110 protein-coding genes, 1 tRNA gene and 3 pseudogenes (1 of these 114 running past the window's edge) are annotated in these 112,669 nt (G+C 60.9%); 50 read left to right on the top strand and 64 right to left on the bottom strand.

Annotated elements, in window-relative coordinates:
* Positions 1–65 precede the first annotated feature (65 nt).
* Positions 66–899, bottom strand: a complete 834-nt coding sequence (locus ACYVHK_RS03380) for a helix-turn-helix domain-containing protein (protein WP_460527591.1) — start codon at positions 897–899, stop codon at positions 66–68.
* Between the two features lie 65 nt (positions 900–964).
* Between ACYVHK_RS03380 and ACYVHK_RS03375 the strand changes: the two genes are divergently transcribed.
* From ACYVHK_RS03375 to ubiA, 3 genes are all read left to right on the top strand, one after another.
* On the top strand, positions 965–1,696 hold the full coding sequence (locus tag ACYVHK_RS03375; RefSeq protein WP_460527589.1) for a substrate-binding periplasmic protein: 732 nt from the start codon (positions 965–967) through the stop codon (positions 1,694–1,696).
* Positions 1,697–1,776: 80 nt separating this feature from the next.
* Positions 1,777–2,319: a chorismate--pyruvate lyase family protein gene (locus ACYVHK_RS03370; RefSeq protein WP_460527587.1), complete on the top strand. Its 543-nt coding sequence runs from the start codon at positions 1,777–1,779 to the stop codon at positions 2,317–2,319.
* On the top strand, positions 2,316–3,197 hold the full coding sequence (gene ubiA, locus ACYVHK_RS03365; protein ID WP_460527585.1) for a UbiA prenyltransferase family protein: 882 nt from the start codon (positions 2,316–2,318) through the stop codon (positions 3,195–3,197). Before ACYVHK_RS03370 ends, ubiA begins: the two co-directional genes overlap by 4 nt.
* An 11-nt stretch (positions 3,198–3,208) precedes the next feature.
* Here ubiA and ACYVHK_RS03360 read toward each other — a convergent pair whose 3' ends face one another.
* Positions 3,209–4,105, bottom strand: a complete 897-nt coding sequence (locus ACYVHK_RS03360; RefSeq protein ID WP_460527583.1) for a LysR family transcriptional regulator — start codon at positions 4,103–4,105, stop codon at positions 3,209–3,211.
* A 64-nt stretch (positions 4,106–4,169) separates the two neighbouring features.
* Between ACYVHK_RS03360 and ACYVHK_RS03355 the strand changes: the two genes are divergently transcribed.
* From ACYVHK_RS03355 to ACYVHK_RS03345, 3 genes are all read left to right on the top strand, one after another.
* Positions 4,170–5,711, top strand: coding sequence for an efflux MFS transporter permease (locus ACYVHK_RS03355; protein WP_460527581.1), 1,542 nt, complete (start codon positions 4,170–4,172; stop codon positions 5,709–5,711).
* A 172-nt stretch (positions 5,712–5,883) separates the two neighbouring features.
* The gene (gene pepF, locus ACYVHK_RS03350) at positions 5,884–7,749 is read left to right on the top strand and encodes an oligoendopeptidase F (protein ID WP_460527579.1); all 1,866 of its coding nucleotides are present in this window, start codon (positions 5,884–5,886) and stop codon (positions 7,747–7,749) included.
* 166 nt (positions 7,750–7,915) lie between these two features.
* The gene (locus tag ACYVHK_RS03345) at positions 7,916–8,293 is read left to right on the top strand and encodes a response regulator (RefSeq protein ID WP_460527577.1); all 378 of its coding nucleotides are present in this window, start codon (positions 7,916–7,918) and stop codon (positions 8,291–8,293) included.
* Between the two features lie 91 nt (positions 8,294–8,384).
* Here ACYVHK_RS03345 and ACYVHK_RS03340 read toward each other — a convergent pair whose 3' ends face one another.
* From ACYVHK_RS03340 to ACYVHK_RS03315, 6 genes are all read right to left on the bottom strand, one after another.
* Positions 8,385–9,938: an efflux MFS transporter permease gene (locus ACYVHK_RS03340; protein WP_460527575.1), complete on the bottom strand. Its 1,554-nt coding sequence runs from the start codon at positions 9,936–9,938 to the stop codon at positions 8,385–8,387.
* Positions 9,939–10,058: 120 nt separating this feature from the next.
* A complete protein-coding gene (locus tag ACYVHK_RS03335; RefSeq protein ID WP_460527573.1) occupies positions 10,059–11,225 on the bottom strand; it encodes an HlyD family secretion protein in 1,167 nt (388 codons plus the stop codon).
* Positions 11,226–11,260: 35 nt separating this feature from the next.
* Entirely contained in the window at positions 11,261–12,715 is a 1,455-nt protein-coding gene (locus ACYVHK_RS03330; protein ID WP_460527571.1) for an outer membrane factor lipoprotein domain-containing protein, read from the bottom strand.
* A 78-nt stretch (positions 12,716–12,793) separates the two neighbouring features.
* Positions 12,794–13,258: a MarR family winged helix-turn-helix transcriptional regulator gene (locus tag ACYVHK_RS03325; protein ID WP_460527569.1), complete on the bottom strand. Its 465-nt coding sequence runs from the start codon at positions 13,256–13,258 to the stop codon at positions 12,794–12,796.
* 131 nt (positions 13,259–13,389) lie between these two features.
* Positions 13,390–14,355 (bottom strand): 2-hydroxyacid dehydrogenase, encoded by a 966-nt coding sequence (locus ACYVHK_RS03320; RefSeq protein ID WP_460527567.1) that lies wholly within the window; start codon positions 14,353–14,355, stop codon positions 13,390–13,392.
* 39 nt (positions 14,356–14,394) lie between these two features.
* The gene (locus tag ACYVHK_RS03315; RefSeq protein ID WP_460527565.1) at positions 14,395–14,889 is read right to left on the bottom strand and encodes a protein-disulfide reductase DsbD N-terminal domain-containing protein; all 495 of its coding nucleotides are present in this window, start codon (positions 14,887–14,889) and stop codon (positions 14,395–14,397) included.
* 259 nt (positions 14,890–15,148) lie between these two features.
* Between ACYVHK_RS03315 and ACYVHK_RS03310 the strand changes: the two genes are divergently transcribed.
* The 9 genes from ACYVHK_RS03310 (at position 15,149) to ACYVHK_RS03270 (ending at position 28,648) form a co-directional block, all read left to right on the top strand.
* Positions 15,149–15,724 (top strand): ANTAR domain-containing response regulator, encoded by a 576-nt coding sequence (locus ACYVHK_RS03310; RefSeq protein WP_460527562.1) that lies wholly within the window; start codon positions 15,149–15,151, stop codon positions 15,722–15,724.
* A 13-nt stretch (positions 15,725–15,737) separates the two neighbouring features.
* Positions 15,738–16,898 (top strand): CmpA/NrtA family ABC transporter substrate-binding protein, encoded by a 1,161-nt coding sequence (locus ACYVHK_RS03305; protein ID WP_460527560.1) that lies wholly within the window; start codon positions 15,738–15,740, stop codon positions 16,896–16,898.
* Between the two features lie 322 nt (positions 16,899–17,220).
* Positions 17,221–18,423, top strand: coding sequence for a nitrate/nitrite transporter (locus ACYVHK_RS03300; protein WP_460527558.1), 1,203 nt, complete (start codon positions 17,221–17,223; stop codon positions 18,421–18,423).
* A gap of 25 nt (positions 18,424–18,448) precedes the next feature.
* Positions 18,449–20,881 carry a nitrite/sulfite reductase domain-containing protein gene (gene nirB, locus ACYVHK_RS03295; RefSeq protein ID WP_460527556.1) on the top strand — a complete coding sequence of 811 codons (2,433 nt, stop codon included), beginning with the start codon at positions 18,449–18,451 and terminating at the stop codon, positions 20,879–20,881.
* 10 nt (positions 20,882–20,891) lie between these two features.
* Positions 20,892–21,218, top strand: coding sequence for a nitrite reductase (NAD(P)H) small subunit (nirD, locus tag ACYVHK_RS03290; protein WP_460527554.1), 327 nt, complete (start codon positions 20,892–20,894; stop codon positions 21,216–21,218).
* 10 nt (positions 21,219–21,228) lie between these two features.
* Positions 21,229–23,913: a nitrate reductase gene (locus ACYVHK_RS03285; RefSeq protein WP_460527552.1), complete on the top strand. Its 2,685-nt coding sequence runs from the start codon at positions 21,229–21,231 to the stop codon at positions 23,911–23,913.
* Between the two features lie 34 nt (positions 23,914–23,947).
* Entirely contained in the window at positions 23,948–24,691 is a 744-nt protein-coding gene (cobA, locus tag ACYVHK_RS03280) for a uroporphyrinogen-III C-methyltransferase (protein WP_460527550.1), read from the top strand.
* A gap of 154 nt (positions 24,692–24,845) precedes the next feature.
* Positions 24,846–25,838 (top strand): GTP 3',8-cyclase MoaA, encoded by a 993-nt coding sequence (gene moaA, locus ACYVHK_RS03275; RefSeq protein ID WP_460527548.1) that lies wholly within the window; start codon positions 24,846–24,848, stop codon positions 25,836–25,838.
* A gap of 590 nt (positions 25,839–26,428) precedes the next feature.
* The gene (locus ACYVHK_RS03270) at positions 26,429–28,648 is read left to right on the top strand and encodes a TonB-dependent receptor (RefSeq protein ID WP_460527546.1); all 2,220 of its coding nucleotides are present in this window, start codon (positions 26,429–26,431) and stop codon (positions 28,646–28,648) included.
* Between the two features lie 113 nt (positions 28,649–28,761).
* On the opposite strand, the gene ACYVHK_RS03265 is transcribed toward ACYVHK_RS03270, so the two are convergent.
* Positions 28,762–29,763, bottom strand: a complete 1,002-nt coding sequence (locus ACYVHK_RS03265; protein ID WP_460527544.1) for an LLM class flavin-dependent oxidoreductase — start codon at positions 29,761–29,763, stop codon at positions 28,762–28,764.
* 118 nt (positions 29,764–29,881) lie between these two features.
* On the opposite strand from ACYVHK_RS03265, the gene ACYVHK_RS03260 reads away from it, so the two are divergent.
* Entirely contained in the window at positions 29,882–30,487 is a 606-nt protein-coding gene (locus ACYVHK_RS03260; RefSeq protein ID WP_460527542.1) for a TetR/AcrR family transcriptional regulator, read from the top strand.
* Between the two features lie 40 nt (positions 30,488–30,527).
* Here ACYVHK_RS03260 and ACYVHK_RS03255 read toward each other — a convergent pair whose 3' ends face one another.
* The 3 genes from ACYVHK_RS03255 to ACYVHK_RS03245 form a co-directional block, all read right to left on the bottom strand.
* Positions 30,528–31,217, bottom strand: coding sequence for a J domain-containing protein (locus ACYVHK_RS03255; protein WP_460527540.1), 690 nt, complete (start codon positions 31,215–31,217; stop codon positions 30,528–30,530).
* A 60-nt stretch (positions 31,218–31,277) separates the two neighbouring features.
* Positions 31,278–31,955: a DnaJ domain-containing protein gene (locus ACYVHK_RS03250; RefSeq protein ID WP_460527538.1), complete on the bottom strand. Its 678-nt coding sequence runs from the start codon at positions 31,953–31,955 to the stop codon at positions 31,278–31,280.
* A gap of 161 nt (positions 31,956–32,116) precedes the next feature.
* A complete protein-coding gene (locus ACYVHK_RS03245) occupies positions 32,117–32,422 on the bottom strand; it encodes a hypothetical protein (protein WP_460527536.1) in 306 nt (101 codons plus the stop codon).
* Between the two features lie 291 nt (positions 32,423–32,713).
* Between ACYVHK_RS03245 and ACYVHK_RS03240 the strand changes: the two genes are divergently transcribed.
* The 4 genes from ACYVHK_RS03240 to ACYVHK_RS03225 all read left to right on the top strand — a co-directional run bounded on the left by ACYVHK_RS03240 (position 32,714) and on the right by ACYVHK_RS03225 (position 35,451).
* Complete coding sequence (locus tag ACYVHK_RS03240) at positions 32,714–32,944, top strand: hypothetical protein (RefSeq protein WP_460527534.1); 231 nt, start codon at positions 32,714–32,716, stop codon at positions 32,942–32,944.
* Between the two features lie 80 nt (positions 32,945–33,024).
* Positions 33,025–33,753: a substrate-binding periplasmic protein gene (locus ACYVHK_RS03235; RefSeq protein ID WP_460527532.1), complete on the top strand. Its 729-nt coding sequence runs from the start codon at positions 33,025–33,027 to the stop codon at positions 33,751–33,753.
* A gap of 102 nt (positions 33,754–33,855) precedes the next feature.
* Positions 33,856–34,008, top strand: coding sequence for a DUF3309 family protein (locus tag ACYVHK_RS03230; protein ID WP_460527530.1), 153 nt, complete (start codon positions 33,856–33,858; stop codon positions 34,006–34,008).
* A 69-nt stretch (positions 34,009–34,077) separates the two neighbouring features.
* Positions 34,078–35,451 carry a sensor histidine kinase gene (locus ACYVHK_RS03225; RefSeq protein ID WP_460527528.1) on the top strand — a complete coding sequence of 458 codons (1,374 nt, stop codon included), beginning with the start codon at positions 34,078–34,080 and terminating at the stop codon, positions 35,449–35,451.
* Here the strand turns inward: ACYVHK_RS03225 and ACYVHK_RS03220 are convergent.
* On the bottom strand, positions 35,444–36,298 hold the full coding sequence (locus ACYVHK_RS03220) for a hypothetical protein (RefSeq protein WP_460527525.1): 855 nt from the start codon (positions 36,296–36,298) through the stop codon (positions 35,444–35,446). The genes ACYVHK_RS03225 and ACYVHK_RS03220 overlap by 8 nt on opposite strands.
* A 156-nt stretch (positions 36,299–36,454) precedes the next feature.
* Between ACYVHK_RS03220 and ACYVHK_RS03215 the strand changes: the two genes are divergently transcribed.
* The 3 genes from ACYVHK_RS03215 to ACYVHK_RS03205 all read left to right on the top strand — a co-directional run bounded on the left by ACYVHK_RS03215 (position 36,455) and on the right by ACYVHK_RS03205 (position 38,145).
* Positions 36,455–36,994, top strand: a complete 540-nt coding sequence (locus ACYVHK_RS03215; protein WP_460527523.1) for a hemerythrin domain-containing protein — start codon at positions 36,455–36,457, stop codon at positions 36,992–36,994.
* Positions 36,995–37,185: 191 nt separating this feature from the next.
* Positions 37,186–37,668 (top strand): hypothetical protein, encoded by a 483-nt coding sequence (locus ACYVHK_RS03210; protein ID WP_460527521.1) that lies wholly within the window; start codon positions 37,186–37,188, stop codon positions 37,666–37,668.
* Between the two features lie 201 nt (positions 37,669–37,869).
* The gene (locus ACYVHK_RS03205; RefSeq protein ID WP_460527519.1) at positions 37,870–38,145 is read left to right on the top strand and encodes a hypothetical protein; all 276 of its coding nucleotides are present in this window, start codon (positions 37,870–37,872) and stop codon (positions 38,143–38,145) included.
* A 124-nt stretch (positions 38,146–38,269) separates the two neighbouring features.
* Here ACYVHK_RS03205 and ACYVHK_RS03200 read toward each other — a convergent pair whose 3' ends face one another.
* The 3 genes from ACYVHK_RS03200 to ACYVHK_RS03190 all read right to left on the bottom strand — a co-directional run bounded on the left by ACYVHK_RS03200 (position 38,270) and on the right by ACYVHK_RS03190 (position 39,476).
* On the bottom strand, positions 38,270–38,773 hold the full coding sequence (locus ACYVHK_RS03200; RefSeq protein WP_460527517.1) for a hypothetical protein: 504 nt from the start codon (positions 38,771–38,773) through the stop codon (positions 38,270–38,272).
* A gap of 72 nt (positions 38,774–38,845) precedes the next feature.
* Positions 38,846–39,214, bottom strand: a complete 369-nt coding sequence (locus ACYVHK_RS03195; RefSeq protein WP_460527515.1) for a hypothetical protein — start codon at positions 39,212–39,214, stop codon at positions 38,846–38,848.
* A gap of 73 nt (positions 39,215–39,287) precedes the next feature.
* Positions 39,288–39,476: a DUF3008 family protein gene (locus ACYVHK_RS03190; protein WP_460527513.1), complete on the bottom strand. Its 189-nt coding sequence runs from the start codon at positions 39,474–39,476 to the stop codon at positions 39,288–39,290.
* A 272-nt stretch (positions 39,477–39,748) separates the two neighbouring features.
* Here ACYVHK_RS03190 and ACYVHK_RS03185 point away from each other — a divergent pair, with 272 nt between their 5' ends.
* From ACYVHK_RS03185 to ACYVHK_RS03175, 3 genes and pseudogenes are all read left to right on the top strand, one after another.
* Positions 39,749–40,027, top strand: a complete 279-nt coding sequence (locus tag ACYVHK_RS03185) for a hypothetical protein (protein ID WP_460527511.1) — start codon at positions 39,749–39,751, stop codon at positions 40,025–40,027.
* Between the two features lie 304 nt (positions 40,028–40,331).
* Positions 40,332–41,102, top strand: a pseudogene (locus tag ACYVHK_RS03180) (PAS domain-containing protein); the annotation flags it as partial.
* Positions 41,088–41,648, top strand: a complete 561-nt coding sequence (locus ACYVHK_RS03175; RefSeq protein ID WP_460528347.1) for a methyl-accepting chemotaxis protein — start codon at positions 41,088–41,090, stop codon at positions 41,646–41,648. The pseudogene ACYVHK_RS03180 and the gene ACYVHK_RS03175, both read left to right, overlap by 15 nt.
* Before the next feature lie 200 nt (positions 41,649–41,848).
* On the opposite strand, the gene ACYVHK_RS03170 is transcribed toward ACYVHK_RS03175, so the two are convergent.
* Positions 41,849–42,193, bottom strand: coding sequence for a hypothetical protein (locus ACYVHK_RS03170; protein ID WP_460527509.1), 345 nt, complete (start codon positions 42,191–42,193; stop codon positions 41,849–41,851).
* Positions 42,194–42,705: 512 nt separating this feature from the next.
* Here ACYVHK_RS03170 and ACYVHK_RS03165 point away from each other — a divergent pair.
* A complete protein-coding gene (locus ACYVHK_RS03165; RefSeq protein WP_460527507.1) occupies positions 42,706–42,909 on the top strand; it encodes a cold-shock protein in 204 nt (67 codons plus the stop codon).
* Positions 42,910–43,016: 107 nt separating this feature from the next.
* Here ACYVHK_RS03165 and ACYVHK_RS03160 read toward each other — a convergent pair whose 3' ends face one another.
* Positions 43,017–43,763, bottom strand: a complete 747-nt coding sequence (locus ACYVHK_RS03160) for a substrate-binding periplasmic protein (RefSeq protein ID WP_460527505.1) — start codon at positions 43,761–43,763, stop codon at positions 43,017–43,019.
* 265 nt (positions 43,764–44,028) lie between these two features.
* On the opposite strand from ACYVHK_RS03160, the gene ACYVHK_RS03155 reads away from it, so the two are divergent.
* The 3 genes from ACYVHK_RS03155 to ACYVHK_RS03145 all read left to right on the top strand — a co-directional run bounded on the left by ACYVHK_RS03155 (position 44,029) and on the right by ACYVHK_RS03145 (position 46,308).
* Entirely contained in the window at positions 44,029–44,472 is a 444-nt protein-coding gene (locus tag ACYVHK_RS03155; protein ID WP_460527503.1) for an SRPBCC family protein, read from the top strand.
* Positions 44,473–44,629: 157 nt separating this feature from the next.
* Positions 44,630–44,785 carry a DUF2256 domain-containing protein gene (locus ACYVHK_RS03150; protein ID WP_460527501.1) on the top strand — a complete coding sequence of 52 codons (156 nt, stop codon included), beginning with the start codon at positions 44,630–44,632 and terminating at the stop codon, positions 44,783–44,785.
* Positions 44,782–46,308 carry a cryptochrome/photolyase family protein gene (locus ACYVHK_RS03145; protein WP_460527499.1) on the top strand — a complete coding sequence of 509 codons (1,527 nt, stop codon included), beginning with the start codon at positions 44,782–44,784 and terminating at the stop codon, positions 46,306–46,308. Before ACYVHK_RS03150 ends, ACYVHK_RS03145 begins: the two co-directional genes overlap by 4 nt.
* 91 nt (positions 46,309–46,399) lie before the next feature.
* On the opposite strand, the gene ACYVHK_RS03140 is transcribed toward ACYVHK_RS03145, so the two are convergent.
* Positions 46,400–47,188: an EAL domain-containing protein gene (locus ACYVHK_RS03140; protein ID WP_460527497.1), complete on the bottom strand. Its 789-nt coding sequence runs from the start codon at positions 47,186–47,188 to the stop codon at positions 46,400–46,402.
* Positions 47,189–48,426: 1,238 nt separating this feature from the next.
* On the opposite strand from ACYVHK_RS03140, the gene ACYVHK_RS03135 reads away from it, so the two are divergent.
* Positions 48,427–49,185, top strand: coding sequence for a Crp/Fnr family transcriptional regulator (locus tag ACYVHK_RS03135; RefSeq protein WP_460527495.1), 759 nt, complete (start codon positions 48,427–48,429; stop codon positions 49,183–49,185).
* 136 nt (positions 49,186–49,321) lie between these two features.
* On the opposite strand, the gene ACYVHK_RS03130 is transcribed toward ACYVHK_RS03135, so the two are convergent.
* From ACYVHK_RS03130 to ACYVHK_RS03045, 18 genes and pseudogenes are all read right to left on the bottom strand, one after another.
* Positions 49,322–49,780, bottom strand: a complete 459-nt coding sequence (locus ACYVHK_RS03130; RefSeq protein ID WP_460527494.1) for a hypothetical protein — start codon at positions 49,778–49,780, stop codon at positions 49,322–49,324.
* Positions 49,781–49,836: 56 nt separating this feature from the next.
* Positions 49,837–50,463 (bottom strand): DUF2306 domain-containing protein, encoded by a 627-nt coding sequence (locus ACYVHK_RS03125; RefSeq protein WP_460527492.1) that lies wholly within the window; start codon positions 50,461–50,463, stop codon positions 49,837–49,839.
* Positions 50,464–50,875: 412 nt separating this feature from the next.
* A complete protein-coding gene (locus ACYVHK_RS03120; RefSeq protein WP_460527491.1) occupies positions 50,876–52,573 on the bottom strand; it encodes a copper-translocating P-type ATPase in 1,698 nt (565 codons plus the stop codon).
* Positions 52,574–52,591: 18 nt separating this feature from the next.
* On the bottom strand, positions 52,592–53,062 hold the full coding sequence (locus ACYVHK_RS03115; RefSeq protein ID WP_460528345.1) for a heavy metal-binding domain-containing protein: 471 nt from the start codon (positions 53,060–53,062) through the stop codon (positions 52,592–52,594).
* Positions 53,063–53,068: 6 nt separating this feature from the next.
* Positions 53,069–53,293: pseudogene (locus ACYVHK_RS03110) on the bottom strand (heavy metal-binding domain-containing protein); the annotation flags it as partial.
* 99 nt (positions 53,294–53,392) lie between these two features.
* Positions 53,393–53,671 carry a DUF5676 family membrane protein gene (locus ACYVHK_RS03105; RefSeq protein ID WP_460527490.1) on the bottom strand — a complete coding sequence of 93 codons (279 nt, stop codon included), beginning with the start codon at positions 53,669–53,671 and terminating at the stop codon, positions 53,393–53,395.
* Positions 53,672–53,682: 11 nt separating this feature from the next.
* Entirely contained in the window at positions 53,683–54,330 is a 648-nt protein-coding gene (locus tag ACYVHK_RS03100; RefSeq protein ID WP_460527488.1) for a methyltransferase family protein, read from the bottom strand.
* Entirely contained in the window at positions 54,327–54,557 is a 231-nt protein-coding gene (locus ACYVHK_RS03095) for a DUF2933 domain-containing protein (RefSeq protein ID WP_460527486.1), read from the bottom strand. Before ACYVHK_RS03095 ends, ACYVHK_RS03100 begins: the two co-directional genes overlap by 4 nt.
* Before the next feature lie 43 nt (positions 54,558–54,600).
* Complete coding sequence (locus ACYVHK_RS03090; protein ID WP_460527484.1) at positions 54,601–56,094, bottom strand: multicopper oxidase family protein; 1,494 nt, start codon at positions 56,092–56,094, stop codon at positions 54,601–54,603.
* Between the two features lie 4 nt (positions 56,095–56,098).
* Entirely contained in the window at positions 56,099–56,530 is a 432-nt protein-coding gene (locus ACYVHK_RS03085) for a hypothetical protein (protein WP_460527482.1), read from the bottom strand.
* 119 nt (positions 56,531–56,649) lie between these two features.
* Complete coding sequence (locus ACYVHK_RS03080; RefSeq protein ID WP_460527480.1) at positions 56,650–57,033, bottom strand: hypothetical protein; 384 nt, start codon at positions 57,031–57,033, stop codon at positions 56,650–56,652.
* 83 nt (positions 57,034–57,116) lie between these two features.
* Positions 57,117–58,118, bottom strand: a complete 1,002-nt coding sequence (locus ACYVHK_RS03075) for a YVTN family beta-propeller repeat protein (RefSeq protein ID WP_460527478.1) — start codon at positions 58,116–58,118, stop codon at positions 57,117–57,119.
* 106 nt (positions 58,119–58,224) lie between these two features.
* Positions 58,225–58,662: a YybH family protein gene (locus tag ACYVHK_RS03070; protein WP_460527476.1), complete on the bottom strand. Its 438-nt coding sequence runs from the start codon at positions 58,660–58,662 to the stop codon at positions 58,225–58,227.
* 11 nt (positions 58,663–58,673) lie between these two features.
* Positions 58,674–59,042, bottom strand: a complete 369-nt coding sequence (locus tag ACYVHK_RS03065) for a hypothetical protein (protein WP_460527474.1) — start codon at positions 59,040–59,042, stop codon at positions 58,674–58,676.
* 28 nt (positions 59,043–59,070) lie between these two features.
* Entirely contained in the window at positions 59,071–62,169 is a 3,099-nt protein-coding gene (locus tag ACYVHK_RS03060; RefSeq protein ID WP_460527472.1) for an efflux RND transporter permease subunit, read from the bottom strand.
* 10 nt (positions 62,170–62,179) lie between these two features.
* Positions 62,180–63,268 (bottom strand): efflux RND transporter periplasmic adaptor subunit, encoded by a 1,089-nt coding sequence (locus ACYVHK_RS03055; protein WP_460527470.1) that lies wholly within the window; start codon positions 63,266–63,268, stop codon positions 62,180–62,182.
* Positions 63,269–63,279: 11 nt separating this feature from the next.
* Positions 63,280–63,819 carry a hypothetical protein gene (locus ACYVHK_RS03050; protein ID WP_460527468.1) on the bottom strand — a complete coding sequence of 180 codons (540 nt, stop codon included), beginning with the start codon at positions 63,817–63,819 and terminating at the stop codon, positions 63,280–63,282.
* Positions 63,816–65,060, bottom strand: a complete 1,245-nt coding sequence (locus tag ACYVHK_RS03045) for a TolC family protein (RefSeq protein WP_460527466.1) — start codon at positions 65,058–65,060, stop codon at positions 63,816–63,818. Before ACYVHK_RS03045 ends, ACYVHK_RS03050 begins: the two co-directional genes overlap by 4 nt.
* Positions 65,061–65,232: 172 nt before the next feature.
* Here ACYVHK_RS03045 and ACYVHK_RS03040 point away from each other — a divergent pair, with 172 nt between their 5' ends.
* Both ACYVHK_RS03040 and ACYVHK_RS03035 read left to right on the top strand, forming a co-directional pair.
* Positions 65,233–65,904 (top strand): response regulator transcription factor, encoded by a 672-nt coding sequence (locus ACYVHK_RS03040; protein WP_460527463.1) that lies wholly within the window; start codon positions 65,233–65,235, stop codon positions 65,902–65,904.
* Complete coding sequence (locus ACYVHK_RS03035; RefSeq protein WP_460527461.1) at positions 65,901–67,313, top strand: sensor histidine kinase; 1,413 nt, start codon at positions 65,901–65,903, stop codon at positions 67,311–67,313. The genes ACYVHK_RS03040 and ACYVHK_RS03035 overlap by 4 nt, the downstream gene beginning before the upstream one ends.
* Before the next feature lie 52 nt (positions 67,314–67,365).
* On the opposite strand, the gene ACYVHK_RS03030 is transcribed toward ACYVHK_RS03035, so the two are convergent.
* The 5 genes from ACYVHK_RS03030 to merR all read right to left on the bottom strand — a co-directional run bounded on the left by ACYVHK_RS03030 (position 67,366) and on the right by merR (position 74,187).
* Positions 67,366–70,485 carry an efflux RND transporter permease subunit gene (locus tag ACYVHK_RS03030; protein WP_460527459.1) on the bottom strand — a complete coding sequence of 1,040 codons (3,120 nt, stop codon included), beginning with the start codon at positions 70,483–70,485 and terminating at the stop codon, positions 67,366–67,368.
* Entirely contained in the window at positions 70,482–71,987 is a 1,506-nt protein-coding gene (locus ACYVHK_RS03025; protein ID WP_460527457.1) for an efflux RND transporter periplasmic adaptor subunit, read from the bottom strand. The genes ACYVHK_RS03030 and ACYVHK_RS03025 overlap by 4 nt, the downstream gene beginning before the upstream one ends.
* Positions 71,984–73,234: a TolC family protein gene (locus ACYVHK_RS03020; RefSeq protein ID WP_460527455.1), complete on the bottom strand. Its 1,251-nt coding sequence runs from the start codon at positions 73,232–73,234 to the stop codon at positions 71,984–71,986. The genes ACYVHK_RS03025 and ACYVHK_RS03020 overlap by 4 nt, the downstream gene beginning before the upstream one ends.
* Before the next feature lie 100 nt (positions 73,235–73,334).
* Positions 73,335–73,691, bottom strand: coding sequence for a hypothetical protein (locus tag ACYVHK_RS03015; RefSeq protein ID WP_460527453.1), 357 nt, complete (start codon positions 73,689–73,691; stop codon positions 73,335–73,337).
* A 97-nt stretch (positions 73,692–73,788) separates the two neighbouring features.
* Entirely contained in the window at positions 73,789–74,187 is a 399-nt protein-coding gene (merR, locus tag ACYVHK_RS03010) for a MerR family transcriptional regulator (RefSeq protein WP_460527451.1), read from the bottom strand.
* 75 nt (positions 74,188–74,262) lie between these two features.
* Between merR and merP the strand changes: the two are divergent.
* Both merP and ACYVHK_RS03000 read left to right on the top strand, forming a co-directional pair.
* A pseudogene (gene merP, locus ACYVHK_RS03005) lies at positions 74,263–74,898 on the top strand (mercury resistance system periplasmic binding protein MerP).
* A 7-nt stretch (positions 74,899–74,905) separates the two neighbouring features.
* Positions 74,906–75,187 carry a GDCCVxC domain-containing (seleno)protein gene (locus ACYVHK_RS03000; RefSeq protein WP_460527449.1) on the top strand — a complete coding sequence of 94 codons (282 nt, stop codon included), beginning with the start codon at positions 74,906–74,908 and terminating at the stop codon, positions 75,185–75,187.
* Between the two features lie 38 nt (positions 75,188–75,225).
* On the opposite strand, the gene ACYVHK_RS02995 is transcribed toward ACYVHK_RS03000, so the two are convergent.
* The 5 genes from ACYVHK_RS02995 to ACYVHK_RS02975 are packed head-to-tail and all read right to left on the bottom strand — an operon-like array spanning position 75,226 to position 79,521.
* Entirely contained in the window at positions 75,226–75,798 is a 573-nt protein-coding gene (locus tag ACYVHK_RS02995; protein ID WP_460527447.1) for a DUF3299 domain-containing protein, read from the bottom strand.
* Positions 75,799–75,812: 14 nt separating this feature from the next.
* On the bottom strand, positions 75,813–76,139 hold the full coding sequence (locus ACYVHK_RS02990) for a YnfA family protein (protein ID WP_460528343.1): 327 nt from the start codon (positions 76,137–76,139) through the stop codon (positions 75,813–75,815).
* Positions 76,140–76,145: 6 nt separating this feature from the next.
* Positions 76,146–77,195: a DMT family transporter gene (locus ACYVHK_RS02985; RefSeq protein ID WP_460527445.1), complete on the bottom strand. Its 1,050-nt coding sequence runs from the start codon at positions 77,193–77,195 to the stop codon at positions 76,146–76,148.
* Positions 77,196–77,245: 50 nt separating this feature from the next.
* Positions 77,246–77,395, bottom strand: a complete 150-nt coding sequence (locus ACYVHK_RS02980; RefSeq protein WP_460527443.1) for a cytochrome oxidase small assembly protein — start codon at positions 77,393–77,395, stop codon at positions 77,246–77,248.
* A gap of 17 nt (positions 77,396–77,412) precedes the next feature.
* Positions 77,413–79,521, bottom strand: coding sequence for a heavy metal translocating P-type ATPase (locus tag ACYVHK_RS02975; protein ID WP_460527441.1), 2,109 nt, complete (start codon positions 79,519–79,521; stop codon positions 77,413–77,415).
* A gap of 259 nt (positions 79,522–79,780) precedes the next feature.
* On the opposite strand from ACYVHK_RS02975, the gene cadR reads away from it, so the two are divergent.
* Positions 79,781–80,212 carry a Cd(II)/Pb(II)-responsive transcriptional regulator gene (gene cadR / locus ACYVHK_RS02970; protein ID WP_460527439.1) on the top strand — a complete coding sequence of 144 codons (432 nt, stop codon included), beginning with the start codon at positions 79,781–79,783 and terminating at the stop codon, positions 80,210–80,212.
* An 855-nt stretch (positions 80,213–81,067) separates the two neighbouring features.
* A complete protein-coding gene (locus ACYVHK_RS02965) occupies positions 81,068–81,754 on the top strand; it encodes a substrate-binding periplasmic protein (RefSeq protein WP_460527437.1) in 687 nt (228 codons plus the stop codon).
* A gap of 621 nt (positions 81,755–82,375) precedes the next feature.
* On the opposite strand, the gene ACYVHK_RS02960 is transcribed toward ACYVHK_RS02965, so the two are convergent.
* Both ACYVHK_RS02960 and ACYVHK_RS02955 read right to left on the bottom strand, forming a co-directional pair.
* The gene (locus tag ACYVHK_RS02960) at positions 82,376–83,272 is read right to left on the bottom strand and encodes a GTPase family protein (protein WP_460527435.1); all 897 of its coding nucleotides are present in this window, start codon (positions 83,270–83,272) and stop codon (positions 82,376–82,378) included.
* Positions 83,273–83,423: 151 nt separating this feature from the next.
* Complete coding sequence (locus tag ACYVHK_RS02955) at positions 83,424–84,467, bottom strand: toxin-antitoxin system YwqK family antitoxin (protein WP_460527433.1); 1,044 nt, start codon at positions 84,465–84,467, stop codon at positions 83,424–83,426.
* Positions 84,468–84,577: 110 nt separating this feature from the next.
* On the opposite strand from ACYVHK_RS02955, the gene ACYVHK_RS02950 reads away from it, so the two are divergent.
* Entirely contained in the window at positions 84,578–84,823 is a 246-nt protein-coding gene (locus ACYVHK_RS02950) for a helix-turn-helix domain-containing protein (protein ID WP_460527431.1), read from the top strand.
* Between the two features lie 28 nt (positions 84,824–84,851).
* On the opposite strand, the gene ACYVHK_RS02945 is transcribed toward ACYVHK_RS02950, so the two are convergent.
* From ACYVHK_RS02945 to ACYVHK_RS02930, 4 genes are all read right to left on the bottom strand, one after another.
* On the bottom strand, positions 84,852–85,889 hold the full coding sequence (locus ACYVHK_RS02945; protein WP_460527429.1) for a recombination directionality factor: 1,038 nt from the start codon (positions 85,887–85,889) through the stop codon (positions 84,852–84,854).
* Complete coding sequence (locus ACYVHK_RS02940; RefSeq protein ID WP_460527427.1) at positions 85,886–86,869, bottom strand: YqaJ viral recombinase family nuclease; 984 nt, start codon at positions 86,867–86,869, stop codon at positions 85,886–85,888. The genes ACYVHK_RS02945 and ACYVHK_RS02940 overlap by 4 nt, the downstream gene beginning before the upstream one ends.
* A gap of 92 nt (positions 86,870–86,961) precedes the next feature.
* The gene (locus tag ACYVHK_RS02935) at positions 86,962–87,279 is read right to left on the bottom strand and encodes a DUF5983 family protein (RefSeq protein WP_460527425.1); all 318 of its coding nucleotides are present in this window, start codon (positions 87,277–87,279) and stop codon (positions 86,962–86,964) included.
* Positions 87,280–87,286: 7 nt separating this feature from the next.
* Positions 87,287–88,240 (bottom strand): DUF932 domain-containing protein, encoded by a 954-nt coding sequence (locus ACYVHK_RS02930; protein ID WP_460527423.1) that lies wholly within the window; start codon positions 88,238–88,240, stop codon positions 87,287–87,289.
* Positions 88,241–89,063: 823 nt separating this feature from the next.
* On the opposite strand from ACYVHK_RS02930, the gene ACYVHK_RS02925 reads away from it, so the two are divergent.
* Positions 89,064–90,320, top strand: a complete 1,257-nt coding sequence (locus tag ACYVHK_RS02925) for a YagK/YfjJ domain-containing protein (protein ID WP_460527421.1) — start codon at positions 89,064–89,066, stop codon at positions 90,318–90,320.
* Here the strand turns inward: ACYVHK_RS02925 and ACYVHK_RS02920 are convergent.
* Positions 90,221–91,339, bottom strand: coding sequence for a hypothetical protein (locus tag ACYVHK_RS02920; RefSeq protein WP_460527419.1), 1,119 nt, complete (start codon positions 91,337–91,339; stop codon positions 90,221–90,223). The genes ACYVHK_RS02925 and ACYVHK_RS02920 overlap by 100 nt on opposite strands.
* A gap of 125 nt (positions 91,340–91,464) precedes the next feature.
* On the opposite strand from ACYVHK_RS02920, the gene ACYVHK_RS02915 reads away from it, so the two are divergent.
* Entirely contained in the window at positions 91,465–93,021 is a 1,557-nt protein-coding gene (locus ACYVHK_RS02915) for a YfjI family protein (protein WP_460527417.1), read from the top strand.
* Between the two features lie 73 nt (positions 93,022–93,094).
* Here the strand turns inward: ACYVHK_RS02915 and ACYVHK_RS02910 are convergent, their stop codons facing one another.
* The 4 genes from ACYVHK_RS02910 to rsmI all read right to left on the bottom strand — a co-directional run bounded on the left by ACYVHK_RS02910 (position 93,095) and on the right by rsmI (position 96,336).
* Positions 93,095–93,862, bottom strand: coding sequence for an AlpA family phage regulatory protein (locus ACYVHK_RS02910; protein ID WP_460527415.1), 768 nt, complete (start codon positions 93,860–93,862; stop codon positions 93,095–93,097).
* A 102-nt stretch (positions 93,863–93,964) separates the two neighbouring features.
* Positions 93,965–95,233 (bottom strand): tyrosine-type recombinase/integrase, encoded by a 1,269-nt coding sequence (locus ACYVHK_RS02905; RefSeq protein WP_460527413.1) that lies wholly within the window; start codon positions 95,231–95,233, stop codon positions 93,965–93,967.
* Between the two features lie 164 nt (positions 95,234–95,397).
* Positions 95,398–95,481 (bottom strand) — tRNA-Leu (locus ACYVHK_RS02900).
* Positions 95,482–95,520: 39 nt separating this feature from the next.
* Complete coding sequence (gene rsmI / locus ACYVHK_RS02895; protein ID WP_460527411.1) at positions 95,521–96,336, bottom strand: 16S rRNA (cytidine(1402)-2'-O)-methyltransferase; 816 nt, start codon at positions 96,334–96,336, stop codon at positions 95,521–95,523.
* 39 nt (positions 96,337–96,375) lie between these two features.
* Here rsmI and ACYVHK_RS02890 point away from each other — a divergent pair, with 39 nt between their 5' ends.
* The 4 genes from ACYVHK_RS02890 to ACYVHK_RS02875 are packed head-to-tail and all read left to right on the top strand — an operon-like array spanning position 96,376 to position 99,114.
* Complete coding sequence (locus tag ACYVHK_RS02890; RefSeq protein WP_460527409.1) at positions 96,376–97,545, top strand: penicillin-binding protein activator; 1,170 nt, start codon at positions 96,376–96,378, stop codon at positions 97,543–97,545.
* Positions 97,545–97,886, top strand: coding sequence for a YraN family protein (locus ACYVHK_RS02885; protein ID WP_460527406.1), 342 nt, complete (start codon positions 97,545–97,547; stop codon positions 97,884–97,886). Before ACYVHK_RS02890 ends, ACYVHK_RS02885 begins: the two co-directional genes overlap by 1 nt.
* Before the next feature lie 59 nt (positions 97,887–97,945).
* Entirely contained in the window at positions 97,946–98,536 is a 591-nt protein-coding gene (locus ACYVHK_RS02880; RefSeq protein WP_460527404.1) for a phosphoheptose isomerase family protein, read from the top strand.
* 5 nt (positions 98,537–98,541) lie between these two features.
* Positions 98,542–99,114 (top strand): BON domain-containing protein, encoded by a 573-nt coding sequence (locus tag ACYVHK_RS02875; RefSeq protein ID WP_460527402.1) that lies wholly within the window; start codon positions 98,542–98,544, stop codon positions 99,112–99,114.
* 68 nt (positions 99,115–99,182) lie between these two features.
* Here the strand turns inward: ACYVHK_RS02875 and ACYVHK_RS02870 are convergent, their stop codons facing one another.
* The 3 genes from ACYVHK_RS02870 to ACYVHK_RS02860 form a co-directional block, all read right to left on the bottom strand.
* On the bottom strand, positions 99,183–100,637 hold the full coding sequence (locus ACYVHK_RS02870; RefSeq protein WP_460527400.1) for a PQQ-dependent sugar dehydrogenase: 1,455 nt from the start codon (positions 100,635–100,637) through the stop codon (positions 99,183–99,185).
* Between the two features lie 43 nt (positions 100,638–100,680).
* Positions 100,681–101,670 carry a sensor domain-containing diguanylate cyclase gene (locus ACYVHK_RS02865; RefSeq protein ID WP_460527398.1) on the bottom strand — a complete coding sequence of 330 codons (990 nt, stop codon included), beginning with the start codon at positions 101,668–101,670 and terminating at the stop codon, positions 100,681–100,683.
* Positions 101,671–101,744: 74 nt separating this feature from the next.
* Positions 101,745–102,395: a DsbA family oxidoreductase gene (locus ACYVHK_RS02860; RefSeq protein WP_460527396.1), complete on the bottom strand. Its 651-nt coding sequence runs from the start codon at positions 102,393–102,395 to the stop codon at positions 101,745–101,747.
* A 231-nt stretch (positions 102,396–102,626) separates the two neighbouring features.
* Here ACYVHK_RS02860 and ACYVHK_RS02855 point away from each other — a divergent pair, with 231 nt between their 5' ends.
* The 4 genes from ACYVHK_RS02855 (at position 102,627) to ACYVHK_RS02840 (ending at position 107,484) form a co-directional block, all read left to right on the top strand.
* Positions 102,627–103,859, top strand: coding sequence for a sensor histidine kinase (locus ACYVHK_RS02855; protein ID WP_460527394.1), 1,233 nt, complete (start codon positions 102,627–102,629; stop codon positions 103,857–103,859).
* 247 nt (positions 103,860–104,106) lie between these two features.
* Positions 104,107–104,523, top strand: a complete 417-nt coding sequence (locus ACYVHK_RS02850; protein ID WP_460527392.1) for an organic hydroperoxide resistance protein — start codon at positions 104,107–104,109, stop codon at positions 104,521–104,523.
* Between the two features lie 46 nt (positions 104,524–104,569).
* Entirely contained in the window at positions 104,570–105,589 is a 1,020-nt protein-coding gene (locus ACYVHK_RS02845; RefSeq protein WP_460527390.1) for an alpha/beta hydrolase, read from the top strand.
* Positions 105,590–105,813: 224 nt separating this feature from the next.
* A complete protein-coding gene (locus tag ACYVHK_RS02840; RefSeq protein WP_460527388.1) occupies positions 105,814–107,484 on the top strand; it encodes an acid phosphatase in 1,671 nt (556 codons plus the stop codon).
* Positions 107,485–107,637: 153 nt separating this feature from the next.
* Here the strand turns inward: ACYVHK_RS02840 and ACYVHK_RS02835 are convergent, their stop codons facing one another.
* Entirely contained in the window at positions 107,638–108,894 is a 1,257-nt protein-coding gene (locus ACYVHK_RS02835) for a sensor domain-containing phosphodiesterase (protein ID WP_460527386.1), read from the bottom strand.
* A 255-nt stretch (positions 108,895–109,149) separates the two neighbouring features.
* Positions 109,150–110,139 (bottom strand): DNA-binding protein YbiB, encoded by a 990-nt coding sequence (gene ybiB, locus ACYVHK_RS02830; protein WP_460527384.1) that lies wholly within the window; start codon positions 110,137–110,139, stop codon positions 109,150–109,152.
* A 229-nt stretch (positions 110,140–110,368) separates the two neighbouring features.
* Between ybiB and ACYVHK_RS02825 the strand changes: the two genes are divergently transcribed.
* Both ACYVHK_RS02825 and ACYVHK_RS02820 read left to right on the top strand, forming a co-directional pair.
* Entirely contained in the window at positions 110,369–111,163 is a 795-nt protein-coding gene (locus ACYVHK_RS02825) for a TatD family hydrolase (RefSeq protein WP_460527382.1), read from the top strand.
* Complete coding sequence (locus ACYVHK_RS02820; protein WP_460527380.1) at positions 111,160–111,942, top strand: substrate-binding periplasmic protein; 783 nt, start codon at positions 111,160–111,162, stop codon at positions 111,940–111,942. The genes ACYVHK_RS02825 and ACYVHK_RS02820 overlap by 4 nt, the downstream gene beginning before the upstream one ends.
* Here the strand turns inward: ACYVHK_RS02820 and ACYVHK_RS02815 are convergent.
* Positions 111,924–112,669, bottom strand: the 3' portion of a protein-coding gene (locus ACYVHK_RS02815; protein WP_460527378.1) for a HesA/MoeB/ThiF family protein. It continues 28 nt past the right edge of the window; 746 of the gene's 774 nt are visible here — the last part of the coding sequence; its start codon lies beyond the right edge, outside the window; it ends in the stop codon at positions 111,924–111,926. The two genes, ACYVHK_RS02820 and ACYVHK_RS02815, sit on opposite strands and share 19 nt — an antisense overlap.

The following is a 112,669-nucleotide window of genomic DNA, read 5'->3' as shown; positions in this document are numbered from 1 at the left end:
AACGAGATCCGCTCCGCGGGTATTGAACATTCTTGCGGTAGCGCCCACCCGCGCCAAGGGCAAGCCTAGGCCGCCTGCCGATACTGGCCAGGCGTCACACCGAAGGCCTGCTTGAACTGGCGACTGAAATGCGCCTGATCGGCGAAACCCAGCTGGCCTGCCAGTTCAACCAGTGGCTGGCCACCACGCAGCAAGGTCTTGGCCCGGGAGAGGCGCACCTGCTTGAGATAGGCGTGGGGCGGCAATCCCACCTGCTCACGGAAGACACGGTTCAGGTGCCAGGGACTCAGGCCTACGCCGGCCGCCAGTTCAATCAGGCTGGGGCTATCGGCATAGCGCGCCTGCAAGGCCGCTTGTACCTGCTGCACGGCACCACGTTCCGGGGCGATGTGCTGGCGTAGCCGATGCCCATGGGCATGGCGCAACAGCAAGGTGCCCATCACATCGAACCAGCGGGCTTCCCGCTCCAGTGCACTCACTTCATGGCTCAGGGCATAGTGGAGGCCACGTAGCGGAACGATCAGGTCCGGGTCGTTGATGACCGCCTCGGTAAAGTACGGCGTCCCACCCTGCCAGCTGTCCATGGATTCGCAGATGGATTTCACCAGGCCGGGATCGGGGTAGAAGACCCGATAGCTCCAACCCTCATCTGCGGCCCGGCTACCGGTGTGGACTTCATCGGGGTTGACGACGGCAAGCGTGCCCACAGGGGCATGGTGCTCGACACCACGGTAACGAAAGCGCTCCGCCCCCTGTTCGATCAGGGCAATGCAATAGCCCTCATGCACATGCGGCGCGAACTCATGATCGAAATAGTGCGCAGTCAGCAATTCCAGTCCCTCAAACCCGTTGGGGCGATGGAAAGCGACGAACTCGTCGGTGGGATTGTGTGCGTGCATGATTTGCGGCATCCGGATGACAAGGACATTGACCGCAAGTAGTCACTGCCCTTTATTATTCCGTCATGCCCCGTCTGATGACCTTACTGCTGATCCTCTTGCTCGCCCAGCCTGCCATGGCGGGCGGAAAGCTGCGCATCGGGGCGGAAAATGACTGGTACCCCTACTCTGCCACACTGGACGGCAAGCCTGTAGGTCTGGCTGTCGATATCGTACAGGCGGCATTTGCGGCGGCCAATATCGAGGTCGAGCTGGTCTCCCTGCCCTACGCGCGCTGCATGAAGCTGGCACGGGAAAACCAGCTGGCGGGCTGCTTCGATACATTGCGCAACCCCCTGCTGGAAAAGCGCTATCGCTGGCACAAGCAACCCCTCTTCAAGGGCCGCATCGATATCTACGCCCGCATCGAACACCCGGACAAACGCATGACGCTGGACGACCTGCGCGGCAAGCGGCTCGCCGTCACCAACGGCTACGACTACGGCGAGGCCTTTGACAGTGACAAATCGCTACGACGCGATATCGGCGATTCCGACCTGTTCGCCCTGCGCAAGCTCGCCGCAGGACGGGTGGACTACGCGCTGGTCTACGACCGGATCGCCAACCATATTGCGCGCAGCCAACCTGATCTACACGGTCGCTTCCGCTCGGTCGGCACCTTGATCGAGCCGGACATCTATGTCTCCTTCGCCCCGCAGTATCCGGGTATCGCCGACATCATCAGTCGCTTCGATGCCGGACTGGGCAAGCTGCATCAGTCCGGGCAGTACGCGCAGATCGAGGCGCGCTGGCGCTGATATATGTTGCCGACCCGGCATGCCCTTCCGCTGTCATCTGGCATAATCCCGCCTTCTTCGCTGTTCCCATAACCTGATCCATGCCGCATATCGCCAGCCATCGCTGGAGCCACCCGGCTTGTCGCGCCCCCCGAGACCTGCACCACTGGCTGGTCAACCCCGGCTCACTCACGGCACGGCTGAAGGCACGCTTCCCTCACTTCCATGTGCGACTCCTGAGCCAGCGCTATGACCGGCCCTGCCGGGACGAGCTGCGCGCCCTGGGCCTGCAGCGCCGCACATTGGCGATAGTGCGCGAGGTGGTCCTGATGAGCGGCGAAGTCCCGCTGGTGTTTGCACACTCGGTCATGCCCCGCCAGGCCCTGCTGAGCGGTTTTCGCGGCCTGCGGCGACAAGGGACCAAGCCACTGGGGGCTACGCTGTTCGCCAATCCCAAGGTCAAGCGCAGCCGGCTGGCCTTCCGTGGCGTGGACCGCCGACATGCGCTGCACAATCGTGCCGAGCTGGCGGTCGGTCGATTGCCCCGGCGGCTCTGGGCACGACGGTCGCGCTTCGAGCTGGGAGAATCGCGCATACTGGTGACCGAACTCTTCCTGCCCGCTGTTACGGAATACCGTCCATGAACTGGAATCACGTCAAAGCCAAGCTCGACCTGTACGAACGACTGATGCGGCTGCACAAGCCCATCGGCATCCTGCTGCTGGTCTGGCCCACGCTGTGGGGCATCTGGGTGGCAAGCGATGGTCGGCCCAATCTGACCATATTGTGGATATTCATCCTCGGCACGGTGCTCATGCGCTCTGCCGGCTGCGTGATCAACGACTATGCCGACCGGGACTTTGACCCGCTGGTCGAGCGCACGCAGAGCCGACCCATGGCCACCGGTGCGGTCAGCAAACGGGAAGCCCTGTTGCTGGCCGGCGGCCTGTCACTGCTTTCCTTCCTGCTGATCCTGCCGCTCAACCGGCTCACGCTGCTGATGTCGATCCCGGCGCTGTTCCTGGCCGGCACCTACCCGTATACCAAGCGCTTCCTGCCACTGCCGCAGGCCTACCTCGGGGTGGCGTTCAGTTTTGGCATCCCGATGGCGTTTGCCGCTATCCAGAACCAGGTGCCGATGATCGCCTGGGCCTTGCTGCTCGCCAACCTGTTCTGGGTCCTGGCCTATGACACCGAGTACGCCATGACCGATAAGCCGGATGACCTGAAGATCGGTATCAAGACCTCGGCCATCACCTTCGGCCGGTTCGATGCCGAGGCGGTCATGGTCTGCCATGCGCTGTACCTAGTCGGCATGTCCACGATCGGCTGGTTCCTCAAGCGCGGACCACTGTGGTACCTCGGCCTGCTGGTCGCCAGCGTGCTGATCGCCCTGCAGTACCGGCAGATACGCGGCCGCGACCGGGCCAAGTGCTTCCAGGCGTTCAATGACAACAACTGGGTAGGCGGCGTGGTGTTCGCCGGTATCGCGCTCGACTACTGGTTGCGCTGGCAGTTCTAAGCCTGGCCCGGTCAGGCCAGCGGCAGTACCGACTGCTCCAGGGCCTGCATGAACAACCGGGTCTTGGTGGGCATCAGCCGCCGGGTCGGCATCAATGCGTAGATACGCAGGTTCTCCGGGGTATGTCCTGGCAGCACCCGGACCAGACGGCCGGCATCGACCTCGGCCTGGCAATAGCGATGCGAAATCACGCTCAGGCCCAGTCCGGCCAGCACCGCCTGTACCCGCAGGCCCGCATTGGGGGTGCGTAGCCTCGGCTGCAGGTCTACCGCCTCACGCGCACCGTCGCCATCGATGAATACCCACTGCGCCTCGGTCGGTGCCGCCACGACGGGCCAGCCCGCCAGCTCGGCTACCGTCCGCGGGCGGCCTAATCGCTGCAGCAGGGCCGGTGATGCGTAGAGACCCCGCTCCACCGAATAGACCTTCTTGGCGATCTGGCTGGAATCCGGCAGGGCATCGGCGGTGATCGCGAAGGCGATGTCATAGCCTTCGACCAACGGGTCTACCCGCCGCCCCACGACCTCGACCTCGATGCCCAATTGCGGATAGTCCAGCAACATGCGGTTGATGACATCACCCAATTGCAGCGCGCCGAACTCATAAGGCGCCGCGATCCGCAACACGCCTCGCGGCACATCGCCCAGCGCGGCATCCCCCTCGGCCACTTCCTCCAGCCGCTCGAACAGCGGCCCCAGCTCGCGCAATAGCGCCGCCCCCCGCGCGGTCAGCCGCAGGCTGCGGGTACTGCGCTCGAGCAGGCGCTCACCCAGGCGCCTCTCCAGCCGCGCCACGGCCTGGCTGATCGACGACTTGGGCGCATCCAGGCGCTCCGCCGCACGGGTAAAACTGCCCAGGGTCGATACCAGCACGAAGGCGTGCCAGTCATTCCAGTCGTTTGTTCTCATTGATGAACAATCATTTCATTATTCGATATTTATCCGTCAATTCATACAATATACCCTGCGGAGCATGGCTACCACCCTCCCCCACCCTGCCCCCCTGTTGATCAAGCATCCCGAGATGAGCGCGCTGCGCGTCTGGGCCTTTGGTCTGGTCATGGGCATGGTGGTGGGGCTGGATTTCGTGGCGTCGTCCATGATCGGGATAGCCGGCAACCATATACAGGGCGGCGTGCATGCCAGCCCGGAGGAATACCTGTGGGCGGTTACGGCTTTTGCCGTAACGGCGGTGATGGCGAACATCATGATCGGCCGGTTGGCTGGACGGATCAGCTATCGCAGCTTCACCCTGATCGGCATTCCGGTCTTCGTGCTGGGTGGCCTGGTGTGCGCGGCCGCCAACGATATCGGCCTGCTGACCCTGGGCCGGGCCATCCAGGGTCTGGGTGGCGGCGCGCTGTTCACGGCGGCACGGGTCATCATGCAACTGACCAGCGAGCCACCGGAACGGCGGGTGCTGTTCTGGGGCTTTGGCCTTGGCAGCTTCGGCATGCTGGCGCTGGCACCTTGGGTGTCGGCCGAGCTGGTCACCGTGTTCGACTGGCGGGCGATCTTCCTGCTGCAGGCTGCGTTGGGTGTGATCACCTGGCCGCTGGTCCTGCTCACTTATCCGCACCGCAAGCGGGCAGACGGGAACATTGACCCCTTGCGTTGGGGCCACCTGGATTGGCCTGCCGTACTGGCCGTCGGCGTCGGCACCCTGCTTTGCCTGCATATTGTGCAGGACTTCCGCTACTTCCAGCCCTCCGCCATCCACAGCGTGGTAATCAGTGCCTTTGTCGGCGTGGGCCTGCTGGTGTTCATCGCCGGTCGCCTGCACGCCCACCCCGATCCCTGGCTCGACGTGCGGCGGCTGGGCAGCCGCCGGTATCTGGTGGGCCTGGGCTTCTATGGTCTGTTCTATCTGATCAGCGGCTACTGGAACCTGTCCTTGTCGAGCTTCCTGCAAATCGGCCTGGGCTTCGATTTCTCCACCACCGGCTTGCTGATGACATTGGGCGGTCTGGCGACCATCGCCACGCTGGTGTTGTACATGCTCAACATGGGCCGGCTGTTCCGCAAGCGCCGCGTCATCGTCGCTGGCTTTGTGGTGCTCGCAGCCGCTTCGCTGTTCCTGGCCTCGGCCGCCATGCCCGGCGCTTCGGCCGATGCGCTGCTGCCCGGCATCCTGCTGCAGGGCCTGACCTCGGTCCTGATCATGCTGCAGACCGCCACCATGACCTACCTCGATTTCGACCACGAGGACTTCGCGCATGCCTACCAGCTCAAGAACATCCTGCGTGAGATTGCCACGGCGCTCGGCACCGGGCTTGCCAGCCTGATGCTGCAAACCGGCCGGGCAGAAGCCCGTACCGACCTGGTCGCCCGCTTCGACAGCGTCACCCTGGCCAATCTGTATCCCGAAGGCCTGAGCAGCCAGACCCTGGCGCAATGGACTGCCGAGATTGACCGGCAGGCGGCCTTGATCGCCGGCCATCACCTGTTCGTGGCGCTGGCGGCGCTATCCGTCGTCGCAGGCAGCTTTGCCGCCTGGCAACGGAGCCTGCGTTAACGCCCTGCCCGCCGACACTTCGAACGGCACGGGCCTGCCATCCAGCACGCTCTATTGCAGCTCGTCGCATCAGATTCGGTCCCTTGGGGCGATACGCAGTAGCATGCTGCGGCGCTTGGGCGTGATCCGACCGGCGCCCCTGCTAACCGATCATCAATCCGAGGGACTGTCCATGAGCCGTGCGCTCGCTGCACTTACCGCCTGCCTGCTGGCCACTACCGTGACCTATGCGGCACAAACCCCCGCCGCCACCGACACCAACGTCCCGGCCGTGTGGAATCTGAAGTCGCTGTATGCCGATCAGGCCAGCTGGGAAGCCGAGCGCAAGGCCATCGCCGCCGACCTGCCCAAGCTCGCTGCCTACAAGGGCAAGCTGGGCCAGGACGCCGCCACGCTGCTGGCAGCACTCGACCAGCAATCCAGCCTGCATCAGCGTCTGGCCCGTCTGAGCACCTATGCCAGCCTGCTGGCGGACGAGGACACCCGCATCGCCGACAACCAGGCTCGCGATCAGCTGGGTACCAATCTCTACAACGAATTCAACGAGGCGACCGCCTACGTCTCGCCCGAGATCACCGCCATCGGCAAGGACAAGGTCGCCGGCTTCCTCAAGCAGGAACCCAAGCTGGCCAAGCACCGCTATCTGCTGGAAAACACGCTGCGACTGGCCGCCCATACGCTGGACCAGCAGGGTGAAGCCCTGCTGGCAGCCGCCAGTGCGCCGCTGCAGCAGCCCGGCAATATTTACGGCCTGCTGGCCAATGCCGATATCCCGTGGCCAACCATCACGATCCGCGGCAAGAAGGTCCTGATCGACCAGGAAGGTTATGTCGCCAATCGTGATGATCGCGATCCGGCCATTCGCAAGAAGGTGTTCGATACCTTCTGGCCCGTCTTCAAGGCCTACGAGCGAACCTTCGGCGCCACCTACAGCGCCAACCTGCGCGGCACGGTATTCAACGCCAAGGCCCGCAACTACCCTAACTCGGTATCCGCAGCCCTGAGCCCCTACAACACGCCGGAAGCGGTCTACCGCACGCTGGTGGCCGAAGCCAATGCCGGCCTGCCGACACTGCACCGTTACTTTGCGCTGAGCAAGAAGTTGCTGGGCCTGAAGGAGATGCGCTACTCGGACGTCTACGTGCCGCTGGCCAAGCCACCGCGCAAGTACACGCTGGCCGAAGCCGAGCAACTGACCCTGGAAGGCGTCAAGCCGCTGGGGGAGGCCTATGGCCAGGATGTCGCCAAGGGCTTTGCTGAAGCCTGGATGCACGCCACCCCGCAGCGCGGCAAGCGCTCTGGCGCCTACATGAACGGCGCGGCCTACGCCGTGCATCCGTTCGTGCTGATGAGCTTCAATGGCGGCTACGACAGCGTCTCGACCCTGGCGCATGAGTGGGGCCATGCCATGCACAGCGTGCTGGCCAACCGTGCCCAGCCTTACGAGACCGCCGACTATGCGCTGTTCATTGCCGAGATCCCCTCGACCACCAATGAAATGCTGCTGGCTGACTATGTGATCGCCAACGCCAAGACCCGCGAAGAGAAGATCTTCGCACTGAGCCAGGAGCTAGAGCTGCTACGCGGCACCTTCTTCCGCCAGGCCATGTTCGCCGAGTTCGAACTCAGCGCGCACGAAGCCATGGAGCGTGGCGAAGCACTGACCGGTGAGCGCCTGACTGCCATCTACCTGGACCTGCTCAAGCGCTATCACGGCGATGCCAAGGGCGTGGTGAAGATCGACAATCTGTACGGCGTCGAGTGGGCCTATATCCCGCACTTCTACAACGACTTCTATGTGTTCCAGTACGCCACCTCGATCAGCGCAGCCGCCTACTTTGCCGAAGGCATCGGCAAGGGTGACACTGCCTTGCGCGAGCGCTACTTCGACATGCTGAAGGCCGGTGGTTCGGACGACCCCTACCTGATCGTCAAGAAGGCGGGCCTCGACATGGCCACCCCGGCGCCCTACCGTGCCCTGGTCAAGCGCATGGACCACCTGATGGACCAGCTTGAAGCCATCCAGGCCGGCAAGTAAGCCATCCTCACCCTCGACGGCCTTCGGGCCGGTGGCAGGGTGATCCCGCCGTTCGGCAGGAAAATATCGAAATGACAGCGATGCCGGCCTAGAGCCGGCATCGCTGTCTATGATGGTATCTCCAGCAACGGCCGCCGCTTCGCCGTCAAGGCCAGCGGTTCGCAACATGTCTCACCGTCCTGCCAATGTCTACATCGTCGACGATTCGCGCGTGATCCAGTGCGTGCTTGCGGACATGCTGGGTGAGCTACCCGGCGCAAAGATCGTCGGCATGGCCGAGACCGCCAGCGATGCCATCAGCGGCATACTCGACAGCCATCCCGACTGTGTATTTCTCGATCTCAACCTGCGCGAAGGCACCGGTCTGTCGGTACTGCAGGCGGTCCACCCCAAGGCACCGGAGATCGTGTTCGTGGTCATGACCAATAACGAGGGCGAGAAGTACCGGCAGGCCTGCATGGCCGCCGGTGCCGACCATTTTCTCGACAAGACCAACGAGCTGGGCAAGCTCAAGTACACGCTGGATGGCCTGGACCTGAAGTGAGGTCTCGCCATCGACACCCGGGTTGGCGATACCGGCCATAAAAAAGGACGCAGCAGACTGCGTCCTTTTTGTTTGCCCTGCGGGTCCTGGCTCAGTGAGCACCGCCCGCATCGGCCGCGGCTGCGCCACCCGCACTGCTGGGCTTGGCCAGCCACAGCAGCACGATCAGCATCACGAACAGGCCGCCGGACAGGTAGAAGAAATCTGCCGCCGAGAGCGTGAAAGCCTGAACGTTGATGGTACGGTCCAGCACGCCCAGTGCCTGCTCCTGGCTGAAGCCGGCATTGCCAAGGTTGCTGATGGCCTGGCTCGCCGCCGGATCGAACGGGGTGATATGTTCGGTCAGGCGAGCATGGTGATGGGCCGCGCGGCTCTCCCACATGGTGGTCGAGACCGACGCCCCGAACGCCCCGCAGGTGATACGGACGAAGTTGGCCAGGCCCGACGCCGCCGGGATGCGATCCGGCGACAGGCCGGACAGCGTCAATGCCGTCAGCGGTACGAAGAAGGTCGCCATAGCCGCCCCCTGGATCAGCTGGGGTACGACGATATGCCACATGTCGGTATCGGTACTGAACTGTGCCCGCATGAAACAGACGATGGCAAAGATGGCGAACGAGAACGTCGCCACGTAGCGCACATCCACCTTATGGATGTTCATGCCCACCATCGGCGACATCAGTACCGCCAGGATGCCGATCGGCGCCGTGACCAGGCCGGCCCAGGTGGCGGTGTAGCCCATATATTGCTGCAGCCACAGCGGCATCAGCACCACGTTGGCAAAGAACAGGCCGTAACCGAGCGAGAGCGCGATCACGCCGATGCTGAAGTTGGGCCGGCCAAACAGCTTGAGGTCGACGATGGGGTGCTTTTCGGTCAGCTCCCACACCACGAAGAAAGCAAAGCCCACCAGCGCCACCACGCCCAGAAGCACGATCTCGCCGGAGTTGAACCAGTCGAGTTCCTTGCCCTTGTCGAGCATCACCTGCAAGGCCGCGACCCAGATCACCAGCAGCGCGAGGCCAACGGTATCGATAGGCAGCTTGCGGGTCGTCGATTCACGCTTGTGCAGCAAGGTCCAGGTCAGCCAGGCGGCAAACAGGCCGGTCGGGATATTGATGTAGAAGATCCACGGCCAGGACAGGTTATCGGACAACCAGCCGCCCAGGATGGGACCCATTACCGGCGCCACCAGCGTGGTCATGGCCCACATGGCGAGCGCCAGCCCGCTCTTCGCCTTGGGATAGCTCGATAACAGCAAGGCCTGCGACAGCGGAATCATCGGCCCTGCGACCAGGCCCTGCAGCACGCGGAAAGCGATCAGCATTTCCAGGCTGGAGGCGATGCCACACATGAAGGAGGCCAGCACGAACAGGATGATGGAGGTGACGAACAGCTTCACCTGACCAAAGCGCTGGGTCAGCCAGCCGGTCAGCGGTACCGCGATGGCATTGGCCACGGCGAACGAGGTGATGACCCAGGTACCCTGGTTGGGCGAGACGCCCAAGTCACCGGCGATCGACGGAATGGAGACGTTGGCGATCGTGGTATCGAGCACGTTCATGAACGTCGCCAGCGACAGGGCCAGCGTAGCCCAGAACAGCTGGGCGCCCTTGAGCGGCGGATAGCTCTGCGGAGCACTCATGAAAAACCCCCTGACCCGGCATCGGCCGGATCACTGAACGAATACCCTTCCCCGCACCATGGCAGGGAAGGATGGAAACGAGATGGGCGGCACCCTGCCACTGGGGGCAGGGACCACGGCTTACTTGCCGGCTTCGGCGTTCAGCGTCTCGCTTGCCTTGCCGTCGGCCGCCTTGAGCATGCCTTCGAATACACGGGTCTCGGCCACCGGCGTGGTGCGCTTGGCGGTAGAGAGCAGTGGACCACTGCGATCATGCGTCTCGACCTCGGCCTGCATCGACAAACCCACGCGCAGCGGATGCTCGGTGATTTCCTTCGGGTCCAGCGCAATGCGTACCGGCAGGCGCTGCACCACCTTGATCCAGTTACCGGTCGCGTTCTGCGCCGGCAGCAGCGAGAAGGCGGCACCGGTGCCTGCGGCAAAGCCGCTGACCTTGCCGTGGTAGACCACATCGCTGCCATAGACGTCGGCATGCAGGGTAACGGGCTGGCCGATCCGCATATCGGCCAACTGGCTTTCCTTGAAGTTGGCATCGACCCACAACTGGTCCAGCGGCACGATAGCCATCAGCGGGGCGCCGATGTTGACGCGCTGGCCCGGCTGGGCGGCGCGGCGGGCGACAAAGCCGCTGACCGGAGCCGGCACGGTGGCACGGCTCAGGGTCAGTTGTGCTTCCTTCACTTTCAGCGCGGCGCGCTGGACGTTCGGATGGCTCTTGGGGGTGGTGCGTTCGATCAGGGCCTGGTTGGCGGCCAGTTGTTCACGGGCTGCCTCCAGCGTGGCCTGTGCAACCTTGACGGCATCCTTGGCATGCTGGATTTCCTCGACGGCAACGGCACCGGTACCCGCCAGGGCCTGGCGACGCTGCAGGTCGTCCTTGGCCTTGGACAGATCCGATTCACGCAGGGTGATGGCGGCACGCAGGCTGCCATCGTTGGCGAACAGCGTGCGTACCTCGCGCAAGGTCTGGCCAAGCTGGGTCTGGGCAGTTTCCAGCGCCAGCTGCGAGTCGGCGCTATCGAGTACGACCAGCGGCTGGCCGGCCTGGACGAAGTCGGTATCGTCCGCCCCAATGCTGATGATGGTACCGGCGGCTTGCGGGGTGACCTGCACCACGTTGCCCGCCACATAGGCGTTATCGGTCTCGACAAAGTATCGGGCGTGGCCGTACCAGTAAATGCCGTAGGCGATGGCGGCGATGCCGAATACGCCGGCAACTGCCAACATCAGTGGCTTGCGCTTGCCGTTGCTTTGTTCCTGGGCCGGGGATTGGGTAGGGGTCGTCATGGCTATGCTCCGAATTTGAATAAGCTAGGCGTCGCTCAGCGCGCAGCCGGTTGTTGGTTGTTGGCGGTCTGGTCTTGCTGGCTGCGGAATCCGCCACCCAGCGCACGGTTCAGATCGATCCAGGCCAGCCGGCTGCGGGCTGCGAGTTCCACGCCGCTGCGCTGCTGGTTGAGCAGCCGGTCTTCCACGACCAGTACGGCCAACTGGTTGCCCAGGCCTTTGGCGTAGCGTGCCTCGGCAATGCCATAGGCGTCGCGCAGGTCGGCTTCGGCCAGTTGCTGCTCCTTCTGCTGGCGGACAATCGCCTGCTGGCTGGTGGCGGCGTCGGCCACCTCGCGGAAGGCATCGATGACTAGGGCGTTGTACTGCGCCACGCCGCTGTCGAAATCGTTCTGGCTGACCCGCAGGTTGGCGCGCAGACGGCCACCGTCGAAGATGGGAAGGCGCAGAGCGGGGCCCACGCCGACGATACGGCTACCGCCCTCGAGTACGTTGTCCAGACCCAGCGCCTGGAAGCCCAGGAAACCGACCAGGTTGATGTTCGGGTAGAACAATGTCTTGGCGTAGTCGATATCGCGGACCGAGGCATCCAGCCGTGCCTGCTGCGCGGCGACGTCCGGACGGCGGGCCACCAGCTCAGCCGGCAGGCTGGACGGAATCCCTACGGCGGCATTGCTCGCCAGTTGCGGACGTCCCAGCTTCTCGCCGCGCTCAGGGCCTGCGCCCAACAGGGCAGCGATCTGGTTGCGCAAGAGGGCAAGCCGCTCCTTGCTGGCTTCGATCTCCTGGCGGATGGTCGCGACGCCGGCGGTGGCCACCTTGCTGTCACTGACAGCATCGAGCCCGGCCTTGCTGCGCAAGGCGCTCAGCTCGGCGACACGCTGGCGCTGCTTGAGTGTGGCGGTCAGCAAGTCCTGGCTGGCGTACTCCCTGTCCAGTTGCACCCAGGCACGGCTCAGGTTGGCGGCCAGTGCCAGCTTGACGGCCTGCGCCTCGTATTCGGCAGCCTTGCTGCGGCTCAGCGCCGCATCCAGCTCTGCCCGGTGCTTGCCGAAGAAATCCAGCTCCCAGCTGCCGTCCAGCGCGAGGCGACCGCTATTGCGGACACTGCCAGCCAGCGGAGCCGGCTGCATGTAGTTTTCGCTGAAACGCTGGCGGGTCGCATCGGCCCCCAGGCTCAATTGCGGGCCGCTATTGGCCTCGGTCAAACCGGCCAGCGCGCGGGAGCGCTCGATACGCGCCTGGGCAGCAGCCAGGCTGGGGGAGCTGGCCATGGCCTCGTCCACCAGCTGGTTGAGTTGGCCATCACCGAGCGCATTCCACCATTGCTCTTGCGGCCAGCGGGCCTGTGGGTTCGCCGTCAATACCTGGCCACCTGCCAGGTTTTCGCCGTTCAACGGTTTGCCGTGGGTCGTGCTGTTGCCCATGCCGGCGCAAGCGCTCAACACCAGGGCTGCCAGCAACGAGAGGGACAAGGGAATATGGCGCATGGGTGCAGCTCCTTGTGTAATGCCGTGCATTTACTGCTCAAGCATCCACTGCCTAGGCAGCAATTATTTCAAAAAAAATCAATTGGTCTTACGACTATCGGCGGTAGCGATCATCCGGCGCATAAAGGATTTGAACAGTTCCAATTCCTCTGGCTCAAAACCCTCGAGCTGGCTGTTGAGCACATCCACCACGGCCTGCACCATGGTCGGCATCAATGCGCGGCCAGCCTCGGTCAGCTCAAGTCGGACCAGACGTCGGTCCGTCTCGCTGCGCACGCGGCGCAGAAAGCCTTTTTCCTCAAGACGATCAATCATGCGGGTCATGGAGCCGGTATCGCTGGCGGTACAGCGTGCAAGATCCGCCGCCGTCCCGGCCCGCTTGTAGTAGACCTGCATCAGGACTTTCCACTGCGGCCAGCTGATGCCGGTAGGTGCCAGCTCCTGATTGAGCGCGTCGTGCAGGCGCAACTGCACCTGCGTGATCAGAAAGCCGATGCTTTCATCCATGCCGTAGTTTTCAATACTGTAGTAAGAGGTGGGCATCTTGGTTCCCTCATTTGCAGTTACTGCCTAGGCAGCATTATACGTAAATTCGCTGCCATGGCAGCAATTTTTCTGGCGTGCCGACAAACGGCCGCCCTGCCCTTGTTCAATCGGGAGAGGCGAGTAGTCGCTCAGCGTGCGCCAACCGGCGTCAGCAGCGGCCGGTGGTTGAAATAAGCATCCAGGTTATCCAGCACCAGCTGGCCCATGGCGGTCCGCGTTTCCAGCGTCATGCTGCCGATGTGCGGGGTGAGGACCACATTGGGCAGCGCCAGCAAGCCCGGATTCGGGTGGGGTTCGTCTGCGTAGACATCCAGCGCGGCGGCGCCCAGCAGACCCTGTTGCAGGGCCAGGACAAGTGCGGCTTCATCGACAACCGAGCCGCGCGAGATATTGACCAAGGTACCGTCCGGGCCAAGTGCCGCCAGCACGGCTGCGTTGACCGCCCGCTGCGTTTCGGCCTTGCCTGGCACGCAAACCAGCAGATAGTCGCTCTCGCTGGCCAGCGCCAGCAGGCTGTCACTGCGCGGCACAGTACTCTCCGGCAATGACCTTGGCTGGTAGTAGCGAATGACCATACCCAGTGCTTGCAGACGATGCGCTACCGCCTGCCCGATGCGACCGAACCCATAGATGCCGGCGACCTTGCCACTGACACCCCGGCCCAGGGCCAGCGGTTCGCGCCGGCTCCAGCGTCCCGCCCGCACATACGCATCGAGCTGCGGCAGCCGGCGTGCGGCAGACAGCGTCAGCAGTACTGCCAGGTCGGCAACATCGTCAGTCAGCACATCGGGCGTGTTGCTGACGACCACGCCCTGGTCGGCAAGCGCCGCCAGCGGGATACGATCTAGGCCTATGCCATAGACGGCCAGCATCTCCAGCGCGGGCAATTGCTCCAGCAGGTCGTCCGGAAAGCCGATCGACGCCGTCGTTACTGCGGCATTGAGGGTGGGCGCGAGGCGATACAGATAGGAGGACTGATTTTCCGGGGCAACCTGCCACAGGTAGTGGCAGGTGTAGGCAGCCGCCAGGCTGGCCATGATGGATGGCGGCGCCAGCGGTTGCACTATCAACAGGTCAGGCTTCGAGGTATCCATGGCGTCCGCCAGATAAGAAGATCGCGTCCCGTTCCGGCATCAATTCACCACCAGGGAACTGGCCTGCGGTGGGTAACAGATGCCTCGTGTCTCGAAGCAGCCCTGATAGCGGGCCAGTACCGTCACAGGCCCCTTGCCGGGCCCTGCCAGGGTAAGGGTGACACTGAAGGGCTGGGGGTAGACCTGGGTCGTACCAAAGGAAGGGTCCTGCTTGCTGACGGCGGGCGGGTAGTCAACCTGGCTGATGCGCAGGCCCGGCGTATCCTTGAGTGCTACCAACAAACGATCCTTGTACAGGTAGTAGCCCGGCTGGACCAGGAAATCCACGCGCAGCCGATTGCCATCTAGTCGCCGTACCTGAGGGGAGAAGGCCTGCTCGGGCGGCAGCGGCTCGGCGCTGGCGCGCGGCTTGCGGTTCAGCACATCGCCCAGCCAGTCACCGCCACCATTCGCCGCAATGGCAGGGACAGCCAACATCAGCAGGCTCGACAGCAGCAGACCGGCACGGACAAAGCAACGATAGGACAGATTCAAAGACACAACTCCCGACGGCCGAAACGGCATTTTATTCCAATGCCATTGTCGCAGCAGCAGCCTGCGAAGGCGAGGCACTTCGACGCACCAAACTGGCACAAGGTTCCAATTCTCTCAGGCCGACCCGGACGACGGCCCGATCGACCGGGCGATCGCAAGCCCTTTGATTCGACAGGCTATCTTCCTGGAGCGGCCGTAGCAGGCCATCGCATGGCTTGCGTCTTGCTTGGGCTAGCAGGCTTCCCCACTCTTTCCGTCCATGTTACGCATCCTGCTGGTCAACGATACTGACAAGCCCATCGCAGAACTGCGCCAGTCCCTCGCCCTCCAGGGCTATGAGATCCTGAGCGTGGTCGCGACGCCGCACGCCCTGCTCAAGGTCGTGGAAGGTGAACGGCCGGATGTGGTGATCATCGATACCGAATCACCCTCGCGCGATACCCTTGAGCAGTTGGCGGTCATGAACAGCGCGGCACCGCGACCGGTGGTGATGTTCACCCATGATGCCGACCAGCAATTGATTCGTGCGGCGGTCGGCGCTGGCGTCACCGCCTATGTGGTGGATGGCCTGGCTCCCGAGCGGCTGGCCCCGATCATCGAAGTAGCCCTGGCCCGCTTCGCCGAGGAATCGAAGCTGCGCAACAAGCTGGCCGAGGTGGAGCAGCAGCTCGCGGACCGCAAGCTTGTCGACCGCGCCAAGGGCGTGTTGATGGACAAACGGCAGATGAGCGAGGCCCAGGCCTACGAGACACTGCGTAACCAGGCCATGAAGCAAGGCAGCCGCCTAGCCGACGTGGCCCGCCAGATCATCGCCATGGCCGACCTGCTGGGTTAGCCGGAGCACAACGATGCTGAACAATCCCATGTCCTCCGCCTACCTCGCCGGCTCAGACGCGCCGGAAAAGCCGCACCTGCGGCTGGGCTTCGTCCCCCTCAACGACTGCGCCCCACTGGTCGCCGCCAAGCTGATGGACTTTGGCCGCCAGTATGGCCTGACGCTGGAATTGTGCCGGCAACCTTCCTGGGCTGCCGTGCGCGACAAGCTGCTGAGCGGTGAGCTAGATGCGGCCCAGGCGCTGTACGGCCTTGTCTACGGCGTACAGTTGGGGCTGGGTGGCCCACAGGCCGATATGGCCGTGCTATTGACGCTCAACCAGAACGGCCAGGCCATCAGCCTCTCCAATCGTCTGGCACAGGCATGGCGGGAAGGCCGCCCGCTCGCCGCGGCACTGGCGGATGGCCGGGACAGCCCGGTGTTTGCCCAGACTTTCCCTACCGGCACCCATGCCATGTGGCTCTACTACTGGCTGGCGGCACAGGGCATCCACCCTCTTCAAGCGGTACGTAGTGTCGTGATACCTCCCTCCCAAATGCCCGCAGCCCTCGGCCGGGGGGAGCTGGATGGCTATTGCGCCGGCGAACCCTGGCACGCGGTGGCCGAGAACATGCAAGCCGGCCAGACAGTGACCAGTAGTGGCGAGATCTGGCCCGACCATCCGGAGAAGGTGCTCGCCTGCCGTGCCGACTTTGTCGCGCTTTATCCCAATACCGCACGCGCGCTGACCGCCACGCTGTTGGCCGCCTGCCGCTGGCTGGACCAACCGGCACAGCGACGCCTGGCGGCCGGCTGGCTGGCCGGCCCCGACTACCTCGACCTGCCGGAAAACCTGATCGCCACCCGCCTGCTGGGAGACTATGGTAGTGCGCCCCTGCGCCAGCCACCGCTCCCTGTCCGGTTTCATGCCGACGGTGCGGTCAACTATCCCTATCTGTCCGATGGCATGTGGTTCCTGAGCCAGTACCAGCGCTGGGGCATGCTGGGCGAAGAGCAGGACATGGCCGCGCTGGCCCGTCGGATCAACCAGACCGAGGTGTATACCGCAGCCGCCAGCGTGCTGGGGGTCGCCATTCCGGACAGCCCGCTGCGCAGTAGCACCTTGATGGACGGCAGCCGCTGGGACGGGCACGATCCCGCCGCCTATGCCCGCAGTTTTGCACTCCGCACCTGACCCGGTAGCGCGCCAAGGCGGTGCAAAGCCCACCGGCATCGCACTAGTGCAGTGCACAATATATTCCGCAGCATCCATCTCCATCGAGCTTGCAGGCCGCTGCAGTGCGGCATCATGAGCTGGCACGACCCCTGCTAAGAGAATGACGGGCAGTGCAAAGAAGCAGGGCCCGCTAGATTTCAGGAAACCCGTCAACGGCGGCGGTATTTCCCCAAGGACAACGGCGTCCCCTCCAACCCACACGGGTTGCGAGCGGACGCCGTTTTTGTTTTGGGGCCGCGCCTGGCGCGGACCCCATGGCTGCGACACTAGGAGAGAAGCAATGGATCGTTCGTTCTGGCGCTCTGGTCACACCCCCACGCTGTTCTCGGCTTTCCTGTATTTCGATTTGAGCTTCATGGTCTGGTACCTGCTCGGCCCCTTGCAGGTACAGATGGCCAGCGCCCTGAGCCTCAGCACCCAGCAGCGCGGCCTGATGGTGGCGACCCCGATACTCGCCGGTGCCATTCTGCGCCTCTTCATGGGCATGCTGGCGGACCGGATTGGCGCCAAGCGGGCCGGCCTGCTGGGCCAGGTCATTGTGATCATCGCCCTCGCCGCTGCCTGGCAGATCGGCATACACAGTTTCGAGCAAGCCTTGTTGCTGGGTGTCTTCCTTGGCGTTGCCGGTGCTTCGTTCGCCGTTGCGCTCCCCCTGGCCTCGCGCTGGTATCCGCCCCAGCACCAGGGCACGGCCATGGGTATCGCCGGTGCAGGTAACTCCGGCACCGTGCTGGCTGCGCTATTCGCGCCGGTACTCGCCATCGCCTTTGGCTGGCAGAACGTGTTCGGTCTGGCCGTCCTGCCACTGCTGGTCGTGCTGCTGGTGTACTGGAAGCTGGCCAAGGATGCCCCTGGCGACTTCAAGCGCAAGAGCTGGGCGGACTACGGCCGCATGCTCGGCAGCCGCGACGCCTGGTGGTTCATGTTCTTCTACGCGCTGACCTTCGGCGGTTTCTCCGGCTTTGCCAGCGCCCTGCCCGGCTTCTTCCACGACCAGTTCGGCTTCGACCCCAAGCTCGCCGGCTGGGCCACGGCCGCCTGCGTGCTGGCAGGATCGGTCATGCGCCCGATCGGTGGCGTACTGGCCGACCGTATCGGTGGCACCCGTACTTTGCTGGCGGTCTACGCCGCCGTGACCTTGCTGATCGGCATCGCCGGGTTCAGCCCGGCAGGCCCTGCGTTTGAAATCCTGCTGTTCGTCGCCGCGATGCTCTGCCTGGGTGCCGGCAACGGTGCGGTATTCCAGCTGGTACCGCAACGCTTCGGTAACGAGATCGGCGTGATGACCGGCCTGATCGGCATGGCCGGGGGTGTTGGCGGCTTCGCCCTTGCCGCAAGCCTGGGTGCCATCAAACAGGCCACCGGCGACTACTCGGCCGGCTTGTGGCTGTTCGCCTGCCTCTCGGCCCTGGCCTGGGTCAGCCTCAGCAGCGTGAAGCAACGCTGGCGCAGCAACTGGTCCGCCGCAGTCGTGCGTGTCTGAAGCCTGTTTCAAAGGGAATGCATCGATGAAAAAATCCAGACTGGTTGTGGTTGGCAATGGCATGGCGGGCATACGCACGCTGGAAGAATTGCTGATCCTCGCTCCCGAGCACTATGAAATCAGCGTCTTCGGCTCGGAGCCCCACCCCAACTACAACCGTATCCTGCTCTCGCCGGTCCTGGCCGGTGAGCAGGAGTTCAAGGACATCATCCTCAATCCAGTGGAGTGGTATGCCGAACATGGCATCCGCCTGCACCTGGGCAAGTCCATCACCCGCATCGACCGGGTCAAGCGCGAGGTGATCGCCGAGGACGGTACCGTCGAGCCCTATGACCGGCTGCTGCTGGCCACTGGCTCCACGCCCTTCATCCTGCCCGTCCCCGGCAAGGATCTGCGCGGCGTGATCAGCTACCGTGACATCTACGACACCGAGGCCATGATCGAGGCCGCCAAGGTCAAGCGGCATGCGGTGGTGATAGGCGGTGGCCTCCTGGGCCTGGAAGCCGCCAACGGCCTCAAGCTGCGCGGCATGGAAGTCACCGTGGTGCATATCGGTGACTGGCTGCTGGAACGCCAGCTCGACCAGACCGCAGGCAAGCTGCTGCAACAGTCGCTGGAAGAGCGCGGCCTCAACTTCCTGCTGGGCTACCAGACCGCGGAGATCGTCGGCAACGAACTCGGCGAAGCCTGTGCCATCACCTTCAAGAACGGCGAGCGGATACCAGCCGACCTGGTCGTGATGGCGGTCGGCATCCGCCCCAACACCGCACTGGCGGAGTCGGCCGGCCTCTATTGCAACCGCGGCATCGTGGTCAGCGACGCACTGCAGACCTATGACCCGCGCATCTATGCCGTGGGGGAATGCGTCAGCCATCGCGGCGTGGCCTACGGCCTGGTCGCCCCCTTGTTCGAGCAGGCCAAGGTCTGCGCCAACCACCTGGCCCAGTTCGGCATCGGCCAGTACAAAGGCTCGGTGCTGTCGACCAAGCTCAAGGTCACCGGCATCGACCTGTTCAGCGCCGGCGATTTCATGGGCGGCGCCGGTACCGAAGAAATCGTGCTTTCCGACCCGGCGGGCGGGGTCTACAAGAAGCTGGTCATCAAGGACGAACAACTGGTCGGTGCCTGCCTGTATGGCGATACCGCCGACGGCGCCTGGTACTTCAAGCTGCTGCGGGAGGGCCGCAAGATCAATGATCTGCGCGACCACATCATGTTTGGCGAATCGGCCATCGGCGACGTGGGGGTACAGGGCCAGAGCCGCGCGGCGGCCATGCAGGACAGCGACGAGGTCTGCGGTTGCAACGGCGTCTGCAAGGGCACGATCGTCAAGGCGATCAAGGACAAGGGTCTCTTCACCGTCGACGACGTCAAGAAGCACACCAAGGCGGCCAGCTCCTGTGGCTCGTGCACCGGGCTGGTCGAGCAGGTGCTGATGAACACCCTGGGATCGAGCTTCCAGGAATCGCCTAAGACCCGTGCGATCTGCGGCTGTACCGACCGCAGCCATGGCGACGCACGCAAAGCGATCCGCGAGCACAAGCTCCTGACCCACCAGGCGGTGTACGACTTCCTGGAATGGCGTACGCCGAATGGCTGTGCCACATGTCGGCCGGCAATCAATTACTACCTGCTCTCCACCTGGCCGCACGAGGCAGTGGACGATCCTCAGAGCCGCTTCGTCAACGAGCGAGTGCACGCCAACATCCAGAAGGATGGCACCTTCTCGGTCATCCCGCAGATGAAGGGCGGTGTGACCAATGCGAGCGAATTGCGGCGCATCGCCGACGTGGCTGACAAGTACCAGGTGCCCATGGTCAAGGTCACCGGTGGTCAGCGCATCGACCTTCTGGGCGTGAAGAAGGAGGACCTGGTCAGTGTCTGGAAAGATCTGGGCATGAACTCCGGTCACGCCTACGGCAAGTCCATCCGTACCGTAAAGACCTGCGTGGGCAGCGAGTTCTGTCGCTTCGGCACCCAGAACAGCACGCAGATGGGCATCGACCTCGAGACCATGCTCGCGAACATGTGGTCACCCCATAAGGTCAAGCTGGCGGTATCCGGCTGTCCGCGCAACTGCGCCGAGGCCGGCATCAAGGATGTGGGCGTGATCGCGGTCGACAGCGGTTGGGAGCTGTACGTCGGCGGCAACGGCGGTATCAAGACCGAGGTCGCGCAGTTCTTCGCCAAGGTGAAGACCGCCGAGGAAGTGAAGGAATACAGCGGCGCCTTCCTGCAGCTCTATCGCGAGGAAGCCTACTACCTCGACCGTACCGTGCACTACCTCGACCGGGTCGGGTTGGACTATGCCAAGGCCAAGGTCGTGGAGGACGCCGCCAACCGCAAGGCGTTGTACGAGCGGCTGCTGTACTCGCTGGAAGGCCTGCCCGACCCTTGGGCGGCACGTATCGGCGGCGCACAGAAGCACGAATACATCCCGCTCAAAGTGATTGCCTGAGGAGAGCACGATGAATATGCCCGTTCCGCAACCCTGGGTGCGTATCTGTACCGTCGACGACATCCCCCGCCTCGGCAGCCGGGTGGTAGAGCGCAGCGCCGGCAATATCGCCGTGTTCCGCTCGGCGACCGACACCGTATTCGCCCTGCTCGATCATTGCCCGCACAAGGGTGGGCCGCTGTCGCAGGGCATCGTCCATGGTGAATCGGTCACCTGTCCGCTGCATAGCTGGAATATCGACCTCGGCAGCGGCGAGGCGCGCGCGCCCGATGTCGGCTGCGCCCGGCGTTTTCCGGTCAAGGTGGAGGACGGTGACGTCTTCCTGAGCCTGGGCTGAGGCGGTCGCGATGAAAACAGTCACCCCTTCCACCTGTTGCTATTGCGGCGTCGGCTGCGGTGTTCTGATCGAAAGCGAAAACGGTCGCATTACCGGTGTGCAGGGTGACCCGACCCATCCGGCCAACTTTGGCCGCCTCTGCACCAAGGGCATGACGCTACCGCTGACCGCAGCCAGCCAGACCGGCCGCGCCTTGCAGCCAGAAATGCGGCTGACGCGTGACGCAGCGCGTCAGCAGGTGGACTGGGATGGTGCGCTCGATACGGTCGCGGAACGCTTTGCCGACATCATCCGCCACCACGGCCCCGATGCCGTGGCGTTCTATGTCTCCGGTCAGTTGCTGACCGAGGACTACTACGTCTTCAACAAGCTGGCGAAGGGGTTGATCGGTACCAACAATATCGATACCAACTCTCGGCTGTGCATGTCGAGTGCAGTAACCGCCTACAAACTCGCGCTGGGTGCCGATGGCCCACCGACCTGCTATGAGGACCTGGACCTTGCCGAGTGCGTGCTGTTCGCCGGCAGCAATATGGCCTACGCCCACCCGGTGCTGTTCCGCAGGCTGGAAACCGCCCGCACCACGCGCAGCAATGTGAAGTGGATCGTGATTGACCCACGCCGCACCGATACGGCGGCCATGGCCGACCTGCACCTGCAGATACAGCCGGGTACCGACGTCGCGCTGTTCAACGGCATGCTGCACCACCTGATCTGGGAGGGCCTGCTGGACGAGCGCTTTATCGATGACCACACCAAGGACTTCCAGGCGCTCAAGCAACTGCTGCGCGACTACACACCGCGCATGGCTGCCGAGTTATGCGGCATCGCGGTCAATGACCTGATCACCGCCGCCGAGTGGTTCGGCCGCAGCCCCTCCTCGCTGTCGCTGTATTGCATGGGGCTGAACCAGTCTGCCCACGGTACCGACAAGAACCTGGCGCTTATCAACCTGCACCTCGCCACCGGCCAGATCGGCAAGCCCGGTGCCGGCCCGTTCTCGCTGACCGGCCAGCCCAATGCCATGGGCGGCCGCGAGGTCGGCGGCATGGCCACGATGCTGGCCGCCCACCGGGATATCCAGAACCCGCAACACCGCGATGAAGTAGCCGCCCTCTGGGGCGTGGACAGCCTGTCGTCGGAACCCGGCCTGCCCGCCGTCGCGCTGTTTGAAGCCCTGCACAGCGGCAAGGTCAAGGCGGTGTATATCGCCTGCACCAACCCGGCCCACTCCATGCCCGACCTGGGCCCGGTGCGGGAGGCGCTGAGCCGTGCCGAATTCGTGGTCGTGCAGGAGGCCTTCAGTCAGACCGACACCGTGCCATTCGCCGATGTGCTGCTACCCGCCAGCAGCTGGGGTGAGAAGAACGGTACCGTCACCAATTCCGAGCGGCGCATCTCCCGTGTGCGGGCTGCCGTACCGGCCCCTGGGGATGCCCGCCACGACTGGTGGATTGCGGCGGAGCTGGGCCGCAAGCTCGAAGCACTGCTGCGACCGGGTCGCCCTAGCCTGTTCCCCTACGAGACGCCGCAGACCATCTTCGATGAACACCGGCAGTTGACCGTGGGCCGTGATCTCGATATCGGCGGCTTGTCCTATACGCTGCTGGAAAGCCATGGCCCGCAGCAGTGGCCGCTGCCGGAGGGCGACCATATCGGCCAGGCCCGCCGCTATACCTACGGCCAGTTCGCCACGCCGCACGGCCGGGCGGTATTTCATGCCACCGCCTACAAGCCCCTGGCGGAGCCGACGAACGCCCGCTATCCCTTCCATCTCCTGACCGGCCGCCTGCGCGACCAGTGGCATGGCATGAGCCGTACCGGTCGGGTGCCGCAACTCTTTGCCCACTCGACCGAGCCCAGCGTGACCATGCATCCGCAAGACGCCGAGCGGCGTGGCTACCAGGCCGGCCAGTTGATGAATGTCAGCAGCAAGCGTGGCGGTCTGGTCCTGCCCCTGGCGATATCGGACGAAGTGCCCAGTGGCAGTGTCTTCGCCGCCATGCACTGGAACGGGCAGTTCCTCAACTCGGGTGGGATCAACGAGGCCAGCATCGGCAAGGTGGATGCACGTTCCTTTCAGCCGGAGCTCAAGCACGCCGCGGTTCGCGTGGAACCCGCCGCCCTGCCCTGGCGCGCCGTAGTTGCCTGTCGCAGCCACGATGTCCTTGCCTTGCAAGGCAAGGTACAGCCGCTGCTGCAAGCCTGCGGCTATGCTGCCCTGAGCTTGCAGGGCCGGGATGTCCTGGTGATACGCGCCGCCGCCGAAGCAGCACTCGAAGGCTGGTTGGAACGCCTGTTCGCCTTGCTGGACATGACACCCGGTCCGGACGTACTCGAGTACCGCGATGCGCGCCGCGGCATGGTAAAGCGCGCTGCCTGGCACAACAGCACCCTGCATGGCTTTGTATTTGCCGGCGATACGCAAGGTAGCGACAGCCTGCTGGCCAACCTGCTGGAGGGTGTTGCATGGGAAGGTCCGCGTCTGTCGGTATTCGCCCCGCGCCAGGCAGATGCCGGCCCGCGTGACCGGGTGCTGTGCAACTGCAAGCAGGTCAAGGAATCGCAGATCCGGCTGATGGTGCAGCAAGGCGCCCATCTCGATGAACTCAAGTCCACGCTGGGCTGCGGTACCGTCTGCGGCTCCTGCCTGCCGGAACTCAAGCGCCTGTGCGCGACCCCGGTCGCCGCCTAGGCTGGCCAATCGACCCATCTGAAGGGATAGGACCATGACCAAAGGCAAGGTAATCCTGCTCGGCGCCGGCCCGGGCGACCTGGAGCTCCTGACCCTGAAAGCCGCCCGCGCCCTCGCACAGGCCGAGATACTGCTGCTCGATGAGCTGGCCAATGCCCACATCTGCAGTCTCGCGCCCCTGGCCCGGGTGATCCGGGTCGGCAAACGCGGTGGTTGCAAATCCACCCCGCAGGATTTCATCCAGCGGCTCATGCGCCGTTATGCCCTGCAGGGTCGCCGTGTCGTGCGGGTCAAAGGGGGCGAAGTACTGCTGTTCGGTAGGGCTGGCGAGGAGATCCGCTTTCTGCAGGACGCCGGCGTGGCGGTCGAGATCATCAACGGCATCAGCTCAGGCCTTGCCGCAGCTGGCAGTCTGGGGATATCGCTGACGCACCGCGATCATTGCCAGGGGGTAACCTTCGTGACTGCACACGCCCAGGACGGCAGCGAGCCCGACTGGCAGGCGCTGGCCGCCACCGGGACTACGCTGGTGATCTACATGGGCATGGGCCGTATTGGCCAGATCTGCGAAGGCCTATTGCGCAGCCTGCCGGCCCATACGCCAGCCGCCGTGGTGCAGTGGGCGAGTACCCCGCAGGAGCAGCGGCTTGTAAGCAATCTGGGGACTTTGCCGACTAAGGCCAGACAAGCCGGTATGGCAAGCCCGGCCATTATTCTGGTGGGCAAGGCCATCGGCGAGGCGGCCAGCCTCCCGGCGCAGCAGATGCAGGCCGCGTGAACGCTGCCAAGCCTTGCCGGTCGGAGTACCATGTGGTTGGGACTGTCGATGGCCCGGCCGCCGGATGGCGGCGCTGTGGGTTCCACCAACTGACTATACTGAACGGATACGGCACACTTGCCCTTGTAGCCCGACCTAGGCACCCTGGCGGATCATGATTACCCCACTCAACCCGCTGATAGATCGCTTCCAGCGCCGCATCACCTACCTGCGCCTTTCGGTGACGGACCGATGCGACCTGCGCTGCAGCTATTGCATCCCCAAAGGGTTCAAGGACTTTGAGGAGCCTGCGCACTGGCTGACCTTCGACGAGATCGAACGCGTGGTCGGCCTGTTCGCGCAACTTGGGGTCAGCCGGGTCCGCTTGACCGGTGGCGAGCCATTGCTCCGGCACAAGCTGCCGGACCTGGCGGCACGTCTGTCCGCCTTGCCTGGACTGGATGACCTGTCCCTCTCGACCAATGCCACCCAGCTGGCGCGCCATGCGGCCGACTTGCGCGCGGCCGGCGTACACAGGCTCAATATCAGCCTCGACAGCCTTTCCCGCGAACGCGTGGCCAAGGTCAGTGGCCGCGATAGCCTGCCCAGCGTGCTGGCGGGGCTCAAAGCTGCCGATGAGGCCGGCTTCGAACGTATCAAGATCAATATGGTGGCGATGCGCGGCGTGAATGAGGCCGATATCGTACCGATGGCCGAATTCTGTCTGGAGCGCGGCTATACCCTGCGGCTGATCGAAGCCATGCCCATGGGTGATACCGGCCGCAATACCGAGTATCTGGATCTTGGGCCGGTGCGCGAACAACTGGCCGACCGCTTTGGCCTGGTGCCTCGAGCCATCGAGATGGATGGTGGCCCGGCCCGCTACTGGAGCACGCCGGATGGTCGCGGCCAGATTGGCTTCATCACCCCCATCAGCCAGCATTTCTGCGCCACCTGCAACCGGGTGCGCATGTCGGTCGACGGCACGCTCTACCTGTGCCTGGGTCAGGATGAAAAACTGGAACTGCGCCCCCTGCTGCGTGACGGCGTCGACGACGCTACCCTGATCGCCGCTCTCCGCGACGCCATCGAACTCAAACCCGAGCGCCATACCTTTGTCGAACGACCCGAGAAGATCGTTCGCTTCATGTCGCTCACCGGCGGGTAGCCGGGGCGTCCTGGCAGATTTCTCCTCCGCATTACCGTTAGCACAGGCGCCCGACAGTCCCGCAAGGAGGAGGCCGGCGTTGTAAGCTGGCGGGACGCCAGCAACAACTGCCGCTCAGCCGTGGGCTAACCATTGGCGTTACTCGACCTCCCGGCATCCTGATCTATTCCTACTCCCCCCGAGCTCTGCACGCACAGGTTCTAGGCGCTAAAGCGCCAAGAACTCTGGCAGCCTCGCCGCCGCAAGGGAGTCTCGCTGCGCTCGTGGGTTCACAGAACTAGCGCCCACTAGCACCGCAGCAAGTTGCCCCAGGTACCAGTTACCTCGCCCCCTCACCTCCTTATGCAACTATCTCGATCAGTTGATTCGCCTAATTTATGAACAAAAATAATAACGATTCTTATTTGCAAACAATATTTACAACTCTAGAATGTCGCCCTTGTGTCTGCGCCGTGCCTCTGCCGCGCCAGCCGTACTTCAAATCAGAACCCGATCACGTTGCTACACCCTGCCTTCCGTGCGCCCTTGCCGGGTTGCCGTGGGCGCGTGGCGTGGTGGCAAACCGGTCATACACTTGGGAGAACCCGCTAATGCAACACGCCCCCCGTTTCCGCCCACTGGCGATCGCCATCCCCCTGATCCTGGCCGGCCTGCCTGCGCTGGCCGAGCAGACCAGCGCCGACCCCATCGTCGTAACTGGCGCCCGCACCCCCATCAAAATCAGCGATCTGCCGCGCAGCGCCTGGATCGTCAGTGGCGATGAGATTGCCGCCCAGGTCAAGGGTGGCGTGCCGCTCAAGGAACTGCTGGGTCAACTGGTACCTAGCCTGGATATCGGCCCACAGGGTCGGACCAACTACGGCCAGAATCTGCGTGGTCGCAATGTGCTGGTGATGATCGACGGCGTCTCGCTGAACAGCTCACGCGGCGTGAGTCGCCAGTTCGACGCCATCGACCCCTACAACATCGAGCGTATCGAAGTCCTGTCCGGCGCGAGTTCGGTCTACGGTGGCGGCGCAACCGGTGGCGTGGTCAATATCGTGACCAAGCGTGGTGAGGCCGGCCTGAAGTTCAATACAGAGTTAAGCCTGCGCAGCGGCTTCGAAACCAGCGAAGATCATGACTGGCGCATCGCCCAGTCCATCAGCGCTGGTAACGACATGATCGCCGGCCGGTTGGGCGTGGCCTACCAGAAGAACGGCGCCGCCTTCGATGCCGCCGGCAAGCGAGTCACGCCGGACATTACCCAGACCGACCTGCAATACAACCGCTCGGTCGACGTACTGGGCAGCCTGGATTTCAAGCTACCGGCCGGCCAGAGCCTCAAGCTCACCGCGCAGTACTATGACTCGGGCTACGATGGCAGCAAGGCCCTATATCTCGGCCCCAACCTCGCCGGCGCCCTGGGTGGCAAGCCACAATTGCTGGAAGTGCGGGATGGTTTTGAGTCGGATATCACGCCGACCACCAAGCGCGCCATGGCGATGTTCGACTACCACCTGCCCCAGGTGCTCGGCGGCCAGGATCTCTATATACAAGGCTCGGCCCGCAGCGAGAAGCTGGACTTCTACCCGTTCCCCGGCACCTATAACGTCGCCGGCGTCGGTACAGTGCCTTACTACAGCACTTCTCGCCAGAATACCGAGGCCCAGGCGCTGAAGGCGGTGCTGTTCAAGCGCTTTGGCGACGTCAAGCTGAGCTACGGCCTGGACCTGGACCATGAGAAGTTCGAAGCCAACCAGGTGCTGTTCAATGCCGCGCAAGGCTTTGCCAGCGGTGGCATGAAGCTGGTTCGCATGGGCGAGATCGGTCGCTACCCCGGTTTTGAAGTGGATGGTCGCTCCCTGTTTGCCCAGGCCGATTGGAAGCTGGCCGAGCAATGGAGCCTGAGCGCCGGCCTGCGCCATCAGAAGATGGACGTGTCAGTGGCGGACTTCGTCGCCTCGCAGCAGCAGGTCCTGATCGCCAGCGGCGTGGGCAAGTCGGCCGCCGCCATCGCCGGAGGCGAGAACGACTACTCGGTCACCCTGCCCAACGCCGGGGTGATCTTCCGCCTCGACGGCAACAGCCAGGGTTGGCTCAACTACTCGGAAGGCTTTGACCTGCCCGATCCGGCCAAGTACTACGGCCAAGGCCGTTACACCCTGGTCGGCGGCAAGGCTGGCACCTGGAACCTGGTCAACGGCGTCAGCATCGCCGGCTCACCGCTGGCAGGCATCAAGACCCATCAGCTAGAAACCGGCTGGCGCAGCAAGCTCGGTGGCTTCAGCGGCCAGGTCGCAGCCTTCTACGCCTGGTCCGACAAGAACATCCAGTTCCTGTCCTCCACGCTGGCTATCAACGTGATCGATCAGGACACCCGCAACTACGGCCTTGAAGGCGAGCTGAGCTATCGCTTAGACAAGCAGTGGAAACTGGGCGGCAATTTCCTGGTAATCCGTTCGCAGGAAAAGAAGAACGGTGACTGGCAGAAGCAGGCCGTCACCACCTCCAGTCCCAACAAGCTGACCGCCTACGGCAGCTGGAACAGCGGCCCGATCGGTATGCGCCTGCAGGCGGTCAAGAGTTTTGGCCTGAGCGACCCGAGCAATGCCCGCCTGGATGGCTACACCACGGCGGATCTGCTGGGCAGCTATACGCTGTCCCGCGGTACCGTAAATTTCGGCGTGCAGAATCTGTTCGACCGCCAGTACGCAACCATCTGGGGCCAACGCGCCAAGGTCTTCTACGGCAGCCTGGTGGCACCGGCCACGGTGGACTTCCAGGGCCGGGGGCGTACCTACGCCCTCACTTACAGCCTGGACTACTGATCGCGCACCCCGTGACCAGCGTGATCCCGCCATGGCGGGATCACGACCCGGCAATGAAGACCTGGCCATAAGCCAGGTCTTTTTCATGTGGGCGCAAGAGGCCGTACAGTCCCTCAGCGCACCGCCGCCAGCTCCGCATGGATATCGGCCACGATCTCGAAGGTACGCAAACGCGCGGCATGGTCATAGATATTGGCCGTCAGGATCAGTTCATCGGCACCAGTCCGTGCCATCACATCCTGCAATTGCTGGCGAACCGTTGCCCGCGAGCCCACGGCGGCGAGGGCCAATGCCCGGTCCACGCCAAGGTTCTCACCCGGCTGCCAGTAGTCCGCCATGCTCTTGATCGGTGCTTGTATCTTGCCGGGCGTACCACGCCGTAGGTTGGTGAACTGCTGCTGCAGCGAGGTGAACAGGAAGCGCGCTTCCTCGTCCGTATCGGCCGCCACGACGCTCAGGCCGACCATGGCGTATGGCTCCGCCAGTTGCTTCGAGGGACGGAACTGGTCACGGTATAGCTGCAGCGCCTGCATCAGATAGTCAGGCGCGAAGTGGGAGGCAAACGCGAACGGCAAGCCCATGGCTGCCGCAAGCTGGGCACTGAACAGGCTGGAGCCCAGCAACCAGATCGGTACATTCAGGCCACCGCCCGGTACCGCCTGTATGGCCTGGCCGGGTCGCACCGGCCCCAGCAGCGCCTGCAGTTCCTGCACATCCTGCGGGAAGGTATCCCCGCTTGCCATCATGTCGCGCCGTAAGGCACGGGCCGTCCCCATGTCGGTACCCGGCGCACGCCCCAGCCCGAGATCGATCCGTCCCGGATGGAGTGATTCCAGCGTGCCGAACTGCTCGGCGATCACCAGTGGGGAGTGGTTGGGCAGCATGATGCCGCCCGAGCCCACCCGTATGCGCTGCGTGCCTGCCGCCACGTGGGCGATCACCACCGCCGTCGCCGCGCTGGCGATGCCGGTCATATTGTGGTGCTCCGCCAGCCAGTAGCGGTGATAGCCCCAGCGCTCGGCGTGCTGGGCCAGATCCAGCGTATTGCGTAGCGCATCAGCCGGTGTGGCACCCTGCACCACGGGGGATAGATCGAGGACGGAAAAGGGGATCAAGACGGGCACCTCTGCGTAGACGGAATATATCTATAACAGTCGTTATATTTATAACGATCTTGCATTCCCGGGGCATCGTCAAGGAAAATATACCAATCGTTACAGAAATGGATGGCAGATGAACAAGCGAGGCCGCCCAACGAGCTTTGACCGCGACGATGCGCTGCGCAAGGCCATGAAGGTGTTCTGGGAGTACGGCTACGAAGGCGCCAGCATGAACCAGCTCAAGGAAGCCATGGGCGGACTGTGCGCGCCCAGCATCTATGCCGCCTTTGGCTCCAAGGAGGCGCTGTTCCGCGAGGCAGTGGCCCGCTATCAGGCGGAGGAGAGCCCGCTCTGGCTCGACGCCCTGCAACAGGCGACCGCACGGGGTGCCATCGAGACCATGCTGCGCAGTGCCGCCATCTGTTATTCCACACCGGGTAAGCCGCGGGGTTGCCTGATTGATCTGGATATCAGAAGTACCACGACAGATAGCCACGGCGTACAGGCCTACCTGCGCGAATGTCGACGGAATTCAGCCGACCGCCTGCGCCAGCGACTGCTGCAAGGCCAGGCCGATGGCGACGTCCCGCAACAGGCCGATATCGAGGCGCTGACGGCCTTCTATACGACGGTACTGCAAGGCCTGTCGGTACAGGCCAGCGACGGCGCTTCGCGCGAGGCGATGCTGACCGTCGTGGCGTGCGCCATGGGTGCGTGGCAAGGCATGGTGCCGGCCTGAGCCCCGCTTGTCACGGGGTGGCACCCTACCTGCCGCGGGCTTACTTTACGCGCTCACCATGATAGACCTGCTTCGGCAAGAGATTGCCTTTGGCAGCCTGAGGCAACTCGACATCGTCGATCTCCCTGATCCGTGCATCCAGCCAGTCATGCTCTCGTCTCAACAGCTCGATCTCACGCGCCTCATTCTCAGCTTCCTGGCCTTCCAGCGGGTGTCCATCCCGAGCCCTCACAGCGCGGCTGCCCAGCTCGTAACTCACAGCCATCTGGCGGTTATAGTGCTCGGTCCGTTCGGAATACTTGGTCTGCGCATTCCCATAATTCACTCCCTTTTCCGCAGATGCACTTGCCGACGCCTGCTCCCCCGAGGTGGAACCCGGCGCGGTCACCGGTAGACGGACGGGCGAAGGTCGGTTGACCCACCAGGCAATACCGCCAATCGGCAAGATGAGCGCAGCCAGCAGCCCCACCCAGCGTAGGGCCTTGCCCGGCTCTGCGGCAGGGCCGGCCACCGCCTTCGTTCCGCCGTGCTGGCGCAGTTCCGCATCGTAAGCGCTGCGACGTACAGGGTCGGTCAGGACCGCATGGGCTTCCTGCAGCGCAACCAGGCTGTCTTGCTGTCCACCCGAAGACTGATAGAGGCGCAACATCTGTTTATAGGCCGCATCAATCTGGCTGACCGTAGCATCCAGGCGCAAATCGAGCAGGCTGTAATGAGATTTTTTTTGCATGGAGATGGGGTAAGGAGATTGATCGGTGTCGCAACCATACAGAGGATATGTCGGCGTCCGTCAGGATTGTGGGGCTGCATAGAACTGTTCGGGCATCTTGATGCCCCGCCGCGCCTGTTCCATTTCCGTATGCGCGATGGCATCCAGTCGAGCCAGTATCCACTCACGCTCGGGCTTGAGCAGCTCGGCTTCCCGCTTGTCAGACTCCAGGAAGCTGTAGCCCTCGCCTTCCTCCACCTTCTTTCTACCTCGCGCAAACTCGGCAAAGTACTGGTTGATCACCGCCAGCCGGGCCATCAACCGGTCACGCTCCAGGGTTTTCTGGTACACGAACTCGGTCGCCTGGGCACTGACAGGGGCGCTCACTTCTTCTACTGCAATGGCTTGGGTTTTGGGCGGTCGAGCAGGACGGTTGATCCACCAGGCCGTCACCACCAGCGGCAAGGCCAGTATGGCCAGCAGCGCCAGCCAACGCAGCGCCTTGCCTGACTCAGCCGGTGCTGCACCACGCCCGTTGGCGGCAGCGCCGGTCTTGCTGGGCTTGAGTGAGCCATTGTACGAAGCACGCCTGCTCGGATCAGTCAGGACAGCATGGGCGTCCTTCAGCTCTGCAAGACGATGGGGGTTGGCACCTGAAGATTGATAGAGCCTCAGCATTTGCTGGCAAGCAGCCTCGATCTGCTTGGTCGTTGCATCCGGGCGCAAGCCCAACAAGTCGTAATAGGATTCCTGCTGCATGGGATATGGATAAGGTATGTGAACGAGAATCAGCATTATTGCATTGCGCAGACCGCTGACGGACGAGGATGACGGCAGATGGTAAAAAGGCCACAGACTGTTGTCTGCGGCCCTTTCTGTGTCGCGGCGGGGGACTCCACATCCCCTGCGTCAACGCGGCGCTACCACATGCGCCCACGGTATTGCTTGCGCTCGCGCTGTTCCTCTGCCTGCTTCAGCTTCCAGCCATCATGCGCCATACCGAGCGCCGCAAGCACCGCCATGACCTGCACGATACCTTCAAGCCAGTTCCGGTAGCCGGTCATCCAGGCGATGGCAATGCAGCCAGCGCCCGCACAGACAACGGCCAGGGCCTTGCTGTGGCGCCATAGCCTGAAGGCGGCATAACCACCGGCAGCCACGATCAGGATGACTCCGAGACCCAGCATCAGGAGGTCGGGAGAGACGGGTAAAACAGGCGCAGACATGATCTTCCAGTGAGTTCCGGTGAGCTTTGAGCGCCGGATTCTAGCGGAAGTTCAGTATCATTTTATAAAATGGTTATATATCAGTCGGTTACCTGGACACTTTTGCCCGAAATCAGCTGGTTACGATGATTCGGCGCTCAGTTTTTGCCATGCGATACCGCGAAAGGGTGCCCTCAACGGCCACGCAACGATCACGGAGAAACATCGAAATGCCACGTGAAGGCCGTCACAAAGTTGGCGGGGTTGTGGTAACCCGCCTGCAGGGCGACCATCCGTCACGCTGCAGGCTTGTTGTTCGATGGCATATCGCGCCGCAAGCAGCTTGCGCTGGCGCAGTTAGTCACCCACGTTCTGACCGAAACGACTCTTGAAGTGCCGTTGCAGGGTGTGCTGGTGCATGCCGGCCTCCAGCGCAATTTCCGCCAGTTGCCATTGATCCGCATCACCACTGCCATCCTGTACGTCCCCGACGATCAGGCCCCATCGTTTTCCCCAGCCTGCGCCAGCAGGTTCGTGAGGTAACCATCTAGACGCATCGCCCCTACGCCTTCTCCACCCGGTGCTATGTTTAAGGGAACATGGAGCATGCCCGGGGAGAGGCAATGCATCGTATCCTCGCATGCCTTTCGGCCTTTGCCCTGCTGCCCCTGGCTGCAGTCGCGGCGGACGTCGTCACCCTCACCAATGGCGAATGGCCCCCCTATCTCTCCGAGCGCGCCGCCGGCAACGGCATCGCCTCGCGCATCGTCCGCGATGCCTTCGCGCAGGAAGGCATTGAGGTCCGGTATGTCTTCCGCCCCTGGCGTCGGGCTTATCTCGAAGCCGCCAGCGGGCAGTACGATGGCACCCTGGTCTGGACCTACGGTGAGGCACGTGCCCAGCGCTTCTATTTCAGTGACACCGTGTTCGAGGGCAAGTCAGTTTTCTTCCATCTCAAGAGCTATGCCTTCAACTGGGTGAGCTTTGACGACCTTGCCAGCCAGCGCATCGGTGGCGCGCTGGGTTATGAGTACGAATTCGAAAACCGGCCGGGCATCGTAGTCCAGCGTGCCGATACCGAGATCGAGAACTTCCGGAAACTGCTGGCCGGGCGGATCGACATCTTCCCCTCCGAGATCAACGCCGGTTACGCCATCCTGCAAAAGCACTTCACCGCAGCGGAACAAGCCCGCATCACCTACCACGCCAAGGCCTATAACGTCGTGAGCTATCACTTGCTACTGAACCGGAAGAGCCAGCGCAATGTTCGCTTGCTGGCTGCGTTCAACCGCGGCCTGAGCACGCTCAAAAGCAAAGGCCTGTATGGTGGCTACTTCGCGGCAGCAAGGTAGGAGGCCGGCAGGGTGAATGGCCGGCCGGCCCGGCTGCTGTCACACGGGAATATGAATTGCCATGGAGTTTGAGGACACCCCCGTCCTTACCGGAAGATTCCCATGAGCCTCATACTGCTGATAGTCCTGATCCTGTTACTGATCGGTGCCGTGCCGGCCTGGCCACATAGCCGCGAATGGGGCTACGGCCCGAGCAGCGGCCTGGGCCTGATCGTCGTGATACTTGTCGTACTGCTGCTGTTGGGTCACATTTAGCGGCCAGCAAAGCTGGCCCAGCCATGACAAGAACAAAGGTGGGATGCCACCCGGGAACGAGGAAAACGCATGCCAGCTCCGCGGCGTGGAATAACGACGTCGGTCTTCTTTTGCCTGGGCCTGTGCGTGGCGATCAGCCTCTTGCTGATTTCCGAGCAGGCCCACAAGCGGCTTGCCCAGGTCAACCAGGAGTTCATCGAATCGGTCGAGGCGAAAGGCCTGCTGCGCGAACTCTATGGTGCGGTATCCGAATCGCAGGCTGGCATACGCGGCTACTACATCACACGGCGGACCGAATATCTGCGGGCGCGCTTCATGGCGGCCAATCGCATGGATCAGATCATGAAGCGGCTGGAGGAAATCTGGCGAGACAGCAATCAGCAACGCGCCCGATTGCAGACTCTGCGCGGCCTGATCACCCGCGAGATTGCGATCCTGAACGATACCCAAGCGACGTTCGACAAGGAGGGTCGCCAGGCTGCCGTGACCGTCGATGGGGTCAACCTGTCCTTTGACATGGGTCAGACCATCAAGCGGGAAATCGAAGCCACGCTCGCCAATGAGGCGGATCACTACCGGGAGCGGGTCTGGAGCTGGCAATCGAGCGTTACGTCGAATCGCATCGGCATCTGGATCATCTCGGCGGTCAATGTCACGCTGCTACTGCTGTTGTTCATCCGGGCGCGTCACGAACGCCAACGCGACGTCGAGGCGGAACAGAGCAGTGCGACGCGCCAGGCGATTCTCGAGCAGGAGGTCGCGCAACGCACCCTCTTGCTGTCGGAGCTGGCCAGCAGCCTGCAACTGGAGCAAGAACGCGAAAAAGGCCGCATCGCCAAGGAAATCCGCAGTTCACTGGGCGAACTCGTCATCAACGCCCGCATGCTGAGCAACAAACTGCTGACCCAGCCAGAGCAGGACAGCACACAACGGGCCGAGTCCTTGCGCCAGATCATCCAGCAGCTGGATCGCTCGCTGGTCATCAAGCAACAGATGATCGAAGAACTGCACCCCTCCGCCCTGGATCGCAAGGACCTCGTCAGTGCCCTGCAGTCCTACGTCGAGCAGGTATGCCAGTCGCAGCACATTACCGCCATCCTGACCCTGCCCGAAGCCCTGCCGGACATTCCGGAAGAAGTCAGCATCGCCTTCTTCCGCATCAGTCAGCAGGCGCTCAGCAATATCCTCAAATATGCCAAGGCGGACCATCTCTGGCTCACGCTGAAGGACACCGGCGACGGTTGGCAGCTGCGCATCGAAGACAACGGCATCGGGTTCACCGACGCCGCCCTGAGCAATACCGCCTCGCACGGGATGGCACGCATGAATCAGCGTGCCATCATCCTGCTGGGCAGCTTCGAGGTCAGTGCCCGCAACGAAGGCGGTACCGTGCTCGATATCTGGCTACCCCGGCAGCGTCTGGTGTTCCGCTCCTTCAGCTGACGCCCGAATGCCGTCTCGGCAAGGTCTTGGCCAAGCCATAGGCGTAACGCCGGCCGGCATGGGTGCCCAGCATGCCGCCTACCCCTGCCATGACACAGCTGCCGGCGATTGACAGCAGCATCGCCGCGCTGATTTCGTTCAAGACCTCCGAGGTATGCTTCGCCTCCTCCCTGGCCTGGGAAGAAGCACGCTCGGGCGTACCTGCCAGTATCAGGGCCTGATCCACCAGGCTGGCCGAGCGGTATTCAGGGAAGCCGATCATGCGCACCATATAGGCCACCGCCTGCTCCCGCTCACCCGCCTCGATCAATATCTGCCACTCATGGATCTTGTGGGTATTGAGGTTGGAGATGGCGGCTCCCTCGCTGGATAACCGCAACAATGCCTCCAACCGGTTGCCCAGCAAGGCACCCTTGATCGGGGTATCGACCAGGGCGCCCCGTGTCGCCAGCAAGGGAACGTTGTTGAAAATCCCCCCCAGCAGAAAACTCGTAGCGGTGCTCGTGAGGCACGCCATCAAGGTCAGGCTGACCGCCCAGGTCAACAGTCCATAGATCAAACCCTGCTGCTTGCGCCGCAGCTGGGCCAGGCTGGCCGCGATAAAGCCCCCGCAGAAGACCGTCAGCAGCAGGCAAAAGCCCTGCCATACGATCAGCAGCCGCGGCATGGCCGGCAGCGTATCGGCCGTGCTGCCCATACCGCTGGACAGGCCGACCACCAGGCCGCACAGGGACAAGAACAACTGGATACCCTGGCCAAAGGCAACCCCAGCTGCAATGGCAGACCACGCTACCCCGGCCGGGCCCGAGGCCAGGAGCCCGGATGATTCATTCGTTTCGTCGTTCAAGATCATTTCTCTTGGCTAAGCGGCGATTTGCCAGCACCCGCAGGTCGGAACTACGCCAGATCATGCTAGCAGGCTTCCTCTCCAATCCAAGCGATGATGCCAGCTGCGGCACGCGGTTTGCTGCTGGGCAGTATGCGTCTTAGCGGGAGCATCGCCATGCCCAGACCCGGAAAATCCGACCGACGATCGAACCAGCAGCAGAGCCGCGCTGCGTTCCTTTCCCTCATCAAGAATGGTAACGACCGACTCTTGCGCTCCTTTGCCGAACTGAGGGCACTGGATCGCGAGGCCGCACCTGCAAAGTGTGAATCACTGGTCAAACAGGTCTGCGATGAATTGACCGTGCTGGGGCGTATCGAAACCGCCTTGCTCTACCCTGCGGCTCGCGAGTTGGTGCTCGATGAACAGCAGATCAACGTCCTTGCCCTAGAGCACCAGTATTTCAACCGCCTCGTCGAAGAATTGCGCCGCATACCGATCGACGACCCTCGCTGGGTCGCCACCGTGCGGGTGCTGGGCGATTATGTCGGCCAGCACATTGCCATTGAGGAACGCGGCATTCTCAACAAGCTCGGCGGCATGGAGCTTGATTGGCACACCTTGCTGCAACATACCTTGCACATGCAAGGGCACGCTCCGAGACGCATGCCTCAACCCCGGCACGACCCCGCCGCCCTGCAGCGCGAACATTCGTAGTCTTTATCCTGGCGACGGGTAAAAAGTGCAAACCGCCAGCCCCCTTCAGCCGGACATCCGCATAAACAAAGGGCCAGCCCTCGCTGGCCCGCCCCTTGCTGAGCGCTATGGCCGCAGCCCGTATCCGGACAGGCATACCAAGCGGGGTCGATGCTCCGCACAAGACCGAGCTGCACCGGAGGATCCGAACCATGTTGAACAGCGTACTGAATTTTCTTGCGCTACCTAGCTATGAGCACTCCTCGCAGGCACTGCTACTTCGGCTCCAGTTGGGCCGTGGTGCCCTGGTAACCAGTTGGAACCAGGGCCAGCTTGCGTTCCTGCGGCACGTGCTGCGCAGGTATGAGCAGCACCTCTATACCCACTGCCTGTTCCACCCGATCGAAGCCATCGCACATGCCATCGCTGCCGGCTCGGCTTACCCCGCCTATCCCATGCCGATCAATGACGATGCTACCGATGTCGTTGCCGTGGAAGACATCGTCACGCGCATTGGCGTAGACCATCAGCTCTCCCTCTGCATACAGGGCCGCAATGACGACAAGGAACACCGTGCAGTATTCAGCCCGGAGCAGGCGGCGCGCTTGCTGTTCTATATCGAGTCGGATGGTATCGACATGATCGATCCCGCCCGAGCCATTCCCACGATGGCGATGCCCGCGAGACTGTGCTGAGCGAGTAGCCACGTTTGCCACTTCAGTTGGCCAATACCCTTCTTTGCTCAAGGCCATGGCCAACAACAGGCACGTCGCCTCCCGACGACACGCCGGCTCGCCATCCCGGCCTATCTATCGGACGACCACCGGTTGCCTGAGCCACACGCACCGTTCAAGTCGCTCCCCCATCTCACCAAGCCGGGCCCACAGGAGGACTGCATGCTGATTCCGCAAGAAGGACAGATTTTTGAAGCAACCCAGGGGCAGCCTGGCTATCGCATTTCCATCGTTGAACTGAAATTCTTCGCCGACGATTGCTTCCTGGTCAGCTACACCGAACACGGCAAGGAATTCGACATGAGCCGGCCCGTCATCGAACTCGACCATCAGGAGTGGCAAGCCCTGTCTGAAGGACTGGGCCTGCAGCACGTCTCGGGGGACATGCTGCTGGAACGGAATATGGCGACAGCCCCGGCATCCGAGCCGCCGCGATAGTCATCTGGCTGGAGTACGAAAACCAGTACTCGAAAACAAGGGGAGGCAAAACCTCCCCTTGTGATTGGCGGGCGGGCTGATCGGCATCAACCGATGAGCGACGCATAAACTCAGACGACCTGGATCAATATTGCCAACGCCGGGCTCGCTCCCAAGCCGCCAGTGCGGCTTGCCGGCCTTCCTGCCAGGGCAAGGGATGATCGCCCTCCCGGACACGTTCATATTCGATACGCAAACGATCCTCTGCCTGGACAAAGCTCTGCTCTGGCCAGAGCAGACGACCCAGATGGCCTATCCGGTAAGCGCGGGCAAAGCGCTCGTAGCCCCCCAGATGGCTATAGGGTTGCTGGTGGTGAGAGGCTCGCCAGTAGGCATCCTCATCGGACGGGTGAAACAAGCTGGCGCGCTCCAGCAACCACCCCGTCAACCCACCGAGTATCAGCCCGCTGCCCAGCACCAGCACCGTGCCCAACGGCCCCAATGTGGCCTCCAGAACGGCAAAGGCAGAGATACCCAGACCGAAGCCGGCAACAACCCCGACGAGGACACCCAGGCAGGTAGCCGTCGTCGGCGGTTCATCCGGAAGCCCGTTAAGCGGTCGGGCCGGTTTATGCAGCGTCAATTGCATGATCCATCCTCCTATATGCCCCCGCGCTCGTCATCCGCTTCCTCTGCGCAGGTGTTTGATGGTTTGAGTCCATCATGGTGCGGCAGTTCTCTTGGCCGCCAAATGGTCAGTCCTTGGCGACTGTCGGCTCGCGGCGACATCTGCCGACACACTGGGCGTGGTCAGATCGGCAAAGGTCGGCCCAGCCTGACCGGCAGGCGCATCCAGCGCTAGCACGACAGCAGCAATGATCAAGGCGAGCAGGAAAAAGCCGTACAAGGGCTGCATCTGTTCCTCCCTCCGCCTGTCGATAACGAGCTGAAACGGACTCAAGTCATGACTCGCAAGTCCCGTGCCAAGCCGATGACTGCCCGGCATTCCTGCATTAAGAAAAACCACGCCCCGCCATGCAGGATTTACATCGCCAAGGCCGGAGGAGAGGCCGCCCCAAGTCGACAGCATGATGCTGATGCGCGCGTCCGGGCAGACGACTCCGGCAGCCCAGGCTCGCGATGCGCTGAAGTAACGCAATGGGCTAATGCTTGGTGACGTGTTCTGGCTTGCCTTTACGCTTGGTCGAGGCCAGCTCGTCGAGCTCCTTTTCCGTCATGGACTCATACATCTCCTTCGATGCTCCCTTCAGCTCCCTCACCTTGGTCTTCCCTCGCTTGGCAGAGAGCGCTGCACCCGCAGCCTTTTGCTGGGCTTGAGATTTGGCCGGCATGATGAACCTCCTGTTTGGGTGGGTTAAGCATGTCGCTCCAGGACGACAGGATCGACACCCCCGTGCCTGCAAACCCCGTTCCCTCCCAACAGTGCACGCCGTCAGGAGAAGGCAGGAATTTTTCTTGCTGTACCCGAATGCCGTACCCCCCCGCACAAAGCGCGTTGGCCTTCGCTACCACGCCAAGGTCGGCCGGGATGAACCTATTTCCTGCCGCATAGTCACTTTCCTTATCTGCCCCCGTAACCGGAATAACAGGTGATCAACAAGCCATGACCAGCAGAACAAGCCATTACGACCCCACTACCGCCGCCGAGGCTCGTATCGCCCTGGAAGCCCTGTTCGGTGGGGCATCACTACCCTCTCCCAGCGCACCCACCCTGCCCCTGGAAGGCAAGAGTCTGATCGCCGCCAAGCTGGCGAGTGGTAACGCGCTATCCAGCAAGGTGGAGCGACTGCGCCGCAAGCGCGAGGCCCTGGCCGAAGTCCGGCGTGCCGCTGCGGCGGCCGGCTTTACCCTGGAGGAAATCCGCGAAGCCTTGCCAGGCTGACGGCACCCGTTGCGAATGCCGTCCCCCGGGCATAGCTGAGGTCGTATCAATCCACCGCCAGAGGCATCGGGTCGCCCTGATCGGCGGAGAGGGTGTTCCGGCTGTCCATAAGCACCGTCCAACACACCTTGATTTATCAGATTGACCAGCAAAACCAAGGGGACCTGTCCTATACATTCAGATGTTCACCGGTGCGGCACACAAGTGCTGTGCTAGCGACCTGGTAGAACAAAGAACAACGGTTTGCCCGCCGGGGTAACGGCCATGGATAGACCGGACAAATCACCCATGCGGAGGAGATTTCATGTTTAACCAGCGCTTGAAGCAGGAGTTGGCCCTTCTGCGTGAAGAAATCTCTTCGGTCGAACAAGTCAGGAGCAGCCTCAACGATGAAATGCTCTGCGTTTATCTGGACCCGCAGGGCAAGATCGAAACCGTCAATGCGATGTTCCAGAAAGAGATGCACTACCGCAGTGACGAGCTGGTGGGGCGTAACATTGTTGAGTTGGTACCCAGCAATCTGCGGGGAACTGATTTCTACAACCGGCTACAGCAGGCCGTCTCCAAGGGAGAACATCTGAGTGGCGCGCTACGATTGCTACGAGGTAACGGCAAGGAAGCCTGGCTGCGTTCCATATTGCAGCCCATCCGTAGCGGGAACGGCCGCCTGCAACGCTTTTCAATGTTTGCCAACGATCTGACCCGTACCATCGAATCCTCATGCGAGCATGAAAACCTGATCAAGGCGCTGCAGCGCTCTACGGCAGTCATCGAATTCAACCTGGAGGGTGAAGTACTGGCCGCCAATGATCGCTTCCTGCGATCCATGGGCTATACGCTCGACCGTATCAAGGGCAAGCACCACCGGCTCTTTTGCGAACCCGACGAATACAACTCACCGCAATACAAGCAGTTCTGGGACAAGCTCAGGCGCGGCGAATTCGTGGCGGATCGATTCAAGCGTGTCGACGCCCACGGCAACTTAGTCTGGCTGGAAGCCTCCTACAATCCCATCATCGACGCGCAGGGCCAGCTGTATAAAGTAGTCAAGTTCGCCACGGTGATCACCGATCAGGTCAATCGCGAGCTAGCCATAGCGGATGCCGCGGATATCGCCTTCAGTACCTCGCAACAGACTGATAACAGCGCCCAGCGCGGCGCCGGTGTCGTGAAGCAGACTGTGACCGTCATGCGTGAACTAGCCAAGCATATGCAGGAAGCGGCCGAGCGTATCGAGGCCTTGGACAAGCAATCGCAGGTGATCGGCTCCATTATTGCCAGCATCAGCGGCATTGCCGATCAGACGAATCTGCTCGCCCTCAATGCCGCCATTGAGGCTGCCCGCGCGGGTGAACAAGGGCGCGGTTTTGCCGTCGTCGCCGACGAGGTCCGGCAACTGGCATCGCGCACCACTGCGGCTACACAGGAAATCATCGGGGTCGTACATCAGAATCAGAAATTGGCCGAGCAGGCGGTCGCCGTGATCGACTCCGGCAGGCAACAAGCCGAGCACGGTTTGAATCTCGCAGGGGAAGCAGGAGAGGTCATCATCGAGATCCAGGACGGCGCCAAACGCGTGGTCAGTGCGGTAGGACAATTCTCCAACCAATTGGCTGGTTGATTTCCCCCGATCAGCAGAACCGCATCACATTGCGCGTCGGACAAGCCTTACCGCTCACTTGCGAGGCGGTACGGGAACCGGTGGCAGATCCTTGAACGGATCAGCCGGTGGCACGGCGCCAGGATCGCTTGGGTCCGGCACCGGCGGGACACCACCGTACGGTAGGTGTGAAGCGCACAAGTCCATGGTAGCGCCGCAACTCAATGGCGCGTGAGCGCCCTGGTGTCTGCGTAAACCGGGGGGGTATGGCGCGAGAAGGCTTTTTCCAGTTTGAAGCGCAGTTGTACCAGATCAATCTGCTCGACCGTTGCCAATGCTTCCGGCGCATCAAGCTTGGCCTCCGGATGCTGGCCGAAATAGCGCATGCTTGCCGCCAGCAAGCGGGTGGATTGCACCGGTAAGGAACTGACCAGCACAAGGGCAGCAACCCGGAAGACATGCGCTTCCATCGCGTCCTGTGCGTCGACGACACTCTCCTCACCAGCGCGGACACAGCGCTCAAGCTGGTGATCTCCCAGTACCTGGGGACGATGCTGCGAACCCATTACCTATACCTCAGCGCATGATCGTCCAGACACTATAGGCTGCATTAAGCCTTGACCGGAGGCCGCAGGGCGGCTCATCTCCAGCTGCCGCAACGGCAATGGCTTGTGCAGGCCGGTTCCGGGCAGATTCGACGCCCGGTGTAAATAATCACACTGTGTACCGCCAACCTCAGCCCTGCCTGTCGGGATATCCCACCAGCGGGAGGTATCAGCGCCTGTCCGCCGGGTGGGCGCCTGATCCTGCGGTGGAAAATGACAGCCTTGATGGCCCTGACACCCGCCTATAAAAGGCCTTTTGGCCGAAATAAAGAAAATGCCAAATGATTTAAATGAATTTATGTGTTGACTTGAAAAAACACCCTGCGTATAACTTGTCCGGCAAGATCTTCAAGTAGAAAATAGTTAGTTACCCAGTGCGTCTAGTCAACATTCTTTCGTGCTCGTTCCGTTCTCGATTCCTTGAATTTCATGCAATCCGGGCAATTGCCCCAATTTGCAAAAAGGTATGAAAAATGGAAAACGGTACCGTAAAGTGGTTCAATGACGCCAAGGGCTTTGGTTTTATTACTCCGGAAGATGGCAGCAAGGATTTGTTCGCCCATTTCTCCGAAATCCGCTCGGAAGGCTTCAAGTCGCTCGCGGAAGGCCAAAAGGTCACTTACGTTGCAGGCGTTGGCCCCAAGGGCCCGCAAGCCACGAACATCCAGGCTGCGTAATTTTAAATTACCGGTTTGATGAAAGAGCCCCGTTGATACGGGGCTTTTTTATTGCCATTTCCATTTCAAAGTACTTGAAAACATCAAAATACCATCGCAGGCAGTTGCTATTCAGGCGGACGGCGCTTGAGTATGGCGCCCACAATGCCCTCCTTTGTGATCAGTTTCAGGCCCCGATTAAAATCCTCTACCTTTTGCTTGGCATCCGAATATTTGCGGGAAAAGGCGTTGAAATAATCCACTTCCGATAAAGGCGGTGACAGCATTTCGAGCTGCAGCAAATCCTGCGGATAGGACACAACCACCGTATTGAGCACCACGCCTCGTTTCTCCAGCATCAAATCGATGCTACCGGCCCGCAACTTGCGGATATTCATGTCGTAGTCGGCAATTGGCTGCTTCTTGAGGTAATTCGCACTTTCAAACTCGGCCGGATACACGCCGCCCACGATGGTACCTATCGTATAGGGCCGCAGGTCCGTTAAACCCTCGTACTTGATCTTGGTACGCTTGAGCTTGAAGAACACCAGTGCAGAACCGCCAATCCGCTCGGTGTACTGCATACTCTTGGCTCTTTCGGGACGATACTGCGCCCCAAGCAAGGCTTCACGCTTTCCATCCATCACCGCAGTCAATGCGTCATTCCAGGACATGTACTGGACATCGACCGCATAGCCCACGCGCTCCAGCGCAGCCCGCGTGATCTCGACCAGGAAACCACCGCGCTTTTCCGCGTCAGTCACGAAACGGACAGTTTGGTTGCTCCCAGCGACCGCTACGCCATCTGCCGCACAGAGCAGCAATATCGCCATGCAGCGCGTGAGTACGCGTCGGTTCATGAAGGAGGACGGCATGTACCCGCCTAGGGCAGATGTGACGATATCTTGGCTATAAGACATCAGCGGCACATGTTCAGTCACCGCCTTTGCCCGAGCAAGCTGCAGCGTGGCAAAGGATTCTCAATCGCCACGCTCAAGGGCATGATGGCGCACACTCCCTTGTTCAAGCTTCAGGGGTTTGAATGAAATCGCCAAACTGGTGAATATCACCGGATCATCGCCCAATCATGGCGAAACCGGTAAATGCGGGGAGCCACGCGCTTTCAGCCGGAGATTATGCATGAACGACCATACCCCTAACCCCAACATCCTGCAGACCGAACGCATCCTTCCCTACCCGCCGGATGCCATCTATGCCGCCTTTGCTGATCCAGACCGGCTGGCGACATGGTGGGGACCGAATGGCTTCACGAACACCTTTGACGTCTTTGACTTCAAGGTGGGTGGGAACTGGCAATTTACGATGCACGGACCAGACGGGGCCAACTACTGGAACGAAAGCGTGTTCCGCGAGCTTGAGCCCGGTAGCAAGTTCGTCATACAGCATCTTTCCGCACCGCATTTCACGCTGTCCGTATCGCTCCTACCTGACGATGAGGGTACCCGTATCCTGTGGATTCAAGCATTTGAGGACCCCAAGGTTGTAGCGGCTATCCGGCACATTGTTGAGCCTGCCAATGAGCAGAATCTCGATCGGCTGCATGCGAACCTGTCTGGCTTATAATTTAAACCTGACTTTAACTTAAAGAAAAATTAAATATCTCAGACACCATGAATCGACTCAGGCTGACCCGCGCATGCCAAAGCGTGCTTCCTGATTTTTGCGAGTAAATCAGTTTCGCAGACGCCGGCGTGCAAAAGGCCCGTAGAGACTCATTACGATGACCCACCATAAACTCAACCTGCCGGAAAAGCTGTGCGCCGTCTGTGGCAGGCCTTTTGCCTGGCGCAAGAAATGGGCGCGAGACTGGGATCAGGTGCGCTATTGCTCGGATCGCTGTCGACGCGCTCGCCAAGAAAAAGGCACGCCTACATGACCATCCTGAGACTGATACTGGGTGACCAACTTAACGCATCCCACCCCTGGTTTCGTGAACTGCGCGATGATGTGGTCTACGTGATGATGGAAGTACGTAGCGAGACAGACTATGTCCGCCACCACGCGCAAAAGGTACTCGCACTTTTTGCGGCCATGCGCAGGTTCGCCGAGGCACTGGGTAAAGCCGGGCATAGGGTGCATTACATCCGGATTAGCGATCCTGAAAATCGTCAGGACTTCTCCGCCAATATGGCGGGGCTGATTTCACAGTTTGGTGTAAGTACGTGGGCACGGCAGCAGGCAGATGAATGGCGGGTTGAAGCCAATCTCAATGCCACACAAGCGACGCTGGGCCTACCTTGTGAGGTAGTGGACTCCGCCCACTTTCTCGCAGACCGAGCCACGCTGGCAGAGAGTTTCTCCCCCACAGTGCCGCGCATGGAGTATTTTTACCGGGAGATGCGGAAGCGACATGGCATCTTGGTAGATGAACGACGCCAGCCCCTGGGTGGCCGCTGGAATTTCGATAGCGAGAACCGCGCTCGCTGGACAGGCGACCCACCAGCAGCGGAATGGCCCTGGGTAGCGCATGATCTGCGTGAACTATGGGCGGAGTTGCAGGCGGCAGGCGTTGCCACCCTTGGTCACCCCAATGCGGCGGCGTTGACATGGCCGCTGACGCGCCGTGAAGCCAGAGCGGGGCTAGCCCATTTCATCGCATGGGGACTACCGCACTTCGGTCGGTACCAGGATGCCATGAGCAGCGCTTCCGGTACGCTTTTTCACTCGGGCTTGAGCTTTGCACTGAATACCAAGATGCTGCACCCCCGCGAGGTGATTGACGCGGCAGTAGCCGCTTATCATGCCAGCACAGCACCGCTGGCCAGTGTGGAGGGATTTGTCCGGCAGATTCTGGGTTGGCGGGAGTATGTGCGGGGCGTCTACTGGGCCAAGATGCCAGGCTATGCCGGCCTGAATGCCCTAGCCGCAGAGCGCCCCCTGCCCGAGTGGTTCTGGACCGGCAACACCAACATGGCCTGCCTGCGCGCGACTATCGGCCAATCACTACAAACTGCCTACGCCCATCATATTCAGCGATTGATGATCACGGGGAATTTCGCCTTGCTGGCAGGCTGCTCGCCAGACGAGGTGGATGCCTGGTACCTGGGCATCTACATCGATGCATTCGAGTGGGTCGAGATGCCCAATACTCGTGGGATGAGCCAATATGCCGATGGTGGGATCGTGGGCAGCAAACCCTATGCCGCGGGTGCGAACTACATCCAGCGGCAGTCCGACTACTGTGCAGGTTGCCAGTATCAACCCAAGCAGCGAGTGGGCACCAATGCCTGCCCTTTCAACGCACTTTATTGGGACTTCCTGGCACGGCACCAGGAACGATTCCAGCATAATCCGAGAATGGGTATCCCCTTGAGTGGCTGGAACCGGCTCGCCAAGGACGATCAAGCCACTGTCCGGGAACAAGCGGCCTATTACCTCGCCCGTATTGACCAGCTATGATTATCCCACCTCGCGAGGCACTTCAAGCCTTGTGCTATAGACCATGGACAAGATCGAAATCTGAAACTGGCCGTGTTTACTGTCGACGCGTTCAGATCTCGCCCTGCGGCGAGGGCATCAACGGTAAGACAGCCACTGCCGGCCTCGCGAACAAGTATCCCTGAAAATAGCGAACACCCATGCTTCTGAGCATGTCGCACTCGGCCTGGGTTTCGATGCCCTCGGCAATAATCGTAATGCCCAAGCGTTGCGCGACGAGCAGAACGCCCGCCACAATCGCCTGCCTGATACCGTCCGCATCAATACTACGGGTCAACTCCATATCCAGTTTAAGGACCTGGGGCTGGAAGGTGGCAAGCAGGTTGAGCCCTGAATACCCTGAGCCGAAATCATCAATCGCCGTCGTAAACCCCTGGCGCCTGTACTCGGCGAAGATATTCTTGAGATGCTGCGCATCGCTGATGCGCTCCCCCTCTGTTACCTCGAACATCAACCTGTCAGCGGGGAAGCCAAAGCGCTGACTCGCCTCAAGCGTTGCCCGTATGCACGTTTCCGGTCGATAGACGGCATTAGGAAGAAAATTGATGCTGAGCTTGCAATCCGGGAGGTGATGTAGCCCTAGCGTAGTCGCCAGTTCAATCGCCTTGACGCGGCACGCTTGATCGAATTGATAGCGATTAGCATCGGTCACCTGGGACAGTATGTATCCCGCTCCCTCCCCGCCCGTCCCCCGAACGAGTGCTTCATAGGCGTAGGGCAAGCCCGTCTCGATATCCAGGATAGGCTGAAACGCCATGGTAAATTCGAAGCCTAGCCCGTCTAGTTTCCTGCAATCGTTGCAGCCAACAGCGTGAAACGGCGTAGCAAAGTGGGTTCCCATACGATATTGCTCCCATAACTACGGTGGGTAGATCACGGCAACTACCACGGCATAAACAAACTGACTCCCCGGGATTATAGAAGAACTAGTTAACCCCTCGGCGAATGCCTATCGAGAGCGGCCATTCAAAGATTCGGGATCGTCACGCCGACAAGCCAACGAGACGCGAAGCATTAAAACAAATGCCACCTTTCGCAGTACGAGTTCGAACTCAGTCGTTTTCCCTGCAGATAGAACAACCGCTCAGGCCAATGCCTACCGGAGCGTGACCATCTAATATATTCCCCCTCGGACTTAATTGAACTGCTGCGCAAGGGGGATCGCTGGTGCCGAGTGTCAATCTCAACCGCGATACTGCGTCCTTCCGCATTCGTGTATGGACTATCGACGCCGTACGGTCACAGCCCGATGCAGACTTTCAGCCCACCCTACGCTGCATTACCGATAAGGTGCGAAGCTTTTGTGCCCAGCTTGGCAAAACTGGAATCACTGCGCCTCGGCGCGGCGCGTACCGTCGCGCCGGTTTGTAAAATTCGGCGATCCGTGGAATGAAGCCTTGCAGGTTTGCTTCCACAAGATTGGTCAGCACAATGATGGCCAGACCATCATCCGGACAGAGAATGAACGCCGCGCGAGCGCCGTCCGTGACGGCCAGCTGCCATGTGGGGATCTATTGCAGCACTGGCCCACCGGCAGCCCTGGTGCCGCCTGCACCGCTATTGAGCTTTTCGAGACCCACATACTCTCCAAGCCGGACTTGCTGAACAGCCGACCGCTCGACAAGGCCATGACCCACTGTGCCACTTCCTTTGTGGTCGTGAGCATTCCCCCGGGATGGCGGAGCAGGTGCAAATTTGCCGGATCTGTGCGCTAGCGTACGGAACCTCATGGAGAGATTCGGAATAATCCAACCAGTATCGATGACTGCCGCGGACAATGTTGAAAAGCAGCCCCTGTTGATGCACTTATAACGTCCATAAGCGTGTATTGACCAACATACGGACCGCCCCCGAGATTGGAAATTCGCTAACTAATTTCGATCGTTCAACAGTGAGGTCAGAGCGCAAGGCCGCCAGAGACAAGTTCGCCACTGGCCCGGGCCGAGACAATGTTGCGGTCATCACGATGACGCGGCGTCATCCATTTGACGGGCGGAGAGGAATGACAGGCCGTCAACCGTGCCGAAACGGCCTAGCCCTACTTATCACTTCAAATCCAGGTAATCGGTGATCTAACAAATGCCAAACGAAAAAAAAGATCAACCTCCCGACCCGAGGCAGAACTTCATACTTGCTGCACTTCCCAAAAAAGACCTCGAACGTTTGCTACCTGATTTGCAACTCGTCGACATGCCTTTGGGATGGACCATGTCTGAGTCGGGCGATCATGTGAATTACCTCCACTTTCCGGTCTCCGGCATCGTCTCGCTGATCTATGTACTGGAAGACGGCTCATCCAGCGAGGTCGCGCTGGTTGGGAACGAGGGTCTGGTCGGTGTATCCATTTTCATGGGCGGAGAAAGCATGCCCAGCAGTACCGAAGTGCAGTGTGCAGGCGCTGCCTACCGTCTCAGTCGCAAAATCATGAAAGAAGAATTTTCGCTTGGAGGAAAGCTCCAGCACTTAGCCCTACTTTATACGCAGGCATTGATCTCACAAACGTCGCAAACTGCGGTGTGCAATCAGCACCACTCCATTGAGCAAAGGCTGTGCCGCTGGCTGCTCATGAGCATGGACCGCTTGCAAGACGTCGAAGTTGTGATTACACAGGAAATGATCGCCAACTTGCTCGGCGTGCGTCGTGAAAGCATTAGCGAAGCGGTGGGCGAGCTTCAAAGAGACGGCGCCATCAGAAAAACCCGTGGGCGACTCAGTATATTGGACCGACCCAATCTCGAGTTGCGCGTGTGTGAGTGCTATTCCGTCGTACAGCAGGAATATGACCGATTACTGCCGTATGGCACCTCCTCCCCCGCACCGCTGAATCACCCCGCCTAACACAAACAATACAAATCCCCGCCAGCTTAAGAATCCACAGGCTTTCTGCTTGCCCCAAGAGGCCCGAGCTCGTATCTAGGCGCTCAGGCTCGTCAACGTCAAGGTAGCGCCGCTGACAGCGGTTTACTAAGCATGATTATGGCTGGGCCGGCACGGCTTCAATGCTCATGCATAAGGCTTCCGCGATCGAGAGATCTGCTTCCTTATCGAAGTAAACCGATACCTGAACGTGACCGACATCGGAAAAGGCAAAGGCGTACAAGGCTGCCACTCTCTTGTCGTCAGCTTCCTCATTAAGCCGATAGCTGTAGTGAGAAGTGCTCTGGCTTCGGCTTTCCTTTTCATCGAAGGCTTCGGATGATCTTCTGGCTCTGAGTGCACTGAGCCGGGTATCAACGGATTCGCCTTTGGGGTTGTCCCAGATGAGGATCCACGCAGTGATACCCGGCCGCCAAAAAACAAGGCTGCTGTTTTCAAACCGGCGATTGAACGGCACGGACGGCGCAATCGACCACTCCGTGGTCATCTCGTCTCGCCCCTCAACGACCGGATAGCCCGGGTTCAGAACCGGTTTCTTCTTAAAGATGTTGAACAATACTTTTCCTCGTCCTAACAATGGCTTATGCAAATATCAAAGCTCTTATATTGCCATCACACATGAATTTTTCTGATTACAAAACCTGTCCCCAATTGCCCCGACCGGATAAACCATTCGGCGATAAGCAGATTGAGAACCCAACCGATCCAGGAAATCACAGGGTAAGCGACCACCATCGGAAAACCTGCCATCTGGCTTAGCGGCAAATACAGACGGAATGTCACGGATGCAAACGTCAGTGCGTAGCTACGCATCATCCATGCTCGGTGGGCGCTCACATTACCCCGCCGAATTTCGCAGTACGCCATCAATGTACTACCCATCCAGAGCAAGGCAAGCAAACCAAACCCTAAATGCGCCGTGGCGCCGCCAGGTGACTGCTGCACTAGCAACAGCCCACCAGCTCCAGCCACGACGACTGCCATGCAATACAAACGCCCAAGCCAGCGATGTACGCCAATAAAGCGGGTCCGAAGCAGCATATTGAACTGAAGCGCACCGGTCGCGAGCGCGATCACGCCACCGATAAAATGGCTGTACGTGGTGATACGCAGCTCTGCAAAGAGCGCACGGATGGGTATGGGGCGAAGCGCCGGCACGCATAGCATGACGCTAACGTATGCCGCAGCACCCAGCGCAAATAAGGTCATACCCAGCCAGGCAAACGCCTTCTTGGTCATCCACGAAACCTCGGTGCTTTTGAACATTGGGATCGGGTCTTGTAATTTGCATCAACGAGTAACTGACCAACCAAACTAGCACAAACGACAAAAAACCCGCCTAGTCAGCAACTAGGCGGGTTTTTTGTTTACCCCAGCAAGCTGGAGCATATGTCTGGTGCCGGGGTCGGACTCACATCATCACATCGAAATCGTTTCTGTGCCTAGAGATTATCCGATTCGATTTTTGATGTTACCCCCAAAGTTACCCCCATCATTCAAACCTTGTGCCGCCATTGTGTAGCTCAACCGTAAGCGACTGCTTATCGGCCAAAGCCGCCACTCAGCATTGAGCGGATATGTGACTGCTTACAGGTATCAATCGGACGCTAGGGATAACCTTGGTTGGCTGGTGATGGCAACCCGGCGCCCACTACCTTCGCAAACGCAATGCATTACCCACCACCGACACCGAACTGAGGCTCATCGCCAGCGCTGCGATCATCGGTGACAGCAGCCAGCCGGTGAACGGATACAGCAGTCCAGCGGCGATGGGCACGCCCAACGCGTTGTAGAGCAGTGCGAACAACAGGTTCTGCCGCATATTGGCGACTGTGGCGACCGAGATTGCGCGTGCGGCAGCAATACCACGTAGGTCACCCTTCACCAGGGTAAGCTGGGCGCTGTGCATGGCGACATCGGTACCGGTGCCCATGGCGATGCCGACATCGGCGCGGGCAAGGGCCGGGGCGTCGTTGATGCCGTCGCCGGCCATGGCCACTATCTTGCCTTCACCCTGCAGCCGCGCCACCAAGGCCAGCTTGTCGGCGGGTTTCACCTCACCATGCACTTCGCTGATACCCAGTTGCTTGGCAACCGCACGGGCAGTCGTCAAACCGTCACCCGTTGCCATTACCACCGTGATGCCGGCGGCCTGCAAATCAATCAACGCAGCAGCAGTGCTGGACTTGACTGGGTCTGATACTGCCAATACACCAGCCAGCTGGCCATCAACTGCCAGCTGAATGACGCTTGCACCGTGCTGGCGCAAGGCTTCAGACGCTTCACCAAGCGCATCGAGCGGTACGCCCAGCTGTTCCATGAACGCCCGGTTACCCAGTGCCAGCTGGCGCCCGTCCACCTTGCCATGCACACCGATACCGCTGGCTGACTCGAAATCAGTCACGGCGGCCAAGGTCAGTCCCTGGCGGCGGGCTGCCTTGACGATCGCGTCGGCCAGCGGGTGCTCGCTGCCTTGGTCGAGACTGGCGGCAAGACGCAGAATTTCGGTTTCCGTCCAGCCGTCTACCGCTACAGCTCGCTCGAAGCAGGGCCGACCTTCGGTCAGGGTGCCGGTCTTGTCCACCACCAGGGTATTGATACGCCGCAGATGCTCGATGGCTGCTGCGTCACGAAACAGCACCCCCTGGCTTGCGGCATTTCCGGTGGCGACCATGATGGACATTGGCGTTGCCAGGCCCAAGGCGCAGGGGCAGGCGATGATCAAAACCGCCACCGCATTCAGTAGGCCATACAGCCAGCTAGGCTGTGGGCCAAACAGACCCCAAGCAAACAAGGTGACGATGGCAATACTGACCACGCCGACCACGAAGTAACCGGCGACCACATCGGCCATCCGCTGCATCGGTGCCTTGGAGCGCTGGGCCGCGGCCACCATCTGTACGATCTGCGCTAGCACCGTCTGACCACCAACCTGTTCGGCCCGCATGGTCAGCGCGCCGCTGCTGTTCAGAGTGGCGCCGATTAGCTTGTCGCCGGCAGCTTTGACCACTGGCAGCGGTTCACCTGTGAGCATTGACTCATCGACGGCGCTGCTGCCTTCCAGTACCACGCCATCAACCGGCACCTTCTCGCCGGGGCGCACACGCAGGCGATCGCCAACCTGGACTTCGGCCAGCGGCACGTCCTCGTCGCTGCCATCGTCACGTACCCGCCGTGCTGTCTTCGGCGCCAAGCCCAACAGGGCCTTGATGGCCGCCGAGGTTTGCGAGCGGGCCCGCAGTTCCAGCATTTGGCCCAGCAAGGTCAGCGAGATGATGACGTCAGCTGCCTCAAAATAGACGCCAACCCGACCCATGCTCTGGAATGTGGCCGGAAAGATGCCCGGCACCAAGGTTGCTGCCAGGCTTTAGACAAAGGCTGCGCTGGTACCGAGGCCGATCAGCGTCCACATATTCGGGCTGCGCTGGACGATGGATTGCGCCCCGCGGATGAAAAACGGCTGGCCGGCCCATAGCACCACTGGCAGGGACAGAAACAGCTCGACCCAGGTCTGTGTACCCATGGCAAACAGACCCAACTTATGCCCGAACATGGCCAGTGCGGTAACCACCACCGTCAGCGGCAGCGTCCACCAGAAGCGGCGGCTGAAGTCGCGCAGCTCATGGTTTTCCTCGTCATCCGCGGTCGGCAGGATAGGCTCCAGCGTCATTCCGCACTTGGGGCAGCTGCCGGGATGGTCCTGGCGTATTTCAGGGTGCATCGGGCAGGTGTAGATCGTGCCAGGCGTTACCGGCTTGGCGAGCGGCGGCACGGCTGCCGGGTGCTGATCATGCCCGCCATGGTGCGCGTGATGGTGGCCAAGCTGGCTTGACGGCACCAAGGCCATACCGCATTGGGGACATGCTCCAGGCTGATCCTGGCGGATTTCCGGATGCATCGGGCAGGTGTAGGTCGCATCCTCCGTAACCGGTGCAGCGGGCACATGAGCATGCATATGCTCCATATGCGGTGCATGACTGTGTCCTTGTTTAAGCTGCTCGACAGGCACCAGTGCCATACCGCACTTGGGGCAACTGGCAGGCTGGTTTGCCCTTACTTCAGGGTGCATCGGACAGGAGTATTCGCCTCCCTCCAATGGCTGCGGCATATCAGGTACTGCTGGGTGATGGTGCTCGTGGTGGCTATGCATATCGCTCATCGCAAGCTCCTAGCTGTCTTTGCCCTGCAAGCAGCGGTGCAGCCAGGCAAACAGTGAACCGACCAGAAAACCCCACACGGCAAGCACGACCAGTGGCCCGAGGAAGGTCAGCAAGGTAAAAGCCGCTGGTGTACGCCCGGCCAGTAGCTGGAAGTCGAGACCATGAAACAGGGCATTGAGGAAAGCGATACCTTGCTCCGGCCACAGCGCGTAAAGAGCCGCGCAGACGGCATAGGAAACGGCCATGGTGATGGACAACGCCAAGCCGGTTTTGCAGGGTGTGGCCATGCTGATCTCCTTTATGCGGCGCCGTCGCCGAAGCGTGGCCAGAAAGCTGGTGTCCGTTGGCGATAGGCCAGATAGGCATCACCGAACTGCTCGACCATGTCGGCTTCCTCGCGCTTGGCCAGTTGGGCGTATACGGCAACCAGGACAGGGAACAACACCAAGGTAATCAGCGTCGGCCACTGCAGCAGGAAGCCGAACATGATGATCACGAAACCGTCGTACTGGGGGTGGCGAATGCGGGCATAGGGTCCGGTCATTGCCAGCCGCCCACTGGTTTGCGCCTTGTAGAGCTTGTCCCAGGCTGCAGCCAGCAGCCAGAATCCGCCAAAGATGAACAGATTGCTCAGCAGGTGGAAGGGGCCGAGGTGCGGATTCAGCCGCCAGCCAAACATGACCTCCAGCAAATGGCCGCTGTCATGGGTCAGGAAGTCGATGCCAGGGAAATGCTGGCTCAGCCACGGCAGCAACAGGTAGATGGTCAGCGGGAAGCCATACATCTCGGTAAACAGTGCCACCAGAAAGCCCGAGAACATGCCGAAGGAGCGCCAGTCGCGGGCCGTCTTCGGCTTGACGAAGCTGAAGGCAAAGATGATGAAGATCGCCGAGTTGATGACCACCAGCGACCACAGACCATAGGCAGAGCTATCACCGTGACTCATGGCCGATCCTCCTCATCTTGGCTCGACCGTGAAGGGTCGTGGTGGTGATGGTGGTGACCATGCCCGTGATGCATGAACAGATGCATCAGCGGGCAGGCCGCCAGCAGCAGGTAAGGTAAAGCACCCAGCACATGGGCGGTGTGCTCGGTCAGCAGGAAAAATGCCGCAATCACTACAAAACCCCAGAACACCCAGCGATGCCGGTTCGGCGGTGGATCATGTTGCATGGTCTTCTCCTTGCGGTTGAGGCGGGGACGGCCCCGCGCCCGGTCAAACCACTTTCAGCATGCCCATCATGCCGGCCGCCTCGTGCTCCAGAATGTGGCAATGGAACATCCGTAGACCCCGCCAGTGCTGGACGGTCTTGATGCGCACCGTTTCGCCGGCACGCAGGTTGACGATGTCGTGCCACGCGCGGAACGGTGCCGGTGTGACTTTGCCATCCATTTCGCGCTCGACCACCTGGAACTGTGTGCCGTGCAGATGGAAGGGGTGGTCCATATCAGCGTTGTTAACCAGCTCCCATAGCTCGACCTCGTCGACACGACTGGTCAGATCGACGCGCTTCATGTCGAAGGACTTGCCGTTCACCAGAAAACCCATCCGGTGCTGGCCTCCGGCCATGCTCATGGTTTCGCTGAACACCACCTGCTTGTGCACCTTGACGGGGCCAAGGTCGGCAATATCAGCCAGCTTGGCCGGCAGTGCCGGCAGGTTCGCGCCGGTCACCGCTCCAAAGTCCACCGTGAGCAGGGGCATAACCTGCTCGGGTGGCACCACACCCATCTTGCCGCGCTGGTAGATAGCAGCGACCAGTTCGACCCGGTCGCGGCGGCTCCCGGCATCGACCACCAGTTCGGCTCGCTGTCCCGGTGCCAGCAGATACTCGTCTAGGCCAGCCTGTGGCGCCTCCAGCAGGCCGCCGTCGGTACCGACCAGCGTCAGCGTACTGCCCGGCAGGGTCAGCCGCAGGTAGCGGGCGCTGCAGGCATTCCATACCCGCCAGCGTTCGCGACCAGCGGAGTGAAATGCCAGCGTGGGCTGGCGCTGCGCGTTCACCAGGGCGAACTGGCCTTCCCGGCCATTCATCAGGTCATTGTCATCGCTGGGGGCGATGGCGGCGCGGTCATCTAGCTTCAGATCGGAAACCACAAGCAGTCGCTCCGGCACGCCGGCCAGTGGGTCTTGCCGACTACGCACCAGCAGCGCCCCCGCCAAGCCGCGGAAGGCCTGCTCCGCCGTATAGTGATGCGGGTGCGGGTGGTACCAGTAGGTACCGGCACTGCCCTCGGGCAGGCGGAAGCGATAGGTGCGTTTGCCGCCGGGCTTTACCAGATCCCATGGATTACCGTCCTGCTCGGGCGGTATCGGCAGACCGTGCCAGTGGATGGTAGACGGTTGTTTGAGCCGGTTGATGAAGGTGATCTCTACCTCGTCGCCCTCGTATACCTCGATCAGCGGGCCGGGCAAGCCGCCGTTGTAGGCCCAGAAGGTGGTTGGCCGCTCGCCAGGTATCAGCGAAACGGCTACCGGAGCTGCGGTGAGCGTGGCCTGAAATTGGCCTGCCCGAGTAGCGCGATTCACCAGCCTAGGTAAATCACGCAAGGGGTCGCCGCCCGGCAGACGATCGGCAGCCAGTAGACGGACCTTGCTGGCTATGGCCATATTCATGCCACCCATGCCCGCCATATCAGCAGCCCTGGTCAGCACCGGGGAACCCAGCCCGGCGATGGCCAGGCTTTGCAGAAATCGACGTCGATCCACCTGCTTACTCCTTCTTGTCCATCGGCATCGCCATCATCGACGACTGCTGGTCCATCATCTGCATCATCATGTCCATCATGCCCATGCCACCGGCCTTATCGCCGGCCATGCCCATATTCATGTCCGAACCCTTGGCCATGCCCATGCAGCCCTTGCCGCTGTGCATGTCTCGCATCATGACCATGCTGTCCTTCATCGCGTGCATGCCTTCCATCATGGCCATCTGCCGCTCGGCTGGGGTTTTGGCGGCGGTCAGTTTGTCGCGGGCGGCCTGCAGTTTCTGCATCTGCTCGCTCGCGGCTTTAGCGGACGGCTTGCTGGCCTTGGCTGTTTTGGCCGGCTTGGCGTCGTCCTTGTGGTGTTCTTCATTGGCGGGTACGACCAGGGCGGTACAAGCAAGCGCAGCAGCGACAATCCATTGCACGGACGTTTTCATGGTGATCTCCAAATGTCGTTAATGAAGGCGGTACGGGGAAAGCAGGATCGAGTCGCCACGGCCAACGGCTGTGACGGCTGTGACGGCGCAGCGCGGTTAAGGCACGCAGGCCTGGGCGGCTAATGGTTGAAGCGAACGAACAGCAGGCGCGCTGCCGGATCGGGCGGCGCAAACAGGCGTGGGAAGCGCCTGGGGGGAATAGCATGGTTGCCCAGTGCGAGCAGAAGTAGAAGGGGCAAGACCAGCAACATGACCCATGCGCTTGGATTCGGTAGTGCCGAACCAGCCGAAGGCGTCACCGTCGCCTTGACCTGTGCGCAGTGCTGGGCACACAGCGCATCGGCACTGCTGGCATGGTCGTGCTGGATTGTGACTTGCAGCACCTCATGGCCAGTGCCTTCATCGGCAAAGCAACCCTGCACCGTCATCAGCACGAACGCCGCCACCCAAGCCAGCAAGGCTAGGCGGGACAGTATGGGCAGGTGACGGCGTAAGCGCCGCATGGCGTTGCTCCAGTCAGCGAGATTTCAGTTTAGTCATTTATGCGAACAGCGTTGAATTCCAGCACGCATAGTCGGCGCCCTCATCATGGCGCCTGGTAGCTGATGCCGTTGGGGCCGGCACCAACACGATGACTGGCAACAACCCGATGGCTGGCGGTGTCGATCACCGAAAAGCTGCCGTCCTCGATATTACTGACGAAGGCATAGGCACCGTCGCTGCTCATCGCCACCCCATGCGCGCCCTTGCCGGTGGTGATAGCGGCAAGCACCTTGCCAGCGACAGGATCGATTACTGACACCCTGTCGTCGGGCTGCTTGGCGCTGCCCTGATTGGCCACAAACACCTGCCTGCCATCGGGCGTGGCGTACATCTGGATCGGCATACGGCCGACCGCTACCTTGCCGACCAGCTTGCGCTTCGCCGTATCAATTAGGCCAAGCTTGTTCTCGCCACTCAGCGACACATAAGCCTGCTTGCCGTCGGGCGCGAAGCCAACCTGCACCGGAGCCCTGCCGACCGTGATGCGGCCGGTTTCCTGCAGGCTGGCGACATCAATCACCGATACCGCCTTGGCCTTCATGTCCGCCACATACAGCATGCTGCCGTCGGGGCTCAGCCGGATGCCGTGCGGAAAGGCGCCGGTGGCCACCTGACCGATTTCCTTCTGCGCTTCCAGATCGAACACCCGCACAACGCTTGCTGCTGAATCCGTGACGAAGGCGCGCTTGCCCGCCAGATCGGTAACCACGTGGGCCGGATGCTCACCCGCTGGCAGGGCGAAGGCCGGCTGCGCCAGCGCATTGGTACGGAATACCAGCAATTGGCCACCGCCCATGGCATGCCCCTCATGGCCGACGTGCTGCGGCATGCCTACCACCAGCAGCCAACGGCCGTCGGGTGAAACTTGCACGTTATGCGGCGCCACCTCAACCTTGACCGTGTTGACCTTGCCATCGGCCAGTGCAACCTGGCTGATGGAGCCATCGCGCTCGTTGGCGGTATAAACCGTACCGCTCGGATCGGCGCTGACCAGGGCCGCCGCCAGCGCAATGCCGGACCACGCAAAAGGCTTGATGGACAACATGGAAACTCTCCGTGAGAGATGGTAGGGAATAGCTCCTACATTAGGCCGCCACACCACGGGCGGCCTTGATGGCCATCAAGCATTTCAGGCTTATTCCCTGCCACCATCAGGGTTTGAGTGGGTGCGACGACCAGTGCACATGGGCAATCCGCCATTCGCCATCCAGGCGCTTGAGCACCATGGTCTCGGTACCGGCGTAGCGCTTGGTCACCTTGCCCTTGCTTGCCGTGGTTTCGGTTTCCGACATCACCACCGCCATCTCGCCGGCCTCGTTTGCTTGCTGCTTCAGCACGCGGGTTTTGCTCTGCTTTGCATACGCAATATCCTCGGGCAGATGGTGGCCCGCATATTCGGCCCGCGAGCGCTCAGTCCAGCCGGATTCGTAGATCAACACCTCGGGTAGCAGCAGCGTCTCCACCGCCGCCTGGTCGCCGCGCTGCATGGCAGCATGAAACAGGTCGACTGTTTCAGCGGGTGTTGCCGCCTGAGCAGCAAACGTAGCTACGGCAGCCATCAATGCCATCAGTAATGGTGAATTGCGCATGATCTGTCCTCTCACTTGATGCTCAATCGAACCTGGTCGTCGCCCTTGCCCGGCACCGACACTTTGACGATGGCCTTGCTGCCAGGGCCAACCTTGAAACTGCCCTTAGCCGACAACTGGTTGCCAGTGGCGGGTACCAGCTTGGCATCAGCCTTGTCGCTACCGCTGAGCAGAATCACTTCGCCGCTGGCGCCCTTGGCATCCACATCCTTGTCGTGGTCGGTCAGGTAGACATCGAGGCTATCGGCCTTGGCCACCAGTTCAACCGTGATGTGCTTGCCTTCAGCAATGACGCCACCGTGCATGGGCTTCAGGTCGCCGTGGGCAAAGGCAGGGGTAATCAGGGCGGCAGCAAACAGTGCGGGGATCAGCTTGTTCATGGAAAGAGCCTTTCAGTGGGGATTCGGGTTAAAAGACGTCGTGGCTATGTTCGGCCAGCAGGGCTTCAAGCGGCTCGCGACCGTACAGCCAGAACATCAGCGGGGTCAGCAGGGTGTCTAGTACGGTCGAACTGACCAAGCCGCCGAAGATCACCACCGCGACCGGGTGCAGGATTTCCTTGCCCGGTGCATCGGCGGCGAACAGCAGTGGCACCAGGGCGAAGGCGGCAACCAGCGCAGTCATCAGCACCGGCGTCAGCCGTTCCAGCGAGCCGCGCACAATCATGGCGGTGCCGAAGGTCTCGCCCTCGAATTTGCACAGGTTGATGTAGTGGCTGATTTTAAGGATGCCGTTGCGGGTCGCGATACCGGTCAGGGTGATGAACCCAACCAGCGAGGCGACCGACAGCGAGATACCGGTCAGCCACATTGCCGCCACGCTGCCTATCAGCGCCATCGGAATGTTGCCCATAATCATCAGAGCCAACCGGTGCGAGCGATAGCGGCTGTAGAGCACCATGAAGATCAGGCCCAGCGAGATCAGCGACAGTGCGGCAATCAGCTGGGTGGCCTGCTCCTGAGCCTGGAACTGGCCTTCAAGGCTGATGAAATAGCCCTCGGGCAACTTGGTCTGAGCTATCTCGCCACGGATGCGCGCCACGATAGCGGCCATGTCGGAACCGTCGGTATTGGCGGCCAGCACAATGCGACGGCGGCTGTTCTCGCGACCAATCTGGTTGGGGCCATCGCTTTCCTCGACGCTGGCGACCAGGCTGAGTGGAATCCGGCCGTGCGGCGTATCGATGAGCACGTTGGCAAGACCCTGGGCGCTGCGCGCGGTGTCGGGTAGGCGTACCACCAGGTTGAAGCGCTTGTTGCCATCGACAATCTGCGAAACGGTATCGCCTTCGGTCAGCGTCTCCAGGGTTTTCAGCAGGGTGCCGGGCGATACGCCGTATTGGGCCGCCCGAGCATAGTCGAGCCGGACCTTGATCTGCGGAATCAGCACCTGCTTTTCAATTTGCAAGTCAGTCAGCCCCGGCACCTTGGCCAAGCGGTCACGCAAGGCGGCGGCCTGGCCACGCAGGGTGTCGAGATCGTCGCCATAAAGCTTGATGGCAATCTGCGCCCGCACGCCGGATAGCAGGTGGTCAAGCCGGTGTGAAATCGGCTGGCCGATCAGGGCGGTCGCCGGTAGCGGGGCCAGCTTGGCCCGGATGTCGGCGATGATGGCTTCCCGACCGCGGCCGCTGTGTTTGAGGTCGACATCAATCTCGCTGGAGTGGACGCCCTCGGCATGTTCGTCGAGTTCGGCCCGGCCGGTTCGCCGACCGACACTTTTCACCTCGGGCACCTCGGCGATCAGCGTTTCGGCCAAGGCTCCGACCCGGTTGGATTCGGCCAGCGAGGTGCCAGGGTTGAGCAGCAGGCTGATGGTCAGTGTGCCCTCGTTAAAGGCCGGCAGAAAAGCACGCGGGAAGAACGGTACCGTCGCCACCGCCAGGGCCAGCAGCACGATGGCGGCCAGCAGAATCTGCCTTGCCCTGCTGAAAGACGCTTCCAGCAACCGTTGGTCCCAGGCCTTGAGCCTGCGCACCAGCCAGGAGTCATCATGTTCGATCTGCTTCATCCGCGGCAGCAGGAAGTAGCACATAACCGGAGTGACGGTCAGCGCCACCACCATGCTGGCCAGGATCGAAGTGATGTAGGCAACCCCGAGCGGCACGAACAGCCGGCCTTCGATACCCGGCAAGGCGAACAGTGGTACGAACACCAGTACCACAACCAGGGTGGCGACCACTACGCCAGAGCGCACCTCGTTGGAGGCGGCGGCGATAGCTTTGACGATGGCGGCAACGCCAGCCGGCTTCCTCTGCTTGAGCCGGCGCAGTACGTTCTCGACATCAACCAGCGCATCGTCGACCAGCTCGCCGATAGCGATGGCCAGACCGCCCAGCGTCATCACATTGATCGACAGCCCCATAGCCTTGAACACCAGCGCGGTGATGGCAATCGATAGCGGGATGGCGGTCAGCGAAATCAGGGTGGTGCGCACATTCATCAGGAACAGGAACAGGATCACCGCCACCATGATGGCGCCGTCGCGCAGCGCTTCCTGAACATTATCGATGGATGATTCGATGAAATCGGCCTGGCGGAACGAGATTTGCGGCTTGCTGACACCGGGTGGCAAGGTCTTAGCCAGGCCCTGCAGTGCTTCCTCGATGTCGCCGGTCAGCCGCACCGTATCGGCGCTGGGCTGCTTCTGCACGCTGACGATCACGGCGGGCTTGCCAGCAAAGCCGGCGTCACCTCGCTTGAAGGCGGCGGCGAACTTCACCTCGGCAATCTGCTTGAGCAGGATGGGCTGACCATTGCTAACCGTCACCGCCAGGCTTTGCAGGTCTTCCAGCCGGGTGGTGCGGCCCAGGTTGCGGATCAGATATTCACGGGCGTTCTGTTCCAGGAAACCGCCGCTGGTATTGCTGGAAAAGGCCTTGAGCGCGCTTTCCAGCTGCTCGAAGCTGACATTGAGCTGGGCCATGCGGGCCGGATCGGGCTCGACCCGAAACTGGCGCACCTCGCCACCAATCGGGATCACCTGAGCCACACCAGGTATCGACAGCAGCCGCGGCCGCAGCACGAAGTCGGCGTACTCGCGTACCTGCATCGGACTACTACCGGCGCCAGCCGGCAAGGCAATCAGCATGATCTCGCCCATCACCGACGAGATTGGCCCCATATTCGGATTCACCCCCGGCGGTAGCTGCTCGCGCACCTCGGCCAGCCGCTCGCCGACCAGCTGCCGGTTGCGATAGATGTCGCTGCCCCAGTCGAACTCGGCGTAGACGATGGAGAGACCGATGCCGGATACCGAGCGAACCCGGGTGACGCCCGGCATCCCGTTCAGCGCCGTTTCCAGCGGAAAGCTGACCAGTTGCTCCACTTCCTCCGGTGCCATGCCCCCGGCCTCGGTCATCACCGTCACAGTGGGCTTGTTAAGGTCGGGGAAAACATCGACCGGCATACGCCAGGCGGTCATGCCGCCATACAGCATAAGTATCAACGCGGCAGCCAGCACCAGCAGGCGGTTGCGCAGACTTTGATTGACGATCCAACTGAACATCGGTCGTCCTTCAACGTATCTGGTTGATGAGGGTGGCGCCGTCGGTCACCACCCGCGCGCCGGCTTCGATGCCGTCAGCAACTACCCGGCTGCCGTCGATAGGCGTGACCTTGACCGGCTTGGGCACGAAGCGCTCGGCGCTGACGTGCAGCCAGACGATGGCCTCGTTGGCAGGGTTACGCACCACCACTGCGGCCGGCAAGGCCACACCCTTGCGCACGGCGCGGATCTGGGCAATCACCTTTACCGGCTGGCCCAGCGCCAGATTCAACGATCCACCTTCGACCCGGAACAGTAATGGCAAGGCACCGTCACGCAGTGCACGGCTACCGCCGAGATAGCGCAGCGCGCCGCCATCGCCCGCCAGGCTGGCGCCGGCCAGATTGTCCAGCAGGGCAGCGTCGAAGGCCTGCGCCTCGATCAGCAACTGCTTGGGATCGACCACCTCGAACAATACTTCCTTGGCCTCGACCACCTGGCCAACTACGACATTGGTACTAGCGATGACACCGCTGACTGGCGCCAACAGGGCGTCGCGCCCTTCCACCCCTGCACTAACCGCTGCTAGCCGACCCTTGATACTGGCCAGCTCGGCTTCGGCCGCCTCGATCTCCTTGCGCGATACGCTGCCTTCCAGCTCGTGCAAGCGGGCCACGTTCTTTTCCGCCTGGCTATGCGCGGCACGCAATTCGGCCAGTTGCGACAGCTGGCCACTGCGCTCGGCACTACCGACAGCCGGTTTGATATAGGCCAGCAATTCACCCTTGCGCACCGTCTGGCCCGGCAGCGGCAGACCCTTGGCTCCGGCCTCGATCCGCCCGGCCAGCAGCGCCTGTACCTTGCCGCCGGCACTAGGATTCATCACGACATGACCATTCAGTTCCACTGTCTGCGGAAACTCGCCCGGCTCAGCCAAAACAGTACGCAGCGCCAGTCGCCGCTGGGCCTGCTTGGGCAGAAACACGCTGCCGTCAGGCAGCCGCTGCGGCCGGTTGCCGGCGAGCGGTTGGGTCTGCGCTGCATCGCCATGGTCATGCCCTTCATGCGCTTGGGCGCGATCGCTCAAACCGCCCAGCGCCGCCAGGCAGGCTAAAGTCATCAGGTACTGCTTCATGCTTGCTCCAAGCCGCCAGCGCGGCGCTTGCGTAGGACGAGGGCGATAGCCGCAGTGGCCAAGCCGGCGACTATCCACCACAGCCAGCGGTAGCCACCCGCGCCCGATGGCGCTGCTGGTGGCTGGTCGACCACCAGCGTCGATTCGAGCAGATCGCTGTCGTCCCCGGCTGTGACGGTGAACACCAGCGGATGGCTGCCGGCTTGCGCCAATGGCTCGGCCTTCAAAACGTAATGGTCAGCTTCCGGCGTCGCGACGCCTTTGAACTTGCCGCTTTCCACCTCGATACGGGCACCGCTGACCGGGGCATTGTCAGCGTAACGGTCCAGATACAGCGTCAGCTGTGGCCCGGATTGCTCCGCCAGTAGCTCGAATAGCTCGGATTTCGCTTCGGTCCGGGGATTGAGGCCAGCCCCGCTTGCGACAGCGGGGGCCGCATCGCCGTGATCTTCACCGCCATGGGCAAAGGCGAACGGCGACAGGGTAGACAGGGTCAAGGCAAGTAGCGCCCCGTGCAGGCGTTGATTCAGTTTCATGGCAAGATTCCCAGGGCCTGGTTGTAGCGGGATACTGCGCGCGCGGCTTCCAGCCGGGTGCGCGCCAGACCTTGTTCGGCATCGAAGCGGTCGCTATCCGCCCGCAGACGGGTGGCCAGATCGATGTTGCCGAGGCGGTAGGCCTTTTCCAGCAAGTTGAAATTGTCCTGCGCCAGCTGCTGGCGCTGGCTGGCGATGGCGACGGCATCGCGCTGCAGGCGCAATTCCGTTTCGGCATTCGCAAGTTCAGCCGTCAGTTGGTGCTTGAACTTGTCATAGCCTGCCTGCGCTTCGCTCACCTCGGCACCCGCCGCGGCCTGCCGTGGACGGTTGCGGTTATCACCGCCAAACGGCAATTTGAAGCGGACAGTGAGTAATTGGTCATAGGGCTCCAGCGCACTCTGCCGCTCACGAGTGACGGCAAGGCTCAGCTCAGGTGCCTCACGCAGGTTCGTACCCGATAACGACAACCGCGCCTTTGCGGCCGCCAGACGAGTTTGAGCAGCCTGCAGCGCTGGATGGCGTTCGATGGCCGTATCGGCAGAGGCGCCCAGCACCGGCATTGGGTGTGACTCAGGTAATGTGGCGGCCACTTCAGCATCAGGCCCAGACAACTCAGCACCGGATGTTCCGCGAGAGAGGGTCAGCCAGTCGCGTTGCGCACGCTGCCAGCTGGCATCGGCCTGGGCCTGGCTCAGCTGCGCCGCTTGAGCCGCCATCTGGGCGGTGTTGGCATCTACCCGCGCCACCGCCCCTGCCTTGAGGCGTCGGGTCAGATCGCTAGCAAAAGCGGCCGCTTCAGTGGCACGTCGCTTGGCCACCGCAGCGTCGCTGCCGGCAAGCTGCATCTGCCACCATGCCTCGCGAAATTCGCCGGCAAACCGCCAGCGCGCCTCGTGCTGGGTGGCCTGATACTGATCAGCTTCAGCTTCAGCCGTGGCAACCTGGCGACTGCGCTCACCGGGCTGCCACAGCGTCATACCGAATTCCAGCTCCCATTCGCGCACACCCGTGTTGCGGTCGGTACGGTCGGTCTTGTGCGTCAGGCTCACCGTCGGCGGCTGCGGCGACCAGGCCTGTGCCGCTGCACGGCGTGCGCTCATTTCTTCTTCTCGGGCCGATTGGGCCTGGGCTTCAGGCTGAGCCCGCCAAGCCTGCTCAAAGGCATCGTGAAGAGCGGCTGCGCGCACCGAAGGCAGTGACCCCAGTAGCGTGGCGACCAGCAAGTAAGTCAAACGCATGCAATCCCCTGTCAGGCAGTAAGTCCATAACGCAACTCGCCACCTTTGATCTGTATGGTGTGCAGCTTAGCCAGCACGGCATGTCGTCAAACTGACCGCAAGATTACAAATTTGTCATCTTGCCCCGCAGGGGCCGGCGATTGGCTACGATCTCTCCTCAAGGAGTATCGACATGCATCTATTACTGGCCGAAGACGAGCAGCACGCTGGGGAATACCTCGCCAAAGGCCTGGGAGAGAGCGGCTTTGTCGTCGACTGGGTCAAGACCGGTCGCGACGCCCTGCATCAGGCACAGAGCAGCCAGTACGACGCCATCATCCTCGACGTTGGTCTGCCCGACCTCGACGGCTGGGAAGTGATCAAACGGCTGCGGCAAACCCAGCAGACACCGGTGCTGTTCCTCACCGCCCGCGACCGGGTGGAAGACCGGGTACGTGGTCTGGAACTGGGAGCGGACGACTACCTAGTCAAACCCTATGCATTCTCGGAACTGTTGGCGCGAGTGCGGGTGTTGCTGCGCCGAGGCAAGCAGCAGGAGAGCGACGTCCTGACCTTGGCTGATCTGGAAGTACATTTGCTGCGCCGCCGGGTGGAGCGGGCTGGCCAACGTATCGACCTGACCGCCAAGGAATATGCCTTGTTGCTGTTATTTCTGCGCCGGCGTGGCGAGGTTTTGAGTCGTACCCTAATCGCCGAGCAGGTGTGGGACATGAACTTCGACAGCGATACCAATGTAGTCGATGTTGCCATCCGCCGGCTTCGCGGCAAGATAGACGAGCCGTTCCAGACGCCATTGATCCATACGGTACGTGGCTTTGGTTATGTGATGGAGCAACGCGATTGAGCCGCCGCCTCCCCAACCTGTTCGCCGAGGACGCCACACTGGCCACCCGACTGGTGGTGTTGTTCACCTTGGGTTCGGCCTTGCTGATGAGTGGCGTGGGTTACTGGCTCTATCACGCACTCCAGCAGCAGCTGGATGACCGCGAACTGGCAGAAGTCCGGGGCAAGACTGAAATCATCCAGCACCTGCGTGATGAAATGGCCGGCCCCGACCAACTGGCAGTCTATCTGCCCCGCCTTCGCGATATTGCGGTGGGGCATCCCCATATCACCGTCGGCGTTCGTCGCAACGATGCCTGGCTACTCAATCCGCCGTCGATGCTACAGACCGAGCTAATGGAGTCACGGTCTGACCGCCATTTGCGCGCAGAACACATTGCATCCATCTCAAAGGCCGATACCAGCTGGTGGGTGAAGCGAATTAGCTACAAATGGGCTGGTGATGCGGCTGCAATCGAGGTTTATCTAATCATCGATGTCAGCGAGTCAAGGCAAATTCTACGGGAGCACGGCTGGTCAACCGTGGTAGCGGTATTGCTGGGTTCTTTGATCAGCGGCCTGTTAGCCTTCTTCGCGGTTCGACGGGGTTTGGCTCCGTTGAAGCAGGTAGCGGCGGAAGCCGAGCGCATGACCACAGATCGCCTCGGCGCCCCTCTCGACATTGCCCATGCCCCCGGCGAGGTACGGCGCCTGGTTGCCAGCCTGAACCGCATGCTGGAGCGGCTGGGTGAAAGTTTTCGTAGCCTGGAGCAGTTCTCGGCCGACATCGCCCACGAATTGCGCACACCACTCAATAATCTGATGCTACGTACTCAGGTCACACTGAGCCGACCGCGCGAATCGACCGAATACCAAGAGGCACTGCTGGGAAATCTGGAAGAACTGGAGCGCTTGCAGCGGATGGTGTCCGACATGCTGTTTTTGGCGCGGGCCGATCGCGGCATGCTCAAACCCGGTACCGAAGTCGTAGATTTGCGCTTGGAAGCCGACAGTCTGGCGGAGTTTTTCGAGCTGGCGGCGTCTGAACGTGGCCAGCATATCACGGTGGGTGGTAGCGCCACCGTGACCGGTGACCGGCTGATGATCCGCCGGGCCATCACCAATCTGCTGTCCAATGCCGTGCGCTATGCGCCTGACGGTGCTGCCATCGCCATCGACATCAACCCAGCGCCACACAGCACCCTGACCGTGCGTAATCTCAGCGAGGCGATCCCGGCAGATCAACTTACCCACCTGTTCAGCCGCTTTGCGCGCAAAGATGATTCCCGCAACCGCGACACCGACGGTGTGGGTCTTGGCCTGGCCATCGTGGAATCCATCATGCGTTTGCACGGCGGTACAGTATTGGCGCAAAGCCAGGGGGGCCAAATCGAGTTTTGTTTGATGTTCACATCAAATTCCATGTTTTGATAACTTTGGCCCGCGAGTCGTGACACTCGTCGACCAACGCACCAGCGGTACTTTAGCGCCTTCGCATCAAGCGATAGGCCGCCGGAATCACCAGCATCGACAACAGCGGCGCGGTAATCATCCCGCCCACCATCGGCGCCGCAATCCGGCTCATCACCTCGCTGCCGGTGCCACTGCCGAGCAAGATGGGCAAGAGGCCAGCCAGGATCACCGCTACCGTCATGGCCTTGGGCCGCACCCGTAGTACCGCCCCCTCACGTATGGCCTGGTCAAGCATATGCTCGCTCAAGGCCAGGCCATGCTCCTGTCGCTCCGCCGCGGCCTGCTTGAGGTAGAGCAGCATCACCACGCCGAATTCAGCCGCCACCCCCGCCAGCGCGATGAAGCCGACGCCGGTGGCCACCGACAGGTTGTAGCCGAGCAAGTAGAGGAACCAGACGCCGCCGATCAGCGCGAACGGCAATGTCGCCATGATCAGCACCGCTTCGTCGAAGCGGCGGAAGGTCAGGTAGAGCAGCACGAAGATAATGGCCAGCGTGGCAGGTACCACCAGCTTGAGGCGGGCGGTAGCCCGCTCCAGGAATTCAAACTGACCCGAGTAGCTGAGGCTGATGCCCGGTTGCAGCTTCACCTCGTGGGCGATGGCAGTGCGCAGGTCGGCGACCACCGATGCCAGATCGCGGTCACGTACATCGACATATACCCAGCCGGACGGCCGGGCATTCTCACTCTTCAGCATGGGCGGGCCGTCACTGACCTTGATTTGGGCCACGGTGCTCAGGGTGATCTGCGCCCCCATAGGGGTCAGGATCGGCAGGTTACGCAGGCCATCCAGCGAATCACGGATTTCACGCGGGTAACGGACGTTAATTGGGAAGCGGGCCAACCCCTCCACTGTCTCACCGACGTTGTCGCCGCCGATAGCGCTGGCGACCACCGACTGCACATCGTCGATATTGAGACCGTAGCGACTAGCCATGGCACGGTCGATATCCACGTCGATATAGCGCCCGCCGGTCAACCGCTCGGCCAGCGCCGATGAAACGCCCGGCACGGTCTTGGCGACCCGTTCCACCTGCTGCGCCACCTGATCAATGGCAGCCAGATTGGTACCCGCCACCTTTACCCCAATCGGGCTCTTGATGCCGGTGGCCAGCATGTCGATGCGGTTACGAATCGGCGGCACCCAGATGTTCGACAGGCCCGGCACCTTGACCACCCGGTCCAGCTCGTCCACCAGTTTCTCTGGTGTCATGCCTGGGCGCCATTGCGCGCGCGGCTTGAACTGGATGGTGGTCTCGAACATTTCCATCGGCGCCGGATCGGTGGCCGTTTCGGCACGACCGGCCTTGCCGAACACGCTGGCCACTTCCGGTACGGTCTTGATCAGCCGGTCGGTCTGCTGCAGCAGCTCGCCAGCCTTGGCAGCAGAAAGGCCGGGCAGTGCCGACGGCATATACAGTAGGTCGCCTTCGTTCAACGGCGGCATGAACTCGCCACCCAGCCGGGTAATGGGCCAGACCGTGGTCAGCAAGGCCAGTACGGCAATGGCCACCGTGGTCTTGGGCCGACGCAACACCGCATCCAGCACCGGCTTGTATAGCCGGATCAGCAAGCGATTGAGTGGGTTTTGTTGCTCGTTGGGGATGCGGCCTCGTATCCAGTAGCCCATCAATACCGGGATCAAGGTGACCGACAAGCCAGCTGCCGCCGCCATGGCATAGGTCTTGGTGAAGGCCAGCGGACCGAACAGCCGGCCTTCCTGCGCTTCCAGCGTGAACACCGGGATAAAGCTGAGGGTGATAATCAGCAGGGAGAAGAACAGCGCCGGCCCGACTTCGGCCGCCGCTTCTGTCATAACCTGCCAATGGTGAGCGCCTGCCAGCGTCTGGCCCGGATGTTCATGCTGCCAAGCCTCGATGTGCTTGTGAGCGTTCTCTATCATCACCACCGCCGCATCCACCATGGCGCCGATGGCGATGGCGATACCGCCCAGCGACATGATGTTGGCGTTCACCCCTTGGTAGTGCATGACGATGAAGGCCGCTATCACTCCCAAGGGCAACGCAACGATGGCGACCAGGGCCGACCGCAGGTGCCAGAGGAAGACGGCGCACACCACCGCTACGACCAGGAACTCCTCCAGCAGCTTGTGGCTGAGGTTCTGCACTGCGCGGTCGATCAACTGGCTACGGTCGTAGGTCGGCACGATCTCCACGCCCGGTGGCAGGCTCTGCTTCAGTTCGGCTAGCTTGGCCTGCACCGCCGCAATGGTGGCGCGGGCATTCTTGCCCGAGCGCAGGATCACCACGCCCCCTGCCACCTCGCCCTCCCCGTTCAGCTCGGCGATGCCGCGCCGCATCTCGGGACCGAGCTGCACGGTGGCGACGTCACCCAGCCGTACCGCCACACCAGCGGCGGCAGTCTTGAGCGGGATGGCGCGGAAGTCATCCAGGGATTTGAGGTAGCCACCCGCCCGCACCATGTACTCCGTCTCGGCCAGCTCCAATACGGCGCCGCCGATTTCCTGGTTGGCCTTGCGGAGCGCCTCGATCACCTGCTGGTGGGGGATGCCGAAGGCCGCTAGCTTGGCCGGATCAAGTACCACCTGGTACTGCTTGACCATGCCGCCGACGCTGGCGACTTCGGCCACATTCGGCACGCTCTTCAGCTCGTACTTGAGGAACCAGTCCTGCAATGCGCGCAGCTGCGCCAAGTCGTGCTTGCCAGTCTTGTCGACCAAGGCGTATTCGTAGACCCAGCCGACCCCGGTGGCATCCGGCCCCAGCGAGGCCTTGGCGGCAGCTGGCAGCTTGCCCTGCACCTGATTCAGATATTCCAACACCCGCGAGCGGGCCCAATACAGGTCGGTGCCATCCTCGAACAGCACATAGACAAAGCTGTCGCCAAAGAAGGAGTAGGCCCGCACCGTCTTGGCGCCCGGCACCGACAGCATGGTGGTGGCCAGCGGGTAGGTGACCTGGTTTTCGACGATCTGCGGCGCCTGGCCCGGATAGCTGGTGCGGATGATGACCTGCACGTCGGACAGGTCGGGCAGCGCATCGAGCGGGGTGTTCCTGACCGCCCAGAGCCCCCAGGCCGCCAGGAACAAGGTGGCGAGTAGTACCAGGAAACGGTTAGCGATGGACCAGCGAATCAGCTTCTCGATCATGGTCGGGCTCCTGACTGGCCAAACCGCTGGATGACGAAGCCGCCATCTGCCGCCACGAAATCAAAGCCGACCCGGTCGCCGACCTTGATGCCTTGGGTCAACGCCGGCTTGGCCAGCTTGAACGGCATGGTCATGGCGCCCCAGCCCACCGAGGCAATGGCCTCGTGCGACAGCGTTACCTCCTGTGCCGACAGCGCTTCGACCTTACCGACGCCGTGGTGCATCGGCAAGGCAGCACCGCTTGGCGCGGGCATGACCTTTTCGCCACTCGCTGCGCTACCCATGCGGGCAAGCACGCCACTCAGGCTGGCTTCCGAGTCGATAAGGAACTGGCCGGAGGCGACCACCTGCTGACCGACTGCCAGGCCACTGCGTATCTCGGTCTTGCCAGCCGCTTCCTCGCCCAGTTCGACTGCAACTGGTTGGAAACGGCCGCCATCCAGCGCGGCAATCACTACGTTGCGCTTGCCGGTGCGTATCACGGCCTCCGAGGGCACCATCAACGCTGGTTTGGGCTCGCCAGCGGCCAGCTGCAACTGGGCAAACATGCCGGGCTTGAACCGTCCTTTGGGATTGGCCATTTCCACCCGCACCCGCAGCGTGCGGCTCTCGGCATTGGCCTCCGGCAACACCGCAACCACCTTGCCCTTGAATGCCTCACCGGGATAGGCGGTGAAGCGGACCGCCGCCGTTTGGGTAACGTCGATCTGCCCGGCCTGCGCTTCCGGTACTGCGGCTTCCAGCCAAACGCTGGCGAGGCCATTGATCTTGGCCAGGGTCATGCCGCTGCTCAGCGTCATGCCGGCGCGCACCTCCAGCGTCTGGATCACCCCGGCGATGGGCGTAGTGATAGTGGTAATGGCATGCACCTTGCCGGTTTTTTCCACTTGGGCAATCAGCCCCTCCGGCATGCCGGTCAGGCGCAGCCGCTGGTGGGCGGCTTCCCGCAGGCTTGGGTCGCCGCTGCGGGTCAGTGCCAGGAACTCGGTTTGCGCCGCGGTCCATTCGGGCACCAATACATCGGCTAGCGGAGCACCGGCCGCCACCACGTCGCCCGGTGCTCGGCCGTGGACCCGCTCCACGAAGCCACCACTACGGGCCTGCACCACTGCCACATCGCGCTCGTTGAACTGCACGCTGGCGACAGCGTTGATAGGCTGCGCCAGGCTGGCCTGTTCGACCTTGGCCAAGCGGATGCCCAGGTTCTGCTGGATGCCGGCAGCGATCTTCACCCCAGCGACCTCGCCGCCTTCATCGGCATATTTGGGCACCAGCTGCATGTCCATAAAGGGCGATTTACCGCCCTTGTCGAAGTGCTGGTTGGGCACCATCGGGTCGTACCAGTACAGCACCTTGCGCTCCGGGGTCGTCGCGGCGCGGCCCGCTGGCAGATCGGTAGCCTGGCCGGTCAGGCGTTGCTGCGCCAGCCAGTAACCGCCAGCCGCACTCACAGCAGCAATGGCCAGCGCAATGGCGCCGAGTTTGTAGGCTTGGGTATTCATTGTTCGCTAGCCTCATAGGTGAAATGCAGCCGCGCTGCCAGTTGGGCGCGCTGGTTATTGAGGTCGATGGCTTTGAGACGGACGGCGATCAGTTCGCGACGGGCTGCCAGAACGGCGGTGAGATCGGCCTTGCCGGCACGGTAGCTGGCGGTCTGCAGCGCCACCTTTTGCTGGGCCAGGGGCTGGAAGTCTTGCTGCTGCCGCGTGATGGCCTGCTCCAGCCGGCTGTACTCAGCTAGGTCGGCTGACAGTTGCTGCTGGTGTTCACGCAGCATGGCCTCGCGTTCGGCATCAACGCGGCTCAGTTCAGCCTGTCTGGCGGCGATCTGCGGGGCCTGCCGACTGGATTGGAAGATCGGTAGGTCGAAGGTGAACTGCACCGACACCATGCCACCGAATTGGGGTGCACGATGCTGGTAGGCGAACTCCACACCCCAGTCGGGCCGCTTGCTGGCCTCCACTTCCTTGAGCTGTGCTTGGGCCATGGCCGTCATGGCGCCGTACACCGCCAGCTCGGGATGCTGCTGTAGCCGATGCTGCAAATGATCGGCTGCAACCTGATAGCTGGGTGGCTCACCTTGTAGAGGTTGATTCGCTTCCGCGCCGACCCAGCGGCTGAGCACCGCAGTAGTCACCGCCAGATCGCGCATCAGCTCATCGCGCTGCTCGGCCAGCATGGCGGCTTCTTGCCGGGGCATCACCGCATCAGCAGCCGAACCGCGGCCACCGGCGAGCTGTGCCCGGACCACGTCGGCCAGCAGCTGGTTCTCCTGCGCCAGATCGTCAAACAGCGTCTGCTTGCGCTCTAAGTAGTAACGGTTGAGCCAGGCCTGTGCAGTCTCGCGCCGCACGGTGAGCTGCACCAGGCTGCGTTCGATCTCGCTGCGGGCTACGGCGGCTTCGGCTGCCGCCATGCGGGCTTGGCGCTTACCGGCATTGGGTACTTCCTGCATCACGCCGATCTTCTGCATGGTCATGCCGTCGCGGTTCAGACGCCAGCGATCAGCTCCCGAGATCGGCAAGTTATCTACGCCCACGAACAGCTTAGGGTCGGGCAAGGCCCCGGCGGGAATGGCTGCAGCACGGGCAGCTTCGATGCTGGCGTTCTGCGCTGCCAGTTGTGGGGCATTGCGTTCGGCAGCAGCAAGGGCTGCCTGGTAACTCAGTGGGGCCGCGGGTACCGCTGTGGATAGCCCGGCAAGCACCAGCGCAGCGGCCCAAGGCTGCCAAGATGGTAAAGAGAACATGGTCCAACTCCGTGGTCAGGCTGCGCCACCGCCAGCAGCAGCCGGCGAGACAAGGCGCACCAACGCCAGCGATCAGGCCGCTGGCACGAATAGCAGGGAGTTAGATTTGACGGGGAGGACGCCAGACGCCGGAGGGTTCGGCGGCAGGCAGGCGGTTGGCTTGATGGCCAACCAGCGGTGAGTCGTTCTGGACTGAGGTGAAAACGGCAACCTTGGTGATTTGCCCCAGGCTACCGGTCTTGCACTCTTGACCGGTCTTACAGGGGCTACCGGTCTTGGCCAGATCTGCCGCATCGGCACAGCAATCCATCTTGGCCTTCATCGCCTGCATGCTCACCCCCTCGCCCGCCATCATGGGGCAAGGCGGCTGGGCATTGCCGACCACGTTCGCCCAGGCGCTTAGCGGCAGGGCAACGGCGATCAACAGCAGCAGGAAATGACGGAGTAGCGGTCGCATGTTGCGCTTGGTCAGGCTATCTGGCTCAAAGTTGCATGAATGGATTGTAGTGGCTGAAGGCAGCTTCGTGGCAAAAGCACGCCAAGACCTGCAGCCGTCACTTCCCCGCCAACAGGTCGATGATCGGACATTCGGCCCCACCGCTACCAGCGTCGCACTGCCGTACCAGGTCGCCCAACGCCTGCCGCATGGCCATAAGGTCAGCCAGCTTTTGTTCGATCAATCTCAACTTGCGCTCGGCCAGCACTCTCGTCTCACCGCAGGCATGCGCCGCCTCAAGGGTTAGTAGCAAGCCCACCTCGTCCAGTGTGAAACCCAACACCTGCGCGCGCTTGATGAAACGCACCCGCTTAGCCTGCTCTGGCGCATAGCGTCGATGGCCACTTGGCGGCTTGGATGGTTGGTCCAGCAGACCGCGCCGCTGGTAGTAGCGGATCGTCTCAATATTCACCCCGGCAGCTTCCGCCAACTTACCGATGGTCAGCTCTGCCCCCATCAAATTCCCCTTGATTCCGTACTGAGGTACGGAATTTATAGTAACACTGGGGGTCAACCAATTTGAGGAATCGTCATGGCGCAACTCACCGGGAAAAACATGCTGATCGCCGGCACATTAGCCGCCATCGGTGCGTCGGTGTGCTGTGTCGGGCCGCTCGTGCTGCTGGCGCTCGGCATCGGTGGCGCATGGGTAGGCAACCTAACGGCAATGGAGCCGTACCGACCTTTCTTCATTGGCCTGACGCTATTGTTCCTCGGTCTGGCCTTCCGCAAGCTCTACATGGTGCCGCAGGTTTGCCCTCCCGATACCCCTTGCGCCGATCCGCGCACGATTCAGCGACAGCGCCTCATGTTCTGGGCCGTGGCCTTCCTGCTTCTTGGCTTGCTGGCCGTGCCGTGGCTGGTTCCACTGCTCTACTGAAAGGAAATCCCCATGCGCAAACTACTGATTGCTTTGCTGGCCACCTTGCCGCTCGCGGTGCTGGCCGCCACCCCGAAATCCGTCACGCTGGCGGTGCAGAACATGACGTGCTCGCTATGCCCGGTTACGGTCAAGAAGTCGCTGGAAAAGGTGCCCGGTGTCAGTGCCGTTCAGGTCGATTTCGACAAGAAGACGGCCGCCGTCACCTATGACGTCGATCAAGCCACACCAGAGGCATTAACCAAGGCCACGACGAACGCAGGCTATCCGTCCACCGTGCAAAAGTGAGGCCACGATGAGCGTCGTCATTCTCGAATCCGTTCTGACCTGCCCACAGTGCGGCCATACCCAGCCGGAAACGATGCCCACGGACGCCTGCCAGTTCTATTACGAATGCCCGAGCTGCAAGACACTGCTGCGTCCGAAATCGGGCGATTGCTGCGTGTTCTGTTCGTTTGGTTCAGTGCCATGTCCGCCGATTCAACAGCAGCATGGATGTTGTCGCCAAACCGATTGCAACGGCCATAGCGACCTGAGCTTGGCCGACGTAGCCAAAACAGACTCAACTAGGCGTTGATAGCTTTGCCGAGCGGTCGCCATCGCAAGGATGGCACATTACTTGATAATTCGAGCGTCAGTTAGCCTGTAGAACAACCCTGTGGGATCGTCCTCCAGCACTTGAAATCGTCCCATCAATGCGATGGGCTCATTGCCGAACTTGATGGACTGGGTAGCCTGGATCTCGACCACTTGCTCGGGTCCACCTGGTAAACAAAACGGGCACGTCGGGGTGGTGGCGGTAAGGATGAAGTGATTTTGGGTTTCGCCTACGGTCAGTGGCAATACGAAACCCAGCAACTTGACCGATTTGCTATCGAGTGCCCGCACGCTTTGGTCAAACCGCAGGACCAGGCTGCCTTGCTGTTCGATCAGTTTCACCTTCGCCAAAGTAGGCCACGCAACGAATCCAGCCCGTTCCGGAGCCTCGAAACCGACCGGTTCGGACACGCCAAATCCATTGCCTTCGTGTTCGGGGCGGAATGGCGGTGGACTGGGTGGCTCTTCAGCCGCATCGGCTGTCGCCGTGAGGGCAGCGGGCTCATTCCCGCAACCCGCCAGTGACAACGAAACGGCTAGGGAACAGAGCAACAGCAGGACCTTATCGAAGAGATCCTTTCGCGGCTTCATAAGTGCGAGATGCCTCATACCGAGCGCCAGCCGGTGATGATAATCCCCACCCCGATCAGACATACACCCGCACCCAACCAGTCCGATGGTGAGAGCGTCACTCCATCCACAAATCGCAGCCACATCAGTGCAACGGCTATGTAGACGCCACCATAGGCGGCGTAAACACGACCACTTGCAGTAGGGTGCAAGGTCAACAGCCAAGCGAATAGAGCCAGACTCAACGCCGTCGGTATTAGCAGCCAGATCGAGCCGGCTTTGCGTAGCCAGAGATAAGGCAGAAAGCAGCCAACGATTTCCGCCAGCGCGGTGAGTAGGAACAGCAGCAGAGTCTGAATCATGGCCACTTAGTGTTCGTGCTGGTGATGCGCGTCTGGAAAATGGGCATGGCTGTGAGACATCGGCAAATGCCGGTGGCGATGGCTATGCTTGATACCCGGCGCTACCGGTTCAGCATGCTCATGTTGATGATGCTCGTCATGGACATGCTCATGCTCGTGTTCAAGAAGGTCGTGGTGATGTTCATGCTCGTGACGCTCGGTCAGATGTAGCCAGACACCCAGCGCCATCAGACTACCGGCAAGCAGTAACGGTACCGTCAACGATTCGCCCAGCAGTATCGCCAGCAAGGCCCCAAAAAATGGCGCCACCGAGAAGTAGGCTCCCGTGCGTGCGGTACCCAAATGGCGCAATCCCAAAACGAACAGTGCCAAGCTCACGCCATAGGCAAAGAAGCCGACCGTGGCCGCCCCGGCAAGCTGAGCCCAGGCCGGCAGGCTGGCACCCATGAACAGCGCCAAGCTCAGATTCACTGCCCCTGCAACCAGACCCTTGGTAGCCGCTATCCGGGTGGCGTCGTTCAACGAAACCTTGCGGGTCAGATTGTTATCGATCCCCCAGGCGAAGCAAGCGCCTAGCACCGCCAAGGCTGGCCAGACACCTGCGAAGCGGGCCTCACCAGGCCAACTCAGTACCAAGGCACCCGCCAAGATAGCCAGCATGCCCAGGGCGATGCGCCGGTCGAAGTTTTCCTTGAAGGCAAACCAAGCGAGTAGCGCAGTAAATACTCCCTCGGCGTTCAGCAATAGCGAGGCCCCCGAGGCCGGCATGGCAGATAAACCCAGCATCAACAGCACTGGGCCGGCTACGCCGCCAGCGAGAATCGCCCCTAGCAGCCAAGGCCGTTCTGTTGCAGGTAGTTTGACCGGCGCTGCACCGGTCAAAAGGCGGAACAGGCTAAGGCCCAAGCCAGAGCCCAAGTAGAGCAGACCAGCCAATAGCCAGGGGTTGGTAGTGGCCAACAACAGCTTGGCCAGCGGTGTGCCGGCACCGAACAGCAAAGCAGCTCCAATCGCGGCGGCAATGCCTGGCTGGCGGGAGTTATTTATCTGGAACACGAGCCACCTCAAATTGAGTTTGAGCGTTTATACCAAGCCTGACGATACGCTCAGCCGAACGCGCCGTGTTTGATGAAGACGCTCAACACAAAGATCGCCACCACCACGAGCAGCACTAAGGCCGTGCGGATATTGCGATGCCTAACGGCACGTTGAGCGTCATTGGATTTGTCGGAACGATCTGGGCGGGTTGGCAGCATGCTCTCTCCAGAACTGATTATTTACGCAGCAGCCGCAGGCCGTTACCCACCACCAAGAGGCTCGCTCCCATATCGGCAAATACGGCCATCCACATCGTGCCCATGCCCATAAGGGTCAGAATCAGGAAGACTGCCTTGATACTGAGCGCCAACACGATGTTCTGGACCAGGATTGCATGGGTGGCTTGCGACAAGCGAACAAAGCGGGCGATCTTGCCCAGATCGTCGTCCATCAGGGCCACATCGGCTGTTTCGATAGCGGTATCGGTGCCGGCAGCCCCCATGGCAAAACCAATATCGGCGCGAGCCAGGGCTGGCGCGTCGTTGATGCCATCACCCACCATGCCGACCGTGCCTTCGAGAGCGTAAGTCTGAATAGCCAGTTGCTTGTCTTCAGGCAACTGGTCTCCCCGCGCCTCGTCAATCCCTACCTGGTCAGCAATGGCGCGAGCTGTATGGGGATTGTCGCCGGTCAGCATCACGGTCTTGATGCCAAGACTATGTAACGTCTGAATGGCGTGACGGCTGCTTTGTTTGACGGTATCGGCTACCGCAAACAACGCCAGCACTCGCCGGCCATTGGTGAGCAGAATGACGGTCTTGCCTACCTCTTCCAGGGCGCCAAGTTGAGCCTCCAGTTCGTCCGAGCAAACGCCAAGTTCGTGGATCAAGCGATGGTTGCCGAGCTGATATGGCACGCCGCCGACCACGCCCCGTACGCCCCGGCCCGGCAGCGCGGCGAAATCCCCCACTTCCAGCAGTACGACGCCAGCCAGCTCGCCGGCCTCGGCAATCGCCAGCGACACGGGATGATCCGAACGGGCTGCGAGACTGGTGGCAATCTGGACCGCATCCAGGCCGTCAACTTGCTCCAGCAGCACGGTATCGGTCAGCACTGGCTTGCCGTGGGTAATGGTGCCGGTCTTGTCGAGCGCCAGCCATTTCAGCTTGCGACCTTCTTCCAGGTAAACACCACCTTTGATCAGGATACCGTGGCGGGCAGCGGCGGCCAGGCCGCTGACGATGCTGACCGGGGTCGAGATGACCAGCGCACAAGGGCAGGCAATGACCAGCAGGACCAGTGCCTTGTAGACCCAATCGAACCAGCCACCGTACATCAACATGGGCGGCAGGACAGCAACGGCCAGTGCAATGGCAAATACGACCGGCGTATAGACCTTGGCAAACTGGTCGACAAAGCGTTGCATTGGCGCTCGACTGCCTTGAGCGGCTTCGATGGCGTGGATGATGCGGGCCAAAGCACTGTTGCTGGCGGCGGCGGTCACGCGGTAGTCGAAGGAGCCCGCCTGGTTGATGGTACCGGCGAAGACGGTGTCGCCTATTGTTTTCTCGATGGGCAGGCTCTCACCGGTAATCGGCGCCTGATCGACGGTGGATTGCCCGTCCACCAGCGCTCCATCCAGAGCAATACGCTCACCGGGCTTGATGCGGACCAGACTGCCGATGGCCACCGACTTAGCCTCGACTTCCAACCAGCTCCCATCCGGTTGCTGCACCGTTGCCCGGTCAGGCGTGAGTTGCAGCAGGCCGCGGATCGCATTGCGCGCACGATCCAGCGATTTGGCCTCGATCAGTTCCGCGATGGTGAACAGGAACATCACCATCGCCGCTTCAGGCCATTGGCCGATTAGCAATGCCCCTGTCACCGCTATGCTCATCAGCGCATTGATGTTGAGGTTGCCGTTCTTGAGGGCAATCCAGCCTTTCTTGTAGGTACCCAGACCGCAGGCAGCCACGGCCAAGAGGGACAACACGGCCACCAGCCAGATGGGTAGGCCAGCCCAGTGCACGGCCTCGGCAGCCAAGGCGGCACCGCCCGCCAAGGCCAGCGGCCACCAGGACTGCTTGGCTTCGGGCTTGACCGTGGCCTCAGACGCATCGGTCAGGGGTTCGGGCGTCATCCCCAGGCTGCGGATGGCGGCCTCGATAGCGGGCAAAGCCTCTGCGCGGTGGACGACCGTCAGCAGCCGCTGCATCAGGTTGAAATCCAGCGCCGAGACTTCAGACATGCCACCCAACTTCTTGCGTATCAGCGCCTCTTCGGTCGGACAGTCCATCTGGGCGATGCGCAACTGGGTCTGCACGCTGCCGACCGGTACTGCCAAGGTGGTTACCGTGGCCTGGCTCGAAGCCGAGCAGGCTGTGCCGCTACAACAGCTAGATAGCGTCGACTCGGCTTCGTGGTGGGGAGCAGATCCATGAGCGTGACTTGGCTCAGTGTCATGCTTGTGCCCGCATGCATCATGGTCATGGGCAGGCTTGGCAAGGCGGTAGTCAGACATGGTGCACATCCTGGTTGCAGCAGACATAGCACATCACACACCCTGAAGTTACTATAGGGTCAAGAACTTTGGAGCGATCAGCATGAAAATCGGTGAACTGGCCCAAGTGGCGCAATGCACGGTAGAGACGATCCGCTACTACGAGAAGGAAGGACTGCTATCAGAACCAGAGCGTACAGCAGCGAACTACAGGAGCTACGGCGAACTGCATGTGGAACGACTGCGCTTCATCCGAAACTGCCGGGCACTGGATATGACGCATGGTGAAATCCGCGCCTTGCTGGGGTTGATGGACAAACCGGATGACGGTTGTGGCGCGATTAATCACCTGCTAGACGATCATATCGGCCATGTCGACGCCCGCATCGCTGAACTGCTGCAGCTCAAGCAGCAGTTAACCCTATTGCGGCAGCAATGTCAGACAGAGCGGACAACTGATGCATGCGGCATCCTGCATGGCTTAGCGACCATGGAAACCGAGACCAAGGCTGAACGACATACACATTTAGGTTGATCATGCAGGGCTGCAGTCATGGTTGCAAACTGCAGTTACAACACAGTGGGTATAAGTGCCGCCGTCCTCCCAGTAACTGCTAGGCAACCCCCCCGTCTTTGATAGCCACGCGGACCACCTACGTCCTCTGGTAGGCAAGTATGTCCGCCCCTACCTCCCGGTATCAGTTGGCCGGATTGCAGCCAAGAAGACGCTCGAATGTTCAATGCACTCACGCCGCAGAATAAAGGGTGTTGCATCTCGGTGATGCATCAATTGCCGAACCTGTGAACGAGCAGTTGTCTTCCCTCGTCCAGACGTCGACCAGCCGTGGGTGAACAATACATAACTCTTTCCTGCTGTTTGTGCCTTCTCCAGCTCCCTCAATGCCGCCTGACGTACGTTGGCCATGTTTTCGTAATAGGAACCGGCTGAGGACTCTGAAGCCCAATGAAAATCTACCTCAACCAGATTTGGCAGCTCCCTGAATTCAGTCCAGTTACGATAATCACGAGTAAATTTCATAGCCCCGCCATATTGGTCAACGAAAAAGTGCCTAACGCTCCCGGCCTTCGCAAATTGTGCGAAAGCACCCGCCGCATCACGTAGCCCGCTCGGAAGCGGAATCATGCCATGCGCCGAATTTTTGCCTCGATAACGCCTACCCCAGCCCGCTATACTTAAAAGCGTGCAGGCATTCGCGGCTTACATCCAGGATATTCGCCAGCGAGGATTTGGAACTCATCCCCAAGCCGATGTTTCCTATAAGTTGAACGTTACTTACCGGAGCCGGGCACCTTAATCTACGCCGCTCCATACTGGCGGGGTAAGCACCATGTATCGTGTCGCAAAGATAGTGCCGGGCTTACTGCTGGAATGATTGTGGCCGCCCAGGCGACCGAGCCGATCGGTATTGGCTATTTCAGTGGGTCGGCCCGCTCCAAGATTTGTGCCCTGATCATGGTGGAGATCTACAAGCGAGCCAAGATCGACACCGTGCCGGTCTCGCTCCCGGGTGCGCGCAACGCAGTGGCGGCCGAGGCCAGCGAGATCATCGGCGAATCGGGCCGGGTGACGGGCTACACCAATGCTCATCCGACCCTGACCCAGGTTACCCCTCCTATCTCTGTCTGGACAACGGTGGCTTTCTATAAGCATGGCATAGGGGTCAGGCTGAATGTACCGGCCGACTTGAAGAACTACACAGTCGGCTATGTGCGCGGCACACGCTCCGCCGAGGATGTGGTGACAGAACTGGGCCTGACCAAATTGGAGGCGGTCAGTACGCCGAATGCATTATTCAAGATGCTGAATGCAGACCGCTTCGAGGTTGCCATCGACGGTGGCACAAATGGCAGCTTCCATATCCGCCGCGGCGGCTATCAAGGCATCGACCAGTTCCAGCTCAACTCGATTCCGCTGTATCACATCCTCAGTCCGAAATATAAGGACTTGGCGCCGACGCTGAGCGACATCATCCAGCGGATGGCTGCGTCGGGCGAGTTGGCCAAGATCGCCATGCAAAAGGAAAAAGAAGTGCTGGAAAGCAGTGCAGAGCCATAAGTGAGCCGCCGCGCATTGACTCCTACAGTCAGCACCAGCATGAATAAGCATGCGTAACCAGCAGTAGCGATCAGGCTCAACTGGACGGCTGTCACCTATGACCAGCGCCTGAATTGAAGTCACATGTACTATCCACATAGTCATGGGATAACCCTGTGAGTAAGTACCCCCACCGCCAAGCGTTATAGGCGCAAACTCGATCTGAACAAAATTTAGGCAACAAACTTAGGGTATGGTTGCCTCTCCTGATACTGACATCAGACCAAGTCATCCCTCCTTGGCGCTGCCGGATAACAAGCGAACCGGGCCAACCGTTCGCAAAATTCGCCGTACCACACTCAGTTGCCTCGGCAGTCGCATCGTTTTTTGCCCCCATCACCACCCTCACTGCAAAAAAACATCCCGAGCACAAAGCCCGCTGCGTGAAATCGCAGCGGGCTTATGTCATTCAATCATTGTTTAACCGGGACAGCCCCGGGGTCGCGGCTTGGGCGGTGCCTTACGACTACCCGAGATCAGCCACAGCATCACCATCAACAGCAGCATCAGTCTGCCCATTGTTTTCCCCTTTTGAGCGACACCCATGAAAATGGGCCATCCCCGTAGACAGCCCGGCAAGTTTTAAACACGGCTACGCAGCCGCTCGAACAGCGGCCCCAGATGGCGAACGATGAACTGCCAACCGTCGTGAACCACTTCCGTTACCAGTTCCCGCACTGATTCCCACAAGGCCTTGCTCGCCTCACTGACCGATTGCGGGGATTGGCACTGCGGCTGGGTCTCTCGGTGCACGGCCCAGCGCTTCTCGCGGGGTAGCTGGTACAGCAGTTGTTCGATCAGTCCGGACAGGCCGTAGCCCTCCTCCACCGACACCACGCACATTTCGCGTAGCGGTATCCGGAACAGCCGGCACAGCCAGTCCTGTTTGGCCGCGATATGGCGGGCCTGCTGGGGGCCGGGCAGATTGCGCTTCCAGTCCCATTCCCGGCAGGGTTCGACCTTATCAGCCTGGTTAAGGACGAAGGTGACCGGGATGCCGTATTGCTGGGCCAACGGCAGGATGAGCTCCCGGTAGCACTGTTCATCGACGCTCATGGCCCGGTCATCGGCCTTGATCACCCACAGGATCAGATCCAGTTCGGGGATCAGTTTTCGGTAGAGGGCGGCGTGGTCAACATCGCGGGCTTCGCTCTCGCCGACGCCGGGGACGTCGATCAGCGAGATACCTTTGCCGCCCTTGATGGCGAACTCGATCTCCTGTGGGGAGCGGGTACAGGGTTCGACCGCACTGACCGGAGCGATGTCGCGACCGAACAGCACATTGCACAGGCTGGATTTGCCGACGCCGGTCTTGCCGAAGACACCGATGGTGGCGTGGTAATTGATGATCTGGTCTATGCCCTCGCGCAAGGTTTGCAGCTGATCCTTGGTCAGGCTGTCACTACGTTGTTGGCACAGTGCTTCAATTGCATCGTGTAACGAAGCCGATGCATCGGATGGGTTTGAAGATGGCAGCATGGTGTTCTCCTTGGCGTCCCGTTGACCCACGACCTATTCCCCTCACTCGCGTTGATCTGGTGAAGGCCTTGGTGTGGTGATGCGGGATGTGGAATGCAAACAGCCCCAGGTTTTCGCCTGAGGCTGTTTGGGGGTTATGAAACGGTGGGGGTCAGGGCTGTTTGCCGGCCCTGCACCAGCCCTCCCATTCACCGAGCTGGTCAGCGGTGATCACGGCGTCTTCACCGACGGCCTTTCTGTGGGCGGCGATCCACTTATCCAGACAGGCTTGGTCACCAGCGGTCTGGCCGGATGCACTGGCAGCATCGGTACTGCCGGTGTTATCCCCGCCGATGGGGTTGCCGGTTTCAGGATCGAACTCCACCGGCGTGATCTGCTGTACGCCGCCGCGGTAGATCTGGAGTTTGATTTTCTTGCCCTGGGCGTTGAAGGTGATGACTTCGCCATCAAGGTAGCCTTGGACATACTGGCCACGCTCAATCACGTTACCCGTGGCGGCATCGTACTTCTCGTATTTACCGTGCAGCGCCCCATCCTCAAAGTTGCTGATGGCTTGCTGTTTGCCGTTCTTGTAATAGCTGATCCGCTCCCCAGAACGCTTGCCCATCAAGATGCCACCCCGCAATGCCAGCTCGCCGGTATCCAAGTAGTAACTTTCCTCTTCCCCCGTCTGCAACCCGGCGGTAAACGTGCCGCGGTAAGCGAGCTTGCCAGTTAGCATGCTGAATATCCGGTAGTCGCCATCCTGCACCCCTTTGCTGAAGTGGGCCGTGACCAACGGTTTGCCATCGCCCTTGTCTTGGAAGATCGTGGCCTCGCCGTCGATCTGGCCATGGGTATAGCCGATCTCGATCGACTTTTGATGGCTACCTTCCATGCTGCAGACCGCCTTGCCGTTGGGCAGACCGTCGGAGAATCGGACGTCGCAGCGTTGCAACGCATAGACCGCGCCCGCTGGCATGTTCTCCAGGGAGAAGTATTCGTTTACATAGGGAAAGGCCAAGCCCTCCCGAGGGAGCGACATCAGCGGGATGTGGGTGACTTTGCCCGAGTACGGCGAGTTACTGCCTCCGGCATAGAGAAGACCATTGGAGATTTCAGCATTCCGGAAATCCAGCGTCTGGGTGAAATAGTGATAGCCCCACGCGCCAGCCACGATGGCCAGCACGATAGCCACGGTTTGAATCTGTTTCATGTTTTCCTCCCGAAAATTTTGAGCCCTATGACGACTCTATTGATTAGAAGCAACCAAATGGGTCGTAAATACCGTGGTCGTCAACGCATCATAGCGCGACGATTTTCGGCATGCCAAGAGTCTCAGGAAGCGCTGATAAGGATGCGAATCTCGCCCGTTTGGGTGCGACCATTCGTGCGCGTCGCAAAACCCTGGAACTCTCCCAGGAGGCATTGGCGGATGCCGCAGAGATTGATCGCTCCCATATGGGCAAAGTTGAGCGGGGCGAGCGCAACGTCACGCTGTTGAATGTCATTCGGATTGCCAAGGCACTGAACTGCAAGCCATCAGAATTGCTGGCGAGTGCGGGCCTGTAAAACCGGCCCGCAGCACCTAGCTCTCAACTTAAGTAGCATTGATCTGCTGTGATCTGCTCTCTTGGCCAAGTTTGGTAGTCAACGGAGCGGCCCGAACTCGCGACCTGCCATTATCGAGAGCGGGTCCACGGACAGGTTGGCTCACTTCCGGGGCCGCCACCCCTTGTTTCGGTGAATAGTCCGAACCCGCTAAGCCATCGGACTGTCCCTCCGTCACCGGATAGAACTCCTCAAGCAACTGCGGCACCTCATCCTCGCCATCCTCGAACTGGCCGTTCTGTAGTAGCTGCAACGCCGCCTGTTCCAGCCCGGCGATGTCCACCCCGGCTTCTCGGTAGTCATGGGCTTCCGCCTTGGCGTAGCAGACTGCTTCCTGCAGGCTGTCACCGTCCCGCAAAGTCAGATCGACGTAGTACACCGGTGCCCGATGCGACTGGGTGGTGCTCTTGGCCCGCAGCTTGAGCAGCAGCGGCAGGTGGCGGGTGTTACCGCCACTGACCGCTTCGAAGTAACGCAGCCTAGCTGCCAGCGTCCGTACTGAGTTGTAACCGGTCGTGCGGAAGATGAAGCTGCCCAATTCATCCTGCTGACCATCGATCTGCACATTGAGCCGGCCATACAGCTTGCAGCCGGCTCTGACCCCGAACTCGCAGCGCTCCGGCGTCGGGCAGCTGGTTTCTTCAAGGCCGGTAGCATTAACCCGTTTGGCCTTCTCGCCATCGCCGACACACAACGGCCGACCAGTCTTGCGGTCGAAGGCACTGAACTCGGCACGCAGGTTGAGATCACTGCTGTTGAACAGCAGCCGGATCGGAATGGCGCGCAGCTTGGTGTTGGCCTGTCCTGTCTGGCCAGTTTGGCCGGACTGGTCCGCACTGGACTTGGCGGCCTTCTCCAGCAGCACCTGATGCAGTGGATGCAATATCCAGCCATCCTTACCCTGCACTTGGGTGGTGAGGGTAAAACTGTCGTCCTTCTCCGGCAGTCGCTGACCGTTGCGTTCGACCACGCGGCCGATGCTGATCCGGCCAATGACCGGTGGGGTGATGGCGAGACCTTTGATCATGATGGGCTCCTCGCGGTACTCACCGTAAAGCGGCGAGCACCGAGTAAGGGTTTGAGATAGCGCTGCGACAACTTGGGGTAGTCCGACTGCAGCCGTTCCCAGTCCGGTATCTGACCATCCTTGCTGCGTTTCCAGCTGACCTTGCCTTGCTGGAACTGGGCAGTGGTGGCGGGACCGAGCGCGTTCTGGATCTGCTGCTTGAGCCGGTCTTCTTCGGCTTCGGCCTCAGCCTTGGCAATACGGGCTTCCAATAGCGATTCGAACAACCGGTTGAATTCAGCCGACTCGGACAGATCGACCACCAGGCCGTTGTCCTTGGGGTAAAGCCAAGAAAGGGCCTGGCCAGCGTCGGCCGAGCCGTCGGGTGGTGGTTGCAGGTCATCCAGCACGCAGGCCCAGAACCGGTGTTCACGCTGAATCAAGTCGGCGATCTTGTCGTCATCGCGTTCGATCCGATAAATCCGGAAATCCTGGCCGGCGATCAGCACCGCCACATCGGCCCATTCGTGGCCGGTCACTGCTAGCTGGTGCAACACCTGGCACTGGTAGGCAATCGGAATACCGTCTTCCCACTGCGGTGCGCTGTGATAACCGGCAGTCTTGATCTCCAGCACACCGGGGCCTTCCGGCAGGCCGACGATCTCCCGATCCAGATTGGCCAGCATGAAGTCATGCTCGGGGTGCTGCAGTACGGCGTTGACGCGACGGACCTTGTAGCCGGTGCGTTCCTGGTAGACCGATGACAACACCGGTTCGAGGATCTGGCCCCAGATGATGGATTCCTTGTCGGACAGGTCTTCCGGCTCCTTGCGACCGGATTTCTCTAGCCACAGGGTGAGCGCGGATTTGTACGGCGATAGACCAATGGCCACCGCGGCATCAGATGAACCGATGCCCTGCTGCCGAATCGCCAGCCAGTCTTCGCGGGACAGACCAACCGTAGATGCCAGGCGTTTGGCCTGGCCGTGTTTGTTACGCATAGAAACCTCCAGACAGACATAAAGACACCCGGCCTGCGTAAGCAGGACCGGGCGTCATGGGGGTGATAGGTAATGCGAGGTAGAAAGACGGCTCAGGCCAAGGAAGCCAGCAAGTCGGGCTGATGCGGTGAGGGAGGCGATGATGGGTGGGCGAAGGTCGGCAGTGTTTCGATCAGATCGCCGTCGGCATCGAACCGAATCCAGCACTCTTCGGGATATACAAAGGCCAGCCATTCCTGCAGGCCATCCAGCTCAGTTGGGTAGTCGCTCTGCTCAAACGAGGCCAGATTGACGAACAACCCTTCCCGATACAGCGCGGTCTGGGCATGTTCAGTGAGCCAGTCGATGGTGGTGGCTTGCAGGTGGGTCTGACTCAGTACGGGAACAATGAGCATCCATTCATGCGCCATGATCGCCTCACTGGGTCAGCGCCATGGCACGGGCCAGGGCTTTGTGTTTGAGCTGGGCACCCTGACCGAACCAGGCCGAGTCGAGACGATGATCCTGACTACGAGCACGTCGAGAATGGTCGACATACTCAGTCACGGCATTGAGCAAACCCCACGCGGTACCGCGGGCACCGGGCAGTAAGGCGCCCATGCCCAGGCCGCTATACAGCGAGGTGACCTGGGTCATTGCCCGCGACAGCGGCGTGCCTTCCATATCGACCACCTGCTCATCCAGCACTTCGCTGAAGTACTGCGCTGCCTCGGCTGCGCTGATCGGTCGATCCGCCAGTGCCTTGAGGTTGCCGATAAAGGCCTCCCAGCCCGACAGGCCCAGACCCAGCGCTTCCTTGACCAGCTTGGGATCGAACAGGGTCGAGTGCGGCACCTTCACTGCGCCGGTGCTGTCACCGACCGCCATTTGCAGGGTGTTGTTGCATACCACCCGGATCGACGTGAACTGGGCGGTCGTGCACAGCGTGCCGTCACAACTAGTGGCCAGCAGTAGATAAGCCTGCACGCGGTCACCGCCCTTGAGCAAGGCTTCCTGCCCGGTACGGGCCAGGGCCCACAGCTTGCGACCACCCTTGATCACCCCGGCGGTTTCCAGTTCGAAGCCGCCGGCATGCACCAGGTCATTGTAGAAGTGCAGCACCTCATGGGGTTGAACCACCTTGTAACGGGGTGACACCACCGACAGTGGCGCCAGGGTGTCGGAGCGGAACAAGACCTTGGCGTCGGGGTTGCTGCGGACGTGTAAACCGTCGCCGGCGACGTTGAACAGCACATCGCTCTGCTCGATGGTCCAGTCCATGCCAGCCTCGGTAAGCCAGGTGTCGAAGGGTTGCTTGGGGGATAACGGATTACCCAGGCCGTGCCAGGGCGTTTGGCCGGTGAAGGCCATGGTTTCGATGAGGTGTGACATATCGGGGCTCCAAGAATGACAAAGCCCGGCGCGGGGCCGGGCTTGAAATGAGGTCTTGATCGGCTGGATCGGGACCTATCGGGTGTGTTTCAGGTTGGTGATATAGGGCTGAAAAATTATAACTTTCTAGAATATGTCGCTTAATGTGTCGCAGCTACATAAATTGCGACTGTCGCATAATTAATTTCGTAGAGTGCCATGCTTGATGACGTCTACGAACTAATTTCCCATCTGTCGCACGTCGTAGAAATGTCATTACAAACCATGGTAGTAGGGGAAAACCGAACTCAAGCGAAGCCGGATTACTGACGCGAGCCTACCGTTCGCACCTGGGAGCCACTAAATGGATTCGAAAATAACTTCTGTAATTCGTTTTCCCGCCTCCGGCACAGCTTTCCCGCTTTAGGCTGGATATTTCCCGCTAGTTTTTTTATTTGCCATGCGTAATATTCAGCACGTAATGCTGCTGAGGAGTAGCGCCAACTAACAAAATCCTAATGCGGGAGCGTTCAAGACATCAGTTTCTGACATGCAGAAGATTGTGGCGAACAAAGGAAACAGGGAGGTGCTAAAAAGCACATCTAACGTTAATTCCACACGAGAAAGCAGGAGAAAATTTGTAGAAACGCCCACTACGGAGGCAGTTATTTAATTTCAAAAAGGAAAATCAATACCGGATTATATGTTTTTATTATTTAATAGTTTATTACCTAATTAAATGCAAAGGGGAATATGGAACGGTTGATTATCACCATGACATCCAACAAGCCATAAACTGACACACGATTATTACGCGCAGTAATAGTGCAGAGAGGTCTTTGAGATGGAGACATCCCATTATGCTGATGTTAACGACCAGATGCTCATCAGCACCTGCATCAGATATATGCCCAACCCGAAAGGCGATAGTGCCCCATTGATTCTGGAGGGAGGAAATGCTTCCAGAGCAATCAAGCACGGGACATTTTTGGCAGAAGGCATCATCAAATCAAAAGAGCCGATATTCGGCATTCGCGTAAATGAAAGGACAGGCAAAGCAACCATCGAACACTCTGAGTTAGCTAAGAATCTCATATCCTTCATGGCCAAGGATATACATAATCTTCCGATTCAATTCGGCCAAGTGCTATTGCACCCCTATACAAAGCTCTCACTTTGGCTCGCATTCCGCTGCGAGGGTGAATTACGATATTGGTGGAACAGAACTGGCGATGTGGAGGTGGTCAACGAGGCCATTCAGCGCCTGAATCGCCGTGTCAACGTTATACGCCGTGCCTCACAACGACAGACTTTTCGTAACTTGGTTAACAGCCACACGCGGCGAGCAAAGGAGAACTTCGCCTCTTGCGCTGACTTGATGGCCAAAACCTTCGAAGCATATTCCAAGTGTCTCATATTGCGTGTAGACCTTCTCACGCGCATGTATTACTCAACTCCGGAAGGGGAGAAATGGATCAGGAAGGCGTTAAAAAAATTTATTCGGAATCTTTCCGAAAATCGAATTGTAGCGGACGTGCTTTCGTACATACTCAAACGCGAGCACGGCATTGAGGGCGGGCGCCATTATCATTTATTGGTTGCAATTAATGGGCATGAACATTCTGCCGATATCAATCTCGCCAAAATCATTGGCGAGTATTGGGAGCGCTGTATTACACCGGAATTTGGCAGTTATTTTAACTGCCAAGCACATCCAGACAGATATAAACGCATCGGAATTGGCCTGATTGATGTAAAAGATACCAATCGACTACATGAATTGAAAAATGTGATCGCCTACTTAACCAAAACTGACTACTTCATTTGCCATAATGCTCAAGCGGGTACACATAACCTCTGGAAAAGCCATGCACCTAAAAGAAAGAGCACAGCAGGCGCAAAGCGGGAATCGCTGGAAGCAACACGCGAAATGAGATTTATCCTGACTGGACGAAAAGTTAATACAAAAAACTACACAGCGTTAGTCCATGCCAGACGAGGTCAATCGTCAGCGTTGGCCTCTCTGAGAAATACCCCAATAAGTGCCGCCTGCTCTCCTTTTGTGGAAAATTTATCGTCTGTCAATTTAATGACACCATGATTCCCAAGCCAGTCTTCGATAGACTGGCTAACTTTTTCAGTATCGTTTTTGATTATTCGCTTCGCATGATACAGCCGGGCACATTCGTTATAAACGATCAATGCATCAGAGAAATGTTGCGGATATTTTCCTCTCTCCTCATCCGACAATTGGATTACTCGCCCGCCATGGTATTCCTGAGTAACACCTTTACTTCTACTACGGTCCAAATTGATCGATCTGCAAAGATGTTCCAACCAATCACGTCTGACCTTGATGGCGAGCTTTTCCCGGACCGCCCTCGTGGCACGCGCTAAATCAAATTTGTCATTTGGGCTAACTGCTTTGAATGGCGTTTTTTCCACAGACTCATTGCCAAAGTAGACATCGGCCAGCTGGTTTAACACCGTAACCAAGGCAGATGGGGACGTTGGGCTGCTAGCCTTGACATTGACTGGTGCCGTGTTCGTGATGGTCTCCGACCGGCCAGTGAGATGCCTCGCGTCAATCAGTAAATCGGTCCAGCGGATTTTGAGCGGCACATAGGCTGATTCTTGCCCCCAATGGTTTGGATTCCATGCGCGGTCGGCAATTTGCAGATGGGAGTAAGGTGAGTTGGATAAAACCAGAGACCGAAGATCAGTAACTTGGTCATCGCTTGGCAAGGCCAACCACCCGTTAAAGAACATCACCTCCAGACTACTTTGGTCCACTACGCCCCGAACCGATGCGGGATACAGTCGCAATACATGGGCGTTTTCTTGTCGCACCGGGAAATCAAACTGCCGCACCTTAGGTGGTCCCCAGTACCGAAGCTTAGGTGGCATCGGATCTGGTACAAAAGACAGTAGCTGCATACTGGCATCAACAGGAGCATCAGAATCGGAAATCGGTACTAGGCGATAAGGGCAGCGAACGAAGAGATCAATACGGCCTGCCTCCGCCTCGCTAAGCAGTTCATCAAGCCTTAGCTGATCTGATCCCGCGAAAACAGTACCAAGCTCTACAAGCGTGAACGATGTTGGTTGAGTCGAAGACATGCTTAAAACTACTAGTAACCCGACACTAGTTACCATAGCGCTTCAGATTACGGTGGGCCAGCGCCGCTGTCTTTGTCCGCCATCACGCCGCAGAAGCATCGAATCAGCACGAGCGAGCCATCTACATGACGCCAAACAGTCAATACCTCTACCTGCTTCAATTCCTTCCGCCACTTCTGCGAGGAGCGGTGCAAGAGGTTGTCGATAACGTTAAGGCGCCAATACCGATGGTGATCACTTCAGCCTTGGGGATGGCATCGATGGCTCTGCAGAATTACGCCGATGTGATGAGGCCAGGCGTATTGCATTCGCCGATTTCGCTTTTCTTGCTTCAAATTGCGGTGTCCGGAGAGCGAAAATCGACGGTTGATTCGCGATTTGCCACCGCCGTGACAACGTTTGAAGCCTCCCGAGCACACCTCCAACAGGAACGAATAGCTCTGTATCAGGCTGATCTGGTCGAATGGGAAATTCGGACACGACTGATCAAAGCCGAGTTACAAAAAGCGATTGAACAGGGCCATACAACCGAGACCATCAAGCGGCAACTGGCCACGCTCTTTGTCAATCAACCGTTGGAGCCTAAGCCGGCTAAGATTTTGTTCGCCAATACGACCCCTCAAGGATTGGTGGCGGGCTTATCGAATGACTGGCCGTCAGCGGGCCTATTATCCAGTGAGGGTGGGAAGGCTGTTCAATCTGGCGCGCTAAGTGACCTGAGCCTGCTAAACGAGTTGTGGGATGGCAAAGCATTGCGACAAAGTCGGCAAACGACAGGCCATGTGCTCATTGAGCATCCACGCTTAACCACTTCGCTCATGCTCCAACCAGCCGTATTGCAACGGTACTTGAAAACTGCCGGACATCAAGCAAGAGGCAGTGGATTTCTGGCGAGGTTTTTGGTCACGCACCCGGAAAGCATGATCGGATTCCGGCAGGAGGACAAAAAATCGCACTCAAGTCAGTTTGTTTGGAATAGTGATCCATCGCGTTGGCGGCCTCCACAAGGTGGCCCTCAACCATCTGAGCGCTATGGCTTGGCCGATTATGACCGCCGACTAACCGAGCTGCTGGAGCAGTCCTGGGAACGACGCCAAGCACAGCCGTGGCCCTTACCTTGCCTGACCTTCAGCGATACCGCCGCGCGAGAATGGCGTCACTTCGCGGATTGGGTTGAAGATGGCCTACGCCCAAACGCCTGGCTCTCGGCTCACAAGGACTATGGGTCAAAGGTTGCCGAGAACGTAGCGCGCCTAGCAGCAATCCTCGAGTTGATGGATTCAGCGCAATTGACGATTTCCGAGACGAACCTTTGGAGAGCGATCTCGCTAAGCGAGTTCTACGGGGAAGAGTTCATGCGGTTTAGCCAGGAGTTCTCCACTACCCTGGAGTCCGCACCACAGCGAACGAGAGCCGTTCCTCGTGGAAGCGTGGTGAATGATCAAGATCAGGTCAATGCAGATAGGTTGTTAACCTGGTTACGGGATGAATATAAAGAGACGCGGCAGACGGTGTTTTCACGGCGGGAGGTGCAGAATGGCGGGCCGGGGGTGTTTCGAAAGGCGCGGGTGACCAAGGTAATTAGTGCCCTGAAAATACTTGCTGCACGGGGTCAGGTGGATCTGAATGGTGGTTTACGGGAAACCCAATTCGAACTAATCATCACTGGCCATCAGTTCTGAAACATGGCGTACCAAATTGGTAACAAAGTTGCCGGTAGCCCTAAGTGTGTTTTCCCCAGGCTTATGCGGTGACTCAACCCTTGGACAACAGCACCCGCAACAGAAGGGGCTGGCTAACTTGCTCCCCACTTTCAATGCCATTAGCCGCCGCCCGAACCGCCTGCAGCCAGGCAGTATTCAATTCGTTATCCACGCACCAATCGATGAATTCATGGGGTGCCATCTGCTTTGGAATCTCATCCTCGTACCACTCGTACTCGCGCAGTACCCGCCTTGCATCAGCAAACCGAGAATCTCCTGGATTGAGCTCCTTGCCGTCGATGCCAGTACCTGCCGTAGATGCTGATAGATTCCATCCATCTGTCGGGCAGATACCACTAACTACCTGAGCTCCAAATTCGGCAGTCCAGGCTGGCATGAGCAGGTAGGTCATGAGCATCTGTAATTGAGCATCGCCCTGCACAATGGCACCGGCGATATCATTTTTTTGGCTATTACCAGCGCCCTGACGGGGTGCAACTGGGGATGGTGAGTGATGAGACAACTTTGGCGAATTCGCTTCTGCCTTCTTGCTATCATTAGCTGCAGAATCGGATTGTTGCGAGGCGTCCTCTACCAGAACGGTGTCCCGTTGTGCCGCTTTACTGGCGATCCAGGCGTCGATTTCTTCCTCAGACCAGGCAACCGAGTTCCCACCCAAAGATAATTGCCGGGGAAAAGTCGGGTCGTGCCTCGGCGATTTTGAGTTCAGTCGGTCATAGATAGCCGATTGCGACAATCCGGTGCGGCTGATCAACTCGGGCAAACGAATCAGTTTTCGAGATTTACCGGAATCAGTCACGAGAATCCCCAATCACCAAATCGCGGTGCATGGCCGCGCTATTCCGCTCAATTCACTTATCTCTCGACATCATAGTCGAAGCATTTGAAGGGCAACGCCCTCCTACTCCGCAGGCTGCTTGCCGGCAAACTCGTGTGGCGGCACAAACACCTTTTGATTGGCATCCAGCCAATCCGCCCACCATTGCACCATCAGCTTACGTTGAGCCATGAATTCGGCGCGGTGGGTATAGGCCGCGCGCACGTTATTCCGTTCTTTGTGACTCATCTGCCGCTCGATGGCGTCTTCGCTCCATAGCCCTGATTCCAACAGCGCGCTGCAGGCCATGGCACGAAAACCATGGCCGCAGACTTCCTTCTGGGTGTCATAGCCCATGCGGCGCAAGGCAGCGTTGACGGTGTTTTCACTCATCGGCTTACTGGGTTCGTGATCCCCCGCAAAGACGAGGTCAAAGCGCCCTGTTAACGCACTCAGCTCATCCAGCACCTCTAATGCTTGTCGTGATAGAGGCACGACGTGGGCTTCCTGCATCTTGGCGCCGCGATGGGAATACTTGACCCCATCGATCACTTCACGATGCGCAGGGATAACCCAGGTTGCTCGTGTCAGATCGATTTCACTCCACTTCATGAATCGGAATTCACTGGAACGGACAAAAGTGAGCAAGGCGAATTTGAGAGCCAGCTTGGTGATCAAGCGCCCTTGGTCGGCCTGGATCCGCTGCTGGAGCTCCGGAATTCGCTCCAACGGTAAAGCAGGACGGTGCTGGGCTTTACGTACAGCAAGGGCACCTGTCATGTCTCTGGCGGGATTGGTGTCGATCAGGTCGGTTTGTACGGCATAGCGCATGATGCCGTCGATGTGCTGGCGCAGACGGGAGGCTAGGTCGAGCGCACCGCGCTCTTCCACTTTGCGTAACGGGACTAATAGATCCCGAGTCTTAAGCTCGGGGACACGGCTGGCGCCAAGATCGGGGAAAAGGTCTGCTTCCAGCCGTTTGAGGATGCGCGTCGCGTGATCAGCGGACCACTTGCCCTTATTCTTGTCGTGCCATTCCCGCGCCACGGCTTCGAAACTGTCTTCGGTAGCCTGGATGTCCGCGGCTTTACGTTCCTTACGCTCCAGGCTTGGATCAATACCCGCTGCAATCAGCTTGCGCGCTTCGTCTCGTTTGCCGCGTGCTTCAGCCAGGCTGGTGTCGGGGTAAACCCCGAGGGACAGGAGCTTTTCCTTTCCTGCGATGCGGTATTTGAGCCGCCAGTAGCGAGAGCCATTAGGATTGAGCAGCAGGAACAATCCTTGGCCATCTGCCAATTTGGTGGGCTTCTCTCCGGGAACGGCAGTCTTGATTTGTCTATCTGACAGCGGCATTTGGGGGTATCTCCAATATCGAATCGAAGCTTACCCCCAAAGTTACCCCCAGTTACCTTTGGATTCAATAGGAACCCGTAGGGAGGCATAGGCAACAAAAAACCCGCATCGTTAGCAACGACGCGGGTTTTTTGGGACCCCAAGGGACTCCTAGGGTTTGTAATTGGTGCCCGGGGTCGGACTCGAACCGACACGCCTTGCGGCGGGGGATTTTGAGTCCCCTGCGTCTACCATTTCACCACCCGGGCGGGAGGAGGCGCGGATTATGCCCAGCCGCGCCCTATTGGTCAATCGCCTTTCAGCTGCAAGGCGCGCTCATAGAGCGCATTGCGGTTGCCGCCGGTGATCTCGGCGGCGAGCTTTACCGCCTGCTTGACGGGTAGCTCGCGCACCAGCGGGGCGAGGATGGCGTCGTGGCTGGCGGCATCGTCCTGCACCGCGGCCGGTGCGGCCTCAATCAGTACCACCAGCTCGCCGCGCTGCTGATTGCTGTCGGCCGCCACCCAGGCAGCCAACTCGGCCAGCGGGGCGCGCTTGATGGTCTCGAAGGTCTTGGTCAGCTCTCGGCAGACCACGCCGATGCGCGCCTCGCCAAACACTGCGGCCATGTCGGCCAGGCTGTCGGCGATGCGATGCGGCGCCTCGAAGAAAGCCACGGTATGCGGCAGATCCTTGAGCGTCTCGAACTCCTTGCGGCGAGCCGTGGTCTTGGGCTCGGGAAAGCCATGGAACTGGAAGCGCGGTGAGTGCATGCCGCCGCCGGCCAGCGCGGCGAGCAAGGCCGAAGCGCCAGGGATAGGTATAACCTTGTAGCCGGCGGCGTGGACCGCCTCGACCAAGCGTGCGCCGGGGTCGCTCACGGCGGGGGTGCCGGCGTCCGATACCTGGGCGATGGCCTCGCCAGCGGCCAGACGTTCGATCAGCTTGGCCGCGGCTTCGCGTTCGTTATGCTCGCGCAGGGAGATCATGCGCGTGCCTATATTGAAGTGTTTGAGCAGTTGGCCGGTGACGCGGGTGTCTTCTGCGGCGATCAGATCGGCGGCGGCCAGGATGGCCTGGGCGCGGGGGGTCAGGTCACGCAAGTTCCCGATGGGCGTGGCCACCACATATAATGCCGGACGATCAATTGGATACGGCTCGTCATGCACGGTAAAGCACCCTTTCGATGGTTGCCGCTATTCGCGGCGGCGCTACTCTACCTTGGCGTTAGTCAAGCGGCCAGTGCCGAAGAGACGTTGACGCCCGATGAGCAGAATGTTCCGCATATTGCGCTGATCCTGCCAACCAAGGCCAAAAACCTTGCTGCCGCGGCGGAAGTCGTGCGCCAAGGCGCGCTGGCGGCCGAGGAAAAACTCGGCGACGATCAGACGCCCAAGCTACGCCTCTACGCCACGGGGGACCGTGACGAGGAGGCCATGCTGGCCTACCGCGAGGCAGCGGCCCGAGGCGCGGTCGGCGTCATCGGCCCGCTGACGCGCGGCGCGATCGCCAAGCTTGCGGCCTACGGCAAGCTGGAGATCCCCGTCCTGGCGCTCAATAGCCTGGAAGAACAGAAAACTCCGCCAGCCAATCTGTACGGCCTGGGCTTGTCGATCGAGACCGAAGCGCGCCAGGCGGCGCAGGTCATGCAGCGCGATGGCCGCAAGCAACCGGTGGTGATCGAGGCCGACGGGGTACTCCCCCGCCGCATGCGCGAAGCCTTTGCGACCGAATGGAAGCGCGTGACCGGCGCCGCGCCGACGGTCATCGTCCTCGCCAACGACAAGGATGCGGTCTGGAAGATCAAGGATAGCGTAGCGGCCCTGAACGCCGATGCGGTGTTCCTGGCGACCGACCTGAAGAAGGCCCGCCTGATCCGCCCCTACCTCGGTAGCGAACGGCCCATCTACGCGACCTCCCAGGTCTGGGGTGGCAAGTTCGGCAAGACGGCCGGCGCCAATATTGACCTGATGGGCGTGAAGTTCGTGGACATGCCCTGGTTGCTGGAGCCCTACCAGGCCGATGTGGTCGCCTTCAAGCGTGCGGAACGCTCGCTGGGCCCGGATATGGAACGCCTGTATGCGCTTGGGATCGATGCTTATCGACTCAGCCTGTTGCTGCTGGTCTCGGCACCCGGCGCGGCGATCGAGATGCAGGGCGTGACCGGCGTACTCAAGCTGTCGGAAACGCGTTCCTTCAGCCGTGAGCTGATGAGTGGCGAAGTCGGTGGCCAGCCGCGTACTCCAGCCCCCAAGCCGGAACCTGCTGCCCCCGTCGCACCCGCTGCCGAGCCCGCTACCCCGCCGGCCGATACCCCGTTGCCGGGTAACTGATGTCGATCACCAAGGGCGCCGCCGCCGAGCAACGTGCGGCGAACTTCCTGACCGAACGACGGGTCAGGATAGTGGCCCGCAACTGGCGTTGCCGGCTGGGCGAGATCGACCTGATCTGCGACGACGCGGGTACGCTTGTCTTCGTGGAGGTTCGCAGTCGCTCGGCCCAGCGCTTTGGCGACGCAGCCACCAGCATTACCCCCAGCAAGCAGGCCAAGCTGATCGCCACCGCCCAGCTTTACCTCGCCACGCTCAAACGCACCCCGCCTTGCCGCTTCGATGCCGTGCTGATCGATGGCGAGGACGAGCCACGCTGGCTCAAGAACATCATTGAACAATAAAGGGCGACGCCCGGGATACCGACGTTCCCGGACCCGCCCTCAAGCCTGGAAAGTACCTTATGGATTTGATTGACCGCGTCAACCAGCACTTCCTCGATTGCATCGCCGCCATGGAAGACGCGCGTGAACTGCTGTCCGCCCCCACCGCCGTGGTGGCGGAATGCATGGTTGCCGCCCTGATGGCGGACTGCAAGATCCTGGCCTGCGGCAATGGCGGCTCCGCGGCCGATGCCCAGCACTTCGCCGCCGAAATGGTCGGCCGTTTCGAGAAGGAGCGCCCCGGCCTTGCAGCATTCTCGCTGACCACCGATACCTCGGCCATCACCGCCATCGCCAACGACTACGACTACGACCTGGTGTTCTCAAAGCAGGTAAGGGCGCTGGGCCAGCCGGGCGACGTACTGCTGGCGATCTCGACTTCCGGCAACTCGGTCAACGTGATCGAGGCCATCCACGCCGCCCATGAGCGGCAGATGACCGTGGTGGCGCTGACGGGCAAGGATGGAGGAAAGATCACCGAGCTGATGACCGGCGACGATATCCAGCTCAATGTGCCGGTGAACCGTACAGCCCGCATTCAGGAAGTCCATGCTCTACTGATCCACAGCATCTGTGACGCTATCGATTGCATCTTGCTAGACGGAGAATAAAAGCCATGCTCAAACGCTACAGCGCCCTACTGCTTGCCCTCCTGGTCACTAGCCAGTTGACCGCCTGTTTCCCGCTCGTTGTCGCTGGTGCGACGACCGGCGTGGTGGTGGCGCAGGACAGACGTGCCTCGGCCGTGGTCTGGAACGACAAGCAGATCGAAAACCGGGTGAATGACGCCATCTCCGGCAGGTTCGGTGATCTGACCCACGTCAATATCACCAGCTACAACAAGGCTGTGCTGCTGACCGGCGAAGCCCCGGACGAAGCAACCCGTGCCGAGGCAGGCCGCCTGGCCCAGGGCGTGGCCGACGTGCGGCAGGTCCACAATGAAATGATCGTGCAACTGCCGACCAGCGTCAGCTCGCGTGCCAACGATACCGGTATCACCACCAAGGTGAAGGCCCGCATGGTCGATGCCAAGCGCTTCTCGCCCATCCATGTGAAGGTGGTGACCGAGCGCAAGCAGGTCTACCTGCTCGGCCTGGTCAAGCAGCAGGAAGCCCGCGATGCGGCCGAGATCGCCAGCCAGACCTCGGGCGTGGAACGCGTCGTCACGCTGTTCGAATACCTCGACTAAGCAGTCCTTTTTACCAATGAGAAGCCCACCGGTCCGGTGGGCTTTTTCATGAATGGTACCCCTGCCCTTCAGTTGGCGCTGATACGGGTAATGGCCGTGCGGGTCAGGACATAGAGCGCACCATCGTTGCCAACGAGCATATCGACCGGGCTACCGCTGAGATTGGCAAACGCATAGGCAGCGTTGTCGTTGGCGGGATCGAGCCGGGCGACAAAACGGGTCAGGAAATCGGCAAAGAAGTAGTTGCCACGATAGCTGCCCGGGAACGGCCCGCTATTGGGATAGAAGGCACCGCCGGCGATCGCCAGGCCGGTAAAGAAGCCGCCGGGGCCGGAACCTGCCGGTACGGCATCGGCATGGTTGTAGGCAAACAGCGGCGCACTGACGCCCGCCCCCACGTTGGCCGGGCCTTCCGACGCCGGCCAGCCGTAGTTGGCACCCGCCATCCCGACGTCGATCTCCTCCCAGGTGTTCTGGCCCACGTCATTGATATGGATGCGCCCGGTTCCCGGCTGCACCGCAAAGGTATACGGGTTGCGCAGGCCATAAGCCCATACCGCGCGGGCCAGGCCGGTCTGGGCGGCATAGAAGGGGTTATCCGCCGGGATGGTGCCATCCTCGTTGAAGCGCAACAGTTTGCCGAACACGCTACTGACATTCGGTGCCTGGGCGCTGTTGGCGTTGTCGCCCACCCCGACATAGAGCTTGCCGTCGTTGCCAAAATGCAGCGCACCGCCGTTGTGGTTGGTGGCGCTGGACAGTGCAGGCAGGTTGATCGGCAGAGTGGCGCTGGCATCCTCGCCAGCCGAAACATCGCCATTGGCCTTCAGGCGGCTGATGCGGTTATGGGCACCACCACTGTCGGTGGTGTAGTAGACGTAAACCCAGCCATTGTTGGCAAAGTCGGGATGGATGGCGACGCCGATCAGGCCGCGCTCACCGCTGGCATTGACGGTGAACTGATGAAAAGGCGCACTCAGCAGCACGCCATTCTTGACGATACGCAGCGCACCGTTCTGCTGTGCCACGAACAGCCGGCCATCCGGTGCCTGCGCGATCGCCGTCGCGTTGTTCAAGCCGCTGACCCACGCCTCGTTCTTGCTGAACCCCGCCGGTACGCCAGCCGTGCCGCCAAAGCGCACCGTGGCACTCGCCCAGGCGGAGCGATTACCCGCCGCATCGCGGGAGCGCACTCGCACGATATGCTGGCCGGCCGCATAAGCGGTGGTATCGATGCCCACTTGATAGGGCGCTGTACCCAGCTCGCTGCCGATGGTCGCACCGTCGACCTGGAACTCCACACCGGCCACGCCCACGTTATCGGTCGCCTGGGCGGTGGCAGTGAGTGTGCCGGTCAGATTACCGGCCAGGTTAGTCGGCGCCGTCAGGGTGGCGGTCGGGGCCTCGGTATCCGGCGAGGGTCCCGGTCCCGGCTGGCTGGTGCCGCCATCACTGCTACCACCGCCGCAGGACGCCAGGACAAAGGCGCATAGCAAACCGATCGGCTTCTGCCTGGTATCCATCCCCATTCTCCTCATTACCGGCCGCAGTGGTAGGCGGCCAGTTTCACAGGCCGAAATGCACTACCCGGTTACGGCCTTGCTGTTTGGCGCGATACAGCGCCTGGTCAGCTTGTTCCAGCAAACCATGTGCCTGCCGCTCGGGTGGATTGGTGGCGACGCCGATGCTGACGGTCACGGGCCTGTGCTGCCAGTTGGCCTCGACAATACGCTGGCGCACACGCTCGGCCAGCTCGATGGCACCTGCTCGGTCGGTAGTAGGCAAGATGACGCCAAACTCTTCGCCACCGTAACGGGCGACAAAGTCATAGCCGCGAGCCGATTCCTTGATCACCGTCGCCACCTGCTGAAGCGCTTCGTCGCCAGCGAGATGGCCGAAGGTGTCATTGAAGGATTTGAACAGATCAACGTCGATTTGCAGGTAGGACAGCGCGGCATGGGTCCGCTCCGCGCGCAAGTATTCCTCGTGTAAACGCAGATCCAGCGCACGACGGTTGAATATGCCGGTCAAGCCATCCAGGCTACTGAGCTTATCCAGCTCGGCAACCAGTCGGCGCAATTCCAACTGCGCCATGACTTGTCGCGATAATGCCTGAAGGGCTGCCTGCTCGCGTGCATCGATCTTCCGGGGTATGCGATCGACTACGCAGATGGTACCCAAAGCCTCCCCTTCAGCGGTCACCAGCGGCGCACCGGCATAAAAGCGGATATGCGGATCTCCCAGCACCATTGGATTCGCCTGAAACCGGTGATCGTGGGTGGCATCGTTGACGACCATGACCTCGCCGGGATTCAGGATGGCATGAGAGCAAAAGGAAAACTCACGCGCCATCTCGCTGGCGTCCAGCCCCACCTTGGATTTGAGCCATTGGCGCTCGGCAGCAATAAGCGAAATGGCGGCTATCGGCACCTGGCAGATGTGGGAAGCCAGATACGTGATGTCGTCGTAGGCACGCTCCTCCAAGGTATCGAGGATGGCATAACGATTGAGCGCCTCCAGCCGAGCGGCCTCATTCTGGGGTAGCGATGCCGCCATGGTACGTTCTCCACCGATTGACCTGCCCGGACTTCAGTCTAGACAAAGACAGCCACTTATCCCGACGGCAGACTTCAAGCGGTGCCAGCGGCAATCTGGCGCAAAGCCTGTTCAAATACCTCACTCGGCTGGCCACCAGAGATCAGGTGCTTTTCGTTGATGATGATGGCCGGTACCGAGTTGATACCGTTACGCTGGTAGAACTGTTCCTGGGCGCGCACTTCCGCAGCATAGCGGTCGGTCGCCAGTACCTCGGCTGCCTCGGTGACATCCAGCCCCACTTCGCCGGCCAGACGAACCAGCAGCGCATGCTGGCTCGGGTTCTCGCCATGGGTGAAGTAAGCAGCGAACAAGGCCTGCTTCAGCGCCAGCTGGCGACCCTCCAGACCGGCCCAGTGCAAAAGGCGATGGGCGTCGAAGGTATTGTAGATACGGGCACGCTTGGCCATGTCGAAGGTAAAGCCGACTGACTCCCCGCGCGCGCGGATGCCTTCGCGATTGGCCTGGGTCTGCGCTTCAGTCAGGCCATACTTCTCGCCAAGGTGCTCGACGATGTCCTGACCTTCCGTGGCCATGTTCGGGTTCAGCTCGAACGGCTGGAAATGGATATCCAGCGTAATGTCGCCGGCCACCCGCGCGGCCGCTTGTTGCAGCGCGCTCAGGCCGATGGCGCACCAGGGGCAGGAGATGTCGGAGACGAAATCGATCTTGAGCTGCTGGGTCATGGGGGATCTTTCCAGTGCAGGCAGCCACACCATGAGGCCGCGTCATTGCCGTGCAGATGCGTCCGAATCGGTGATCTTCAAGCCGCGGGAAAACCCTTGCCCCGTTCCATTTCACCCTCCTCAGTTTGCATTAGCAAATCCCAACGCGATGGACCATGCTTAGGAACGGGTTTGCGATGGCGCCAGAAGGCCGGCACAGCGATTGTCGGTTTGCCACCCAGGGGGTAAGCAATGGTTCAGCAGCACGATATCCATGCCGATAACGCCGACGCGCTGATCGCCCGCTGGCAGTCGCTGATCGACCTGCTGGCCTTCCATGCGAAGGTACCGTGCGCCATGATCAACAAGGCGGACGACCAGACCCTCGTCTTTCATACCGTCAACAGTAACGGCCAGCACGGCTACACGGCCGGACAGAGCATTGCGCTGGAACTCAACTCCTATTGTGCCAACGTGATACGGCGACGCGAGCCCTTGTTGGTCAAAGACGCTCGCCTGCAGCCCGATATGGCGGATAACCCGACCGCTTGCCTGGGCCTGATCTTCTACTACGGCTTGCCGATACGCCGAGAGAACGGCGAGATCTTCGGCACCATCTGCATACTCGACGATCAGCCAAGATCGCCCGACAGCCATGTCTGCGGCCTGATGGACGTGTTCCGCACCACGCTGGAAAACGACCTGGCCCTGATAGAGCGCAACAAGGCCCTGCAGGCCTCCCTGCTACGCGAAAAAGCCAGCGGCCGGGAGCTGACCCATATCAACCGGGCGCTGGCGGAGGCAAACGACGAACTGGCCACCGTCAACCAGACACTCGACTCCTTTACCTCGTCGATCTCACACGACCTGCGGGCGCCCTTGCGGCGTATCGTCAAATTTGCCGACCTGTTGCAGGAGAGCGAAGCCCACCAGTTGAGCCCCGAAGGTATGAAATGGGTGGAGCGCATCGCCGGCAACGCCGTTGCCCTGGATGAACTGGTCGGCCACATGCTGGCGTTTGCGCATGGCAGCGCGCAGGGCATCGAGCGGCAACCGGTCGAGATGACCGGCCTGGCCCGCCAGATCGCGGCCGAGGTGATAGAAGACTACCCGGCCTGCAGCATTCGGGTCAGCCCCCTGCCCGGTTGCGAAGGCGACCCCGCCATGCTCAAGCAGGTCTGGCATAACCTGATCGGCAATGCGGCCAAGTATTCCGCCAAGCAGGCCCAGCCCTGCGTGGAGGTCTACGCCGAGCCACACCAGGGACGGCAGGTCTACGTCGTACGTGACAACGGCGCCGGCTTCGATCCCGCCCGGGCTGCCGAACTGTTCGAACCCTTCAAACGCCTGCACGACGAGGCCGATTTCCAGGGCAAGGGGATCGGCCTTGCCTTCGTGCAGCGCATCCTGCAACGGCACGGCGGTGGCATCAGCGCCGACTCCCTGCCCGGCCAGGGGGCGACCTTCCGCTTCTGGCTGAGCTAGCCAAACCGGCAAGTTGCTGTAAATAAACAGCATTCAGCCAAGCAATGAAGACATCGATATTCGACCCCCACACTTTTTTCCAAAAATAAGTTGCACACAATTTATTTGTGTATTAACTTTCGTCTCACGGTGCAGGCGGACACAAACCTCTCACCGAACAAACACGATTACCAAGGCAGTTGCCTTCTTTATTTAGTTAGCGCGCTAATTAATTAGCGCCATTCAACCAACGCAAAGGAGCATCACCATGAACGTACTCTACAAAGCAACCGTTACCAGCACCGGTGGCCGTGACGGCCGCGCCATTGCCAACGATGGCAAGCTCGACGTCAAGCTGACCACCCCGAAAGAGCTGGGCGGCGCCGGTGGTGATGCCACCAACCCGGAACAACTGTTCGCAGCCGGCTACTCGGCCTGTTTCCTGAGCGCCATCAAGTACGTTGCCAGCCAGGCGAAGCAAGCCATTCCGGCCGATGCCTCGATCACCGCCGATGTCGGTGTCGGCGCCATCCCCACCGGCTTCGGCCTGGAAGTGGACCTGCGTATCAGCCTGCCAGGCCTTGATCGTGCCATCGCCCAGGATCTGGTCGAGAAGGCCCACATCGTCTGTCCTTACTCGAACGCCACCCGCGGCAACATCGAAGTCCGCATCGTTCTGTTGTAAGCCAGCGCCCTGCTACCCAGCCCCGAATGCTCAAAGGATAAAGACCATGAACGCCATCGCTAAAACCTTCTCCGCCGCCGTACTGACCCTCGCGCTCGGCAACGCCTTTGCCGCCGGCAGCCCCGGCGTGGAGCATCAGACGCAGAAATTCCTGGCAGCACTTGAGGCCGGTGGCGGCCAGCCGCTGGAAACCCTGGCGCCCAAGGACGCCCGTGCGGTACTGGTAGGCGCACAGGCCAGCGTGAAGCTGGAACTGCCCAAGGCCGAGGTATCGCAAAAGACCATCACTCAGGACGGCCAGCAGGTCGACCTGACCATCGTCCGGCCGGCCGGGGTCAAGGGCAATACGCCGGTGTTCATGTTTGTCCACGGTGGTGGCTGGATCCTGGGTGACTACCCCACCCATGAACGGCTGGTGCGTGACCTGGTCGCCGGCTCCGGTGCCACGGCGGTGTTCGTGAACTACACTCCGTCGCCGGAAGCCCGCTACCCGGTGGCGATCAACCAGATCTACGCCGCCACCAAGTGGGTCGCCACCCACGGCAAGGAGATCAAGGTTGACGGCAGCAAGCTGGCTATCGCCGGCAACAGCGTGGGCGGCAATATGAGCGCCGCAGTCGCCTTGATGGCCAAGGACAAGGGCGAGCCAAAGATCAAGTTCCAGCTTCTGCTGTGGCCGGTGACCGATGCCAACTTCGAGACGGCCTCCTACCAGCAGTTTGAACAAGGCCACTTCCTGACCCGGCCGATGATGAAGTGGTTCTGGGATGCCTACACCACCGACGCTGGCCAGCGTAAGGAGATCTACGCATCGCCACTGCAAGCGAGTTCTGCACAGCTGCAAGGCCTGCCACCGGCCCTGATCCAGACTGCGGAATTCGACGTACTGCGTGACGAAGGCGAAGCCTACGGCCGCAAGCTCGACGCAGCCGGCGTGGATGTCACCGTAACCCGCTACAATGGCATGATCCACGACTATGGCCTGCTCAATGTGGTCAGTCAGGTTCCGGCAGTACGCGCCGCCATGAGCCAGGCATCGGGCGAGCTGAAGAAGCACCTGCAATAAATAACACTGTCAGCCTCCCGGCCGCACTGCGGTCGGGCAAACCGGCCTCGTTCCATTCTTCAGGATGGGCGGGGCCGGTCTGCATCTGTCCGATGCAGCCCCTTCTAGCCGTGTCTATTTGCAAGCCCGGTATCAGAACGTGAACGCCCCTTGCGCCGCCCCGTGCAGGCAGTATGCTGCGAGGGGGCTATGCCAGCCCCCTCCTTCATTGCCTTGATACCATCATGACCCACGCTCCGCTTCCGCCCGATCACCTCATCGACGACGAACCCACTGATCCCTCGCGCCGCCATCTGCTGCAGGGCATCGCGGCACTGGGTGTCGCAGCAGCGTTGCCTGGTGAAGCCGATGCGGCGAGCAAGGTTCGCCCACTGCCCTCGTCGGCCCCCCCCGATGCCAGGCTGGCGGCCAAGATCCGCAACGTGGTGGTGATCTACCTGGAGAACCGCAGCTTCAATAACCTCTACGGTGATTTCCCGGGGGTCGCGGAGCCCATGTCCAAGCTGCCTGCTACGCGCTATCAGCAGCTCGATCGGGATGGCAAGACGCCACTCAGTACCTTGCCCAAGATCTGGGGTGGCCTTGTGCAGAAAGGGCAGTACGTCAACGGTAAGCGCTACCTGATCAGCGAAGACCAGATCACCGGCCTGCCCAACGCCCCGTTCAAACTCAGGGATGCCGAGGGCGGCTTGTTACCCGAGGGCGTGGTTACCCGCGACCTGGTGCACTCGTTCTACCAGAACCAGATGCAGATCAATGGCGGCAAGAACGACCAGTTCGTCGCCTGGGGGGATTCGGGCGGCATGGTAATGGGCTACTACAGCGAGACCGCGCAGAACCTGAACATGTGGCAGATCGCCCGGCAGTACACGCTATGCGACAACTTCTTCATGGGTGCCTTTGGCGGCTCCTATCTCAATCACCAGTTCCTGATCGCCTGCCGGGTACCGGAGTATCCGAATGCCGACACGTCCCCCGCCAGAAAGAAGATCGCGGTGGTCGATGGTCCGGCCGATAGTCCGCGACTCAAGTTGTCGGCCAAATCCCCGGCGTCGGCAATGGAGGGCAGCCCGAAGTTTGAACATAGTGGTGCGATCACCCCGGACGGCTACGCTGTCAACACCATGTCGCCGCCCTATCAGCCGAGCTATGTCTCGCCCGCCGTCGGAGGCGACCCCAATCTGGCCGACCCGGATGACCCCTCCACGCTGCCACCGCAGAGCTACCAGACCATCGGCGACCTCCTGTCGGCGAAAAACGTCAGTTGGGCCTGGTATGGTGGCGCCTGGCAAGCCGCGCTGGAGGGTAAGGGCGGGCCTGATAGCCCGAACTTCCAGCACCACCATCAACCTTTCAACTACTTCAAGCAGTTCGGGCCTGGTACCAAGGCGCGCGAGCAGCATCTGCGCGACGGCGGCCTGGGCGACAGCCCCTGGTCCAATCATTTCCTGGCCGATGCCATCGCCGGCAAACTGCCCGCCGTGGCGTTCTATAAGCCCCAGGGCAACTTGAACCTGCACGCCGGCTACTCGGACATCGAGTCCGGCGACCGGCACGTAGGCAATATCCTGTCCCATCTGATGAAGAGCCCGCAGTGGGCCAATATGATGGTGATCATCACGCACGATGAAAACGGCGGCTGGTGGGACCACGTCGCGCCGCCGGCGGGAGACCGCTGGGGGCCGGGTTCGCGCATACCGGCCATCGTGGTGTCGCCCCACGCCAGGAAAGGCGTGGTCGACCACACTTTCTACGACACGACCTCGATCGCCCGCTTTATCAGCCGCCTGCATGGTCTGCCCATGCTGGAGGGGATCGCGACCCGCAACGCCGCCTTCAAGGCACATGGCACGCCACCGCCCGGGGACCTGACCAACACGCTGGATCTTGGCTAAGGGACAGCAGGGTCAAGAAAAAACGGCCGGATCATGACGATCCGGCCGTTTTCATTACGGGTCGTTCCATCTGGGGAGCCTCTGCACCAGTCCTCACCCTCGCAGTGACGAGGCTGCCTCCCCCCTTGCGGGGACAGCCGGGCGCAGAGCGGCCTAATGCAGTTGCCGGGAGTTCGCCGCCAGCAGGCGAACCGCGTCTGGCAGGGTCTGGGGTCGACTCAGGTAGTAGCCCTGTGCCTTGACGATGCCGAGCGAGCGCAATGACCGCAGCTCCGCCGCCGTCTCCACCCCTTCCGCCACGATGTCCGCCCCGGTCTTGCGCGCAAACTCGCTCAAGGCCGCCGCCAGCGCGTAGCGAGCCATATCGCTATCTATCTTGCGCGTCAGGCTCATGTCGAGCTTGATCAGGTCAGGCCGCATATTGAGGATATGGCTCATGCTGGAATACCCGGCACCGGCGTCGTCAATGGAGATCTTGACACCACGGGCTCGCAATGGCGCCAAGGCCTGCAGCAGGTCCTGGTAGTCCGGCACATGGGCGTGCTCGGTGATCTCCAGCACCAGTCGTTCTCCCGAGATCCCTTCCAGCATCTCGGTCAGCCTGCCGCTCAGTACGGTATCCGGCGAGCTGTTAATGGCGAGGTAGACGTCATCCGGCAACGCATCCAGGCCGGCCAGTGCCTTGCGGATCGCACTTAGTTCCAGCTCCACGCCCAGCCCTACCTGGGCCGCATCGGCAAACCACATGTCGGGGGTCCGCAGCGGACGTCCATCAAAACGCGACAGGCATTCCATACCGGAAATCTTGCCCGACTCCAGGCGATAGATAGGCTGGTAGACAATCGCCGGGCCGCCTTGGTTGATCGCTCCTTTCACATAGGCGAACTTCTCATCGGTCTGGCGCGTCAGCGCAAGTTCGGCATCGATCTGATAGGCCACCAGGTCAGCACAGATACGCATCATCTGCAGGTCCCTCTCATTCAGGCTGGGATCGGCCCCATAGCTGAAACAGCAAAAGGTCCCATAGAGACGCCCATCTCCTAGATGGATGGGTACGCTCAGATGGGCTCCGATAGGCAATTGGGTGGTCTCCGGCATCGCCATGGCCGCCGGTACCTGGCTGGTATCCGGGATCAGCTCGGGCAGCAGACCTTTCACGACCAACTGGCAATAGCCCTGGTCCAGCGATAATCGGTCGCCCGCATGGATGGGGCTACGATCTTGCGCATCGACATGGCGGAATATCCGGTCCTTCTCTTCGAACTCGCTCACAAAGGCGATATCCATCCCAAGATGGGTCCGTGCCGCGTGCAGTATGCGATTGACACCGGCGTTATTGCCGTCGACAAGACCACTGAGGCCGGGCACCAGCCCAGGCTGGGGCCGGTCCGGATCATGGGCCAGGTTCATGGGGCATCCTCCTTCACCTTGGCAGCACGTTCGCTGCGACAGCAGGCCAAGCGCATGAATGCTGCGTCTGTGCTGGCGCGGTCTCCCTCCTACCCGACTTGAGCCAGCTTGCCCTGCAAGAACATATACCTTGCTATAGCAAGCGACGCTCCAGTCGGCATCATCCAGATGGGGGATAGAGATCAGATATTTTCTTCAGCGAACGCCCGCGCCGGAAAAGGCGCAAGCTCCGGGCAATAACGGCTGCGCCCGCCCTCAGGCAGCGCGCAAGCGCTTCTGCGCCAGCATGCCCACTTCGACCGCGACGATGGCCTTGGCCTGGTTCATGTCGTCCACATAGCCAATGCCATACAGACAACAGGCCAGCTGGTTGAGTATCGGCGTCGGCAAGGGCACCTCACCGGCCAGAGCGGCTTCGATCCAGCGCGCGGTTGCCGCCGCGTCCAGACCCGCAGGCAAGGAGGCAGGCAGCGCAAAGGAACTGTTCTCGGCCCGGAACAGCACCTGCTGCTCACCGTCGCACAACAGGTCGATCTCCGGCCGATGGCTGGGGTGTGCGAACGGTTCGCCCTCGGTTCCCATCAGCACCAGGGCACGACGACGGCGTGTCAGGCAGACCTGGCGGAAATGCTCCAGCCTGTCGGCATGGGTGGCACCGATTACGGTCAGGGAACGGGCATCGTCAAACGGCTGCAGCAATTTGGCCACCTGATGCCCCAGATGTCGTACCCCCAGCCGCGAGCGTAAGGCCAGCAAGGCGGCCAGACCAGGTGCCAGTGCGCCAACCGGTACAAAGGCCAGGCCATCACGCGCCAGCGCGTCTTCCGCCCGGCCAAGGCTGGCGACCGGCATCACACCCAGCTCGCGCAGCACATAGACGCTGGCCACGCGACCATGCCCGTCCAGCTCACCATGTATCAGTACCGGAATATCAAAGCGGCGCAGCAACAAGGCCAGCAGCGGCGTCAGATTGGGGACGTCACGGGCACCACCATAAGAGGGCAACACCACCACCGGCCGGTCACCGCTGGGTAAATGCATGGTACGGCTGGCGAGTGCCTCGGCCGCACCGTCGAGTTCAGCCGCATGCTCGCCCTTCTGTCGCATGGCCATCAGCAGGGCACCGAGCTCCAGATCAGGGATGCCGCCATCGAGCATGGCGGCAAACAACTGGCGGGTCTCGTCCTGGCTCAGATGGCGCGGTTCGCTTGTGGCGATGGCCTTCAGCAGCCGTGTATAACTCATGCCGGGTCTCCTTGGTGTGGATGGCTGCTGGTAGCCAGCAACGCCCGTGCCAAGCAAAATCCGCCCTGACAGCCGGTAAACACGCACCAAGCAGCGCCGCCAAGGTGCGCCACCCTGTCCGGATGCACCAGCGCAGCACATAAGAGCCAGCGAATCGACATAAATGCCGCACAAATCCTCAGTTCCCCTCCCCTCCCGGCGATGGCCTTGCTAAAGTCTCATCCTGCCCATGTTCATCGATACCCACTGCCACCTCGACGCGCCGGAATTCGATCACGACCGTGACGAGGTCGTCGTACGCGCTCGCGCCGCCGATGTAGGCATGCTGGTGGTGCCGGCCATTACCCTCGACACCATGCCCAAGACCCTGTCCATGCGCAGCCTGTACGGTTGTCCGGTGGCGCTTGGCCTGCACCCCATCTACGAACGCACCCATCGCGAGGCGCACATCCCTGCACTGCGGGAGCTGATCGAACGCGAAGCGCCGGTTGCCGTTGGCGAGATCGGCCTGGATTTCTTCATGGAAGGCCTGGACGCCAACCGGCAGACCGAGCTGTTTGCCGCGCAACTCAAGCTGGCACGCGATTTCGATCTGCCGGTACTGCTGCATGTCCGCAAGTCCCAGGATCAGGTACTGAAGCAGCTGCGGCGCTTTGGCATACGCCGCGGCATCGCCCATGCTTTCAACGGCAGCCCGCAACAGGCACAGGCTTATGTCGACCAGGGCATGAAGCTGGGCTTTGGCGGCAACCTCACCTTCGAGCGGGCGCTGAATATCCGCCGCCTGGCGGCCGACCTGCCGCTGGAGGCGCTGGTACTGGAAACCGATGCACCGGATATTTCGCCGGAGTGGGCCTACCAGCAGCGCAACGAACCCGCCTACCTCGCCAGAATCGCCACGATACTCGCCGAATTGCGCCAGACCGACATCGCCACCATCCAGGCGGCAACCAGCCGTAATGCACGGGAAGTACTTGCGCTCGACCAGACAGTCGTCGCAGCAAACCCGAAGAGGCAGGCATGAGCACGCTACGCCAGATGATGCTGCTAGGTTTGCTGCTGGGTGCGATCCCCTGCTGGGCCACCCAGACAAGCTGGCGGCTTTGCCATGAGGACAACGAAGCCTACCCGTGGGTGCTCAAGGACAAGGAAGGTCTTTACCCCGTCATGGCGAGGCTGGCAGCCAAACGCAGCGACAGCCATATCGAGCTGGTCGCCATGCCTTGGAAGCGCTGTTTTGCGGAAATGAAGGCCGGTCAGATCGATGGCGTGCTGGGAGCGGGCTTTCTGCCGGAACGTTGCAAGATGGGTGTCTACCCGGGAGAGGCCTGCAAGCCGGACCCGGCGCTGCGGCTCTATATTGACCGTTACATGCTGTACCGGAACAAGCAATCGACCCTGCTCTGGGACGGTTTAAACCTGAAGAACTACCGCAAGCCTATCGCAGTCCAGCCAGGTTTTGTCGTCTCGCGCCTGTTGCGGCAATCCGGCGTGGCCACTGACGAAAGCGACAAGTCGCCGTACCAGATACTGCGCAAGGTCTCTGCCGGCATGGTCGACGGTGCCCTGCTGCAGGCACCTTCGGCCGATCCCTTACTGCTGCAGGTGGCGGAATTTGGCTCGACCATCCAGCGGCACCCCATCCCCTTCCGGGTCTACCCCACCTGGCTGATCATCTCCCACCAGCGCTATGAATCGGACACTGCACAAGTCAAAGCCCTATGGCAAACCTTCGTCCAGGTGCGAGATAGCGCAGAATACCAAGCCGCCAAGCACGCCCTGGGCTACAGCGAACCGGACTGAGCGCAGACCGGGCAGTGCGGATCGCGCTTGAAACGCAAGGTCCGCCAGTCGTGCGTACGCAGATCCAGGCTTACCAGCTTGCCCAACGGCGCGGGCATGCCGATCAGCAGCTTGATCGCCTCGGCTGCCTGCATGGCACCGATGATCCCGACCAGTGGCGCCAACACACCGAACGTGGCACAGGGTCCGTCGCTGGCATCGCCGTCCTCGGCGAACAGGCAACGGTAGCAGGGACTATCCGGCTCGCGCGGATCAAACACTGCGAACTGCCCATCGAAACGAACCGCAGCGCCAGACACCAGCGGCTTGCCCGCCGCCACGCAGGCACGGTTAACCGCATGGCGGGTGGGGAAGTTGTCGGAACAATCGAGCACCACATCGGCCTGCGCGACGGCTGCCTGCAGGGCGTCCCCCTCCAGTCGCTCAGCCAGCGCTTCCACCACAACCAGTGAGTTGATGCTCGCCAGGGTCCGCCGGGCGGAATCCACCTTGGACAGCCCCAGGCTATCCTGCCGGTGCACGATCTGCCGTTGCAGATTGGTCAGCTCGACCGTGTCGGCGTCCGCCAGCAGTAGCCGGCCAACCCCGGCCGACGCGAGGTAGAGCGCAGCCGGTGAACCCAAGCCCCCCAGGCCGACGATCAGCACGGTCGCCGCCGCCAGCTTGCGCTGGCCTTCAATGCCTACTTCATCGAGCAGGATATGGCGGCTGTAACGCAGCAGTTCAT

Source organism: Chitinimonas naiadis (assembly GCF_054780835.1).
This window is presented reverse-complemented; position numbering and strand designations above follow the sequence as displayed.

Coding starts and splice junctions, on each gene's coding strand:
- pepF (WP_460527579.1), top strand. CDS start 5,884: ATGAGCCGTGCGCTCGCTGCACTTACCGCCTGCCTGCTGGCCACTACC.
- ACYVHK_RS02955 (WP_460527433.1), bottom strand. CDS start 84,467: ATGAAACAGATTCAAACCGTGGCTATCGTGCTGGCCATCGTGGCTGGC.
- ACYVHK_RS02995 (WP_460527447.1), bottom strand. CDS start 75,798: ATGAAGCCGCGAAAGGATCTCTTCGATAAGGTCCTGCTGTTGCTCTGT.
- ACYVHK_RS02925 (WP_460527421.1), top strand. CDS start 89,064: ATGGAGACATCCCATTATGCTGATGTTAACGACCAGATGCTCATCAGC.
- ACYVHK_RS03045 (WP_460527466.1), bottom strand. CDS start 65,060: ATGCGTTTGACTTACTTGCTGGTCGCCACGCTACTGGGGTCACTGCCT.
- ACYVHK_RS03325 (WP_460527569.1), bottom strand. CDS start 13,258: ATGCCCACCTCTTACTACAGTATTGAAAACTACGGCATGGATGAAAGC.
- ACYVHK_RS03200 (WP_460527517.1), bottom strand. CDS start 38,773: ATGCAATTGACGCTGCATAAACCGGCCCGACCGCTTAACGGGCTTCCG.
- ACYVHK_RS02890 (WP_460527409.1), top strand. CDS start 96,376: ATGCACGGTAAAGCACCCTTTCGATGGTTGCCGCTATTCGCGGCGGCG.
- ACYVHK_RS02905 (WP_460527413.1), bottom strand. CDS start 95,233: ATGCCGCTGTCAGATAGACAAATCAAGACTGCCGTTCCCGGAGAGAAG.
- ACYVHK_RS03160 (WP_460527505.1), bottom strand. CDS start 43,763: ATGCCGTCCTCCTTCATGAACCGACGCGTACTCACGCGCTGCATGGCG.
- ACYVHK_RS03355 (WP_460527581.1), top strand. CDS start 4,170: ATGGCTACCACCCTCCCCCACCCTGCCCCCCTGTTGATCAAGCATCCC.
- ACYVHK_RS03000 (WP_460527449.1), top strand. CDS start 74,906: ATGAGCGTCGTCATTCTCGAATCCGTTCTGACCTGCCCACAGTGCGGC.
- ACYVHK_RS03210 (WP_460527521.1), top strand. CDS start 37,186: ATGTTGAACAGCGTACTGAATTTTCTTGCGCTACCTAGCTATGAGCAC.
- merR (WP_460527451.1), bottom strand. CDS start 74,187: ATGGGGGCAGAGCTGACCATCGGTAAGTTGGCGGAAGCTGCCGGGGTG.
- ACYVHK_RS02930 (WP_460527423.1), bottom strand. CDS start 88,240: ATGTCACACCTCATCGAAACCATGGCCTTCACCGGCCAAACGCCCTGG.
- ACYVHK_RS02835 (WP_460527386.1), bottom strand. CDS start 108,894: ATGAACCTGGCCCATGATCCGGACCGGCCCCAGCCTGGGCTGGTGCCC.
- ACYVHK_RS02840 (WP_460527388.1), top strand. CDS start 105,814: ATGACCCACGCTCCGCTTCCGCCCGATCACCTCATCGACGACGAACCC.
- moaA (WP_460527548.1), top strand. CDS start 24,846: ATGATTACCCCACTCAACCCGCTGATAGATCGCTTCCAGCGCCGCATC.
- ACYVHK_RS03085 (WP_460527482.1), bottom strand. CDS start 56,530: ATGAAAACGTCCGTGCAATGGATTGTCGCTGCTGCGCTTGCTTGTACC.
- ACYVHK_RS02945 (WP_460527429.1), bottom strand. CDS start 85,889: ATGATCAAAGGTCTCGCCATCACCCCACCGGTCATTGGCCGGATCAGC.
- ACYVHK_RS03135 (WP_460527495.1), top strand. CDS start 48,427: ATGCCAAACGAAAAAAAAGATCAACCTCCCGACCCGAGGCAGAACTTC.
- ACYVHK_RS03270 (WP_460527546.1), top strand. CDS start 26,429: ATGCAACACGCCCCCCGTTTCCGCCCACTGGCGATCGCCATCCCCCTG.
- nirD (WP_460527554.1), top strand. CDS start 20,892: ATGAATATGCCCGTTCCGCAACCCTGGGTGCGTATCTGTACCGTCGAC.
- cobA (WP_460527550.1), top strand. CDS start 23,948: ATGACCAAAGGCAAGGTAATCCTGCTCGGCGCCGGCCCGGGCGACCTG.
- ACYVHK_RS02865 (WP_460527398.1), bottom strand. CDS start 101,670: ATGGCGGCATCGCTACCCCAGAATGAGGCCGCTCGGCTGGAGGCGCTC.
- ACYVHK_RS02860 (WP_460527396.1), bottom strand. CDS start 102,395: ATGACCCAGCAGCTCAAGATCGATTTCGTCTCCGACATCTCCTGCCCC.
- ACYVHK_RS03100 (WP_460527488.1), bottom strand. CDS start 54,330: ATGAGTCACGGTGATAGCTCTGCCTATGGTCTGTGGTCGCTGGTGGTC.
- ACYVHK_RS03150 (WP_460527501.1), top strand. CDS start 44,630: ATGACCCACCATAAACTCAACCTGCCGGAAAAGCTGTGCGCCGTCTGT.
- ACYVHK_RS03040 (WP_460527463.1), top strand. CDS start 65,233: ATGCATCTATTACTGGCCGAAGACGAGCAGCACGCTGGGGAATACCTC.
- ACYVHK_RS02855 (WP_460527394.1), top strand. CDS start 102,627: ATGGTTCAGCAGCACGATATCCATGCCGATAACGCCGACGCGCTGATC.
- ACYVHK_RS02845 (WP_460527390.1), top strand. CDS start 104,570: ATGAACGCCATCGCTAAAACCTTCTCCGCCGCCGTACTGACCCTCGCG.
- ACYVHK_RS02920 (WP_460527419.1), bottom strand. CDS start 91,339: ATGTCTTCGACTCAACCAACATCGTTCACGCTTGTAGAGCTTGGTACT.
- ACYVHK_RS03075 (WP_460527478.1), bottom strand. CDS start 58,118: ATGTTGTCCATCAAGCCTTTTGCGTGGTCCGGCATTGCGCTGGCGGCG.
- ACYVHK_RS03335 (WP_460527573.1), bottom strand. CDS start 11,225: ATGACGACCCCTACCCAATCCCCGGCCCAGGAACAAAGCAACGGCAAG.
- ACYVHK_RS03155 (WP_460527503.1), top strand. CDS start 44,029: ATGAACGACCATACCCCTAACCCCAACATCCTGCAGACCGAACGCATC.
- ACYVHK_RS02875 (WP_460527402.1), top strand. CDS start 98,542: ATGCTCAAACGCTACAGCGCCCTACTGCTTGCCCTCCTGGTCACTAGC.
- ACYVHK_RS03305 (WP_460527560.1), top strand. CDS start 15,738: ATGCTGAACAATCCCATGTCCTCCGCCTACCTCGCCGGCTCAGACGCG.
- ACYVHK_RS03140 (WP_460527497.1), bottom strand. CDS start 47,188: ATGGGAACCCACTTTGCTACGCCGTTTCACGCTGTTGGCTGCAACGAT.
- ACYVHK_RS02940 (WP_460527427.1), bottom strand. CDS start 86,869: ATGCGTAACAAACACGGCCAGGCCAAACGCCTGGCATCTACGGTTGGT.
- ACYVHK_RS03015 (WP_460527453.1), bottom strand. CDS start 73,691: ATGCGACCGCTACTCCGTCATTTCCTGCTGCTGTTGATCGCCGTTGCC.
- ACYVHK_RS03185 (WP_460527511.1), top strand. CDS start 39,749: ATGACCAGCAGAACAAGCCATTACGACCCCACTACCGCCGCCGAGGCT.
- ACYVHK_RS03205 (WP_460527519.1), top strand. CDS start 37,870: ATGCTGATTCCGCAAGAAGGACAGATTTTTGAAGCAACCCAGGGGCAG.
- ACYVHK_RS03230 (WP_460527530.1), top strand. CDS start 33,856: ATGAGCCTCATACTGCTGATAGTCCTGATCCTGTTACTGATCGGTGCC.
- ACYVHK_RS03245 (WP_460527536.1), bottom strand. CDS start 32,422: ATGTCTGCGCCTGTTTTACCCGTCTCTCCCGACCTCCTGATGCTGGGT.
- ACYVHK_RS03060 (WP_460527472.1), bottom strand. CDS start 62,169: ATGTTCAGTTGGATCGTCAATCAAAGTCTGCGCAACCGCCTGCTGGTG.
- ACYVHK_RS03195 (WP_460527515.1), bottom strand. CDS start 39,214: ATGCTGTCGACTTGGGGCGGCCTCTCCTCCGGCCTTGGCGATGTAAAT.
- ACYVHK_RS03235 (WP_460527532.1), top strand. CDS start 33,025: ATGCATCGTATCCTCGCATGCCTTTCGGCCTTTGCCCTGCTGCCCCTG.
- ACYVHK_RS03190 (WP_460527513.1), bottom strand. CDS start 39,476: ATGCCGGCCAAATCTCAAGCCCAGCAAAAGGCTGCGGGTGCAGCGCTC.
- ACYVHK_RS02960 (WP_460527435.1), bottom strand. CDS start 83,272: ATGCTGCCATCTTCAAACCCATCCGATGCATCGGCTTCGTTACACGAT.
- ACYVHK_RS03050 (WP_460527468.1), bottom strand. CDS start 63,819: ATGAAACTGAATCAACGCCTGCACGGGGCGCTACTTGCCTTGACCCTG.
- ACYVHK_RS03065 (WP_460527474.1), bottom strand. CDS start 59,042: ATGAACAAGCTGATCCCCGCACTGTTTGCTGCCGCCCTGATTACCCCT.
- ACYVHK_RS03145 (WP_460527499.1), top strand. CDS start 44,782: ATGACCATCCTGAGACTGATACTGGGTGACCAACTTAACGCATCCCAC.
- ACYVHK_RS02880 (WP_460527404.1), top strand. CDS start 97,946: ATGGATTTGATTGACCGCGTCAACCAGCACTTCCTCGATTGCATCGCC.
- ACYVHK_RS03380 (WP_460527591.1), bottom strand. CDS start 899: ATGCACGCACACAATCCCACCGACGAGTTCGTCGCTTTCCATCGCCCC.
- ACYVHK_RS03360 (WP_460527583.1), bottom strand. CDS start 4,105: ATGAGAACAAACGACTGGAATGACTGGCACGCCTTCGTGCTGGTATCG.
- ACYVHK_RS02870 (WP_460527400.1), bottom strand. CDS start 100,637: ATGGATACCAGGCAGAAGCCGATCGGTTTGCTATGCGCCTTTGTCCTG.
- ACYVHK_RS02935 (WP_460527425.1), bottom strand. CDS start 87,279: ATGGCGCATGAATGGATGCTCATTGTTCCCGTACTGAGTCAGACCCAC.
- ACYVHK_RS03340 (WP_460527575.1), bottom strand. CDS start 9,938: ATGAGTGCTCCGCAGAGCTATCCGCCGCTCAAGGGCGCCCAGCTGTTC.
- ACYVHK_RS02990 (WP_460528343.1), bottom strand. CDS start 76,139: ATGATTCAGACTCTGCTGCTGTTCCTACTCACCGCGCTGGCGGAAATC.
- ACYVHK_RS03285 (WP_460527552.1), top strand. CDS start 21,229: ATGAAAACAGTCACCCCTTCCACCTGTTGCTATTGCGGCGTCGGCTGC.
- ACYVHK_RS02965 (WP_460527437.1), top strand. CDS start 81,068: ATGATTGTGGCCGCCCAGGCGACCGAGCCGATCGGTATTGGCTATTTC.
- ACYVHK_RS03080 (WP_460527480.1), bottom strand. CDS start 57,033: ATGCGGCGCTTACGCCGTCACCTGCCCATACTGTCCCGCCTAGCCTTG.
- ACYVHK_RS02820 (WP_460527380.1), top strand. CDS start 111,160: ATGAGCACGCTACGCCAGATGATGCTGCTAGGTTTGCTGCTGGGTGCG.
- ACYVHK_RS03165 (WP_460527507.1), top strand. CDS start 42,706: ATGGAAAACGGTACCGTAAAGTGGTTCAATGACGCCAAGGGCTTTGGT.
- ACYVHK_RS03025 (WP_460527457.1), bottom strand. CDS start 71,987: ATGAATACCCAAGCCTACAAACTCGGCGCCATTGCGCTGGCCATTGCT.
- ACYVHK_RS03375 (WP_460527589.1), top strand. CDS start 965: ATGCCCCGTCTGATGACCTTACTGCTGATCCTCTTGCTCGCCCAGCCT.
- ACYVHK_RS03125 (WP_460527492.1), bottom strand. CDS start 50,463: ATGACCAAGAAGGCGTTTGCCTGGCTGGGTATGACCTTATTTGCGCTG.
- ACYVHK_RS02915 (WP_460527417.1), top strand. CDS start 91,465: ATGACGCCAAACAGTCAATACCTCTACCTGCTTCAATTCCTTCCGCCA.
- ACYVHK_RS02885 (WP_460527406.1), top strand. CDS start 97,545: ATGTCGATCACCAAGGGCGCCGCCGCCGAGCAACGTGCGGCGAACTTC.
- ACYVHK_RS03070 (WP_460527476.1), bottom strand. CDS start 58,662: ATGCGCAATTCACCATTACTGATGGCATTGATGGCTGCCGTAGCTACG.
- ACYVHK_RS03370 (WP_460527587.1), top strand. CDS start 1,777: ATGCCGCATATCGCCAGCCATCGCTGGAGCCACCCGGCTTGTCGCGCC.
- cadR (WP_460527439.1), top strand. CDS start 79,781: ATGAAAATCGGTGAACTGGCCCAAGTGGCGCAATGCACGGTAGAGACG.
- ACYVHK_RS03330 (WP_460527571.1), bottom strand. CDS start 12,715: ATGCGCCATATTCCCTTGTCCCTCTCGTTGCTGGCAGCCCTGGTGTTG.
- ACYVHK_RS03300 (WP_460527558.1), top strand. CDS start 17,221: ATGGATCGTTCGTTCTGGCGCTCTGGTCACACCCCCACGCTGTTCTCG.
- ACYVHK_RS02825 (WP_460527382.1), top strand. CDS start 110,369: ATGTTCATCGATACCCACTGCCACCTCGACGCGCCGGAATTCGATCAC.
- ACYVHK_RS03320 (WP_460527567.1), bottom strand. CDS start 14,355: ATGGATACCTCGAAGCCTGACCTGTTGATAGTGCAACCGCTGGCGCCG.
- ACYVHK_RS02950 (WP_460527431.1), top strand. CDS start 84,578: ATGCCAAGAGTCTCAGGAAGCGCTGATAAGGATGCGAATCTCGCCCGT.
- ACYVHK_RS02850 (WP_460527392.1), top strand. CDS start 104,107: ATGAACGTACTCTACAAAGCAACCGTTACCAGCACCGGTGGCCGTGAC.
- ACYVHK_RS03030 (WP_460527459.1), bottom strand. CDS start 70,485: ATGATCGAGAAGCTGATTCGCTGGTCCATCGCTAACCGTTTCCTGGTA.
- ACYVHK_RS03020 (WP_460527455.1), bottom strand. CDS start 73,234: ATGTTCTCTTTACCATCTTGGCAGCCTTGGGCCGCTGCGCTGGTGCTT.
- ACYVHK_RS03215 (WP_460527523.1), top strand. CDS start 36,455: ATGCCCAGACCCGGAAAATCCGACCGACGATCGAACCAGCAGCAGAGC.
- ACYVHK_RS03055 (WP_460527470.1), bottom strand. CDS start 63,268: ATGACTTTAGCCTGCCTGGCGGCGCTGGGCGGTTTGAGCGATCGCGCC.
- nirB (WP_460527556.1), top strand. CDS start 18,449: ATGAAAAAATCCAGACTGGTTGTGGTTGGCAATGGCATGGCGGGCATA.
- ACYVHK_RS03095 (WP_460527486.1), bottom strand. CDS start 54,557: ATGCAACATGATCCACCGCCGAACCGGCATCGCTGGGTGTTCTGGGGT.
- ybiB (WP_460527384.1), bottom strand. CDS start 110,139: ATGAGTTATACACGGCTGCTGAAGGCCATCGCCACAAGCGAACCGCGC.
- ACYVHK_RS03345 (WP_460527577.1), top strand. CDS start 7,916: ATGTCTCACCGTCCTGCCAATGTCTACATCGTCGACGATTCGCGCGTG.
- ACYVHK_RS03105 (WP_460527490.1), bottom strand. CDS start 53,671: ATGGCCACACCCTGCAAAACCGGCTTGGCGTTGTCCATCACCATGGCC.
- ACYVHK_RS03170 (WP_460527509.1), bottom strand. CDS start 42,193: ATGGGTTCGCAGCATCGTCCCCAGGTACTGGGAGATCACCAGCTTGAG.
- ubiA (WP_460527585.1), top strand. CDS start 2,316: ATGAACTGGAATCACGTCAAAGCCAAGCTCGACCTGTACGAACGACTG.
- ACYVHK_RS03310 (WP_460527562.1), top strand. CDS start 15,149: ATGTTACGCATCCTGCTGGTCAACGATACTGACAAGCCCATCGCAGAA.
- ACYVHK_RS03225 (WP_460527528.1), top strand. CDS start 34,078: ATGCCAGCTCCGCGGCGTGGAATAACGACGTCGGTCTTCTTTTGCCTG.
- ACYVHK_RS03260 (WP_460527542.1), top strand. CDS start 29,882: ATGAACAAGCGAGGCCGCCCAACGAGCTTTGACCGCGACGATGCGCTG.
- ACYVHK_RS02980 (WP_460527443.1), bottom strand. CDS start 77,395: ATGCTGCCAACCCGCCCAGATCGTTCCGACAAATCCAATGACGCTCAA.
- ACYVHK_RS03250 (WP_460527538.1), bottom strand. CDS start 31,955: ATGCAGCAGGAATCCTATTACGACTTGTTGGGCTTGCGCCCGGATGCA.
- ACYVHK_RS03255 (WP_460527540.1), bottom strand. CDS start 31,217: ATGCAAAAAAAATCTCATTACAGCCTGCTCGATTTGCGCCTGGATGCT.